The 96,298-nt window shown below is 41.0% G+C and carries 83 protein-coding genes and 1 pseudogene; 38 read left to right on the forward strand and 46 right to left on the reverse strand.

The window, feature by feature from the left end; genetic code table 11:
* Positions 1-128 precede the first annotated feature (128 nt).
* Positions 129-236: pseudogene (locus H6G75_RS33025) on the reverse strand (DNA-binding response regulator); the annotation flags it as partial.
* Between the two features lie 1,251 nt (positions 237-1,487).
* On the opposite strand from H6G75_RS33025, the gene H6G75_RS18420 reads away from it, so the two are divergent.
* The 3 genes from H6G75_RS18420 to H6G75_RS18430 all read left to right on the forward strand — a co-directional run bounded on the left by H6G75_RS18420 (position 1,488) and on the right by H6G75_RS18430 (position 4,655).
* Positions 1,488-1,919, forward strand: coding sequence for a response regulator (locus tag H6G75_RS18420; RefSeq protein WP_190981461.1), 432 nt, complete (start codon positions 1,488-1,490; stop codon positions 1,917-1,919).
* Positions 1,920-2,163: 244 nt separating this feature from the next.
* Complete coding sequence (locus tag H6G75_RS18425; protein WP_190981462.1) at positions 2,164-3,498, forward strand: ATP-binding protein; 1,335 nt, start codon at positions 2,164-2,166, stop codon at positions 3,496-3,498.
* Positions 3,499-3,524: 26 nt separating this feature from the next.
* Positions 3,525-4,655, forward strand: a complete 1,131-nt coding sequence (locus H6G75_RS18430; RefSeq protein ID WP_190981463.1) for a hybrid sensor histidine kinase/response regulator — start codon at positions 3,525-3,527, stop codon at positions 4,653-4,655.
* 93 nt (positions 4,656-4,748) lie between these two features.
* On the opposite strand, the gene H6G75_RS18435 is transcribed toward H6G75_RS18430, so the two are convergent.
* The 3 genes from H6G75_RS18435 to H6G75_RS33555 all read right to left on the reverse strand — a co-directional run bounded on the left by H6G75_RS18435 (position 4,749) and on the right by H6G75_RS33555 (position 9,254).
* Positions 4,749-5,210: a response regulator gene (locus tag H6G75_RS18435; RefSeq protein ID WP_190981464.1), complete on the reverse strand. Its 462-nt coding sequence runs from the start codon at positions 5,208-5,210 to the stop codon at positions 4,749-4,751.
* Positions 5,211-6,240: 1,030 nt separating this feature from the next.
* The gene (locus H6G75_RS18440; RefSeq protein ID WP_190981465.1) at positions 6,241-8,775 is read right to left on the reverse strand and encodes a hypothetical protein; all 2,535 of its coding nucleotides are present in this window, start codon (positions 8,773-8,775) and stop codon (positions 6,241-6,243) included.
* Positions 8,776-9,032: 257 nt separating this feature from the next.
* On the reverse strand, positions 9,033-9,254 hold the full coding sequence (locus H6G75_RS33555) for a peptidoglycan-binding domain-containing protein (protein ID WP_190589609.1): 222 nt from the start codon (positions 9,252-9,254) through the stop codon (positions 9,033-9,035).
* Between the two features lie 481 nt (positions 9,255-9,735).
* On the opposite strand from H6G75_RS33555, the gene H6G75_RS18450 reads away from it, so the two are divergent.
* Positions 9,736-9,942 (forward strand): glycogen debranching protein, encoded by a 207-nt coding sequence (locus H6G75_RS18450; protein ID WP_190981466.1) that lies wholly within the window; start codon positions 9,736-9,738, stop codon positions 9,940-9,942.
* A gap of 167 nt (positions 9,943-10,109) precedes the next feature.
* Here the strand turns inward: H6G75_RS18450 and H6G75_RS18455 are convergent, their stop codons facing one another.
* On the reverse strand, positions 10,110-10,796 hold the full coding sequence (locus H6G75_RS18455) for a Uma2 family endonuclease (RefSeq protein ID WP_190981467.1): 687 nt from the start codon (positions 10,794-10,796) through the stop codon (positions 10,110-10,112).
* Positions 10,797-10,908: 112 nt separating this feature from the next.
* On the opposite strand from H6G75_RS18455, the gene argS reads away from it, so the two are divergent.
* Both argS and H6G75_RS18465 read left to right on the forward strand, forming a co-directional pair.
* A complete protein-coding gene (gene argS, locus H6G75_RS18460; protein ID WP_190981468.1) occupies positions 10,909-12,960 on the forward strand; it encodes an arginine--tRNA ligase in 2,052 nt (683 codons plus the stop codon).
* 245 nt (positions 12,961-13,205) lie between these two features.
* Positions 13,206-14,846, forward strand: coding sequence for a serine/threonine-protein kinase (locus tag H6G75_RS18465; RefSeq protein ID WP_190981469.1), 1,641 nt, complete (start codon positions 13,206-13,208; stop codon positions 14,844-14,846).
* A gap of 197 nt (positions 14,847-15,043) precedes the next feature.
* On the opposite strand, the gene H6G75_RS18470 is transcribed toward H6G75_RS18465, so the two are convergent.
* On the reverse strand, positions 15,044-15,253 hold the full coding sequence (locus tag H6G75_RS18470) for a capsule biosynthesis protein (protein WP_190981470.1): 210 nt from the start codon (positions 15,251-15,253) through the stop codon (positions 15,044-15,046).
* A 264-nt stretch (positions 15,254-15,517) separates the two neighbouring features.
* Between H6G75_RS18470 and dapB the strand changes: the two genes are divergently transcribed.
* On the forward strand, positions 15,518-16,354 hold the full coding sequence (gene dapB, locus H6G75_RS18475; RefSeq protein WP_190981471.1) for a 4-hydroxy-tetrahydrodipicolinate reductase: 837 nt from the start codon (positions 15,518-15,520) through the stop codon (positions 16,352-16,354).
* Between the two features lie 95 nt (positions 16,355-16,449).
* Positions 16,450-17,133, forward strand: coding sequence for a phosphate ABC transporter permease (locus tag H6G75_RS18480; protein ID WP_190981472.1), 684 nt, complete (start codon positions 16,450-16,452; stop codon positions 17,131-17,133).
* A gap of 70 nt (positions 17,134-17,203) precedes the next feature.
* On the opposite strand, the gene H6G75_RS18485 is transcribed toward H6G75_RS18480, so the two are convergent.
* From H6G75_RS18485 to H6G75_RS18495, 3 genes are all read right to left on the reverse strand, one after another.
* Positions 17,204-17,833 carry a precorrin-8X methylmutase gene (locus tag H6G75_RS18485; RefSeq protein ID WP_190968837.1) on the reverse strand — a complete coding sequence of 210 codons (630 nt, stop codon included), beginning with the start codon at positions 17,831-17,833 and terminating at the stop codon, positions 17,204-17,206.
* Positions 17,834-18,005: 172 nt separating this feature from the next.
* Positions 18,006-18,815 carry a TPM domain-containing protein gene (locus H6G75_RS18490; protein WP_190968836.1) on the reverse strand — a complete coding sequence of 270 codons (810 nt, stop codon included), beginning with the start codon at positions 18,813-18,815 and terminating at the stop codon, positions 18,006-18,008.
* 379 nt (positions 18,816-19,194) lie between these two features.
* Complete coding sequence (locus H6G75_RS18495; protein ID WP_190981473.1) at positions 19,195-20,034, reverse strand: prephenate/arogenate dehydrogenase; 840 nt, start codon at positions 20,032-20,034, stop codon at positions 19,195-19,197.
* Positions 20,035-20,148: 114 nt separating this feature from the next.
* Here H6G75_RS18495 and H6G75_RS18500 point away from each other — a divergent pair, with 114 nt between their 5' ends.
* From H6G75_RS18500 to H6G75_RS18510, 3 genes are all read left to right on the forward strand, one after another.
* Complete coding sequence (locus H6G75_RS18500) at positions 20,149-21,714, forward strand: pentapeptide repeat-containing protein (RefSeq protein ID WP_190981474.1); 1,566 nt, start codon at positions 20,149-20,151, stop codon at positions 21,712-21,714.
* A 224-nt stretch (positions 21,715-21,938) separates the two neighbouring features.
* Positions 21,939-22,532 carry a DUF1517 domain-containing protein gene (locus tag H6G75_RS18505; RefSeq protein WP_190981475.1) on the forward strand — a complete coding sequence of 198 codons (594 nt, stop codon included), beginning with the start codon at positions 21,939-21,941 and terminating at the stop codon, positions 22,530-22,532.
* A 68-nt stretch (positions 22,533-22,600) separates the two neighbouring features.
* Positions 22,601-23,485, forward strand: coding sequence for a hypothetical protein (locus H6G75_RS18510; protein ID WP_190981476.1), 885 nt, complete (start codon positions 22,601-22,603; stop codon positions 23,483-23,485).
* 124 nt (positions 23,486-23,609) lie between these two features.
* On the opposite strand, the gene H6G75_RS18515 is transcribed toward H6G75_RS18510, so the two are convergent.
* Complete coding sequence (locus H6G75_RS18515) at positions 23,610-24,230, reverse strand: Uma2 family endonuclease (RefSeq protein WP_190981477.1); 621 nt, start codon at positions 24,228-24,230, stop codon at positions 23,610-23,612.
* A 212-nt stretch (positions 24,231-24,442) separates the two neighbouring features.
* On the opposite strand from H6G75_RS18515, the gene rpsB reads away from it, so the two are divergent.
* From rpsB to H6G75_RS18545, 6 genes are all read left to right on the forward strand, one after another.
* On the forward strand, positions 24,443-25,240 hold the full coding sequence (gene rpsB, locus H6G75_RS18520) for a 30S ribosomal protein S2 (RefSeq protein WP_190981478.1): 798 nt from the start codon (positions 24,443-24,445) through the stop codon (positions 25,238-25,240).
* A gap of 242 nt (positions 25,241-25,482) precedes the next feature.
* A complete protein-coding gene (gene tsf / locus H6G75_RS18525) occupies positions 25,483-26,427 on the forward strand; it encodes a translation elongation factor Ts (RefSeq protein WP_190981479.1) in 945 nt (314 codons plus the stop codon).
* Between the two features lie 305 nt (positions 26,428-26,732).
* Complete coding sequence (locus H6G75_RS18530) at positions 26,733-27,548, forward strand: hypothetical protein (RefSeq protein ID WP_190981533.1); 816 nt, start codon at positions 26,733-26,735, stop codon at positions 27,546-27,548.
* 116 nt (positions 27,549-27,664) lie between these two features.
* Positions 27,665-30,139 (forward strand): ATP-dependent DNA helicase RecG, encoded by a 2,475-nt coding sequence (recG, locus tag H6G75_RS18535; RefSeq protein WP_190981480.1) that lies wholly within the window; start codon positions 27,665-27,667, stop codon positions 30,137-30,139.
* A gap of 238 nt (positions 30,140-30,377) precedes the next feature.
* On the forward strand, positions 30,378-30,881 hold the full coding sequence (locus H6G75_RS18540) for a DUF192 domain-containing protein (protein ID WP_190981534.1): 504 nt from the start codon (positions 30,378-30,380) through the stop codon (positions 30,879-30,881).
* Between the two features lie 489 nt (positions 30,882-31,370).
* Positions 31,371-31,598, forward strand: a complete 228-nt coding sequence (locus H6G75_RS18545) for a DUF2949 domain-containing protein (RefSeq protein ID WP_190981481.1) — start codon at positions 31,371-31,373, stop codon at positions 31,596-31,598.
* A gap of 181 nt (positions 31,599-31,779) precedes the next feature.
* Here H6G75_RS18545 and H6G75_RS18550 read toward each other — a convergent pair whose 3' ends face one another.
* The 4 genes from H6G75_RS18550 to H6G75_RS18565 form a co-directional block, all read right to left on the reverse strand.
* On the reverse strand, positions 31,780-32,931 hold the full coding sequence (locus tag H6G75_RS18550) for an alanine--glyoxylate aminotransferase family protein (protein ID WP_190981482.1): 1,152 nt from the start codon (positions 32,929-32,931) through the stop codon (positions 31,780-31,782).
* A 457-nt stretch (positions 32,932-33,388) separates the two neighbouring features.
* Complete coding sequence (locus H6G75_RS18555; RefSeq protein WP_190981483.1) at positions 33,389-34,063, reverse strand: PEP-CTERM sorting domain-containing protein; 675 nt, start codon at positions 34,061-34,063, stop codon at positions 33,389-33,391.
* Between the two features lie 409 nt (positions 34,064-34,472).
* On the reverse strand, positions 34,473-35,765 hold the full coding sequence (locus H6G75_RS18560) for an ABC transporter substrate-binding protein (protein WP_242051567.1): 1,293 nt from the start codon (positions 35,763-35,765) through the stop codon (positions 34,473-34,475).
* A gap of 191 nt (positions 35,766-35,956) precedes the next feature.
* The gene (locus H6G75_RS18565) at positions 35,957-36,619 is read right to left on the reverse strand and encodes a glycosyltransferase family A protein (RefSeq protein WP_190981485.1); all 663 of its coding nucleotides are present in this window, start codon (positions 36,617-36,619) and stop codon (positions 35,957-35,959) included.
* 215 nt (positions 36,620-36,834) lie between these two features.
* On the opposite strand from H6G75_RS18565, the gene H6G75_RS18570 reads away from it, so the two are divergent.
* Complete coding sequence (locus H6G75_RS18570; protein WP_313934865.1) at positions 36,835-38,130, forward strand: chloride channel protein; 1,296 nt, start codon at positions 36,835-36,837, stop codon at positions 38,128-38,130.
* Between the two features lie 149 nt (positions 38,131-38,279).
* Here the strand turns inward: H6G75_RS18570 and H6G75_RS18575 are convergent, their stop codons facing one another.
* The gene (locus H6G75_RS18575; RefSeq protein WP_190981486.1) at positions 38,280-38,504 is read right to left on the reverse strand and encodes a hypothetical protein; all 225 of its coding nucleotides are present in this window, start codon (positions 38,502-38,504) and stop codon (positions 38,280-38,282) included.
* 516 nt (positions 38,505-39,020) lie between these two features.
* Here H6G75_RS18575 and gyrA point away from each other — a divergent pair.
* Positions 39,021-41,609: a DNA gyrase subunit A gene (gene gyrA, locus H6G75_RS18580; RefSeq protein WP_190981487.1), complete on the forward strand. Its 2,589-nt coding sequence runs from the start codon at positions 39,021-39,023 to the stop codon at positions 41,607-41,609.
* A complete protein-coding gene (gene lnt, locus H6G75_RS18585; RefSeq protein WP_190981488.1) occupies positions 41,606-43,231 on the forward strand; it encodes an apolipoprotein N-acyltransferase in 1,626 nt (541 codons plus the stop codon). Before gyrA ends, lnt begins: the two co-directional genes overlap by 4 nt.
* Before the next feature lie 17 nt (positions 43,232-43,248).
* Here lnt and H6G75_RS18590 read toward each other — a convergent pair whose 3' ends face one another.
* The 4 genes from H6G75_RS18590 to H6G75_RS18605 form a co-directional block, all read right to left on the reverse strand.
* A complete protein-coding gene (locus tag H6G75_RS18590) occupies positions 43,249-44,034 on the reverse strand; it encodes a hypothetical protein (protein WP_190981489.1) in 786 nt (261 codons plus the stop codon).
* Positions 44,035-44,246: 212 nt separating this feature from the next.
* Positions 44,247-45,437 carry an MFS transporter gene (locus tag H6G75_RS18595; RefSeq protein ID WP_190981490.1) on the reverse strand — a complete coding sequence of 397 codons (1,191 nt, stop codon included), beginning with the start codon at positions 45,435-45,437 and terminating at the stop codon, positions 44,247-44,249.
* 198 nt (positions 45,438-45,635) lie between these two features.
* Positions 45,636-46,442, reverse strand: a complete 807-nt coding sequence (locus H6G75_RS18600; RefSeq protein WP_190981491.1) for a carbonic anhydrase — start codon at positions 46,440-46,442, stop codon at positions 45,636-45,638.
* A 58-nt stretch (positions 46,443-46,500) separates the two neighbouring features.
* Positions 46,501-48,012 (reverse strand): FAD-dependent oxidoreductase, encoded by a 1,512-nt coding sequence (locus H6G75_RS18605; RefSeq protein ID WP_190981492.1) that lies wholly within the window; start codon positions 48,010-48,012, stop codon positions 46,501-46,503.
* Positions 48,013-48,114: 102 nt separating this feature from the next.
* Here H6G75_RS18605 and H6G75_RS18610 point away from each other — a divergent pair, with 102 nt between their 5' ends.
* The gene (locus H6G75_RS18610; RefSeq protein WP_190981536.1) at positions 48,115-48,699 is read left to right on the forward strand and encodes a YdeI family protein; all 585 of its coding nucleotides are present in this window, start codon (positions 48,115-48,117) and stop codon (positions 48,697-48,699) included.
* Between the two features lies 1 nt (position 48,700).
* On the opposite strand, the gene H6G75_RS18615 is transcribed toward H6G75_RS18610, so the two are convergent.
* The 7 genes from H6G75_RS18615 to H6G75_RS18645 all read right to left on the reverse strand — a co-directional run bounded on the left by H6G75_RS18615 (position 48,701) and on the right by H6G75_RS18645 (position 53,879).
* Positions 48,701-49,468, reverse strand: a complete 768-nt coding sequence (locus H6G75_RS18615) for an MBL fold metallo-hydrolase (RefSeq protein ID WP_190981493.1) — start codon at positions 49,466-49,468, stop codon at positions 48,701-48,703.
* Between the two features lie 3 nt (positions 49,469-49,471).
* Complete coding sequence (locus tag H6G75_RS18620; RefSeq protein WP_190981494.1) at positions 49,472-50,071, reverse strand: glutamine amidotransferase-related protein; 600 nt, start codon at positions 50,069-50,071, stop codon at positions 49,472-49,474.
* A 106-nt stretch (positions 50,072-50,177) separates the two neighbouring features.
* Complete coding sequence (locus tag H6G75_RS18625) at positions 50,178-50,630, reverse strand: diacylglycerol kinase family protein (RefSeq protein WP_190981495.1); 453 nt, start codon at positions 50,628-50,630, stop codon at positions 50,178-50,180.
* Positions 50,631-50,769: 139 nt separating this feature from the next.
* Positions 50,770-51,279: an rRNA maturation RNase YbeY gene (ybeY, locus tag H6G75_RS18630; protein WP_190981496.1), complete on the reverse strand. Its 510-nt coding sequence runs from the start codon at positions 51,277-51,279 to the stop codon at positions 50,770-50,772.
* 40 nt (positions 51,280-51,319) lie between these two features.
* Positions 51,320-51,475, reverse strand: coding sequence for a DUF3285 domain-containing protein (locus H6G75_RS18635; RefSeq protein ID WP_083468722.1), 156 nt, complete (start codon positions 51,473-51,475; stop codon positions 51,320-51,322).
* A gap of 351 nt (positions 51,476-51,826) precedes the next feature.
* Positions 51,827-52,949 (reverse strand): peptide chain release factor 2 gene (prfB, locus tag H6G75_RS18640; RefSeq protein ID WP_190981497.1). Its coding sequence is split into 2 segments (ribosomal slippage): positions 51,827-52,876 and positions 52,878-52,949, totalling 1,122 coding nucleotides; the frame shifts between segments, so codons are not numbered across the junction.
* Positions 52,950-53,150: 201 nt separating this feature from the next.
* Positions 53,151-53,879, reverse strand: a complete 729-nt coding sequence (locus tag H6G75_RS18645; RefSeq protein WP_190981498.1) for a Bax inhibitor-1 family protein — start codon at positions 53,877-53,879, stop codon at positions 53,151-53,153.
* Positions 53,880-54,505: 626 nt separating this feature from the next.
* On the opposite strand from H6G75_RS18645, the gene H6G75_RS18650 reads away from it, so the two are divergent.
* Positions 54,506-55,291: an RNA polymerase sigma factor SigF gene (locus H6G75_RS18650; protein WP_190594994.1), complete on the forward strand. Its 786-nt coding sequence runs from the start codon at positions 54,506-54,508 to the stop codon at positions 55,289-55,291.
* Positions 55,292-55,531: 240 nt separating this feature from the next.
* Here the strand turns inward: H6G75_RS18650 and H6G75_RS18655 are convergent, their stop codons facing one another.
* From H6G75_RS18655 to H6G75_RS18665, 3 genes are all read right to left on the reverse strand, one after another.
* Positions 55,532-56,113: a Uma2 family endonuclease gene (locus H6G75_RS18655; RefSeq protein WP_190981499.1), complete on the reverse strand. Its 582-nt coding sequence runs from the start codon at positions 56,111-56,113 to the stop codon at positions 55,532-55,534.
* A gap of 282 nt (positions 56,114-56,395) precedes the next feature.
* Complete coding sequence (gene bchD, locus H6G75_RS18660) at positions 56,396-58,432, reverse strand: magnesium chelatase ATPase subunit D (RefSeq protein WP_190981500.1); 2,037 nt, start codon at positions 58,430-58,432, stop codon at positions 56,396-56,398.
* Positions 58,433-58,545: 113 nt separating this feature from the next.
* Positions 58,546-59,223 (reverse strand): SDR family oxidoreductase, encoded by a 678-nt coding sequence (locus H6G75_RS18665; protein WP_190981501.1) that lies wholly within the window; start codon positions 59,221-59,223, stop codon positions 58,546-58,548.
* Between the two features lie 353 nt (positions 59,224-59,576).
* Here H6G75_RS18665 and H6G75_RS18670 point away from each other — a divergent pair, with 353 nt between their 5' ends.
* The 3 genes from H6G75_RS18670 (at position 59,577) to H6G75_RS33560 (ending at position 62,644) form a co-directional block, all read left to right on the forward strand.
* On the forward strand, positions 59,577-59,915 hold the full coding sequence (locus H6G75_RS18670) for a hypothetical protein (protein WP_190981502.1): 339 nt from the start codon (positions 59,577-59,579) through the stop codon (positions 59,913-59,915).
* Between the two features lie 509 nt (positions 59,916-60,424).
* Complete coding sequence (locus H6G75_RS18675; protein ID WP_190981503.1) at positions 60,425-62,227, forward strand: WD40 repeat domain-containing protein; 1,803 nt, start codon at positions 60,425-60,427, stop codon at positions 62,225-62,227.
* A gap of 288 nt (positions 62,228-62,515) precedes the next feature.
* On the forward strand, positions 62,516-62,644 hold the full coding sequence (locus tag H6G75_RS33560; protein WP_277884097.1) for a hypothetical protein: 129 nt from the start codon (positions 62,516-62,518) through the stop codon (positions 62,642-62,644).
* Positions 62,645-62,755: 111 nt separating this feature from the next.
* On the opposite strand, the gene H6G75_RS18680 is transcribed toward H6G75_RS33560, so the two are convergent.
* Complete coding sequence (locus tag H6G75_RS18680; RefSeq protein ID WP_190981504.1) at positions 62,756-63,049, reverse strand: hypothetical protein; 294 nt, start codon at positions 63,047-63,049, stop codon at positions 62,756-62,758.
* Positions 63,050-63,187: 138 nt separating this feature from the next.
* Here H6G75_RS18680 and H6G75_RS18685 point away from each other — a divergent pair, with 138 nt between their 5' ends.
* Positions 63,188-63,856 carry a Uma2 family endonuclease gene (locus H6G75_RS18685; RefSeq protein WP_190981505.1) on the forward strand — a complete coding sequence of 223 codons (669 nt, stop codon included), beginning with the start codon at positions 63,188-63,190 and terminating at the stop codon, positions 63,854-63,856.
* 200 nt (positions 63,857-64,056) lie between these two features.
* Entirely contained in the window at positions 64,057-64,290 is a 234-nt protein-coding gene (locus H6G75_RS18690; RefSeq protein WP_190981506.1) for a hypothetical protein, read from the forward strand.
* Between the two features lie 104 nt (positions 64,291-64,394).
* Here H6G75_RS18690 and H6G75_RS18695 read toward each other — a convergent pair whose 3' ends face one another.
* Positions 64,395-64,991, reverse strand: coding sequence for a TetR/AcrR family transcriptional regulator (locus tag H6G75_RS18695; RefSeq protein WP_190981507.1), 597 nt, complete (start codon positions 64,989-64,991; stop codon positions 64,395-64,397).
* A 198-nt stretch (positions 64,992-65,189) separates the two neighbouring features.
* Here H6G75_RS18695 and H6G75_RS18700 point away from each other — a divergent pair, with 198 nt between their 5' ends.
* On the forward strand, positions 65,190-66,773 hold the full coding sequence (locus H6G75_RS18700) for a DHA2 family efflux MFS transporter permease subunit (RefSeq protein ID WP_190981508.1): 1,584 nt from the start codon (positions 65,190-65,192) through the stop codon (positions 66,771-66,773).
* A gap of 161 nt (positions 66,774-66,934) precedes the next feature.
* Here H6G75_RS18700 and H6G75_RS33565 read toward each other — a convergent pair whose 3' ends face one another.
* The 4 genes from H6G75_RS33565 to H6G75_RS18715 form a co-directional block, all read right to left on the reverse strand.
* On the reverse strand, positions 66,935-67,069 hold the full coding sequence (locus H6G75_RS33565; protein WP_277884098.1) for a hypothetical protein: 135 nt from the start codon (positions 67,067-67,069) through the stop codon (positions 66,935-66,937).
* Positions 67,070-67,118: 49 nt separating this feature from the next.
* Positions 67,119-68,831 (reverse strand): diflavin flavoprotein, encoded by a 1,713-nt coding sequence (locus H6G75_RS18705; RefSeq protein ID WP_190981509.1) that lies wholly within the window; start codon positions 68,829-68,831, stop codon positions 67,119-67,121.
* Between the two features lie 244 nt (positions 68,832-69,075).
* The gene (locus H6G75_RS18710) at positions 69,076-70,794 is read right to left on the reverse strand and encodes a diflavin flavoprotein (protein WP_190981510.1); all 1,719 of its coding nucleotides are present in this window, start codon (positions 70,792-70,794) and stop codon (positions 69,076-69,078) included.
* Positions 70,795-71,280: 486 nt separating this feature from the next.
* Positions 71,281-72,480: an argininosuccinate synthase gene (locus H6G75_RS18715; RefSeq protein WP_190981511.1), complete on the reverse strand. Its 1,200-nt coding sequence runs from the start codon at positions 72,478-72,480 to the stop codon at positions 71,281-71,283.
* 684 nt (positions 72,481-73,164) lie between these two features.
* On the opposite strand from H6G75_RS18715, the gene H6G75_RS18720 reads away from it, so the two are divergent.
* Positions 73,165-74,175: a formylglycine-generating enzyme family protein gene (locus tag H6G75_RS18720; protein WP_190981512.1), complete on the forward strand. Its 1,011-nt coding sequence runs from the start codon at positions 73,165-73,167 to the stop codon at positions 74,173-74,175.
* Between the two features lie 150 nt (positions 74,176-74,325).
* Here H6G75_RS18720 and H6G75_RS18725 read toward each other — a convergent pair whose 3' ends face one another.
* The 3 genes from H6G75_RS18725 to H6G75_RS18735 form a co-directional block, all read right to left on the reverse strand.
* Positions 74,326-76,371, reverse strand: a complete 2,046-nt coding sequence (locus H6G75_RS18725; protein ID WP_190981513.1) for a serine/threonine-protein kinase — start codon at positions 76,369-76,371, stop codon at positions 74,326-74,328.
* Positions 76,372-76,717: 346 nt separating this feature from the next.
* The gene (locus H6G75_RS18730; protein ID WP_190981514.1) at positions 76,718-77,122 is read right to left on the reverse strand and encodes a biopolymer transporter ExbD; all 405 of its coding nucleotides are present in this window, start codon (positions 77,120-77,122) and stop codon (positions 76,718-76,720) included.
* Positions 77,106-77,759: a MotA/TolQ/ExbB proton channel family protein gene (locus tag H6G75_RS18735; protein WP_190981515.1), complete on the reverse strand. Its 654-nt coding sequence runs from the start codon at positions 77,757-77,759 to the stop codon at positions 77,106-77,108. Before H6G75_RS18735 ends, H6G75_RS18730 begins: the two co-directional genes overlap by 17 nt.
* Before the next feature lie 407 nt (positions 77,760-78,166).
* Between H6G75_RS18735 and H6G75_RS18740 the strand changes: the two genes are divergently transcribed.
* Positions 78,167-78,754, forward strand: a complete 588-nt coding sequence (locus tag H6G75_RS18740; protein ID WP_190981516.1) for a pyridoxamine 5'-phosphate oxidase family protein — start codon at positions 78,167-78,169, stop codon at positions 78,752-78,754.
* A gap of 464 nt (positions 78,755-79,218) precedes the next feature.
* On the forward strand, positions 79,219-80,523 hold the full coding sequence (locus H6G75_RS18745) for a serine hydrolase (protein ID WP_190981517.1): 1,305 nt from the start codon (positions 79,219-79,221) through the stop codon (positions 80,521-80,523).
* A gap of 242 nt (positions 80,524-80,765) precedes the next feature.
* Here H6G75_RS18745 and H6G75_RS18750 read toward each other — a convergent pair whose 3' ends face one another.
* Entirely contained in the window at positions 80,766-80,906 is a 141-nt protein-coding gene (locus H6G75_RS18750) for a hypothetical protein (protein WP_190981518.1), read from the reverse strand.
* A 26-nt stretch (positions 80,907-80,932) separates the two neighbouring features.
* Between H6G75_RS18750 and H6G75_RS18755 the strand changes: the two genes are divergently transcribed.
* The 5 genes from H6G75_RS18755 to H6G75_RS18775 all read left to right on the forward strand — a co-directional run bounded on the left by H6G75_RS18755 (position 80,933) and on the right by H6G75_RS18775 (position 84,547).
* On the forward strand, positions 80,933-81,238 hold the full coding sequence (locus H6G75_RS18755) for a BrnT family toxin (protein ID WP_190981519.1): 306 nt from the start codon (positions 80,933-80,935) through the stop codon (positions 81,236-81,238).
* The gene (locus tag H6G75_RS18760; RefSeq protein ID WP_190981520.1) at positions 81,225-81,521 is read left to right on the forward strand and encodes a hypothetical protein; all 297 of its coding nucleotides are present in this window, start codon (positions 81,225-81,227) and stop codon (positions 81,519-81,521) included. Before H6G75_RS18755 ends, H6G75_RS18760 begins: the two co-directional genes overlap by 14 nt.
* A gap of 148 nt (positions 81,522-81,669) precedes the next feature.
* Positions 81,670-82,206, forward strand: a complete 537-nt coding sequence (locus tag H6G75_RS18765) for a GNAT family N-acetyltransferase (protein WP_190981521.1) — start codon at positions 81,670-81,672, stop codon at positions 82,204-82,206.
* Positions 82,207-82,418: 212 nt separating this feature from the next.
* Positions 82,419-83,771 (forward strand): hypothetical protein, encoded by a 1,353-nt coding sequence (locus H6G75_RS18770; RefSeq protein WP_190981522.1) that lies wholly within the window; start codon positions 82,419-82,421, stop codon positions 83,769-83,771.
* Positions 83,772-83,932: 161 nt separating this feature from the next.
* Positions 83,933-84,547 (forward strand): hypothetical protein, encoded by a 615-nt coding sequence (locus tag H6G75_RS18775; protein WP_190981523.1) that lies wholly within the window; start codon positions 83,933-83,935, stop codon positions 84,545-84,547.
* 45 nt (positions 84,548-84,592) lie between these two features.
* Here the strand turns inward: H6G75_RS18775 and H6G75_RS18780 are convergent, their stop codons facing one another.
* The 3 genes from H6G75_RS18780 to H6G75_RS18790 form a co-directional block, all read right to left on the reverse strand.
* On the reverse strand, positions 84,593-85,144 hold the full coding sequence (locus H6G75_RS18780; protein ID WP_190981524.1) for an alpha/beta hydrolase: 552 nt from the start codon (positions 85,142-85,144) through the stop codon (positions 84,593-84,595).
* Between the two features lie 184 nt (positions 85,145-85,328).
* Positions 85,329-87,407, reverse strand: coding sequence for a cation:proton antiporter (locus H6G75_RS18785; RefSeq protein WP_190981525.1), 2,079 nt, complete (start codon positions 87,405-87,407; stop codon positions 85,329-85,331).
* A gap of 257 nt (positions 87,408-87,664) precedes the next feature.
* Positions 87,665-88,276 carry a heme-copper oxidase subunit III gene (locus H6G75_RS18790; protein WP_190981526.1) on the reverse strand — a complete coding sequence of 204 codons (612 nt, stop codon included), beginning with the start codon at positions 88,274-88,276 and terminating at the stop codon, positions 87,665-87,667.
* A 214-nt stretch (positions 88,277-88,490) separates the two neighbouring features.
* On the opposite strand from H6G75_RS18790, the gene H6G75_RS18795 reads away from it, so the two are divergent.
* Positions 88,491-88,844, forward strand: coding sequence for a four helix bundle protein (locus tag H6G75_RS18795; protein WP_190981527.1), 354 nt, complete (start codon positions 88,491-88,493; stop codon positions 88,842-88,844).
* A gap of 78 nt (positions 88,845-88,922) precedes the next feature.
* Here H6G75_RS18795 and ctaD read toward each other — a convergent pair whose 3' ends face one another.
* From ctaD to H6G75_RS18815, 4 genes are all read right to left on the reverse strand, one after another.
* Positions 88,923-90,593, reverse strand: coding sequence for a cytochrome c oxidase subunit I (ctaD, locus tag H6G75_RS18800; protein ID WP_190981528.1), 1,671 nt, complete (start codon positions 90,591-90,593; stop codon positions 88,923-88,925).
* Between the two features lie 59 nt (positions 90,594-90,652).
* Positions 90,653-91,570 (reverse strand): cytochrome c oxidase subunit II, encoded by a 918-nt coding sequence (locus tag H6G75_RS18805; RefSeq protein WP_190981529.1) that lies wholly within the window; start codon positions 91,568-91,570, stop codon positions 90,653-90,655.
* Positions 91,571-91,686: 116 nt separating this feature from the next.
* Entirely contained in the window at positions 91,687-92,292 is a 606-nt protein-coding gene (locus tag H6G75_RS18810) for a DUF2231 domain-containing protein (RefSeq protein WP_190981530.1), read from the reverse strand.
* Positions 92,289-92,789, reverse strand: a complete 501-nt coding sequence (locus H6G75_RS18815; RefSeq protein ID WP_190981531.1) for a DUF2231 domain-containing protein — start codon at positions 92,787-92,789, stop codon at positions 92,289-92,291. The genes H6G75_RS18810 and H6G75_RS18815 overlap by 4 nt, the downstream gene beginning before the upstream one ends.
* Before the next feature lie 803 nt (positions 92,790-93,592).
* On the opposite strand from H6G75_RS18815, the gene H6G75_RS18820 reads away from it, so the two are divergent.
* Positions 93,593-96,184, forward strand: a complete 2,592-nt coding sequence (locus H6G75_RS18820; RefSeq protein WP_190981532.1) for a translation initiation factor IF-2 N-terminal domain-containing protein — start codon at positions 93,593-93,595, stop codon at positions 96,182-96,184.
* Positions 96,185-96,298 lie beyond the last annotated feature (114 nt).

Here is a 96,298-nt window from a genome sequence, read left to right on the forward strand (position 1 = left end):
ATTTAAGTCTGTGGGATAAGACTTTCGTGCCATAAGCAATTACGTAAATACACTGCATATCAGGTATTTTAATTCTTGCCGTCATCCCCTCCTACTCGCCTTTAGATTTACTTTATAAATAGCCTCTTAGCAGCTTCTCCAATGACTTTCAACCCGCTTTGCGACTGTAATGCAGCCTTTAGCCCCATTCTGGTTAAATCGTGATCCTCAATTAAAATAATGCTGATTTCGTTCATCACTAAACTCACTCTTCTATTATTCGCGTCTTTTCAACTACGCTTTTGTCAACAAATTAATCTATGTTTTTCCAAACCAAAGATAGATGATATGGCAATGCTCTTGCATCCACCGATAGAAGTATGATTTTTCCAGATTTTTAAATGGATAGATATAAATATCTAGCCAGAGATGTATGGATATTCTACAACTCAATATGAAATATTTATCTCAATTTATCCCATTTAATAACCTTTCGTAATATTTAGCGAAATAATTAATAGTTGTTGTAGAGATATTGTATACAACGTTTCTACAAGATTTCTAGAATGTAGTTTTTCCTAGAATTGGATATATAGCAATCCTAAATGATATACAAACATCCCTCTACCTTGTCCCCCTAATCCACCTTGTCTTCCTTGTCTCTTTTGTTCATTTCTCAAATAGGACTGCTATAGCAATCCTCAATGATTTACGAACATCTCTCTCCCTTATCTACTCTGTTACACCACTGAGTCAGCCAGAAAATCTGTCTTGTCTATTTGGTTTACATATCAAATAAGTCTGCTATATTACCCTTGCTGCTACCAGAAATCTGTAGATAATCAAGTTGAAATATATAGTAACAGACAGCTTATTAAATTTTAATTTTCTCACTCACAACCTTAATTCTGAATGAATAATATTGTGCATTATCAGCTCATTCGCCAGGATGATTCTTTAGCCAAGATGAAGGTATGGCTACTCATTCCCATGATTTATACTAAGTCCCTTGCACAAAGAGTCTTCCTACTCACCACTCCCAACCCAAATTACTATCTTTGGCTCTAACTGGGAATTAACCCTAATCAAACAGTCCCAGGCTGTCCATTGTTCTATATGCACAGCCCTTGAAATTAAAATCGCAGTAGAAAGTAGGAAAGAGCATCAAAAAAATTCTCGTCACCACAGGAGGTGCAATTACGTTAGATTCTCAATCTGGTATTAGCCGTAGTTTTCACTTCACTTTGCTGAAGCGTTGAAGAGAGTCAAACGGCTCAAGCTGATGGTGCAAAACATTTGTTTACAACTCTCACTAATGGCTGAGGACAGGCATTAATAGGCTCATTTACAATGATAGTGAGCTTAAATCAGGCTTTTTCGTTTATGATTATTAAGTTATTAATTACTAATAATAAAAATATTGTAATTAACTAATTATTAATAATCAAGTTTATTTCCATAAGTGATTTAACTCATAATCACAAAAAGTTGAGTTGTTACCGAAAAACATGCTGGAAAGAGTGATTAATATATTACTAGTGGAGGATGATGAAGTTGATGTTATGAATGTCAAGCGGGCATTTAAAAAAGTTAATATTACCAATCCACTTTATCTAGCAAGTAATGGTTTAGAAGCTCTAGAGATGTTGCGGAATGAGCATGGGCAGAAATCAAGTGTACCAACTGAGCGTCGCTTGATTTTACTAGATTTAAATATGCCAAAAATGAGTGGCATAGAATTTCTCCAAGAACTACGTTCTGATCCAAAGTTATCGACAACACCTGTAGTAGTTATGACTACCTCAAATCAAGATCAAGATAGGGTACAAGCCTACAACTTAAACGTTGCTGGCTATATCCTCAAACCTCTCACATTCAATAAGTTCGTCGAGACAATGGCCACCTTGAATAAATACTGGATATTGTGCGAAATACCCTAAATACCTAAAAGTTGAGCGGAAATATGTAGAAAATAGATTTTTAAACTAAAGACTAATAATCAGAGTCAAGATAATTACCGAATTGAGATATTATTTTATTAATCAATATAATAATGTCCTTTAAAGATGTTTCTTTAATTCGTATATCCAAACTTGTAACTCCCATCTCAAACTTTTTATTTGGATAGACAGAAAATAAAAATGATAGGTATTAAACCGCATTGGACAGCGAAAATAAAAACAAATGGAAGAAACGCTGAGAATTTTGGTTGTAGACGATGATGAAGTAGACCGGATGGCAGTACGCCGTGCTTTGGCGCAAGCAGGTGTCAAAATGGAACTGTCAGAGGCTGGTAATGGCCATGAAGCACTACTAGCTTTGGCGAGTATCACCTTTGATTGTGTTTTCCTAGATTATCGCTTGCCAGATCAAGATGGTTTAACACTGATTCATCGGGTACAAGCATCAGAAATCAAAGTTCCTTTAGTGGTTTTGACTGCACAGGGCGATGAACAAATTGCAGTCGAATTGATGAAAGCTGGCGCGACAGATTATTTAGCTAAGTCACGGGTGTCTTCAGAAACATTGGCGCAAATTTTACGCAATGCTATGCGGGTATACCGTGCCGAAATGCAAGCAAATTTAGCACTACAACAGTTAAAAGAAAGTCACGAACAACTTATCCGTAAAAATCAAGAACTCGAAAGACAAAGACAACAAATTCAACTGCAAAACTTAAAGTTAATCGAAGCTTCAAGGCTAAAAACACAATTTTTAGCTACCATGTCCCATGAATTGCGGACACCGATGAATGCAATTATTGGGTTTTCGCAAATATTATTGCGACCGAAATTCGGACAATTATCGCCTCAACAAACCGATATGGTTGAGCGAATTCTCAATAATGGGAAGCATTTATTAATGTTATTAAATGAAGTTCTGGATTTTTCCAAGCTAGAGGCAGGCAGACTAGAATTAAAAGCCGAATTATTTGATTTAACGACAGTCATCAATAGTACTGTCAAAGAAATGCAATCTCTAGCAGAAGCTAAAAAATTAGCTTTGCAAGTCCAGATAGGTTTAGAAAATCCTTGGGTATTTAATGATTCAGTACGTTTGCGGCAAATTTTAGTAAATCTGCTGTCGAATGCCATCAAGTTTACCGAAACAGGCTCTATCTGGGTAGAAATTCAAGAACTGCCAGAAAATCGCCTAGCGATCGCAGTTCGTGATACAGGTATTGGTATCGCTCCCAAAGATTTTCAGCATATTTTTGAAGCCTTTCGCCAAGTGGATCAAAGTCTCACGCGCAAATATCCCGGTACAGGCTTGGGTTTGGCAATTGTCGATTCCTTGGTGCGAATGATGAATGGACAAATCTTGATCGAGAGTCAATTAGGAGTAGGTTCGATGTTTAAAGTTGAACTACCCAGACAAATATTAGCCAAAGATATAGCCGGAAAAATCCCGGCTTTAAATGTTGATGGTGAACATATTTTTTTCTCGGCTCATAATCCCCATCAATCGTCTCCCCCTTCTCGTCGTTCATCGATGAGGTATCCAAACCTGAAACTATAAATCCCTAGCACAAAAGTAAATCAATCATGTCTGTTGTGGAAAAGTCTCAAAAAGTTGATCGCATTCTTGCCGTTGATGACACTAAAGATAACCTGATCTTGGTGCAAACAATTTTAGAAAGTGAAGGCTATCACATCGATTTAGCAACTGACGGGAAATCAGCTTTAGAATATGTGGAAAAATCTCCGCCAGACTTGATTTTGCTGGATGTGATGATGCCAGGGATGGATGGTTATGAAGTTACCGATCGCATTCGCAAGAACCCAGCGATTAAAATTTATATTCCCATTCTACTGATTACAGCCTTTCATGAATCTAGTGTGGTGGAGGGACTAGATGCAGGTGCAGATGACTTTATTCGCAAACCTTTTGATACAGATGAACTACTAGCAAGAGTGCGATCGCTGTTGCGGCTCAAGCACAGTTTAGACGAACAAGACAAAATGGCTCGACAACGGGAAGACTTTGTATCGCGTCTTACCCATGACTTGCGTACCCCCTTAGTCGCCGCAGATCGAATGCTGGGTTTGTTTCTGGAAGAAACCTTCTGCAAAATTTCGCCGGAAATGAAACAAGCCATCTCCGTGATGATTCGCAGCAATAAAAACTTAATGCAAATGGTCAACACCTTGCTAGAAGTGTATCGTATGGATGCAGGGAAAAAGACCTTTAACGATGAAGTTTGCAATTTACCCGAAATAATTCAAGAAGTAGTCAGCGAATTAGCACCCCTGACGAATGAGAAAAATTTAAATGTCACAGTAGACACCAGCGGTTTAACCAACAATCCCACAGATCCTGGCGTGGTGATGGGTGATGCTTTGGAACTGCGTCGTGTGTTCAACAACCTCCTGGGTAACGCCATCAAATTTACCGATACAGGCGGAATTACAATTCGACTGTCAGAACAAGCAAACAACCCCCAAGGTAAAACCTGGGTCATCATCGCTGTGGAAGACACAGGTTATGGTATCGCCCCCGAAGACCAAGCAGGTATATTCGAGAGATTTCGTCAAGGGAAAAATAAACGCTCTGGTAGCGGTTTAGGGTTGCATCTTTCCTACAGAATTGCTGAAGCTCACGGTGGTAATATTACCGTTACTTCGGAACTGGGTAAAGGCAGCGTATTTACAGTGCGACTACCAAAAAGTATCTAAGTAAAGTGCTGAGTTACCGAAGTTGCGTGCTGAGTCGCGTACACAGAGCGGAGTCGAAGTGTACGTGCTGAGTTTTTATTCAGACTTCAAACTTCAGCCTTCAGACTTCAGCCGCTCATCATTGGAACAAGGCTCTAATTTTCCCCCCAACAGACGACGAACCACAGTTTCTAAATCTTCAATCAGAAATGGCTTGCTAATGTAGTCATCAAATCCAGCTTTGAGAATGCGTTCTTTGTCTTCTCTGGTGGCTAAAGCCGTCACTGCAAGTACGGGAATTTTATGAGTTAAGGAATCTTTCTTCAGATAACGTACAACTTCAATTCCACTGAGACTAGGTAACAAAATATCTAACATGATCAAGTCTGGCTGATACTCTTTAGCTACCAAACATGTTGAAGAACTATCTGATTGACAGATGAATTGACAGCCAAGTGACTCAAGCGCATAACTAATCAGCAAAAGATTATCATCATTATCTTCCACTGCCAAAATTAAAGGCTGCCGAGAGTGCTGCTGCTTGCTATCACTGATTAATGAATGTGCTAGATACATCTTTTCTCCAGAAAAATCAATGGGGATTTATCGTCTCTTGTGATTTTGCAGACGAGCCATCCCACAAGGGATAGGATGGAGGGAGTTGAGAATTAGTCTTGAGATTATTTTTGGGCAGTTGAGTTATGAGTACAGTCTATCTACAATCTCAAATCTAAAATATCAGATTGACAGACTTTTATAGGTTGAGCAGACACTTTTCGATTATACGCAAAATTACATAATTTGTTGGCAAAAACTTATCATAATTTGATATAAAAAAACCTAATTTAGACTATGGTCTATCTTGAGGCGATCGCTATCACAGTTAAAGATACAAACTCATAGGTATAGTTGCTCAGTAACGCTGAGTGCGATCGCTATTAATTCGCTACAAAAAATCAATCATACTCTTGCGACTGTCCGAGTTAGTCAAAGAATATTTTGTACCTTCTCTCCAGAAATTCTCGAATATTGTTTATTCAACATTCACAGTAGAAAAACTCAAAATATTGATTTGTGAGTTCGCATAATTTCATTCATACCTGCATCTTGCAATCGAATTTCATTGCTAAAAGAAAAATTTGACTATTAATACATAATGAACCGGATAAATCAGGTATAACAACCCGTTAAAGCAATTGAAAACTTAATTTTCTAATTCAATCAATGTAATTCAGCAAATTCGCAATGGAATCATCCAGCACACGTAACAGTAGCAATATGGTATCTGACTCAGTATGAATAACACCCAGCCATCAATTTAATTCGCCTAGGTATTGAGAACTACAGGCAGCAATGAATATCCAGAGTACACCTAACAGTGGTTATTATGAAACGTTGACACTCTCAGACCGTAGGCACAAAGACGCAAAGAGTAACAGAAAATTCGCTTGTTTAATAGGCATAATCTGATTTATGCAAGAGGTCTATTATTTAGCTCTATCTGCCTTGTCTTCCTTGTCCACCTTGTCCCTGAAAATTTAAAGGGTGCAAAAGTCTATGTTTTCAAGACCTTTACACCCTTACACCCGGATACCCTTACACCCATTTAATATTGCGGCTGAGTCTCAGGTGTTGGCGGATTTTGATTATAAGCTTCTGCTTCCGGGTTCGGCGCGGCTTCTGGGGTTGGCGCAGGATTTGTTTGCGGTGGCGGATTATTATTTGTCACAGCAACTTTGAATTTCGGCATTTTATATATTTTTGCCAAAGCTTCAATCAACGAAAAATCATAAACGCTCAGAGCTTTATCATCGTAACAATTAGGAGCATCGGGAGATTTTGTCATCATCTCCGGTACAAGACTTGTGAGTGCTTCGGGAACATTCTGAATATTTTCTGTATATTTCATCTGCTCAGTTGTGATGTGTGCAAAACACAAAGCTCGAATCTTCAGAGCGTCCTTGTCAGAAATTTTCAGACCATTCAACTCATCTAAATTAGACTTGAATAAACCTGCTACACCTTCAGTCCAATAACGCTGACGATATTCTTCATCCTGAAAAACAGCGTTGTCTTTGGGTGATACCATTAAATCTTTAACTGCGGCGATAATTGCGCCATTTGTGCGAGCTAATTGCGTCAAATTCAATAACTCTTTGTTGAGTTTTTCGGGAGTTTGCTCATTTTTAGCTAACAATTTGAAGATTTTCAGCGAAGCACGTTGGTTAAACAGATGAGCTTGTCTGAGGTTTTCATCAGTGATTGAAGGTTGAATCCTGGAATCTGGTGGATTTTTGAGAAAGAAATCAACCATACTGAGTCGCGCATAACGAGTCATACCTTCAATATTGTCCAGAGCCGCCGCTTTTTTGTAGTATTCTTTTGCTTTGACTATATCTCCTAAATGTTCCGCAGAATCTCCTAACCCAATTTCTACTTTTGCTTTGTCTTCATCGCTACTAATGAATTTTTTGGCCTGAAGAAAACTATCTTGAGCTTTCAGCCAGTTAGTATTTTGTAAATATCCTTGTCCTTGAGCGATATAAACTTTTCCCCAGGCGGGTAATGATGCAGCCACAGAACCTGTAATAGCTGTCATTCCAGCCGCGATCGCTAAGGCTGTGGGTGCTTGTTTGGTGGGGGGTAACTGTAAGTTAGTAAACAGTTTTTCGAGGGTTTTTCGACCACCACTAGTTAAAGCTGCTGCACCACCTGCGCCTAAACCAATGACTTGCAATACCGCCGCCATGTTTTGTGATAAGTCGGCTTGTTGAGTTTCTTGTCCTTCAACTTTCTGGAAAAATACTTGACTGCTATAGGCGGTAAACGCCGCACCAACACCTAAACAAAGCACAGCCAAAGTATTGAGTAACCAATCACGGCGTGTCCCTGGTTCTTCTTCCGAACCGACGATCGCAGGTTTGAGTTCCCACCACCAGCGATTCTGGCGTTTTAAGCTATCTTTCCATTGTCTGATTTGGTTATCTTTGTTGAAATCAAGGCGATATTGTTTTAATTTGTTGTCTAAAGCAATAAGTTGTCTTGCTAGTTTTTCGGGGACGGGTTTATTGCGATAGGCTTGTTCTAAAGCTTCTTCTACGCCATCACGCGCCAAAAGCGTTTCTAAAAGTTGATCAGAAGAAGGCGGTTTACTAGTTGCAACGATTTCAACTGTTTTTTCGTAACGTGCGATCGCTTCATTCGGTAACGGAACAGAACGGGTAAAAGACCACCACCAACTCATCTCCGGTGGTTTCAGGTTGTTTTTCCATTCATCAACAATATCATCGTTAGCAAAAGACCAAGATTGCGCTTTCAACCGCTTGTCTAATTCAATAATTTTTTCGGTTAAATGACGTGGTGGTTGCTGTTGCTTATTCCAAGCTTTTTCCACTGCGTCCCGTGCTAGTAGTACTTCTAAGAGTTCTTCCGAATTCGCTTGTGGTGGAGATTCCATCACCTGCAAAGCTGCTTCGTAACGTTGGATGGCTTGTGCTGGTAATGGCTCTGTATCGCTGAGTTCCCACCACCAAGTATTAGGTGTAGTTTTACTTAAGCTTTTTTTCCAGTATTCTAATTTACCATCTTTATTAATGACATCAGCGAGCGATCGCAAATTTTCATCTAAATCAATGACAATTTTAGCGATATGCTCTGGTAAAGGTTGATTATCACGGGAAGTTTCAATCGCGTCCCGCGCTAGTAATACTTCTAAAATTTGTTCTTGTGTCGGATGGGGAAGCGACGCTGACAATGCAGAGATAGCTTGTTGATAGCGTTTTGCCACTTGAGTTGGTGACATTGCTAACGGATATTTTAAATGCCACCACCACATATTCGGCGGTGCATTTAAACTATCTTTCCATTGTGCTAATTCATCATCTTCACTCAGCACTTTGGCTTGTGCTTTCAGTCGCTCATCTAAACTTAATAACCTCGCGTAACTACTACCAGTAGGGTTTTGATCAATTTGCCTTTTCTTCTCTACCCCATCACGCGCTACTAATACAGTCACTTTTTGGTCAAATGTTGCTTGTAAAGGCGCTTCTTCCAATGCAATTAAAGCTTCCTCATAAACATCCAGTGCTATGTCTAATTGCGATTTTGCTGATACTGAAGGTTGTCCATTTGTATGAACCATTATTTGGAGATTCCTTGACTAAGCTATATTTGTAGGAGCGATTTTATGTTTTTATATACTTTGCATTTTTTAGCATTTAGCGGCTTATTCAAAAGCATACTTTTTAAAAACATCATAAATACTAGTGCCACCGCAACGATGACACTAATATTTGTATTTGCCACAGTAAATGCTTTACCTTTTATTTTTTATTGCACTGCCAAAATCAGAATAAAAGTACATCACCTCTCAAGTTATTCTTTAAAAATCCTAATTATTTAGCAACCTTGGTTCATTAACGCATACCAAGTATTAGGGCCAACTACACCATCAGCCACCAGACCATTAGACATTTGAAAGTGTCGAACAGCATTTTCTGTCATCGGGCCAAATATACCATCAGCAGAGATAGAATAACCTAATGCTTGCAAAGTTTGCTGCACCATATATACATCTCCTGTCTCACAGCCTTGTTGCAAAAAATAACCTGGATAAGACATTTTCTCTCCTATGCTTAAAATGCGATTTTTTCGACAAGTATTTATGACTAATGATGTTATTTACATCCCTGTTAAAGAGATAGTAAAATACTTGATTAATCACAAACTTTGACTGATTGACAATTCCAAATTTCTCCATCAAATCCTATCAAAGCGACTCGATATAAATTTGATATTGTGAATTGATTTGGAATTTCATTTTCAAGAAATTAAGTATATTTTTGTTCGCTAATCAGCGAATGTCATCAGTTAAATTACGCAAGAAATATATGTCGTAAAATATTGCGATTTATTAAGCTAGTAGCTGATTTTTCAACTTACACAAAACTAATTCAGCGATCAGAATAGAAAAAACTAGGTTAAAAAACTTAAGATGGATAAATTTTTGGCATCAGCCCCATAATGAATGAGTTTTTAGCTTTGCTACTATTCTAAAATGACCAAATGCCTTGTTAATGTATAGCTTTCGAGAGGATACGCCATGACTATTTGGGTAAATGAGCAAATTGATCCATCGGGTATGATATATGCCTGCATTGCTTGTTGTAATGAGTCTCAAGCCAAAGATTGTCATGAGTCGTTTGAAAAAAATTTGACAGAGCAACAAAAAGCAGATGGTTGGATAGCTAGATTACGGATAGTTGATTCTTGGGATGAAGTACCAGTTAATGCTTTGAAACTCAATTGAGGCGAGAGGTTAGGGGCTAATTGGTGAAGTTAGTCCCTGGGATATTTTAAATTTAAAATAATCAGGCTTGTGAGAATCACGGCTGATGCAGAAAGTCTGCTTGTTGAGACTGGGGATAAGAATTTTCCTCATTTATACACTTATACCCCTACATCCCTGAACCATCTTTAAATCTCATCTGGATTAATGCCCAACTCCCGCAACCTTTTCGCCAGTCTCTCAGCACGTTCCTTTTCTTGCTGCACTAACTCCTCTGGTGTTGGTAATCTCTGTCCAGTTTCGTCATACCAATACAACCACTCGCGCGTCCTTCCCAGATAAGTACCGCGTTCTCTACCAAATGCTAAATTAATTTCTGGCATCCACACCCGTGAACCTGGTTGTAAGATGTATTCACTATTTTCTAAACGATAAACTTCTAAAGGTTCTCGTTTACGCCGATATCTCCGGCTGGGGACATAAATTGCATAATATAAAATGCCTAACTTCGCGTAGTCGATTTTTTTCTTTTCGTATTCGCCGCCGTAGGTTTGTGAAACAACTTCTAAGGCAAAAATAGGAACAATACCATCTTCTTCCCAGAGAACATAGCTTAAACGTCCCTCTTCACCAATAAAACGTTCTACACCTATGCTGAGAAACCCATCAGGTACTAATTGCGGAGTGTCGGGTGCATAATAAATCCCCATATCAACGCCGAAAAACCAATCGGTGCGTTGACTCCAGGCTAAAGCTAAAATAGCTTCTAGTAAATTGGGAATCAGGTTTTGTAGCTCGTTATCCACTGGCGTATCATCAGAATCGGGTAATTCTGCCGAGGACGGAAGGCAGCTGAGGGGGTTGTACTGTACCATGAAAATCCTCAGTTAAATTAGGTGATTATATTTTAAGGTTAAAATAATCAAGCCTTTGAGAATACCTCACTTTCAGCAGTCGCTTTTTGCCTGTCACAGATAACATTTATATATGAATGCTACACAAGAACAATTAAAAGTTAAATTTGAGCAGGCGATGATTGCTGCTTTTGGTGATGAATACGCCACCGTTGATCCGATTTTAGTGCCTGCGGGGAATCCGAAATTTGGTGACTATCAAGCGAATGTGGCTTTATCCCTAAGTAAAAAATTAGGACAGCAACCAAGAGCGATCGCTGCTGCTATAGTTGACAAGTTAGATGTTGCCCAAATCTGCGAACCACCAGAAATTGCTGGCCCCGGTTTTATCAACCTCAGACTTAAAACCGCTTACCTAGAAGCACAACTCAAAGCAATTCACGCCGACTCACGGTTAGGTGTTCCCCCAGCGAAAACGCCACAGCGAGAAATTGTTGACTTTTCCAGTCCGAATATTGCCAAAGAAATGCACGTCGGACATTTGCGTTCCACCATTATTGGTGATTCTATCGCCCGGATTTTGGAATTTCGCGGACATGATGTTTTGCGGTTAAATCATGTGGGTGATTGGGGTACACAATTCGGAATGCTCATTACTTACCTGCGCGAAGTTTACCCCCAAGCGTTAACTACCGCCAACGCCTTAGATATTGGTGATTTAGTCAGCTTTTACCGCCAAGCAAAACAGCGTTTTGATGCTGATGAAACCTTCCAAGAAACAGCACGCCAAGAAGTCGTGAGATTACAAGCAGGCGCAGAAGATACAATTCATGCGTGGAAACTGCTGTGTGAACAATCCCGCAAAGAATTTCAAGTTATTTATGACTTGCTGGATATCCATTTAAATGAACGCGGCGAATCTTTTTACAACTCATTGCTACCGGCAATTGTGGAAGATTTAGCCAACTCTGGCTTACTTGTAGAAGATCAAGGCGCAAAGGTTGTTTTCTTAGAAGGCTATACCAACAGAGAAGGTGAACCGCTACCATTAATTGTGCAGAAATCCGATGGTGGTTATAACTACGCCACCACAGATTTAGCCGCCTTACGCTACCGCATTCAACAAGATGCAGCCAAACGCATAATTTATGTAACCGATGCGGGACAAAGCAACCACTTTGCTCAATTTTTCCAAGTAGCACGCAAAGCCGGCTGGATTCCTGATGATGTGGAACTAGTGCATGTTCCCTTTGGTTTGGTGTTAGGGGAAGATGGCAAAAAATTCAAAACCCGTTCTGGAGATACTGTCCGGTTACGAGATTTGCTCGATGAAGCAATTATAAGGTTTCGCGAGACACTACAGGCAAAAATTCAGCAAGAAGGTCGTGAGGAAAGTGAAGAATTTCAGGCTTATGTTGCTAGAGTCGTAGGCATTAGTGCTGTTAAGTACGCCGACCTTAGCCAAAACCGCACTAGTAACTACATTTTTAGCTATGACAAAATGCTATCAGATAAGGGCAATACAGCACCTTACTTACTGTACGCTTATGCTCGGATTAAAAGCATAGGTCGTAAAGGTAGTATTGACTTTGGTAGTTTCATAGATAATTCTAATCAAAATCAAAAATTAACTTCTAGCTTGAAATGGAAATCTGCCATAAATGTTGGGTTAATTTTAGGAACTCTTGTTTTAGGAAAGGTAGTATTCAGTATTTTAAAATCCGTCAACGAAATTCCCTTAATCCCATCATTTTTTGAATTAGTGGGGATTGGATACAGTACTTGGTTTAGTTCTCGGTATTTGCTCAAAGCAGATAAAAGGCATCAAGTTTTTAAGGCAATTAAGAGTTATACACACAATGTTTTAAGCAAATCTTATACAGATGAACGAGAGAAAAGTAAGGTTTACCTTGTATTGCAAGAAGAAACGGAATTAGCTCTAGCTAAACACTTGTTACAATTAAGCGAAGTCATTACTGAGGTAGAGCAAAATCTACTTCCTAACCGATTGTGCGAATACTTGTATCAACTAAGTGATAAATTTAACAAATTCTATGAGCAGTGTCCTGTTTTGAAGGCAGAAGAACCACAGCGTACATCTCGTTTAGTATTGTGCGATTTAACCGCCAGAACCTTAAAACTCGGATTATCGCTGTTGGGAATTCAAGTCTTAGAAAGAATGTAGGTTAAAAAGGAAGTGTTGAGTAGGAAAGAACAACGAATGACTAAGGACAAGTGACAAATAACTACCTTGACTAGTCAGTGTTTTTCTTACCAACTTGCTTTCCTTCACCTAATTTTCAAGATGCAATGTGTGAGCCTACTGTATCATGAAAAAGATTAAGCGGTGGCAATGAGGTGGAGGCTGTTCAATTTCGGGTGGCATATATCTGCTCATTCAGGATTTAGGACTCAAAACGCAGAACATCTATGTTAGCAGGCAAAATTTTGCAGGGTGGAAAATATACCCTCACCCAAGAAATCGGACATGGTGGCTTTGGTATTACCTTTAAAGCTACACATCACTACTTAGGTCAAGATGTAGTGGTGAAAACTATTAACGAACGCTTGCGGCAACATCCAGATTTTGCCAAGTTCGAGCGCCAATTCCAAGATGAAGCTAGAAGACTAGCTACTTGTATCCATCCCAATATTGTGCGGGTAAGTGACTTTTTTATTGAAGATGGTCTACCCTACATGGTGATGGAATACATTCCTGGGGAAACTTTGGGCAATGCTTTTGTCCTACCAGGGATACCCTTACCGGAAGCCACAGCCATTCACTACATCCGCCAAATTGGCGCAGCCCTACAAGTAGTCCACAATAATGGTTTGCTCCACCGCGATATCAAACCAGATAATATTATTCTCCGCCAAGGCACTCAAGAAGTCATATTAATTGATTTTGGGATTTCACGAGAATTTAATAGTGGTGTCAAACAAACTCACACCGGCATAGTTTCCGAAGGCTACGCACCCATTGAACAATACTTGACACAAGCGCCGCGCACACCAGCTACAGATGTTTATGGTTTGGCAGCAACCTTGTATGCTTTGTTAACAGCACAGGTTCCCATGCCAGCATTATTGCGCGATCGCGAAAAAATGGCATCTCCCAAAGAATTACAACCTCATCTGAGTGCCGCCGTCAATCAAGCTGTGATGCGCGGTATGGCGGTTGATTCTCGCTTCCGTCCGTCAACCGTGGCTGAATGGTTGCAATTATTACCTGGTAGTGAAACCAAGAATATTCCCCAAAGCGTTGCCACTAATACAGTCGCCACCGTTGATTTATCAATGCAGCCAGGACGGGGAGTTTTTGGCAAGAAACACAAGGAATATCGGACAAAAAACCCGATGGCAGCCTTTACCAAAACACTAGCAGGGTCTAAAGCCTTAGTTGGTGTAGGTGTGGCTTTATTTGCCGCAAGTGCAGGTTTTGGCATCACTAGTATATTGTCCTCCCATAACAAGCCAAATTCATCTGCCACACCCCTGTTTACTAACCCAGTCACCCAATCAAAAGACAATAATTCTAATACCGAGGGTTCACAGTCTACTGCGGAAGCAAATAACACTAACAAAAATACTCAAACAACCACGGCAACCGAATCAGCCTATATTTCCAAACGCCGCCGACAAAACCGCCCAGAACCTACACCACAAGCTACAACTAGCCCTACCGCAGAAAATACTGCCGCCACCAACTCCGAAACTTCGTCTCAGCAAAATCCCGAACAAGCATCTGTTACACCGAATACCGCACCGACACCATCATTAGTAGATAAACTGAGAGCTTATCGTTCTAATCGAGAAGTTAATCGGGAAAGTGCAGGCAAGCGATCGCAAAATAACACCCCACCTGCCACCACTAATCAAACTACACCAAATTCGTCAGGCAAGCGATCGAATCCTGTAGTGATACCAGTACCACCACCTACCACAGAATCGAAAAGCCCAGATTCTTCGGCTGTAGTTGTCCCAACTGTAGAAAACAAGCAAAATTCTGCTCCTGACAGCCCATCTCCAAAAGATGAAAAGTCAACAACAGAAAGTAACACTAGTAACTAAGTAGATTGAGTGACAAATTATTTAGAAGACGCATTTCGACTCCGCTCAATGCTCAATAGCCTGACTATAATGAGGATTGAGCGCAGTAGTAACTGAGCTTTGCCGAAGTGCGAATACTTTGGCAATCTCTAGTTAGGTTTAATCCCATCCTTCTACTTATTAGTTGTAAACACGAGAATTTCAACTCAGCACTCTACTTAAGGGTTTAAGGTAAAAACGCTATCCTCTGGTGATGGTGTAGGGGCAGGGATAATAAAGGGTAATATCTGGGGGGGTTCAGATGTAGTCGCAGCGTTAGATGGTTGTAACTGTCCAAAACGAATGAAAACACCAATTCCCAAGCCAAAACAAAAGCAAAAACTAATAAAACCAAAAGAAAGTAATTGCATCAATTTTTGGTTTGCCATAATGCACTCCTCAAAAGATGGTATTAGTTTACTGCAACAAAACCGAAACTTGGCAAGGGTGTGAGGGCAAAATCAAGTCAAAAGTAAAAAGTTAAAAGTCAAAAATTCTCTGATTTTTGACTGCTGACTTCCCTATAGTGGTGTTCAAGACCCTTCCCTTACACCCCTTCACCCTCAAACCCCTTCACCCAATTTCCACAGACAATCTTAGTGCGTAAGTAGTTTACTATGGACAATGGATAATTGACCATTGACCATTGACTTATGACAAATCAAACTCCGATTCCGGTGATTATTAACGGTGCTGCTGGCAAAATGGGTCGTGAGGTAGTCAAAGCAGTCGCCCAAGCACCTGATTTAACTTTGATGGGTGCAATTGACCGTAACCCCGAACTTCAAGGTAAAGATGCTGGGGAACTTGCCGGTTTAAGTGAACCTTTAGAAGTACCAATTACTGACCAATTAGAACCGATGTTAGGGTACGTGGCGGGTGAGCGACAGCTACCACCAGGAGTCATAGTAGACTTTACCCATCCTGATTCAGTGTATGACAATGTACGAAGTGCGATCGCCTATGGCATTCGTCCGGTTGTCGGAACTACAGGCTTAAGTCCCGCACAAATTCAAGATTTAGCTGACTTCGCCGAAAAAGCCAGTACTGGTTGCTTGATTATTCCTAATTTTTCCATTGGGATGGTGTTACTCCAACAAGCCGCCGTCACCGCATCGCAATATTTTGACCATGTAGAAATTATCGAATTGCACCACAACCAAAAAGCTGATGCACCCAGTGGTACAGCAATTCAAACTGCTCAGTTACTAGCAGAAATGGGTAAAACTTTTAACCCTGCAATTGTCCATGAAACCGAGAAAATACCGGGAGCTAGAGGCAGCCTAGCTGATGAAGGGATTAGAATTCATAGTGTACGCTTGCCAGGATTGATCGCTCATCAAGAAGTAATTTTTGGTGCTGCTGGTCAAATTTATACCTTACGCCATGATACAAGCGATCGCGCCTGCTATATGCCCGGTGTATTACTGGCAATTCGCAAAGTCTCACAGTTAAAGTCGTTAGTGTATGGTTTAGAAAAGATACTTTAAAAGAAGAATGCAGAATGCAGAATTCAGAATCCAGAATATTCTGACTCCTGAATTCTGACTCCTTGTTAAAAACTAGCACTCAACACCCAGCACCCATGCTTGTTCCACTGACTCGCCAGAAATTTGAACAAATCATCCCCCTCATTGCTACTGGTCAGCAGTACAAGTATTACTGGGGGAAATTTTCTAATTTTTTACAGCGACTATTAGTTTCGGTAGTTTCTGTAGTTGTGATTTTACTGGTGAAAGCCCTGTTTGGGCTGGATTTTGGCCCCATTTTATTTTTATTGGGGGTTATTGGAGCAATGTTTTGGCTGTGGTACCCAGTGTTTCAAGCCAGTGTGCGGAATGCTAAATGTCGTCGTTATAAGTACAGTGGCTTTTTCCGGGGACGAATATTAGATTGGTGGATTACAGACAGATTGATTGGTAAACAAGAAACTGTCAACAGCAAAGGCGAATTGGTAATTGTGGAAAACCGGGAAAAACGAATAAATCTAGAGGTAGGTGATGATACAGGGTTTAGCGTTGAGTTAGATGCACCTCTGCGGCCTTATCATAAAGCGATCGCCCGTGGTCAAATAGCGGAAATGATTGTTATGTCCAATCGTGCCGATTTAGGCACCATTGAAGATTTCAGCGATGTTTACATTCCCAGCCGCGACATCTGGGTTAACGATTATCCCTATCTCCGCCGAGACTTCTTTTCAGAAACCAGCCGCCGCATCCGCGAAGACCAACAAGATAGACCACGTCGACGGCGGCGGAAAACAGAGTGAAGTATGAAGTGTGAAGTATGAAATTTAATATTTCTCCTTCTGCCTTCTGCCTTCTGCCTCCTGCCTTCTCCTAATTTCCCCGACTCGCATTCTGTCCGTAAGCTTGCCAAGCTAAATCTACCAGTCCATCAACAACAGCAGCAGCAACAACGGCATTTCCTTTACGACTTTCAATAGTAATATAAGGAACTAGAGAATCTTGCAGGCGGCTTTTATCAGTATCTACATCAATAAATCCGACTGGAGTCGCAATAATTAAAGCTGGGCGAATTTCTTCCGCTTCAATCAAATCTATTAGTGCTGTTAGTGCTGTTTGCGCCTGACCAACTACAAAAATGCCCTCTGGATAACGCTTGGCGAGAGTTTCAATCCCCCATGCTGCCAGCGTTTTTTCCTTTTGCGGACGTGTGACAGTTTCCATGCTGCAATAGACTGGGTTAGCAAACGTGCTTTGGATGTCGGAAGCAATACCTACCTGTACCATTGGGACATCTACTACGATTGTGGTGCGTGCTGCTAATGCTGCTGCACCAGCTTGTAAAGCATGTTCCGAAAACCGAATTAAAGATTTATATTCAAAGTCAGCAGTGGCGTATATCACCCGCCTCACAATTTCATACTCTGCGGGTGAAAAGACATGATCGCCAATTTCACTGTCGATGATTGCTAAACTTTGAGCATCAGTTACGTGCCATTCCATCACTATTCAGCGCCGATATACCAGCTTTCAGCTTATCAGCTAAGAGTGAATGCTGAGTCAAAATCAACAGGACTTACACAAGAGGTTATCATTTCAGGCTGGGTGTAAGGGTGTAGGTGTTCTAAACCCTTACACCCTCATACCCTACACCCTTTGTTATAACTACCAACAATCACAACTCCGCACTCGAAGAAGGACGACTGAACACAGGGGATAGGTAAGCCACTAAAGCACCAATGAAAAAGCCAGAAATATTTCGGACTAGGGGTAGCCAATCACTAGTGCGCGTTACAACTGGCCCAATACCGAAGGCGATAAACAAAATTCCCCATAATGGCGAGAAAATTAATGCCCATTGCCAAGCAACAATTTGTTTGTCATTGCGGGGTTGGGCGGCAAATCCACAAATTATCCCACCAATGACTGAGGTCACTAGGGTAAGAATCCACTGTTCTCTAGGTAGTCCAGGTACAACGTTACAACCGCCTTTGAGTAAGCAGCCTTTAACTGAGTCGAGGGCTTGTAAAATTGCTTGGTCTTCGCCTTGTTCCCGCACAAAGTACAAGTTACCAAAACGAGTTTGTAATTCTATCCAAAATGTCCGGGGTAAAAGCTCATAAACAGCATCGCCCACACTAAAGCTGAGAATGTTACCGCCACGAGAATCAGCAACTAGCAGGATACTTTTATCATCTAAACCCCAATAATTGATCACTGCTCGACCAGGGGTGCGATCGTACTGAGTTAATACTCGCAGTTTCCAGCCAGTATCGGTTTCAAATTGCTTGATATCTGAAACTAGCTTGTCTTCCTGAATATCAGTCAGCGTTTTCGCTAAATCAATAACCGGAGTTTGGAAGTTAGGTAATAAATCAGGATTGTCATAAGCCAGTGCTGCGGAAGGATTTGTTAACCAAATTGACCCAGCCACCAAAAATATGCCAATAGATACTAAAATTCGTCGCCAAAAACAAGACTGCATGGATTCTCTTATACAAATATCAACACTAAAAGTGAACAAGTTGTTTTAAAAAGTAGGAGAGAAAAGTGATACTTCTTTACACTTGTTTACTTTACTCTAATATTAGGGTCGAGGAAAAGTGGGAAGTCAGGAGTGGGGAGTAGGGAGTGGCGAGTGGGGAGTAGGAAATGAGGCAGGGGTGCAGGGTGCAGGGGGCGGGGGGAAAAAGAAAAATACTCGACTAGACGAGGGTTGAGCGAAGCGATGCACTGAGCTTGCCGAGGTGTCGAAACCCGGTAATCTTCAGTTAGGTTTAATTTAGTCCTTCTCCTCATAGACCATGATAGCGATCGCTATTTTTTGCTTCAGTATTTTGGAATGCGAAAATTTCAATTCCTACTTACTCTGTAAACAAAGGTCTTGCTTGTTGGGTTGACTGCAACTTTGCTTCTAGGGTGTTCCAATCTTCTTGTTCAATCAAGTTAATAACTTCATTAATATTTTGGCGATATTGTTGCAATGAACTCAGCAAGGCTTGGCGATTATATTTTGCCATCATCACTCCCAATTCAGGGTTGCCACCACCGACTCGGCTGGTATCGCGGAACCCAGAACTAGCTAAATTTTGCGCTAATTGTAAAACTGCGGGGTCAGTTTCACCCATACAAGCAGTAATTAAAGCCGCACTCACCATTACAGGTAAATGTGAAATCCAACTAACAGCGCGGTCATGTTGTGCTGGTTGACAGTGGTAAATTTTTGCACCCAGCGATCGCACAATCTCCTCTAAAATAGCGATCGCATCTTGGGGCGTATGGGCATCTGGTGTGAGTACGTAAGGTCGATCAACAAATAAATTTTTTTGCGCCGCTTCTATACCACTATCAGCCGTTCCCGCCATTGGATGACCGCCCACAAACCGTTCCCACATCGGTGAAATTGCCCCGACTATTGGTGCTTTCACCGAACCCACATCAGTAATAATCGTAGCGGGAGAAAGATGTGTAATTAACTGTTCAACTTGGGGAACAATAAGGGCGATAGGCGTACAAATAAAAATTACGTCTGCGGCTGCTAACAAACTCATTTCCACAGATGCCTCATCTACACTGCCAAGGGCTACGGCTGTTTGACAGGTAGATTCCCGGCGACTGACCCCCAAGAGATGATGACCTTGCGATCGCAAATCATAACCCAAAGAACCGCCTATCAATCCCAAACCCAAAATACCAATATTCATAATTGATTTAGACTGCGTATTTTTTACGTATATTCTGCATACTTTACCAACTAAGGAAATAAATTTAAGTCTTTTGCCTTTTAACTTTTTACTTAATATTTATGGGTAGCATCAATGACTGTAGAGGAATTACTCGAACAATACGCAGCAGGGGTTACAGATTTTAGTGGAATCGAACTTTGCGAAGCGAACCTGAGTGGTGTCAAACTCAGTGGTATCAATCTGAGTCATGCTAATTTGAGTGTAGTTAATCTCAGTGGGGCGAATCTCAGCGAGACTAATTTGAGCCATGCTAAGTTGAATGTCGCCCGACTGAGTGGCGTGAATTTTGTGGGTACAAACATGAATCACGCCAGTTTGAATGTGGCAAACTTAATTCGTTCTGACCTCAGCCGCGCCCAAATGCGGGGTACTTCTTTAGTACGTGCGGAGTTAATTCGCGCCGAACTCAGTCGTGCTGACTTATTTGAAGCTAACTTGAGTAATGCTGATTTACGTGAAGCCACCCTGCGTAAAGCTAATCTTCGTCGCGCTAACTTGCATGAAACAATCTTAAAAGGTTGTACCTTGGCTGGTGCGAACTTAGAGATGGCAAACTTAAACGCCGCCGACTTACATCGTAGCGACCTCAGTGGTGCTAATTTACGTGATGCAGAATTTAAACAGGCAAATCTCACCCATGCTAACCTCAGTGGGGCTGATTTAAGTGGTGCTAACCTGCGTTGGGCTGATTTGAGTGGCGCAAACCTTAGTTGGGCTGATTTAAGCGGCGCAAAATTGAGTGGTGCGAACTTGATGGGGGCGAACTTGAGCAATGCTAATTTAACCAATACAAGTTTTGTACATGCCAACTTAACTGAGGCGACATTAATTAAAGCCGAATGGGTTGGTGCTGATTTAACAGGCGCAACCTTAACCGGGGCAAAACTGCATTCTGCCTCTCGGTTTGGGTTAAAAACAGAAGGAATGATTTGTGAATGGGTTGATCTTAGTCCAAAAGGCGATCGCTCGATCATCCAAAAATTTGAAGCTGACGACCCACGGGAATTTTTTAACGAAACTCCCCCAACCATTAGAATTATCGTCGATGCAGCCTTAGAACCAGAAGCTAACTTTGCCCTTGCTGGTGCTTACTTCCACATTGCTCAAGAATATCGCATCATCAAACAACCCCCCAGCATGGAAATTGGCCGTCGCCGGACTGTATTCACATTCCGAGTAGACAGCGATGAAGCTTTATTACCTACAGCCTGTCTAGCCATTCTCCCCTTTAGAGATGCCAGCAATACGCACAAAAGCATTTATCAAGTGGTAGAGATACTGAATAAAAAAGATGTTCCTAACCTAGACAGCAAAATATCCCATCGGGTGAAGCCACTGACCACACTCATCGAAGAAGCTATTAGTCAGGCTCAGACGATTCGGCAAATGAAAAAAAATCTGGAATTAGCAGCAAAATTAAATTTCTTTCGAGCGCCTACGCAAACAATCTTAACCAATTCCAGCGCCCAAACCCTGACAGTATATGATAATCCCTACTTTGGGAAAAAATTTATTCATACCTCGCAACTCGATGCTGCATTTTTAACAGATAAGACTTCTGATACTGCCACCATTGCATCACTTTCGTTAAATATAGTTGTAGATTTTCTCAAAAGCTTTCACCATATCAATGAATAAAGGAGAATTCAGGAATCAGAATTCAGAAGTCAAAATCAGAAAGTGGGCGTTTTACATTTAGTTATTCATCTGTTCTGTGACTGGATGCAGCCGCTCATTGAGGACATCACCAAGACGGTACTGCTTGACCAGAATTTATACTGACTTCTGGCTCCTGGCTCCTGAATTCTGTTTTGCTCAGAAAATCTCAGGTTTTACCAGAAACGAATTTTTGGAGGTAGCAAATGCGTGATACCTTTAACAAAATGGTTGGACGGACTCGCTATGTAGTCTGTCGATTATTTGTTCACTTGGGTGGGTCAGATGTTGCACCAATTTTAGGTGTATTAAATCGTGGTGCGAGAGATGCGATCGATTCTGAAGGCGATATGCAGGTTTTAGGAGAATCATTAGTCGAACTGTGCGAAACCCTTCTGCGCTACGATCAAGATTGGATGTCTGCTGCCAACGAAGGCGACGTATTTTGGAGTGAAGGCGAAGCAGGAGATTATATCAACGAGTTATTTACTGACTCGGCCGAAAGATACGGTGCTGACATTGATTGGGATTCTCCATCTGACTTTGATGAACCTTTATCTATTCCAGTTACACGCAATGTTGTGGTGATGATTACCGTCGCTTTGGAAGGTGAAGTACCAGAGTTAGAAACAGACCTAGCGAATATCCGCGCACTCAAAGAAGGTTTAAAAGCCTTGATTAATCTGCACTACAAACATAAACTCAGAGCTATTCAAGTACATTTTTCACCAGCACAACTAGGCGATGAACTGAGCAACGATGACTTGTTGCAATATTACCCAGAATTGATACCTTTGTAAATTGTTGGGTTGTCCGCACACCAACCATTTTAAGAAGTTGTTAAGCTCGGAGATAAGACAATACTGCAATGATCATGACCATATTACGTAAATTCACAGTTGTTGTTTTAGCCTTGAGTTTGTGTATAACAACTGTTGCCTGCGGCGGTGGAGAGCAAACTACTTCTACAGGCCGGAATGTTAGCCAAACTTCTACTGCCACCAGATTAAGCGATGGTCAGTATCAAGTACAACAAGCTACCTATGACGATGGAACGGGAGAATATACACTGTTTTTACTAAACAGCACGCCTCCCACCTTTACAACCGAAAACTTGCAAATGGCCAGGCTGACCGATGACGAAATTAAAGCAGGTCAAAAATCTTACCTGAAAGTAGAAAACAGCCAGCCAGCTTTATACCTTACAGAAGATTTCAAAATTGAGTACGTCCACAACGTAACTCAAACCCAAACCAACCCCCAAACAGGAAGACAAGAAACGGTTGTCGTTCGACAAGAAAACAGTTTTTGGTCGCCCTTTGCTGGTTCTCTGGCTGGGAGTATAGCAGGTCAAGCAATTGGTAGTCTGTTATTTAGACCCCAATATTATGTACCCCCTGTTTATCAACCAGGCGGATTAACTGGTTTTGGTGGTTATGGTTCTAGCTACGACCAAGCAGTTAGCAGTTACCGCAGCCGCTATAATGCACCACCCGCAGCAGTAAGAAACCGTACAGCTTTCCGTACCACTGGCAATATTAGAAACACCTATCCTAGTGGTTCTAACGTCCGCACTACCACCCCTCGCAGAACTACAGTTAACCGTCCTAGTGGTTCTGGTTATGGTGCTAGTGAACTGCAACCATCAGGTAAATCGAGTACTACCCGACGCAATTCCGGTAGTAGTTTTGGTAGTGGTGGCCGTAGTCGGACTCCTAGCCGCAGTGGTGGTTTTGGTAGCAGACGGCGTTAATTAATTCAGTTAATTTTAAATTTGTGTAGGTTGGATTTTTGCTGGCTTTTTGCAGGGTACTGAGTAAAATCCAATCTACGCATTTTTTATCTGATTTTTTCAGTCGACAGTGCAAATTCAAAATTTATACCAACCCAGCTTGAAAAATTTGATTTGGAGTCAGATGTAATTCGGGAAAAGTTGGGGAAATAATGCGATCGCTATCTCTAAACTTACTAATCTGATATTCTCCATCAACTAAATTACAAACAGAGATTGTTGGTTGTTTGGGATTACCAATAAAATTACGTCCACCCAACGCCGCATAGTCAATAATCCAATACTCAGCGATACCCATCTCCTCATAGTCAGCATATTTTAAGTGGTAATCGTCTCGCCAGTTGGTTGATACAACTTCAATAATCAAAGGTATTGATGCACCCAAAGTGATGGTAGATGCTTTTTTCCATAATGGTTCATTTGCCAAATTTGCCTGATTTATCACTAACACATCAGGAAAATAACCAGAATCTTTTTCCAGAGGTCTAACTATAACTTGGTTGGGTATAAAGAAAGGAATATCTAATCGAGAAAACTCAACTGTTACTTTTTTTGCGACAAAACCCTTGATTTCTTCGTGGTCTCCTACTGGTTGTGCCATTTCAACAATACTTCCATTATGTAGTTCGTAGCGTACACCTGAGTTTTCAGGTAGCCAATCCACAAATTCATCAAAGGTTACTAGCTTGGGTATGGCTTGAGTCATAGATGATAGAAAATTGTTGTGCTGGAAATATTATCTCTAATCTATGCGGCTGGTGTTGCTGTTAAACATTGGGAAGGACTTGTTAACCGATATAAATGATTTGTGTTACCCTAGTAGAGTTGTCTAAATTCCGCACATCCAGGAGTTCGGGTGTTTTCTCTTGGGAAAATACACCTGGGTGGAGGTTTAACCCGAATAGGAGTTAAGAATATATGCCAGTCGTTTCATTGGCTCAAATGATGGAGTCAGGGGTTCACTTTGGGCATCAAACCCGTCGCTGGAACCCAAAAATGTCTCCGTACATTTACACTGCTCGCAATGGTGTACATATCATCGACTTGGTGCAAACAGCCCAGTTGATGGATAACGCGTACAACTACATGAGAACCCAAGCGGAGCAAGGTAAGAAATTCTTGTTTGTTGGTACTAAGCGTCAAGCAGCAGGAATCATTGCTCAAGAAGCATCTCGTTGTGGCGCTCACTATATTAACCAGCGTTGGTTGGGTGGAATGCTCACCAACTGGTCAACTATTAAAACACGGGTAGAAAGGCTGAAGGATTTAGAACGTCGGGAAGAAAACGGCGCTTTAGATTTGTTGCCGAAAAAAGAAGCTTCGATGCTGCGTCGGGAAATGGCGAAGCTACAAAAATACCTGGGCGGGATTAAAACCATGCGGAAAGTCCCTGATGTGGTAATAATTGTAGACCAACGCCGGGAATATAACGCAGTTCAAGAATGTCAAAAACTGTCAATTCCCATTGTGTCTATGTTGGATACCAACTGCGACCCAGATGTTGTGGATATTCCTATCCCAGCGAATGATGATGCTATTAGATCCATTAAGCTGATAGTTGGCAAGTTGGCAGATGCAATTTATGAAGGTCGTCATGGCCAACTGGATGTAGAAGAAGAATACGACGATTACGAAGGCGCTGAGGAAGATTACGATTACGACGAAAGTGATTACTCAGACTCGTTAATTCCTGACGACGAAGACGAAGACGAATAAAGTATGAAAATGGAATAGACTTCAGAAGTCAGAATTCAGGAGCCAGAATAATGAAGGCTGGAATTTAGTTAGAGTTCATATCCTACTGTTCACAGCATTCATTCTGAATTGTGAGTACTGACTCCTGAATTCTATTGAATAAATTTTCAGAATTCAGAGTGTCTTCACTTTCTGAGTAAGATAGAAATACTCAACGCCCGTAAGCGATAAAAACTCTAGGTCAAGTTAGGAATTGAGGCAACATGGCGGAAATATCTGCAAAACTCGTCCAAGAGCTACGCCAAAAAACTGGTGCCGGCATGATGGACTGCAAGAAGGCGCTGAAAGAAAATGACGGCGACATCGAACAAGCGATAGATTGGCTACGTAAAAAAGGTATCACTTCTGCGGGCAAAAAAAGCGATCGCATTGCAGCTGAAGGTCTAGTAGACACTTACATTCAGCCTGATGGTAAAGTAGGTGTACTGATAGAAATTAACTGCCAAACTGATTTCGTTGCTCGTAATGAAGCTTTTAAATCTTTGGTTAAGAGCCTAGCACAGCAAGCCGCCACTGCTGCAAGTGTTGAGTCTTTACTGGCTCAACCTTACATTGAAAATAACAGCGTTACTGTAGATGAATTCATCAAGCAAAGCATTGCTACACTCGGTGAAAATATCCAAGTACGCCGTTTTGTTAACTTTGCAGTAGCAGATGGTAAAACCGGAGTAGTAGATAGCTACATTCACACTGGCGGTCGTGTTGGTGTATTAGTTGAATTAGAATCTGTCTCTGAGTCAGCCGCAGCTAACGAAGATTTCCAAGCATTGGCACGAAACGTTGCTATGCAAGTTGCAGCTTGTCCCAACGTTGAGTATGTCGGCGTAGATCAAATCCCTGCTGATGTTGTCCAAAAAGAAAAGGACATCGAAATGGGCAAGGATGATTTGGCAAACAAACCAGAGAACATCCGAGAAAAGATTGTTCAAGGACGGATTGAAAAACGTCTCAAAGAAATGACTTTGCTCGATCAGCCTTATATCCGTGACCAAAGTATTTCTGTAGAAGAATTGGTCAAGCAAGTTAAGGCTAAAGTTGGCGCAGAAGTCACAGTTAGTCGCTTTGTGCGCTACATCCTCGGCGAAGGTATTGAAAAACAAGAAACTAACTTTGCTGATGAAGTTGCAGCTCAAATCGGGGCGAAGTAATTTGGTTTTTAGCCATTAGTTATTGGTCATTGGTCATTAGTCATTAGTGATGGACAAATGACAAATAACTTTTTCAAACAGGTCAGTTACACTAACTGGCCTGTATTTTATTATTAGAAAATAACTGCGTACATTTGTACCATATTAATGCTAATACCAATTTAGAAAATGATTGATAGAAGCTAGATACATACAGCAATTCTCAATCCGTCTTGAAAAGTGTGCTTCGAGTCGGGGAACCCGCCCACGCAACTTTTCGCAAAATCTCAAATCTAAAATTGGATGATGGGCAAGTAAGAAAAGATATGGCGAGAGCAATTGAGCGAATTGACCGGGATTTGGCGATGCTGGAAGAAGCGATACGTGCGATCGCGGCAGAACTCCAAAGTGCTTATACTGTTTATCTCACCCTTTTAGGTGAAGCTGTGCGGAAGCAGTTGATTCTGGCAAGTTACCATCTGTGTACTCAGGGATATCCCGAAAACTTTTTAAACTTGTCGCTGAATCAACGGCAGAAATTGCAACAAGCCATCCGCAAACGCGGAAAACAGTTATCTGAAGAATTAATCACCTATATGAATGGTGAAATAGTGACAGAAGATGAAAATGAGGGCAACGAGGCAGAAGAATATCTGGTGACTGAAAACCCAAAACTCAATCCTCCTAATTCTTCTAACCCTGTAGAAATAGCCAAATGGCAAAATCACTTGGAAGAGCTAACACAACAGGCGCTCAAAAAAGTTTCTCATGATACAAATGTGTTGTTGCAACAAGCTGATATTCTGCCCAAAAAAGTCCCAGAACCAATTTTAGAAGCCGCCGCCGCAGCCTCAGAAGCAGCCGCCGAAGTTATGCCAGGGCCGCCAAATCTCCTCAACTTGGTCATTGAAATTGACAACGAGCAAGATGAAGACGAATCGAGTTTGACACAGATTATGACAATTAATTTGCGGCTAGGAGAAATTGAATTTGCCGACGCGACCCTAGCATCTAGCCGCAAACAAATTCGGAATATCTTAGTACAACTCCAAAAACTCGGACGAGAATATCAAAAAAAGCAACGGGAACGTTCCATTGCAGAAGCCGAAGCAGCTTGGCGCTCAAGTTGGCATGAAGATTAGTTATTTGTCATTTGTTCTTTGTCATTTGTCCTTTGTATAAATATTAATGACCAATGACTAATGACTAATGACCAATGACCAATGACCAATGACTAATGACCAATGACAAATAACCAATGACTAATGACACACCAGATTGGATACGCTTACATAAAGCCTTGGCTGTAGAAGCAGAACATAGCTTTACAGACTTGATGGGCAGACAATACCGCTTTAGTGAATTTCTCAGTTTGACTTTTGGGAAATTTCCGGCGGCTTTGCCTGCTGTTGAGCGTCGCCGTTGGCAAGAATTAGCCACAAAATTTGCCGACTATCCTAATTTGGCAGTCAAAGACAGACAAAACTTAATTGCTACAACTCGCAGGTATCTTGACCAACTGCAAAAACAACTAGAAGACCCAGAGGAATTAGAGAAGCAGGGAAGAAACTATAAAGCGAAAATTCCCAATTCTACGCCTGTGGTAAATGAAGTCAGTCGCAGACTAGCGCCCAGAATTGACCAAAAACTCAGCGACTTGCCAGAAATAGGTATTCGCAAAGCCGACAAATTAGCGGCTTTGCGTTTGTACACGGTGAGAGATTTGCTGTTTTACTATCCCCGTGACCATATTGACTATGCGCGTCAAGTCAATATCCGCGAGTTACAGGCGGGTGAGACAGTCACTATTGTGGCTAGTGTGAAGCGTTGTAATTGTTTCACTAGCCCGAAAAATCAAAAATTATCAATTTTAGAACTGGTACTAAAAGATAATAGCGGACAAATTAAAGTCGGTCGCTTTTCGGCAGGGGCGCGGTTTACCAGTCGTGGTTGGCAAGAAAGTATGAAACGCCGTTACCCAGTTGGTAGTGTGGTGGCGGCTTGTGGGTTAGTAAAAGAAAGTAAATACGGCTTGACGTTGGATAACCCAGAGCTAGAAGTTTTGGCACATCCAGGAGACACCATTGAGTCGTTGACTATTGGGCGGGTAGTGCCAATTTATGCCCTGACCGAAGGGATAATGGCGAATATGATGCGCCAAGCCGTGATTGCAGCTTTACCTGCTGCGGCTGTTCTCAAAGACCCTTTGCCCAAAGGTTTGCGAGAAAAGTATAATTTGATGGAATTGAAAGATGCGATCGCTAATATTCACTTTCCCTCTGATAGCGATACTTTACAAGCTGCTCGTCGTCGTCTGGTCTTTGATGAGTTTTTCTATCTACAACTCGGCTTACTCCAACGTCAGCAACAAGCCAAAGCCATTCAAACCAGTGCCGTACTTGCGCCTAAAGGGCAATTAATTGAAAAATTTTATAAAATCTTACCTTTTCAACTGACTGGCGCACAGCAACGAGTCCTGAATGATATTTTGAATGATTTGCAAAAAACCACACCTATGAATCGTTTGGTACAAGGCGATGTTGGTTCTGGTAAAACCGTTGTGGCGGTGGTAGCAATTTTAGCGGCAATTCAATCTGGCTACCAAGCGGCTTTGATGGCTCCGACAGAAGTTTTGGCAGAACAGCATTATCGTAAGTTAGTTAGCTGGTTTAATTTATTACATTTGCCTGTGGAATTGCTCACAGGTTCCACCAAAACTGCCAAACGCCGAGAAATTCATTCATTGTTAGCCACAGGGCAATTACCCTTGTTAGTGGGAACTCACGCCTTAATTCAAGACCCGGTAAACTTTCACCGCTTGGGTTTGGTAGTCATTGATGAACAACATCGGTTTGGGGTCAAACAACGGGCGTTACTACAACAAAAAGGCGAACAACCCCATGTCTTAACAATGACTGCGACTCCCATTCCCCGGACATTAGCACTAACAATTCACGGAGATTTGGATGTTAGCCAAATTGATGAATTACCACCAGGACGGCAGAAAATTCAAACTACAGCCTTGACCAGCCAGCAGCGTAGCCATGCTTACGACCTCATCCGCCGGGAAGTTGCCCAAGGTAGACAAACTTATGTGGTATTGCCTTTAGTGGAAGAATCTGAGAAATTAGACTTGCGATCGGCAGTAGATGAGCATCAAAAGTTACAAGAAACCGTCTTTCCCGAATTTCAAGTCGGTTTACTTCACGGGCGGATGAGTTCCGCCGAGAAAGACGAAGCCATTACCAACTTTCGAGATAACAAAACGCAAATTTTAGTATCTACCACAGTAGTAGAAGTTGGGGTAGACGTACCGAATGCTACTGTGATGCTCATTGAAAATGCAGAGCGATTTGGCTTATCTCAACTGCACCAACTACGGGGGCGTGTTGGTCGGGGTGCGGCGCAGTCTTATTGTTTGTTGATGAGTAGTTCTAGAAGCCCTGATGCTCAACAACGGTTGAAAGTATTGGAACAATCTCAGGATGGGTTCTTCATTTCCGAAATGGATATGCGCTTTCGTGGCCCTGGTGAAGTATTGGGAACTCGCCAATCGGGTGTGCCAGATTTTACCCTAGCGAGTTTAGTTGAAGATGAAGAAGTATTAATCTTAGCGCGGCAAGCAGCAGAGAAAGTTATCGAGATTGATGTTACCTTAGAACGCTGGTATTTGATGAAAGAAGAGTTGAAATATCGGTATGACAGGTTAATGGGAGGCGCTATCTTAACTTAACTACCCACCCCTACACCCCAACATCCGCGCATACTTTGTTGGGTTACGCTATCGCTCCATCCAACCTACTTTTCTGCTTAACTTTCTCCCCTGCTCCCTGACCCTTTGCAGCCCTGATGATAAGTCTTTTACCAATACGACATAACTGGCCATAAGACCAAAAAAGATACTAAAAGAAGTGGGCTTTCTGGGGGAAATTCTGTAAAATCAAAATTTAAATAACAAAATGGCAAATTTTATGATACGTTGGCTAAGTTTACTGCCAATCATGCTCAGTCTGTTTCTTATGGGATGTTCTACGCAAACAACAGCCAAGACTCCCATTGCAGTGCAGCAAACTGGTCAAACACTACCAATTTCAGCTAAAGCAGTTGTTCCCAACGGTACAACTATTGAGTTAGAAGTGGCGGTGACTCCAGAACAGCAAGCAAAAGGTTTGATGAATAGACCTGCGTTGCCAGATAATCGCGGGATGTTATTTAAGTTTCCATCTGCACAGCCTGTGCAGTTTTGGATGAAAAATGTACCTGTGCCACTGGATATGGTCTTTTTACAAAATGGCGTAATCAAATATATTCAGGCTTCTGCACCACCTTGTGCTAGTGAGCCTTGTGCCACTTACGGGCCAAACGTACCTGTTGATACTGTAATAGAATTACGTGCAGGGCGAGCCAAAGAATTAAAACTCAAAATAGGAGATAATGTCAAAATTAAGTTTTTAAATCACAGTAGCTTACGGTAATAAGACTTAAAAACCTTGGTGTAATTAGCCATAGCAACATTTCATCAATAATTTTTCTGTAAAAAAACTGTTAAGTAGATGTGAACTCGCAAATTATTTTTCAAGCATCTAATATGATGACAAAAATAGTAAAAAAAACTACTTAAGAGGTAAAATAACAATCTTAAGGTTTCATAGTAAAAAATCTTCCTTTTGGCGTAAGTGTAAACAGTCTGGCATAAGGGAGCATAGGCTATGGAATGTTTGTTACTCAATGTGTAATTAAATAGAACACTCAGGCAAATTCAGCATGACACTTATTTAACTTGCCGAAGATGCTACTAAAAAACTGAGCAACCCGATGATTGAAAGCCAGGAATTTCCTAGTTTTTTAGGGAAATTGTTCTATTTGCGGATTATATAAGCAATATTTTCGGATCTTAATCCGGTAATTGCACAGTCTCAACTGAAGTAGTAGCTGCGGACAAAAGAGGAATGGTGAATTGATTTATGAGCGTACACACTAGACAAGGAGGTGAGTTACAAATGTCACCATCAACATATTCAAGGCTGATTCATTTTTTACAGGAAGATTTGTCAATTTCGGCAGCATCTTTGGCAGTAGCTTTACGGCATCGGGAACAAGACCCAGGGCCTTTACCGATGATTCTTTGGCAGTATGGGTTGATTACGATGGAACAGTTAGAACAAATTTACGATTGGTTAGAAACTGTTTAAGTATGAAAACTCTTGCAGGAGAAAATCAGGTATGTCACATCCAAACGGCCTTTTTCCAAGGCTGATATACAGGAAAACTGACTTTTACCAAGCCTATTTATGTAAGTCCAGGTTGAAAGAGCGAGTGAAAGATGGTAATTCTACTCGCTCTTTTAATTTATAGACCAATCACCACTGATTATTAACCATTTAATACTTTAGCTGCTGCCGCTACACCAGCACCCGGAGTAAAGTTTTCATAACCGAGTTCTAGCAGTACAACTTCTAGGGATGCTATGCAGCTAAGGATATCGCGATCGCTCACAAAACCCAAGTGACCAATGCGGAAAATTTTATTTTTCAAATGGTCTTGACCACCAGCTAAGGCAATATCAAAGCGTTTTTTCATCAACGAGCGAATTTTATCCGCTTCAATAGTTGGTGGTGCTACGGCGGTAATGGCTGGACTAGCACAGCTATCATCTGCAAATAAGGGCAAGTTTAAACCTTTAATAGCAGCGCGTGTCGCATTCTTTTGGCGTTCATGTCTGCCAAAAATAGATTCTAAACCTTCTTCTTTCATCATTCCCAAGGTGGTATGCAGTGCCACAATTAGATTAACTGGGGGAGTGAAAGGAGTGGTATTTTTAGCAGTGGATTTCTTATATTTGCCTAAATCTAGGTAATATTTGGGCAATTTAGCTGTTTTGTAAGCTTCCCAAGCTTTGGCGCTGACAGACACAAAACCCAAGCCAGGGGGAATCATATAACCTTTTTGAGAACCGGAAGCGACGACATCTAATCCCCAAGCATCCACAGGTAAATTAAATGCGCCCAAACTGGTGACAGCATCCACAATAATTAAAGCTTCACCATGTTCTTTAACGTGGCGGTTGATGGTTTCTAAATCATTGAGAACGCCTGTGGAGGTTTCGCTGTGGGTGACAATAACAGCTTTAATTTCTTTGGCTGTGTCGGCTTGTAGTTTTGCAGCAAACTGCGCTGGGTCTAAAGGTTGACCCCATTCGGCGGTAATGGTTTCGACATTTAACCCGTAGGCTTGGCCGACTTCTGCCCAGCGTTCACCAAATTTACCATTACTACCAACTAAAATGCGATCGCCAGGGGATAGAAAATTAATGATCCCAGCTTCTACCGCACCTGTACCGCTAACATTCAACATCAGCACATCGCTTTCAGTTTGGTGCAGCCATTTCAGGTTAGCCGTCACATCTGCCAAAATGTTACTAAACTCATTGGTGCGGTGTCCGATGGGATGTTTAGCTAAAGCAAGTAAAGCAGCTTCTGGCACTGGTGTTGGGCCAGGAATCATCAACATCAGCTTATCTTCCATGTCTTTGTCCTAATAGTCAAATAACAGTTAAAAGTTTAGGGGATGGTTAATTCTGGAGCAAAATCGACACATATTTATTTGCGGGTTGCACCAGTATTTTCTGTATTCTCCAAATCCATAAAATTATTGGTCAGCTTGACCTTCGATAACCTAAAACTCTGCTTGTAAGCAATCTCACCAAACGCATCAATACCCACGTCTGAGAGTCTGGTAGGGGCGTATCTGTAGCTAACGTGAAGGAGACATCTAAGTTTGTTACCCAGTGAATTGAAGTTTAATAGCGGCGATTATCTAGAATCTCACAAATTGGGTACAGGTACAATGACTTATCAAATTTTGTAGTCTCTAGTTTGACATAAATAAAGAGCGATGGGCGATCGCTCTTTATTAGCATTTATTTACATTAAAGTGTATATATACTTGGATTGATATATACACAAACGTAGAGATTGCTTGGTCACACATCCGAGTTCGCTTTTTCTTGTTGCTTTTTCTTATAGCGTAAAACCACACCAAAAGCCCCTGCTGCTAATGAACCGACAATAGTCACAGGTTCAGGAACAGGCTCATCACCACCAGAACGACGAACAATGAGATTTGATCCCAAAGACCGATCGAATGTATTTACTACCCCAAATCCTATAGTGTAAGTGCCGCCTGTGGTGAATGTGTAAGCAGTTCGAGACGCAGTTTGTCCAAAATTACCTACCTGAAGTACATCAGCCAGTCTATTCAGAGAAGTACCAACAGAGAAGAAAGAAAAATCGTTGTAAGGTAAATAGTCACCAGCTTGGAAATGCCAATCAAATGTCAAAACATCTCCAGCTTGGACTGTCAGCGTGTTTTTAATGGCAGAACCATCAGTGACATTTTGACCATTAAAAGCATCTAAAGTTCCCTTAGTTAGTCCCAAGAATGCCTCTAGAGCAGCGTCAGAAACGCCATTACTAGACATACCATCACCAGTAAACAGAGCAGCTTGCTCATTACTCAAGTTAACATTTCCAGTACTCTGCCATCCCGTAAAATCTGAAATATTGATCACTGCGGCGTGAGATGGACTAGCAGCAAAAACAAGAGTGGCTCCTGCACTAGCCACTAGTAAAGTATTCGTCAAACCAAGATTCTTCATTTTATTGGCTCTTGTGAAGATTACAAAGTTGAACAAAAAGCACAGTATAAAAAAATTACGGAACAGATTATCATTAACCTGCCGTTGCAATCAAAAATAAAAAGATGACTGAAGCTAAGTCCTGCTATTGATGCTGATAAAGAATACTTTTATCTGAAAAACCATCCCAAGCAAGTGTTTTTACTTAAGCTTCATAAAATTTTTATGTCTAAAACCATAATTTATGTCTTTAGATAAGCTGGTATCAGCCATCATAAATTAGGGCAAGAACTAAAAATCAAATATTTCGTAAAAGTCTCAAATTCACCACTGGTAAATACAACATTCAATCATCGCCTTTTGTGGTGATCACAATGAGCGACTTCACAAATCATGACTTTCTATAAAATTTGTGTAAATCTGCTCTGTTTCATTTTCCCCAAATCAGTTCTAAACGTTCTTGAGCTTGCTTAAGTGTAACTTGAGGAGAATCACCTAGCAAAGTCGCCTCAATGGCTCGACCAAGACTGTCAGATATACGACTATATCCGGCTAAAGTAGGCCGAGAGCGAGCTACAGACATTTGATCTAAAAAAACTTTTATCCAAGGTTTTTGCTTTATATATTGCTGATAAGCCTCGCTTTGAGCAGATTTGAGATTAACTGGCAAAAAACCTGTACCAATAGACCATTCTGTTTGAAATTCTTCAGTCAAAACATATTCTAAAAACTTTAGTGCTGCTTTCTCTTTTTTTGGCGTAGTTTTCATCACATAAAAGTTACCCGTACCTGTGACAGTTGCAGGTTCAACATCTCTAGGTATGGGAAATACTTGATAGTCTATCTGAGACTTGGTGATATAAGTCCAAGGCCCAGTAATTTGCATAGCTACACGTCCTTGAAGAAAAGCATCTTCTTCATAGCCGCGTTCTGGTGGTGAAAGAGTTGCAGAACCATCTTTTAATAAGTCTTGCCAAAACTGAAGCGCGTGAATTGCTTGCGGGTTATTTAAATTTGGGACACCATTGCGGACAATTTCACCGCCTGCACTCGATAAAAAGGGAAACCAGCTAAAAACCGTCCATTCTCCTTTACCCATAGGTAGTAACATTCCATATTGTTCTGGTTTGTTGTCACCATTGCGGTCTACAGTCAATTTTTTGGCAGCTTCTCGCAATTCTTGCCAAGTTTTGGGTGTGTTTGTAATACCCGCAGCTTTAAAGAGTGTGGGACGGTAAAAAATGCCGATATTACTCGTAGACAATGGTACTGACCATAAATGACCATCTAACTTTAATTCGTCTAAGAGGTTAGGGGTAATATCTGACTTGAGAGGCAAATTGTCTAGCCAATCTTCTAACGGTCGAATGGCGTTGAGTTCAATCAACTGGCCTGTAATTTGTGGGGAAAAGGTCAGAATATCTGGAGGTACTTTACCGACAAATGCTGTTAAAATTTTTGGCATTTGTTGATCAAGTTGACCAGCATAAATAGATTCTACCTGGACATCAGAATGAGTTTGATTGAATTTATCTACTAGTTTTTGAAATACATCACGATTTACAGGTGGATTAATTCCATGCCATAGGGTTATGCGAGTAACTTGATCATTTTGCGGGACGTTTGCCTGACAACTCGATAACAAGATGAGGCTGAAACATAAAATCGTCAGCAAAATAACAACTTGCCTAATAGACCTAAAAAACTTGTAAGTAATTTTCATAATAGGAGAAAAAATAGTCAGCTTCATATAGAAAAAATAATGTAACCTTATTTTTAGGAGATAATAGGTTGACAAGATTGGGCAAAAAATTTCACAGTTTTGTGGAAAAATAAATGCAGTGTGAACTTGGTGAATTGAGTCGCACAAATTCCCAAGTTCTGAGGTGTTTTATGATTACATAATGTTAGTACTTATTCAGATTGAGAAACTGCTTGTGAAAAATTTCTAGAAATGCTAGTTTCTGCTCTGGTATAGACATAGGTTTGGAATTGCGGTAGTTTTTGAGTTTTGAAGACTTGATTAGCTCTTTCCCAAAAGTCGGTATCTTCTCCATAACCCATATTATTAAAGCCTTGCAATTCAAAAAATACTTGTCTCTTGCCCACAAAGGTAGCACCGAGTACACACTCTCGCAGATTGATTTTTTTACCTGGTTGAAAGTAATCTGCTACCCAAATTTCTTCATCTGCCAGAAATCCACCTTCAATTAAATCAATTTCTGGATACTGCCGCATATATTTAATGCGTAAATCTAGATGCTCTGGCAAATAGGTGTCATCACTATCTAAAAATGTGATATATTTCCCAAAAGATGCTTGAATACCAGCATTTTTGGCATAACACTGTTTTTTGTTTTGATGTTTTAGATAACGAATATTGGGAAAAACATTAATATATTGGTCTACAATTTCAAAGGTATTATCGTTACTGCCATCGTCTACTATAATTAGTTCCCAATCTTGAAAAGTCTGGGCAAGCACACTATTAATGCAACGATTTAAATATTTGCCGCGATTGTAGGTACAAATAATAATTGATATTTCTGGCAGTAGGTCAAAATTTACATGAGTCATGATGCAACCCCTAAAAAATCTAAATTGCTCAATGATATACCAAACTTATGGGATTTATAAACTATTCATCTCAGCAGCAAATAGAGAGTAGGGCTGGGTCAGTTGATTTGTTTGTCAGTATTTATGACTGCTAGAGTAAACAGGGATAACGGAAATATTGTACAAGATAGTAGTAAATCTTCATTATTTTAGTTTTTATCAAAAGGATATCAACAGTGCCATTAAATCCGCCGCCCCCAAATAATCAACCTCAAAGTTGGGCATTAACGCAACTGTTCGGACTGTCAAGGCGTAATCCCTTGATGATTTCTCGCTGGGTGTTGCGTTGGGTTGTAGTAGGGACGGTTAGTGGTTTATTTGCAGGGTTGTACTGGAATGTTTTAGAACTGTTAACTCATCAGTTGCAAAAATTCCAAGGTTTAAGTTTGCTAATTGTGATGCCACTGGCTGGTTTAATTGTGGGGCTAGTGATTCATTTTTTAGGCAATCCAGGTGAAATCGCTGTGATTGTGGATAATATTCATTTTCGTGGTGGACGCTTGGATGGGCGAAAAAACCCCTCGATGATTCTAGCTTCTTTAGTTAGTATTGCGGCTGGTGGAAGTGCTGGCCCAGAAGCGCCATTGGTGCAGGTTACAGGTTCCTTTGGAACTTGGCTAGGCGATCGCCTAAAACTTGAAGGTGAAGATTTGCGATCGATGAGTTTGGCGGCGATGGCGGCTGGTTTTACGGCTTTGTTTGGCGCACCTCTGGGCGGGGCGATGTTTGCTTTAGAAATCTTGCATCATCAGCATGTTGTGGAATATTACGAAGCCTTAATGCCGGCGATTGTATCTAGTTGTGCTAGTTATTTGGTATTTACGGCGATTACTCATTTAGGAATTGCACCAACTTGGCATTTTCCCCAATATCGCTTGGAGAATATCGATGATTTTGCCTTGGCGATTTTGTTTGGGATGATTGGGGCGATCGCAGGATGGATTTTCATCGGGATTTTTCGCACCTGCGACAGCGTTTTTCACCGTATTTCTGTCCCTATTTATTTACGCACTACATTAGCCGGGTTGGGAATTGGTAGTTTAGCCACTTTCTTACCTCTCACCCGTTATTTTGGCCATGAAGAATTAGAAACTGTGCTGACAACTAGTTTTTCGGGAATTTTTCTGTTAACACTGGCTTTGGGTAAAATGGCGGCTATTAGTATGACAGTCACAGGTGGGTGGCGTGGTGGATTTATTATCCCCTTATTTTTCACTGGTGCTTGTATTGGTAAAGCTGTGGTAATTTTGATTCCGGGCATTAATCCTGCTTTAGCAATGATTTGTACAATGGCGGCACTGAACGCAGCAGTAACGCGCACACCCATCAGTACAACTTTGTTACTCTCAAAGCTCACTAGTTTTAGTCCATTTACACCAATTTTATTTGCTAGTTTAGTGGGCTTTTTTCTAGCGCCTAAAGTGCCTTTAATTGCGGCTCAAATGAAGTCTCAGCAAGAAGTAATTAATTAATCACTGCTAAAAATAAATATTTATCTAGCTTTTTTAGCTATACCAATCCTAAATGATTCACAAACAAACATCTCTGCTTTGTCTCCCTTGTCTCTTGTGTGCGTAATCAAATAGGACTGCTATATTATTAGCCTTTATACTGCCAAAGCCTAATCAATTTTGGATTTCTTGAGTTGATTTAGAAATTCTTTCTGCTCTGCTAAATATTTAGCAATTTCTTTGGCATTTAAAGGAATAACTTTTGTTGTAGGACGAATTGGTTGTAATACTTTATTACGACTACAATAAGAATAACTGGCTTTGCGATATACACAACTGTAACTTACTCCAGGCAGACGAAAATAGCTACCGATCGCTAATTGTTGAAATGTCATCTGTGAAACTCAACATTGATAATTGAACTGTATTATGATAGCCCCGGTAAACCGATAATCAACAGATGATATTAAAATCCCGTTACATTGCTGTGATTGCTGTTGGTTTTGTCTTTAGCATTCCTAAATGAATTACCAATATCTCTCCCTTGCCCTTGTCTGTGTTGTTCACGTATCAAACTAGGATTGCTATAGCTTGAATCGTTAACTGACGGTCATTATTAACCTCTTGTTAATTGAAGTTGGTTATAAATAGTATTTAGGCAAATTAACTTTATTTTTGGGAAAATTTGGATAATTCTTTTATTTAACTCAACCTTGCTTAGTTAATCTTGATTCTGCACATTCGCAACAGCTATGAAACGAGACGCTTGATGATAACTCTGCGGGCGAAAAAAAACAATACGTGCTAGAATTGTATCAAAATATGTCAATTATTCAAGAGTAATTTGGAATAATTTTACGCTTTGCCAACTGTAAAGGCTAAAATCTACGATTTTTGGAGTTTTTTCGGTTATGACAACCTCACAGGAGAGGATTATCCCAACGGATCTGCGGAACGAAATGTCCCGGTCTTATCTGGAATACGCCATGAGTGTGATAGTAGGTCGGGCGCTACCAGATGCCAGGGATGGTCTGAAACCTGTGCATCGCCGTATTCTTTACGCTATGCACGAGTTAGGTTTAACGCACGATCGCCCGTTTAGAAAGTGCGCTCGTGTGGTCGGGGAAGTGTTGGGTAAATATCACCCCCACGGCGACACAGCAGTATATGATGCCTTGGTGCGGATGGCGCAGGATTTTTCCATGCGATCGCCCTTAATCAACGGACATGGTAACTTTGGTTCGGTAGATAACGATCCCCCAGCCGCAATGCGATACACAGAATGTCGCTTGCAAGCTTTAACCAGCGCCGCCTTACTCCAAGACATTGAATCAGAAACCGTAGACTTTGCGGATAACTTCGACGGTTCCCAACAAGAACCCACAGTTCTCCCATCCCGCATTCCCCAACTGCTACTCAATGGTTCTTCGGGAATTGCTGTGGGGATGGCGACGAATATTCCGCCCCACAACTTAGGCGAACTGATTGACGGATTGGTGGCGTTGATTCACAATCCCGAAATTACCGACCTCCAGTTGATGCAATATATCCACGGCCCAGATTTTCCCACTGGGGCGCAGATTCTCGGCACGTCGGCAATTAAAGAAGCTTATACCACTGGGCGCGGTTCCATCACCATGCGTGGTGTTGCCAATATCGAAACCATCGAACAGCGTGGTCGTCCCGAACGAGAAGCAATTATCGTTACCGAACTGCCTTATCAAACCAATAAAGCAGCATTAATTGAGAAAATCGCCGAATTGGTAAATGATAAGCGCATAGAAGGCATTGCAGATATCCGGGACGAAAGTGATCGCGACGGGATGCGGATTGTCATCGAACTCAAGCGCGATGCTTATCCTCGCGTGGTGTTGAACAACCTTTACAAGCAAACCCCACTACAAGCCAACTTTGGCGCAAATATGCTGGCGTTGGTGAACGGGGAACCGCAAATTCTCACCCTTAAGCAGTTTTTAGAAGTCTTCCTCGATTTCCGCATCGAAGCCATCACCAGACGCACCCAATATGAACTGCGAAAAGCTGAAGAACGCGACCATATTTTGCAAGGGTTATTGATTGCCTTATCTCATTTAGATGCAATTATTAACTTAATTCGTCATGCGCCGGATGCACCGACAGCCAAAGGTGAGTTAATTACAACCTACGGACTTTCGGAAGTCCAAGCCGACGCAATTTTACAAATGCAGTTACGGCGATTAACAGCCCTAGAAGCCGATAAAATTCGCCTAGAACACGAAGATTTGCAAAGACAAATTGCCGACTTACAAGATATTTTGGCGCGGCGAGAAAGAATCTTAGAAATTATAGAAACCGAAATTTCTCAAATTAAAACCAACTTCGCCACACCCCGACGCACAGTCATTACCCACGCCGAAGGCGAAATTGATGAACGTGACTTAATTGCTAATGAAAAGGCAATTATTCTGTTAACAGAACAAGGTTATATCAAACGGATGCCTGTGAATACCTTTGAAGCGCAAAGCCGCGCCACCAGAGGGAAAGCCGCCGCCAAGGTCAAAGATGATGATACTGTAGAGCATTTCTTAACTTGCTGCGATCACGATAGTGTTTTATTCTTTAGCGATCGCGGTGTAGTTTACTGTCTCAAAGCGTATCAAATTCCTGTGGGTTCGCGTACCAGTCGCGGTACACCCATCGTCCAGATGTTACCTATTCCCAAAGAAGAGAAAATTACCTCCATTGTCCCCGTTGACGAATTCAGCGATGACGAATATTTAGTCATGCTAACCAAAGGTGGGAACATCAAGAAAACCGCATTAGCCGCCTTTAGTAATATTCGCGCCAATGGTTTAATTGCTATTTCCTTAGAAGAAGGGGATCAACTGCGGTGGGTACGTCGCGCCAGAGTTGAAGATAGCATCATCATTGGTTCGCGTCTGGGGATGGCCATTCACTTTAGATGTACCCACGAACAACTGCGTCCTTTAGGGAGGGCGACACGCGGGGTAAAATCGATGAAACTCAAAACCGGCGATGAACTTGTGGGGATGGATATTATTCCCGCCGCTATTTTAGACACACTCGACACGGGAACAGAAGAGTCAGACATCGAAGAAATCGAAACCGAAGAAGTCGAAATTCTCGAAGAAACCGCAGAAGTACCAGCCAACGGTAGTGTCGGCCCTTGGGTACTGGTAATTACAATGGGCGGCTATGGGAAACGTGTTCCTGTGGGACAATTCCGCTTGCAAAACCGCGCAGGTCAAGGTTTAATGGCGACTAAATTCAAAAACCGCAAAACCAAAGACCAACTAGCCACCTTGCAAATCGTCAACAACGACGATGAAATCATGATGGTCACAAATCGCGGTATTATTATCCGGCAGGCTACCAATGCGATTTCTATTCAATCGCGATCGGCAACTGGTGTGAGAGTGCAACGCTTGGATGAAGATGATGCCATTACCGGAGTTGCGATCGTACCGCCGGATACGGGTGATACAGAAGAAGCGGAATGAACGCAAAAGTAAAAAGTAAAAAGGAAAAAGGAAAAGGCGATCATTCATTTTTAACTTTTGCCTTTTACCTTTTGCTTTCTCTGATTAGTGGCGTTTTGATGGGGCTAACCGTTGCGCCTGTGGGTGCGTGGTTTTTGGCTTGGATAGCCTTAGCCCCACTTTGGGTAATAGTTGTTCAAAAAAGTAACTCTTATTTAGAAGCTAAAAAGCCAAAACCCTGGCTTCTACCTTTTACCTTTTACCTTTTACCCTTACTCTGGGGTATCGGTTATCACAGCGTCGCCCTATTCTGGATTACTGGTATACACCCAATGGATTGGTTGGGGGTACCTTGGTGGCCGAGTTTAGCTATCACCGTGTTTTGCTGGGGATTTATTAGCCTGTGGGGAGGGCTATTTGTAACTATTTGGGGTGCGGTGATGGCACACCTGAATCAGTCAAAACCTTGGTTGCGTGTTTTAATTGGTACAGCCTTATGGTGCGGCTTAGAAAGTTTGTGGAGTTCCGGTTCCCTGTGGTGGAGTTCTCTAGCTTACACCCAATCACCGCATAACTTGGTAATTTTACACCTCGGTCAACTCTCTGGCCCTAATACTGTAACAGCTGCGATCGCCTCAATCAATGGCCTCATCGCCGAAGCCTATCTACTATCCTCCGCGAACTCTGCGCCTTGGCGGTTCGTAAATAAATATTTAACTTCAGCCACAGCATTATTCATCACCCTACACCTGCTTGGCTTTTACCTATACAGCCAACCCATCGCCCAACCACCAGAAGCAGCCTTAAAAATTGGCATCATTCAAGGTAACATCCCCAACAAAATCAAAGTCAAACCTGAAGGTTATCGCCGCGCCATTACAGGCTATACAAATGGCTATGTAACTCTTGCCGCACAAGGTGTAAATGCAGTCCTCACACCAGAAGGTGCGTTACCTATCTTTGAACGCAATTTTGGAGATACCCCCTTAATTTCCGCAGTGCAAGCAAAAGGTGTAGTAATTTGGGTTGGTGCATTTGGGGAAAAAGGACGCAGTTATACAAACAGTTTATTTACAGTTAATAGCAAAGGTGAAACCACCAGCCGCTACGATAAATCTAAACTAGTACCATTGGGCGAATTTATACCCTTTGAAGAAATTTTGGGTAAATTAATTAGTCGCTTGTCACCTCTAGATGAACATCAAGTTCATGGTGCAGCCAACCAGATATTTGATACACCTTTTGGTAGGGCGATAGTTGGTATTTGCTACGAATCTGCATTTCCTGAAATATTTCGCCGTCAAGCTGCGGCGGGTGGACAATTTATTCTCAGTTCTTCTAATGATGCCCATTACAGTGCAGCTATGCCATTCCAGCATCATGCTCAAGATATCATGAGAGCAATTGAAAGCGATCGGTGGTCAGCACGAGCAACAAATACAGGCTATTCAGCTTTTGTCGATCCCCACGGTAGAACATTGTGGATATCTGGCTATAACATCTATGAAACTCACGCAGAGACTATATATCGCCGCCAAACGCAGACTTTATACGTGCGTTGGGGTGATTGGTTAACAGCGTTGTTGTTGGTTTTAGGTGTGGTGGCTTGGTTTGTGGGAAGAATTCAGAGACGATACAGTTAATTATGTGAATCTGTCCTCTAAATATTAATGATTTTCCGAATATTATCATCAATATTCATGTAATGTTCTATACTAGAACCACTATGTAAAAACAAACTTTCTCCTGATTTAAGTACAAGACTAAGTTTGTAGGTTATTTTGCCAGTTTTCTTGTCTTCCCATCTATTACTTTCTTCTATACGAACATCCGAAATATTCATATTGCGCTCAACTTGAAACCTTTTTCCCCTAATCCCTCGTTTTTTTATATAGAAATTACCACTCTTTTTATCAAAGCTACAGATAGTATCATCAGCCCTGAGTAAAGCTATACTACAACTTTCTAAAATTCCTCCAATTATATACATTAATACGAAATTATCGCTAACACTCCTAATTCGTAAATTAGGTTGTGTCTTATTTTTAAGAAATTCATTAATTTGGTTAACTATACTCTCAAGATATTGTCTTTTGCTATTTTCAATAAAATAAATATTTTTCTGCTTTGTCAGAATATAAACTTTATAAATAGTGTGTTTCTTTCTTTTTTTATCATAAGTTACACGAGTATCTAATCTTGCTCCTTTTAATTTATTTATCAATATAACTGTTGGAGTTTTTTTTCCCCATCTATGGATTTCTTGAATTTTACAGCTACCTTCATTTGTACTTGTTCTATCACAATTAAAAAGATGTATTGTTTTGCCTGCAAATAATAAAGGTATCAGAATTCCTATAGGTGCAATGAGACTGCCAAGAATCCACGATCCTAATGCTCGACTATGAAGTGTAAGTTTATTTGAGTTTTGTTCTATAATTTTCATTACATTGCTACCTTAACAGTAATTTATTTATGTTGTAGCAAGTGTATTTTATGACAAACAACTGTAGATATACTTAGTGAACTTTTGCTATTGATTAGGTTATTTTCCCTTGAAATAATTAAAGCAGAAAAACATGTGCAACAAGCAGAATAACGCGCTCAAATATTAGCAGAAAGATTAATAAACCTGGGTGTAGACCCAGATTCTGTGATTTAAACTGGTTTATCTGTTAACTCTGGTTGGGATTTATTCGCTTGCAATTGTACCCAAGCAAAGAAGGGAATTGCGAGTAGTTGAGTAGCAGTCGAAAAGATGATTAATAAGGTGATGGAGCGATCGTATAAAATACCCATTAAAGTGCTGCCTAAAAACCAAGCAAAACCATAGCCTGTGCTGAAGATACCATAAGCTGTGGCGCGTTTGTTTTTGGGGACTAGTCCTGCGATCGCAGCTTTTAAAATCGACTCTTGCGCCCCCATCCCAATACCCCAAAATGCTATGCCTAACAACGCCATCTGGGTATTGCCTAAAAATACCAATGGTGCGAAAAAGGATGAAATAAAAGCCGCAACCATCAAAATCGAAATACCTGCGCGGTCAAATAAATAGCCAAATATCAGTGCAGCTACGGCATCAACTCCCATTGCTAAGGCATAAAATAACGGGATTGTTTGCCCAGAAGCAATATCTCCTTTTTGGAAATGAAAAGCAATTAACGGAAAATCTGCATAACCAGCCGCAATAATCGCCACCGCACCCAGATAAATCCAAAATACTCGCGGAATGCCGTCTTCTTGACTTATTTCATCTTCAATTTCCAAATCACTGGGGTTGGGATACAAAAATTGCAAAACCAGTAACACAATCAATCCCAACACCGCAGGTACAATCAAAATCGTGAAGCCGTTGCGATACTCTCCTTGGAAATATACCATTGCTGCTACTGCTAAAGGCCCCATCACAGCACCGGTTTGATCCATTGCTTCATGCAAACCAAAGCCAAAACCTCTGCCAATTTGACTCACACCATGAGACAGGAGTGCATCTCGCGGGGGAGTCCGCACGGCTTTACCTGTGCGTTCTGCCATCATCAAACCTGCTGCTACTTCCCATCTGCCTGCAAAAGCCAAGAGTGGGACAACGGCAGTATTCAAAATAAATCCTAAAGTTGTAATTCCCCAATACTTGCGCGTCTGATCGCTGAGATAACCAATCACGAGGCGCAAGCCATATCCAATTAATTCACCAAAACCCGCTACTAGGCCTACCACAGTGCCGCTTGCACCTAAAACCTGTAAATAAGCCCCTGTAATGCTACGTGCGCCTTCATAAGTAGCATCAGCACAAAGGCTAACAAAACCCAGTAAAACGACAAACTTCAAAGCGGCTGATTTCTGAGGCATATTCTTTGATCAATACAATTGCTTCGTCTTAGAATTCTGTCTGCACTCTGCGCCTGAAACCGGAAAAAACTACCCTTTTCCTTACCAATAGCTGTTTGTAGCAGTGAGAAAGACAGAAATTCGGTTATATCATAGAGTTCTTCAATTCTTGACGAAGTCCGCGCTAAACATTAGGCAGAAAATCAGCACAGATGCCTACTACGTTTGATCAGCATTGACGCTCTCAAAAACTATGCGCTGGTTTAATGGCTGAATTGGGCGTGCATTATGGGGAAATAGCTGGGCAAATTTAGCTATCTGTTCACTCGATACCTCAACGGGAGTTTCCATGATGTACCATGTCACATTTTCGGAACAGGGTGGAGTGGTGAGAGAACCAGAATAAGTGAGAAATCTGCGTTCTGTTGGTAAAAGTTCAGCAGCGTTGATGATGGTATCTGTTAGCTGATTTTCTTTTCCTTTGGTTTGGGGTATGCTGTCCCAAATTGTTTGCAGATTGGGGTGAAACTCTCCTGCTTTTAAGAATACGCCAACTACTGCCAAGTTACCTGCTTGACTGCGGTGAACGAAATGCAGTTCCATAGCATATTCTTCGCCGTTGAGGTGGTGTTCGCTGGGGTGGTGGAAATGGAATTGGAGTAACTGATAAACTTGGCGATCGCTTTCTATATAACTTCCTGGTTGATAATTAATTTGAATTGTTTTACCGTTATTAATTAAATTTAAGGGCGTTGGCTGATATTTAACTATTAATAAATCTTGATTATTTTGCTCAAGACTTTTGATACTATCAAATTGTAAATTAATTGGTGTTTGTCTTTTACCTGTATAACAAAGTTCAAAATCTGCTGAAAGCTTACCCCAATATTCTGGCCCTTGTTTGCCAATATATCCCCAATTTGTTACGGCTGTTGCTGGGGAAGTTACACAACTAGAAACAGAAGTTCCCACAGCAGTCATACCCATTAATTGTAGTAGTCGCCGTCTGTTTAAAATCTTGCTCATACTAATTTTTGGATGTGGGATTAACAGCGTTAATAAATTTTTGGTACTTAGTCAATTGCTAGGGTAGCCAGAAATTAGGCAAGATAGACTTACTTAAATTACGTACAATTTCGTTAAGCGATCGCCCAATTTTAATATGTACTTCATCTTCATGTACAGATAAAATCTCAGCAGGTTGACCCTCCCCTAAATAAGACATCACAAAATTCGCTGCTTCTAAACCTGTTACATAAGCTTTTTCTTGCGACCATGAACCGTGACGGTTAATAATCCAATCACCACTCATAAATACATTGGCAAAACTTGTCCTAGCTGGCAACATATAACGATAACTACCTGGTGCAAAGTGCGTGACCGCATTTGGTAAGCGAATTACACTGCTATCAATTACTTTCGCTTGTTTGAATCCAGGTACACAAGTTGCTAAATAATTCTGCACAATTGGAATTATTTCTTCATCACTCAAATGAAGGAACTGATTAGCATGATAAAAATCTGCTTCAATTACCGTTCCTGGTTCATCATGATATTCATCATGTAAAGCGTTCAAATCAAAAAATGTCCATCCGGTAGTTGCATCAAACCCAAAGCAAGCATTAGAAGGACGAGGAATATCAATTTTCCGGTCAAACCACAACCGCGTTGCTAAAACATCAATTGCACCTAAATTATTTAGATTCCGAAATTCTTCTCGGTTTTGCAAACTAGGACTAGAAGAAACAATTTTCTTCATTCCAGTTACCCCAACCGCAAAAATTACAGCATCAGCGTTAAATACTTGATCACCACAAACTACACCCGTAGCGCGATTTTGATCATCAATAATTAAGTCAGTTACACGATGTTTTGCTAATACTTTACCGCCAGCTTTTTCAATTTTTTCTACCCAAGGACGGAAGATTTTTTCGCCTACAGTTCCGCGACACCAAACCACATCAAAATTCGGCTGATGCGCCAAAATAAAATAATAAAGCATTCCTAATGTGGCAGCAGCAGAACATTGTTCACCAGGGGCAAATAAGCCAACCAATAACATCGGCTCAAAGGCATCACGATAAAGTCTAGCAGATACACCAAAATCTTTGAACAATTCCCGCGCGGTAACAGAATCATAACGCCGCCAAGCTGCATCGGAATTATCAAAATCAACCACAGCATACAGTAAAGGTAAGGCGCTGAGACGGTCAATTAATGGCAATCGCTGAAAGTGCGTGTAGAGAAATGTGCCAAGAGGTGCTGGTAGTTGCGGTAATTCTTGAAAAATGGGTGATTCTACTTCTAAGCCGGCGGGTGAATATTGAGCAGAACGAGTCCAGGTAGTGAAGGGGTTAATATCTAATTCGTTAATTAGGGAAAAAATATTTCTGTAAGGATACCAAAAACCATGAATCCCAGCTTCTACAGATTTCCCCCCAGGAGTTTTCCAACCTGCAACAAGTCCGCCAGGATAGGGGCCTGCTTCCAGAAGTGTCACATTATATCCTTGCTTGGCTAAATGATAGGTTGCGCCTAGACCAGCCCAACCCGCACCCACGACTACTACATTTTTTTGTTGTGACGCTTCTACCATTTTGCTCTCCAATTGTTGCAGCCCATCAATTAATGTATACGAACTTGCGTTCAGAGGGAGAGGGAAGAGAAGATTAATTCAGCTAATCACCGATTTTTGATGATGCCAAAATTTGAGGAACAATTAGAATTTATTTATGCCAGTGATCGCAACCAATGGCGGGAGTGGTTAGCCAAAAATCATCTCACTTCCCCTGGTATCTGGTTGATTTACTACAAAGTCAAAAGTGGTCAACCCAGCGTCAGATATAGTGAAGCAGTTCAAGAAGCTTTATGTTTTGGGTGGATTGACAGCAAAGTTAAATCTTTAGATGCAAACCGCTATCAGCAAATTTTTACACCACGCAAACCCAAAAGTGTGTGGTCAAAATTAAATAAGCAATATATTGAAGAGTTAATTGCAGCAGGTTTAATGACGGAATTTGGTCTGGCTAAAATTGCTGATGCGAAAAAAGATGGCTCATGGACTTCCTTAGATGCGATCGAAGCATTAATCATTCCTCCAGATTTGCAAAAAGCTTTAGCAGCCAACTCTTGGGCTAACCTCAATTTTGCCGCCTTTAGTAATTCCACCAAGAAAAACATTCTTTTTTGGATTGAAAATGCCAAACGTCCAGAAACTAGGTTAAAGAGAATTGAGCAAACCGTAACTTCAGCCGCGCAAAACAGAAATCCATTGAGCCGTTAGTTTAAAATTTATAGCTTAAAACTTGAATCACCTTATCTTCTGGTAACTTGCCAGGAGTGATGGTAATGGTGTCACTGTTGCTACGGCGGACGGTGATCCCTTGCACCAAATTGAGAAACTCATCCAATGGTGAAATTTCACAAGCATTTGCATCAGCAGCTTGGGTGCGGTAGTGAGTCGGAATGATCAGTTTGGGATTTAACACCTCAATTGCTTGTTTAGCTTCCTCGGCGTTATAAGCTTTAGCACTACCGCCTACGGGGACAAACACCACATCAGGACGACCCATGAGAATTTTTTGTTCAAGGGTAATGGGTGCAGCAATTCCGCCTAGATGTAAGATATTAATTCCTGCTTGTTGCCAACTCCAGGCGGTATTTTTGCCGAATTGTCTTCCACCTTTGCGATCGTGATCTGTGGAAATTCCTTGAAATTTTATCCCCTGAAACTCATAAACGCCAGCTTCGTATACTAGTTTGGGATTTCCTGGTAAATCTTCTACTGCACCTTCGTCTAATAATTGACTGCTAATCAAGACCAAATTTGCACTGACTTTTGGCGCACGATAACCAGCAGTACAACCAACTGTGCGGAAGGGATTAGCGAGAATTTTAACTCCGCCACCAGAAATTAGAAAGCAAGTATGACCCAACCACTGAACTGATAAACCGCCAGACTGTGCGTCAGCTTCAGAGTGAGAACCTAAAGTAGAAACTAAAGCTGTGACTAACCCCGCCCCAGCATAGCCCATCAATTGTCGTCGTTTCATTAATCACTCTCTCGTCGGTAATTGTTCCAGAAAGTTTCGCAATAACTGTTTTCCTGAAGAAGTTAGCACACTTTCTGGGTGAAACTGGACTCCTTGGATGTGAGGATAGTTCCGATGGCGCACTCCCATAATTGTGCCATCTTCAACCCAAGCCGTGATTTCTAACACTTCGGGGCAAGTTTCGCGGTCAATCACCAAACTATGATATCTGGTGGCGGTCATCGGATTTTCTATTCCTTGAAAAACTCCCACATCAGTGTGCGTTACTTGGGAAGTTTTGCCGTGCATTAACTCTGGAGCAGAGACGATATTACCACCAAATACTTGACCAATGCTTTGATGCCCCAAGCACACACCTAAAATTGGCAAGCTTGGGCCGAGTTTTTCAATCAAATCCAGCGATATACCCGCATCTTCTGGACGACCAGGCCCAGGTGAAATTACTACAAGGTCGGGTTGTAAATCTTGGATTTCTGCGATGGTAATTTTATCGTTGCGAAAAACTTGAATGTCTGATGCTACAGGAAACTCTGCTGCTAGTTCTCCTAAGTACTGCACCAAATTGTATGTAAAACTGTCGTAATTATCTATGACTACAATCACGGCCTAGACTCCTGGTGATCATTACCAGATTCTAGCCGTCAGCGTCAGTAATTATGACATTCAAGGTTGAGAAATTTTTATGGATAAGTTTGACTAATGCCTAAATTTAAAACTTAGACATAATTAATATGAATAATGGCGGTAGCAATAAGGTACAACCGACCAAAATAGAAACTAAAGCAGAAACAAGCACTGCACCCGCCGCACAGTCTTTTGCAACTTTGGCTAATTCGTGGTAGGTCTGCTTCACTGTTAAATCTACCAAAGATTCGATCGCAGTGTTGAGTAGTTCGAGTGCGAGAACTAAGCCGCTAGTAATGCCAATGATGGCGATTTCTACAGGTGACAAATGTAAAAATATGCTTAATGCGATCGCCAAAGCACAAAAACTGACATGAATCCGAAAATTGCGTTGAGTCTGAAAACTGTAAGTAATACCAGCCCAAGCATACTTAAAGCTCACAAATAAATTAGCAGCAACTTGCCACGAGAATTCCCTTTCCTTAGTGATCAGTGATGATAACTTGTTTGGCGGTGGAGGAGAAACTTGTTGGGACATAAGCTAAAAAATAGAACAATATGTTGAGGTCTACTGGGAATTTTTGCTGATTGTACTCATCCAATCAACTTCTCGGCAATTTTCTACACGAGTATTATAAAAGGATGCCTAAAAATTAACACTGACAGACATAAAAACTTTAATATTCTATGTCAATATCAATACCAACTGTCTCCAGTATTATTACCTGCTGCTTTAGCATTTTCATTAAACTCTCATCATCAGGATGATCCCAGCCCAAAAGGTGTAAAAGCCCATGAGCAGCTAACCAAGCTAACTCAGTTTTTAAACTATGTTCTTGTTCTTGGGCTTGGCGTTGGGCGGTAGTTACCGAAATCACAATATCACCTAAATACACAGGTTCATCCTCCATTTCCGCATAGTCTGGAAAATCCGTTTCTAATGCAGCGAAGGCTAACACATCTGTAGGCTTATCTTGATGTCGGTATTGAGCATTTAATGATTGAATTTCTGCGTCGTCTGTTAAACGCAGCCCTATTTCATAGCTGGGCGCTGGCGGTAAATCAGATTGAAGATTTTCTAACCAGCGATGAAACCAGTTCTCCCAAGTTTCCGCCTCAACATTGACAGCTAATTCCGGGGAAGACTCAGAAAAAATATCTTGTAAATTTAGTTCAACTTGTACCAAGTACAAACACTCCTCAGCAATGCAGGATTTTACTTGGTCTTTAACGGGTGAGGTAGGCAAGACCAATTAAAACAGCTAATAGCCCCACAGTCGATAACAAAAAATGTTTTATGGAAGTGCCACCCTTGCGTACCATATTCCGCATGGCAAGTTTGACGTAGCTTGGTTGGGGTTCCGTTGAGGGAGAGTCACTCATAATAATTTCGTAACCAACTCTTTTATATATAAATGTAACAGTTTCTTTAGAACACTAGCCCCAGCGAATGGAATTCGTGGCTATACAAACAAAGTCCGCACTTCGACAAGCTCAGTGACCACCTGCGCGGACTAATTTCAGTTGGATAAGGTCAGGACTTACGAAAAAGTATAAAGAAACGAACCGCAAAGGACGCATAGACGCGATAGCGGCTTCCCGAAGGGTAGGACACAAAGTTATAAGAGTTGGAGAGAGTTTTTGCGTAAGTCCTAAAGGTGTAAAAGTGTGAATGAGCAAAATCATTACACCCTTACACCCCTGCACCCTTTCACCCTTACCCCCAACACTTCATTAACCAGAATTACTATCTACTAACTGATTTTCTTGCCGCAGGTAGGCTTGGATGAACATATCGAGGTCGCCGTTCATCACATCAGCGATCGCAGTTGTTTCGGAATTGGTACGCAAATCCTTTACCATCTGGTAAGGATGAAATACGTAGTTCCGAATTTGATTACCCCAGGAAGCTTCCACCATATCACCGCGAATTTGGGCAATTTCTTGCGCCTTTTGTTCACGGGCGATAACTAGCAGTTTGGCTTTGAGACGAGCGAGGGCTTTTTCTTTATTTTGCAGCTGCGATCGCTCTTCTGTACAGCGTACAGCCAGACCTGTCGGTAAATGCACAATTCGGACTGCCGTTTCTACTTTGTTAACGTTCTGTCCACCTTTACCGCCAGCCCTGGATGTGGTAACTTCCAAATCCTTCTCTGGAATATCCAACTGCACAGAATTATCTATTTGGGGCATCACTTCCACCCCAGCAAAACTAGTTTGCCGTTTGCCATTGGCATTAAAAGGTGAAATCCGCACTAAGCGATGTGTGCCTGTCTCTGACCGCAGATAGCCATAGGCATAACGCCCAGTAATTTCGAGGGTTGCTGATTTGATCCCAGCTTCATCACCCTCAGATTCTTCACTGAGTGCTACTTTATAACCATGTGCTTCTGCCCAACGGGTATACATCCGCAGTAGCATAAATGCCCAATCTTGAGCATCTGTACCCCCCGCACCAGCGTTAATTGTCAACACTGCCCCTTCCGCATCGTAGGGGCCAGAGAGTAGCTGTTGTAGCTCCCACTGGTCGAGGTCACGGTTGAGCTTAGTGATAGTAGATTCCGCTTCTTGCAGTAGAGATTCGTCAGTTTCTAACTCCAACAGTTCTACTACTGCTTTAGTATCTTCTAAACTGGCTCGCCACTGGTTGTAAGTATCCAAGTGAGATTTGAGTTCGTTAAGTTCTTGCAGGGTTTTTTGGGCTTCGGTTTGATTTTCCCAAAATTCTGGCTGTGCTGATATTTGTTCTAAGTCGTGAATTTTTGCTGTCAGTGCAGGTACGTCAAAGATAGTCCTGGGTTTTACCCAGGCGGCTAGACAACGTTTCGATTTCGCGTTTGAGTTCTAAGACTTCCATAGTGCTTGCTAATTTAGAGCTACTTGGATAGATTTCCTAAGTTTGCTCTTTAGATTTTATTTGTTTTTTTGATTTTAGCGACAGTTGAGTCAATTCTTTTTGCTATGACCAAATATTTATATTGCATAGCAATGAAAAAACCGTGGCTAGTAATTTTGCACCACGGTTAAAAATTTCTTAAATTTTTCTATTTATCGTTACTTAATCGCGGCCATTGAGGGCAATCAGCAACCGTAAGATAAAGACAAACAGGTTGATGTAAGTCAAATACATCGACAAAGCCGCAGGTAAGTATTGGTCGTTACGGTAAGTACGGGGCAGGATGTAGAAGTCTACGACGGATACGCCCACAAACAAAAATACGCCTAAACCAGAAATGCCGATTTCTAGCCAAGTTGGGGTATAAACACCAAACAAAGCAAAGAGAAATTGGACTGCACAAACAACCACCAAAGCGATAACACCGAGACTGATGGTTTTTGTCAAAGCCATTCCGTCTTGTTCAGACAAATTTGAACCAACTTGACGGGCAACAATAAAAGTGACACCACAACCAAGGGCGGCTAAACCGATGCCTTGAATACCGACACCTTGGGTTCTTAAAGCGACAAATACTAAACCACTGAGAGTATAACCAGACAAAAGGCTATAGGTTGCCAATAAAGGCAGGGCAATAGCTTTTTTGCCTTTTTCAGCAACGTTTTGGGCAACAAAGAACAGAATGAATTCTAAAATTACCGCACCAATAAAGGTAGGGAAGAAAATTTCAGGGTTGGTACGGATAATACCTAAACCACCGTAGGTTCCCAAGGCAGTGAGAACAAGACCACCACCAACGTAAGGTAAGGCATTAGCGATGACATTGGGGCCGATGAGGGCTTGGGTTCTAGCGTCTCGGATAGCTTCACGAAAGTTACTTGTATTGCTCATACTTGAGTTTTTCGCGCAAAAAAGTTCTGTATATTCCTATTCTTACCAAGATTTCCATTTATCAGCCAGGGTATTTTGTGTTAAACCTTAGCCTGCATCATTGTTGCAGAATAATTCAGCCGTTAAAATTCAGAATCCGGAAGCAATTGTTGATGACACTCAGTTTTACAAACTTATCTGTGGTTGACTTTGAGGAATTTCATTAGTTTTTGTAATCAACAATTTGTGAGATAAATATTAATTTTAATATTTTGCCATATTTTTATTTTTTGAGAGAATATAAGTTAAATCAAGAATTTCAACTTTTGATTTTTTGTATGTTGCTGACAGGGGACTCAATATTTTTGGATAAGTCCAGCATGGAACTACAAAAATATCTAGGTTTGCTACAAAAAATAAATATTAATTAACTCAGCAAGTTCATAGATAAAACGCTAATTACCTGCAACAACTGAGTCGGTGAAATCATGCGTAAAAACACTGAATGCCAGAGATAGAGCGGAATTAAGTTCAGTGGAACGACGATGGTTTAATCAGCGTGGTCTAAGGAAAATAATTACAGCTTTGAAGAACTATATACGCAACTCCGTTTTTCTAGGAAAAGGAGTTAATACAAAGGATTTGATATGGCAGCAATTGAGTCTTCTATGCGAATTGATGGGATAGAGTTATTACACTTATACCACCAGAACCCCTCGATTAAACTTCGTAATCAACTTGTACAGTTACATACTGGCTTAGTGCGGAAGATGGCTCATAAATTTAGCCATCAATGTAATGAACCTTATGAAGATTTAGAACAAATCGGTTATTTTGGTTTAATTAGAGCAATTGAGCGTTTTGATCCCAGTCAAGGATATGCGTTTAGTTCCTTTGCTGTGCCATATATTCGTGGTGAGATGCTGCATTTCTTGCGCGATCGCAGTACACTGTTAAAAATTCCTCGTCGTTGGCAAGAACTATACAATGAAGGACAAAAAATTCGCAAAGAATTAGCATTATCTTTAGGTCGTCCTCCCAAAGACTCAGAAATTGCTAAGATACTCAAGGTTTCTGTACAAGAATGGCAAGAAACAAAGTTAGCTGCCCAAAATCGGATGCCTTTGAGTTTGGATGCGACAGCAGTTCACTATGTTGATTGTCAAATTACTTTAGGTGAAGCACTACCTTGTCCTCGTTCTGCGGTGATGCAGCAACAAGAAGAAGAACGCCAACAACTCCAAGGGGCAATTAATATGCTAGAAGACAAGCCCCGGATGGCAGTAGAAATGGTCTTCTTAAAAGAACTTTCACGCAAAGATGCCGCTAAAAACATTGGTACTAGCCCAATGACCGTGACACGGTATTTGCAAAAAGGCATTAATGATTTGATTAATTATTTGCAGCCTCAAGCTGTGGCTTCAGGGTCTTGATATTTGCTACTACCAAATTTCTGACAGGAAAACTCCACAATTCCAATCGCTTCTAACTAATAAACTAAGTTCTGGATTTAAGTACTTAGACAAGATTAATTAATAAAATTGTTTTCCTGTTGAATATTCTCTGCCTCAACACATAAATTTAATCTTGCCCAACCACTTATTACTTTAAATGTTTAGTATTGGTCTTCATGGGCATGTAATTCAGGGTGCCATCTCCAAACAGAATTTCATCTATTCAAATATTAAGCCTACACGTTGAAAAATAACGTTAGGGCTAATTTCTAACTCAGGTAATAAGTCATCAGTAATTACTTGATGATGGCGATACGTGATAGGTAAGGAAGCTGGGACAAATACAGTGATAGTTCTGGCTTGTGTATCGACTACCCAAACACGCAAAACACCTGCATTGAGATAATCTGTGGCTTTTTCAGCCATTTCTCCAAAAGTTTGTCCGGGTGAGATAATTTCAATCACTAATTCGGGTGCAACCGGACAAGCTTCATCTTGCAACCAATCAGCAGCAAGGCGGTTGTAAGAAATATATGTCAAATCAGGTATCGGTATCCAATCTTGCTGATTTTGGGTTAATTTGACTGCCCATTTACTTAAAACCTGTCCTTTTGTTACTGCCCATTCAGACAATAATATTAATAAAGCACCAGTAGTCGAAGCTTGGAAGAACTTAGGTGACATTTCATCGTCTTTATATTTAGGAACAGCTTCACCGTCAACAAACTCGTATGTAATATCACCTTCAGGAAGTGCGAGAAACTCTTCCACAGTTAGGCTTTGATTAGAAGACTGAAGCATAGATTTAAAAAGTGCTGAGTTAAATGGCTGCGGTGTATACACAAATCTGGGTTGAGTGCATCTATCCCGCCTCGGAATTAATTCCGAGTCTTACAGCACAAGTCCTCTGAAAAGGACTCAACTAGAAATTTATTCCAGTCCACTTGAGTGGACTTTGGCTATGAGCCTGGAACTAAAGTTCCAGGCGGGATAGGCTTTAATACTACAAATTTTTGACTTGTATGTACACGGCAGGTTAGATGGGGAATGAGCAATGACTATTGACCATTGATCATTGACTAACTACCGTGATTTTAGATCAGCGATCGCACCTCTGGTCATGGCGGCAATGGCTTTATCTGTAGCTTTCGGTAAATGATAATATTTACCTCCGGCTGTTTGGGCTAGTTCTTTGGCAAAACCAGTGGAAACAAATTTACTTTCCGTATCAATTACCAATAGTTGCATTCCCAAAGCCCGAAATCTGCCAGCAATTTCTAATAACTCGCCTTTGATATCCGGTTTTTCTCCTGGTTCCTGGGGTTCGCCTAAAGAACGCCCTAACGGAATATTACCCCGGCCATCAGTGATGGCTACCACTACAACTTGCCCAATATCGCCACTCATCTGGGCGTTCAAACCAACACGTACAGCTTGGGTCAAACCATGCGCCAAGGGTGAACCGCCACCACAAGGTAATCTTTCCAGACGATTTTTTGCTAAAGCGATAGAACGTGTTGGGGGTAATAACACTTCCGCCTGCTCTCCCCGGAAGGGAATCAAGGCTACTTGGTCGCGGTTTTGGTAAGCCTCTGTTAACAGTTGCATAACTGCACCTTTGGCAGACTGCATCCGATTCAAAGCCATTGAGCCAGAAGCATCTACTACGAATACTACCAATGCGCCGGCTTTACGAACCAAGCGTTTTGAGCGAATATCACCTTGCTCAACAATTACTTTTCTGTTTGGCTGTCGCTCACGCCGCGCTTTTTGGTAAGGTGCAGCAGCTCGCAGGGTAGCATCTACGGCGATGCGCCGGACTTTGCCCTTGGGTAACATCGGCTTGACATAACGTCCCCGGTCTTCGGAGAAAATTAAACTACGACTCCCTGATTTACCTTGACGCTGGGACATTTGGGCAAAATACAGCACGCTGTCATCTAGAATTACACCTTCTGGGTCGAAGATAAATTCTTCGGGGATGCTTGGTGGTTCTTGGTTTTCTGGTTCTTCTGGTTGGTCTTCTTCTTTCTCTTCCTCTTCCTCTTGTTGGTCTTGTTCTGACTCGTCTTGGTTTTGTGGTGGTGGGGGAGGAGGTGGGGGTGGTTGATCGGGCGGTGGTGTTTGGACTACAGTTGCTCTTGGTACAATTACTAACTCGACAGCGCGACGTAAATCTTCGGCGTTAACTGTGGTGCGCCCTTCTAAGGCGGCGGCGGCTTTGGCAACGCGCACAGCAAATAACTCGGCGCGGTGTCCTTGAACACCACCACGAATAGCTTCATTTACTAAGTAAGCAATTTGGTCATGGGTGATGGTAACTTCCTTTAACCATTCCCGCGCTAAGATAATTTGGGTTTTCAGTCCGTCGATGTCTTCGCTGTACTGCTGGAGGAATTCTTGGGGAGATTTGGAAAAAGAGATCGCTTGTTCAACTGCTTCTACTCGTTGATCTAAACCAAGTACACCATCAGCCGAGAGGGCGATCGCAATTCTATCAAGTAAATGTTCTCGCAGTGCGCCTTCTTCGGGGTTATATGTAGCAATAAATAAAGCTTTGCAAGGATGCTGAAAACTTATCCCTTCGCGCTCGATTTGGTTGCGACCTTCAGATAATACTGTTAAAAGTTGATTGGAAATTTGGTCATCTAATAAATTGATTTCGTCTACATACAGTACACCCCGGTTAGCAGTGGCGAGTAATCCAGGCTGAAAAACTGTATCTCCTTGCTTCACCGACTGTTCTACATCTACAGAACCTAAAAGTCTGTCTTCTGTGACACCGAGGGGAATTTGGACGAAAGGCGCAGGAATGATTTGTGTAGGGACATCCTGAATATCTTTCTCGGCGTATTCAGCTAATAGTAAATCGTCCCATTCATCGGGGCGGGTGGGATCGCAGTTGCTAATGGAATCGGGAACAACTTCAATTGGCGGGAGTAGGGCGTGAATCGCACGCGCCATTACAGATTTTGCCGTACCGCGACGACCTGCGATCGCCACTCCTCCCAAACCCGGATCGACTGCTGCTAACAGCAAGGCTAATTTTATCGCTTCTTGACCGACTACGGCAGTCAAGGGAAAAGAGGCGATCGTTGGGGTGATTGTAGGCACAGGCATTGTTTACAAAAATGATATGAAGGCAGGAGGCGAGACTTGAGCAATTATTTCTGCTGTGCTTCACTGGTCTCGGTTTTTAGCATATCAATTTCTGGCGCTATCTTGCCTACTCGCTAATCTAAACTAAATGGGGCAAATTCTATTTGTCCGAACAGCATATTTTTGTCTACTGCTGACAAAATTTTATTATTGGTGCGATTGTTATTCAAGCAACGACATACCAATTGCGCCACATCCGCACGATGGATACTGCCAACAATACGTGTGTCCTCAGTTAAAATGCCATTACCTGTGGCTGGTTCTGTTTTCAGTCCACCAGGGCGAATAATAGTATATGTGAGTCCACTGGCAATTAAATATTGTTCGGCTTTGTCTTTTTCGACTAAAACTGATTGCAGCGCCGCCAATGCTTGCGGAGATAATGCACCAACACTATTACCAGTCCCGATGGAAGTTACTAAAATAAATTTTTGGACTCCGGCTTTGATTGCTACATCAATGAGATTTTTATTCGCCGTGTAATCTGGTTTTTCTGTATCTGTCGGTAAACCGCCAATAGTACTAATAACAGCATGAATTGGTTCATTGGTGAGCATAGCTGCTTCCACATCACCAACATTCATCGCATCACCCAAAACAGTCTTCACACCCGTTGCTTGTAATTCAGCCGCAGCCGTTTCAGTTCTCAACAGTGCTTTAACTTTGAGTTGTTGTGCTGTTAAACAGTTGGCAATTTCTCTGCCAACACCACGACTTGCCCCAGCCAGGAAAATGTATGATTCACTTGTCATAACGAATTGCTGAACTACTAATTACTTATGCTCCAGGGATTGTATCAAATTATGAAGAGTGCTGAGTTGAAAGTGCTGAGTGCTGAGTAAGGTGAACATTCTTGCGGCTGAGATGAAAACGAAACTCAGTATCTATAGCAATACTCGATAAGTTACAAACATCTCCTCCTTGTCTACCCCGTCTTCCTTGTCTCCCTTGTCTCTTAGGACTGCTATATCTTCATTGTGTTGGATTTCGCGTTATTTTTAATACTTAAAATCCAGTAGAGTATTTTTGCTTAATCCCATCGTAGGAGGTATTTTTGCTGGCGATCGTGCGAATCTAGCAAGTAAGTCTATATAAAGGAAGACAGATGACCAAGAAATCTCAAGATATCAGAGTAGAATCTACCACGAGAATTTGGGGAATCACAGTGGGTATTTTAGCAGTTTGTATTCCGCTTTCTGCTGTGACGAGAAGTGGAGCTTTGCTACCTTTAGCTGCTCTTGGTGGTGCTACAGCCGGAACGATCGCTATTTGGCGGACTGATGAGAAAAAATCGCCTGCTGGTGCTTTACAACCACAGCAATTAGAACTATTAGAGCAAAGAATAGCCAATTTAGAAACAATAGTCAGTCATGAAGAATTTGATTTACAGATGAAAATTAAACAGCTAGAAACCAGCGATCGCAATCATCATTCTGTTTCCTAAATTCCTATTACCCTAAGCTTTTTGCAGCTTATTAGTATACACAATTGTGGAAAATATTTCTGCCACTTTGAGAGCATAATCTCCTTAATTTAGCAAAAATAGCTATCATCAACTAAAATTCCCAAAACTCTGCCAATAACCTGCGAGTTCTGCTTAAATCATACTAGTCTTGGTTAAGATTACTGTTTCTAGAAAACAGTATCTTCTTCTCTAGTTCCGATAGAATTATTGGACATCATAGAACTCTATCTAACTCATACCCAATACCGATTTGAGATTTTAAGAGCAAGTTTTGACTAAAAGTCTTTTTGCAAAATCTCAAAGAAGCTTGCTGATCCCAAGGTGGTATCAATTAGATCATTATGCTGAGATTTGAGTGATCTTTACACACTGAACTTTACAGATACATCTCCATAAATGTGTTCTGTTAGACTGCGAAGATTACCGAATTTTTATTTTACTAGAAGTTATAAACTTGAGTAATTACGTTGGTATAGCTTACCGTAGGTATGCAACATTGTATCGTTGGAATGCAGATGGATTGGATTAGCTTACTTCAAGCCCAGCAAGCTGATTTCCTTCAACGTATTAAAAAACCTAAAACTTACGACCTATCTTTACTGGACAGTCAAGTTAAAGGTTGTCACAGCGAAATTATGGCGTTTTGGGGTGATTCATTGGCAAAAATCCAAGAATTATCGCGCCAACAAGCCGAAATTCTCGCCAAAAATCCGCCGCCCATACCGCCAGAATATCCCGAACCGCCTGATTGGGTAATTCCTTATCCCAGACACTTTCAACAACAAGCACAAGATTATCTTTTACGCGAGCAAATTGTTGAACAAGTGATGGCGGAACGGCTGGGTAAGATAGTGAAAAAGTTGCCCCAAGACACTATTCAAAATATGGTGTTAGATGACGAAGGCAATTTACGCGGCGAAAGTAAATTTACATACTGCCTAGCTGATAGTCCAAAACACAGCGTGTTAGTTTATGCTGCTGATGGCGAAAGTTTTAACGGTATCAAGAAAGATAAAATTAGGTGGACAGTTACTCAAGATGAGTTACGCCAGCACCAAGTTTTAATTTTCTTGTGTCTGTTTTATCCTTCTAATGGCAAATTAGGCTATGAAAAACACGCTGTAATTGCTGGATTTTTGCCGAGTAATCAACTGGAGTTCTCAGAAACTAAATCTTATGTGACTCCCAGTAGCCTGTTATATGCAGGAGGATTAAGTTGGTATTTAGAGTCACTCACAGCGAAAAAGACTACTAAAAAAGATATATTACCAACAGTTGAAGAGCAAGCGATCGCCGAAAGCATTCAAATTGTCTCATCAGATCATCCCCAAAAAGAAATCATTGGTGATTGGGAATTTTGGCAAACATTAAAAGGTCATACTAGAGGTATTTATTGCCTTGATTTTGCTTCCCGTTGTCACAATGGCAATGTCACCCCGATTTTAGCTAGTGGGAGTCGCGGCGAAACCAAACTTTGGGACTTAAGCAAAGGGGAATTAATTGATACATTATCCGAAGCGCCTTGGATAGCATCAGGGTTGGTGGATGATGTGAACTCTATATCTTTCAGCCCCGATGGCCATACATTAGTCAGTGTTGGTGCAGATTCGACAGTGAAAATTTGGCACGTCGGCGCACCAGAATTGATTGATATCCTGCACAAACATAATGGTGTAGTGCGCTGTACTGCTTTTACCCCAGATGGGCGGATGGTAGCCACAGGTGGCGATGATCGAAAAGTTCTGTTTTGGGATTTAATGCAGCGTCAGGTAGCGATCGCTCTATCTTTAGATGATACAGCCGCCCATGCCCTGGCCTTGAGTCCCGACGGCAAAACCTTGGTGACTGGTAGTTACCGCAAAATCAAAGTCTGGAAAACAGCCCAACTTTCAGAATGTAGCACCCTGCAAGAAATCGAACCACTGCACAGCTTAACTGGACATTCTCACATTGTGCGTTCCCTAACTATTAGTATTGATGGGCAGTGGTTAATTAGTGGTAGCTGGGATCATACAATTAAAATCTGGCATTTAGAGACAGGGAGATTAATTCGCACCCTCAAAGGTCATACTGATCGAGTATATGCGATCGCTCTCAGTCCAGATGAGCAAATTATCGCCAGTGGTAGTGCAGATAAAACCATTAAACTCTGGCATTTCAACACCGGAGAATTGCTAGGCACATTTACCGGACATAGCAATATAGTCACATCCCTAGCCTTCACAACTTCTGGTGATATGTTAGTCAGTGCCAGCTTAGATAAAACCATTAAAATCTGGCAGCGTAGTTAATAATTACAATGGATTTTATCGCTATCACTCCAGCTAATTTATTAGCTTCCTGTTCCCTACAGGTAAGGGCGAAGGCTACGCCCTTACTGAGATTTTTTCAAAAATAAAATATGATTTCTATATATGCTTGAATTTAATATTCAGCCACAGTCCGGTGGATGGTTTACTTTCCCTGAAAATGTTGGTTACGAAATATATCAAACACTTGACTATCCATCAAAAATCATTGAGGGATGAGATGTTTGCTATCTTGAAGTTTGTGGCTGTGAAATATCATTTTCTTATGAAATGCGCGGCATTCATGTTGTTTTTGAGTTGGGTATCATAACAGAAGAAAAAGCTTTTGCGATTGTGACATCAATCAGTCATCGTTTAGCCAACATCACAGGACAGCCAACTGTTGTTTATGAAAGTTAAGAACAAGCCAATTATTAGTAAAATAAATTTAGGTTAGGTGAAACGAAGTGTAACCCAACAATGCCAAGATTATTAAAGTTGAGTTGTGCGATCGCTGTCAACCATACCAAATTAATAAAATTGCAGCTTTTCAACCAAAACTTTCTGCCCACTTTTAAAATTAGAACAGTCTAACTTCGTTGTCAGTCGGAAGTTTAACAAATCATAGCGAGGTTTACCATCTGGATGATTAGCTCTTGGTGGAATATCGAGTGCTTCGATTGAACAACCGCCAATTGTCGAATCTGGAGTTACCCTAAAATTTACTCCTGGTAACTCAAAGTGCTTGACTACGATATTCCGCAAATTACGAGAATTCTGAATAACAAACTCCACTTCAACTTCGATATCAGCTAGAAATTCCATATTTCCCACACTTAGTAAAATAAATAAATGTAGGTTGCATGAAACACAGTGTAACTTAACAATGTCCAGCTTATCAAAGTTGAGTTGTGCGATCGCTCCAACCAATCTACCATATAAAAATTAACAGGAGAAATGACAATGGTCAGCAGCCTGAAAGAACTAATTGATGAGCCAGAATTGGGTCATAGTAACGACCCAGAAGAAAGGTTTATCAGTAGTGGTGTGAGTTGGGACAGCTATGAATCGCTATTGGCGAAACTAGAAAATAACTCTCATTACCGTGTTAATTATTTAGATGGAATATTAGAAATCGTGTCACCGTCAATCAGACATGAAAAAATCAAAACGAATTTAGGAATGCTGTTAGAGCGTTTCTTCTATAGCAAGCGCATTCGGTTTGTACCGATGGGAAGTTCTACTTTTAAAAATAAAGTAAGAAAAGCTGGTGCAGAACCAGACGAATGTTATTGTATAGGCGAAGAGAAAAAAGTACCAGATTTAGCAATAGAATTAGTTTTGACAAGTGGTAGTGTGAGCAAACTAGAAATCTACCGTAGATTAGGAGTTGCAGAAGTCTGGTTTTGGGAGAGAAATCAGTTTAAGTTATATCATTTACGAGACAATTCTCAGCAAGAGCAAGCTACTGTTTACCCTGAGACTTATGGTTATGAACCTCTCTCTCAAAGTGAAATACTGCCAGAATTAGATATTTCTTTGCTAGAACAATGTCTGACAATTTCAGATTCAATTCAAGCGATTGATGAATTTGAGCAAGGATTGAAAGCAGCCGATGAGCCAAAGTCATAGAGATGCGATCGCTGATTTTTGAGATTACTTCTATCTAGGGAATTAATTTTAACTTAATTGATTATACATATAGTAGGACGATATATTGCTGACAACCTATTTAAACTACGGTCAGTAAATATTAATTTTGTGTAGAGCCAAAATTTGTTTTGTTCTTACTTACAAAATTAATCACAGTAGTCAAAACGGAGGGAAAAATCATGAGTGAAAACTCTACTTTACTCCAAGAATTAGACAGTGAAGCATCTGAATTTATCAGTGGAGGTCAACGTCGCCCTAGAGTGTTTTATGCTTGTCCCAGAGATAGATACGTCACCAATGCTGAGGGCTATTACTGGTTCCGAGGTAGAAGGGGATGTCAAGAAGTAGACTACGATGACGCACCTAGACGAGTTAGACGCGAAGTTGAGGACTTTAGAGGTAATTTTGACTAATCTATTTGCTTTTTTCTAATAGTTAGTCAAGTGGGCATTACATACTAAATTTTGAGTGTATTTCGGTTTTTCTAGATAATGCCCACTCTACAAATACTCATAAATCATTGATGATTTTTGCCCACACCTTGAATAATTAGCTCCATAGTCTGACGCATATAAGCTGCAAGTGGTTTTGGTGTTGGTTTAAAGACGATCGCATAATACAATGACCCACTCACCAAATCAATAATTAATTCAATGTCGGCATCTGGTTGAATTTCACCTCTTAATTTAGCGCGTTGCAACACCTCGGCAAAGGCATCACGCCGGGGTTTTGTATATTTTTTCCAGTAGACTTGAGCAAACTGCGGATTACTAGAAGCTGTACTAATAATTAAAGCTAGTGTCTGACAGCCCAGGGGACTTTGGATTCTCTGGGCTGCATGATCAATCACAATATCCATGTCTCCCCAAAAGCTACCAGTATCAGGTATTTGTACATCTTCCCGCACACTTTCGATCGCATCTGCTACCAGTTCCTCTTTGCTGGTGTAACGCCTGTAAATTGTTGCTTTTCCAACTCCCGCCCGGATAGCGATCGCTTCCATACTCATACTTTGGTATCCTACTTCCGCCAGCAGTTCCAAAGTCGCTTGCAGAATGGCTTGATCTGCATTAATACTACGTGGTCTTCCGGGTGAACTGATGTGCTTATTCATATTGCGTTAGTCTCAAACTTCCGACATCAAATATCGCCATTGCAGTCTTATCTATCTTGAGGCAGTTTTTTGAGGTTTACCAAAGTTCACCCTTGACTTATCTTAATATAATACGATACAGTCTCGTATTATAAACAAGAGCGAAAAATCAAAGCTAAGTCTCAAAATTTCGGAATCTAAAGATTACTGCTATTAAAAATGGCTAATATTAAAACTTCTACCTTCAACCAAGCTGGCTATGTACAGGGAAGGCTGAAATGGGCGATCGCCTTTACGGCATCTTTGGGAGCAATTTTGGAAGTAATAGATACCAGTATTGTCAACGTGGCTTTGACTTCTATGCAAGCCAGTTTAGGAGCAACCGTGAGCGAGATTGGCTGGGTAGTAACTGGTTATGCGATCGCCAATGTCGTCTTGATTCCCTTATCCGCTTGGTTAGGAGATTACTTTGGCAAAAAGACATACTTTATCTTCTCCCTGATTGGCTTTACAGTCGCTTCTGTAGTCTGTGGACTATCAATTAACCTACCGATGCTCATCTTATCGCGCATTGCTCAAGGGTTATTTGGTGGTGGACTATTAGCCAAAGCACAAGCCATTTTATTTGAAACCTTTCCCCCAGCCGAGCAAGGTTTAGCACAAGCAGTATTTGGCGTAGGAGTCATATCCGGCCCAGCCATCGGCCCCACTTTAGGCGGCTATCTCACCGATGCTTTAGGCTGGCGCTGGATTTTCTTCATTAACATTCCCTTTGGGATTTTAGCCGTTGTAATGGCTGTAATGTTTCTGCCCCAAGACAACAAAAGTAAAACCCAGAGTCAAGCCGTAGACTGGTTAGGAATTGGGCTATTGGTGATTGCGATTGGCTGTATGCAAACTTTTTTAGAAGAAGGCGAACAAGAAGATTGGTTTGCATCTGGGTTCATCACCAGTTTGGCAATAGCCAGTGTGATTGGATTAGGACTATTTATTTGGTGGGAACTCAAAACATCACATCCGGCTGTAGCGTTGCGAGTCCTGCGCCATCGTTCTTTAGCGGCGGGAAGCTTTTTATCAGCAATTGTGGGTATGGGACTTTATGGCGCACTCTTCGCCGTGCCGATTTTTGCTCAAAGTGTCCTACATTTCACCGCCACACAAACAGGATTATTACTGGCTCCTGGGGCTTTAGCGTCAGCAATTGTGATGATTCTCTTAGGCAAATTATCCACCAAAATAGATGCCCGATTATTGATTGCGATCGGTGGAGTGGGAACCGCTTTTGTGATGTTTGACTTATCAAAACTCACCGTTCAAACAGGCACAGATGATTTATTCTGGCCTTTAGTATGGCGGGGAGCCTTCACAGTCTTGATGTTTTTACCTCTGAGTTTAGCTACCTTGGGGCCGTTACCCAAACAAGATATTTCTGCGGGTTCTGGCTTTTACAACCTGACACGGCAGCTTGGTGGTAGCATCGGGATTGCCATACTCACAACTTTGTTAGATAAACGGGAAGCTTTTCACCGTGCTATTTTGTTAACCAATCTCAGTCCCTATAATTTTGAAACCAATCAGCGCCTCGATATGCTCACGGGAGCAATGCAAAGTCAAGGAATGGATGCAGCCACAGCCCAAACACAAGCATTGGCTTTACTTGAGCAAACTGTAAATATCCAAGCTGCTGTTTTGTCCTTCGCAGATATTTTTCGAGTGGTAGGTGTGGCGTTTCTTTGTTCCTTACCTTTGTTGCTGTTCTTAGGCAAAGGTGGCGCAGGAGCCAAAGCCCCTGTTGGGCATTAGGTCTTGCAACTAAAAAGATATATTATCACTGTGTAGGCAGGAGGCAGGGTGCAGGGGGCAAGGGGGAAGAATCTCTACTTCCTGTCAACTCCTTATTCTCTCTGCGCCTCTGCGTCTCTGCGTGAGATAAATCATCCCGTATTTATACAACGTCGAAATAATTAACCGCAGATGGACGAGGCAGTGCGTTGGGCGGCTCTGCCGACTTGAAGCAACTGCCGTGCAGATAAACGCGGATGAATTTGTATTCTACCCAAATAAAAAAGAGCCAGTGCTGTCCAGAATAATTTCAGCACCGGCTTTAGTTGTAAATATCCGCAGGGCGGTTAGGGAAAGGGAAAATTGTTAGTAATGAGTACCTGTTTTGCGGTGATTAATTGCTGTGACTGCATCTGGTTTAATTAATTTACCGTTGTCAACGGTGGCATAAACTACCCAATGGTCGCCACATTCTAGACGTTGTTCAACGGAACATTCGACGTAAGCCAGCGCATCAGTCAAAACTGTGCAACCATTTTCGGCAGTAGTAGTGCTGAATTGAGCAAATCTATCTTCGCCAGGGGCAAAATTCTTGCGGAAATGCTTCATATATTCCTGGTGATTACCTTCTGCCAGGATATTTAAAGCGAACTTACCACCAGGATACATCAAAGATTCTATGGCGCGTTCTTTGGCGATCGCTACAGTTAAACCCGGTGGGTTAAAGGTAGCTTGCGATACCCAAGCACCCAGCATTCCGGTAGAGACATCGCCTTGCTTGGCAGTAATCACGCAAACTGAACCCACAATGCGGCCTACAGCTTGTTCTACTGGTGTTGCAGCTTGTTGGGGTACGCGGATTTTTTTCGCCTTTTTCAAGTTTTGGGCGAAGTCTGTACCGAGTTCCTCGCAGAACTTGAGGGTAACATCGTCGGGTTTGAATTTAACTTTCAAAGTTTCAAAACCCAGGCGATAGCCAGCATCGCGCAATTTACCTTCAATCATTTCTACAGCTTCGCCACTCCAGCCGTAGGAACCGAAGACACCCGCAACTTTGTTGTTATCGCCAACTTTCAAGACAATACCTAAAGCGGTGTGAATGGGTGTCGGTGCATGACCGCCGATGGTAGGGGAACCGATGATAAAACCGTCTGATTTTTCCACTGCTGCTTGGATTTCATCGGGGGTAGCAAATTCGCAGTTGATCGATTGAACTTCAACGCCGCCTTTGGTTAAGCCGAGGGCGATCGCTCGTGCTAATGTGGCAGTATTCCCGTAAGCTGAAGCATATAATAAAGCCACCGAAATTTCTCGATTTCGTTGAGAACGACTCCAGTCGCTATATGCTTTGGTCAGTTCAATTAAACTACTGCGAACAATCGGCCCGTGACCAACTGCATACATCCGCACTTGGAAATCAGAAATTTTTTCTAAAGCTGCTTCGACGTGCTTCGCTTGGGAAGCCATCAAACAGTTGTAGTAATAGCGTTGGTCTTCTTTAATTTGTTCCCAGTTGTCATCAAAAACTTCATCACCGCAGATATGTGCGCCGAAAAGTTTATCGGTGAACAAAATTTGGGTTTGCTGGTCATAGGTGCAGAGGGTTTCTGGCCAGCGAGGGTTGGGTGTGGGGAAGGATTTCAGCACATGACCCTTGCCTAAATCTAGGGTTTCTTTCCCCCGCATCACCAAAATATTTAAAGAATCATCTGGGAAAGCTGCTTTTAAATTAGCCGCACCTGGAAGGGAACAAACAAAAGTAATTTGTGGAGCTACTTCCAGCAATGTTTTTAAAGTTCCCACCCGGTTGGGGCTAAAATGTCCCAGGATGACGTAATCTAATTTTTTCAAATTAATGTTCTGCTGTAATGCTTCCAAAAAAATTGGTGTGAAAGTATCAGCAGGTGGGTCAATAATCGCCGTTTTATCACCTTCAATCAGATAACAATTAGAGGTTGTACCTCTTTCTAATGCGTATTCAATTTCAAACCGCAGACGTGACTGACTACGCGCTCTGAGAACTTTGATGTTGGTCGCAATGGGAGAAACCTGTATGTCACGGGGTTTGGAATCGGTCATAGGTGTTGGTTGATGTGAAGAGAAAAAGGGCAAAAACCGAGCTTTAACGGATTGAATAAAATCTGAAAAAGGCATAGGAAGTATGAAGTATGAAGTGTGAAGTCTGAAGTGTGAAGTCTGAAGTATGAAACATTATTGAGACAGCAGATTGCAGGTGAATTAGGTACCAATTTTCAGAAGAAAACCCTATTCCCTGTAACCTATCACCTGTTACCTGTTCCCTCTTTCAGACTTCAAACTTGATTTAGTAGTAATTACCTACTTTGCGATGGCGAACAGCAGTTAAGCCATCGGGTTTAGAAACACGACCGTCTTGGACTGTGCAGTATAAAATCCAGTGGTCGCTGCACTCCATACTACTCTGCACTTCACATTCCATGTATGCAAGGGCATCTGTCAAAATGGGTGAACCGTTTTTGGCGGTTTGGGTTTTTACACCTGCAAATCTATCAGCACCGGGATGTAGACGCTTGAGGAAGTGCTTTTTCAGTTCTTGATAGTTGCCTTCTTCTAAGACGTTGAGAACAAAGCGATCGCCTACCTGCATTAAAGCATCAATGGCGCGGTCTTTGGCAACGGCAATTGTAAATCCTAATGGTTGCAAGCTGGCTTGGCTGACCCAAGAAGCTAACATCGCACTGCTGACATCATCTTTTTTGGCGGTGACGATATACAGTCCGTTGCTAATTCTGCCTAGGGCTTTTTCCATGTTCACATCAAGAGCTTTGATTTGCTTGATGTTACGTTCACGGGTGACGACTTGCCCTAAATCTGTGCCGGCTTCTGTACACAATTGATATGTAGATGCGGTGGGTGCTTCTTTAATCCGAATGGCGGGGAAGACTTCTTTGACACCAGAGTCGATGAATTTCCGGCGGAGGGTATCGACTGGTTCATCATCGCCACCAAAGCATTCAAACAAGCCAAAGAATTGTTTGTCTTTAGCAACGGAAATTAAAGAACTAATACCAGCTTGGGCGGCGACGGAGGTAGAAGGAGGCATACCAATAATTAAACCAGCTGCTCTACCTGCAAGTTCTTGAATTTCTTGAGCTTCGGCGGTGCTGAGGTCGAGAAACTCTACACCCACACCAGTTTTTTGAATCCCTTCCGAGATGGCTTGACCGAGGCGATCGCTATAACCATAGTCAGAAGCGTAAAATAAGCCAACGGTAGTTTCGGCTTTAGCTTGTCTTTGGCTCCAGCTTTGATAACACTCAGTCAGAATATCCAGATGATGATAAAGTAAAGGCCCGTGACCGTTTGCGATGATTTTAATCTTGCCGAGTTCGCCCATACGCTTCATTGCATTCAGCAGCGATCGCGCATTTGGCCCCATCAGACAGTCATAATAAAATCTAAAGTCAGCTTCGATCGCTTCTAAATCTTCATCAAAGGTGCGATCGTCACAAAAGTGCATCCCAAAGGCATCGCAAGTATAGAGAGTTTGGGTTTTGCGATCAAAACTAAAAATGGTGTCAGGCCAATGCAAGTTAGGCGCACTCACAAATTCTATTTCGTGACCTTTGCCAATATCAATGCGATCGCCACTTTTGACAATCCGCTTGGAAAAAGGATCATGCACCAAACCTTCCAAGAATTGCAACGCAATCTTAGAAGCTAAAACTGTTGCTCTCGGTGCTAATTGTAAGACATCTTCCACTAAGCCGCTATGGTCTGGCTCTGTGTGGCTAACAATAATGTAATCAATGGTCTTGGGGTTGACGATACTTTTGAGAGTGTCTAAATACAGTTGGCGAAACTTCTGGTGAGAAGTATCAATTAAAACTGTTTGTTCGCCCCGAATTAAATAGGAATTGTAAGTCGTACCGTTTTGCAGTCCGAATTCGATATCGAAGCGATCGCGATCCCAGTCAAGACAGCGAATCGCCGTGGTGTTTGGGGCAATTTCTACAGTTTGGACAGTAAGCCGATGCTGAACATTTTCTGCGATCGCTACCATTATTCGTCTCCGAGCGCAAGTTTTTAATAATCTTTCTCTGCCCCCATTGTGCCGTTAATTGAATTTTAAAGTTGTAATGAAGACTAATTTTCAAAATTTGCCAGTTGTATCAATTATTGCTGTTTTTCAGCATTATTTTTAACTCAGAAATTTTCCTTGTAAATCAGTCCCAGTCAGGGTATCACGTTTTAAATATTAATATTTATTGGCATAATTTAAAATCCCTAACATATCATACATAACTTCTTTTTTTTGGCTATAATTCCGTAACAAAAAGCATAGATTTCCTCACCGATGTGTTTAAAATCAGCGAACATAACACATCTAATTCAGTATGTATTTAGAGGATGTTTTAAAAGTTATCCTATGAGTAATGAAACATTTGAGATCCCCCTAAATCCCCCTTAAAAAGGGGGACTTTGATTCTTGTTCCCCCCTTTTTCAAGGGGGGTTAGGGGGGATCGAAATCCTGTTAGAGAATAAAGTTTATCTATCCTGTTGCGCCCAAATCCGGGTGGGAAGACCCCAAACATAGATAAAGCCTTCGGCGGCTTTGTGGTCAAATTGGTCTTCTGCGCCATAGGTGGCTAAGTCGGGTGTATAAAGAGTGTTGTCACTCCAACGACCAACTATCGTGGCGTTACCTTTGAACAACTTCACCCGCACTGTTCCTGAGACACGTTCTTGAGTTTTTTGAATGAACGCATCCAAAGCAGCTTTGAGGGGACTGTACCACAAACCGTTGTAAACCAATTTGGTGTAAGTGTCTTCAATGCCGCGCTTATATTGGGTGACATCTGCGGTTAAAGTTAAGCTTTCTAAATCGCGGTGTGCGTGAATTAACACCAACATTGCTGGTGATTCGTAGATTTCCCGTGATTTAATCCCTACCAAGCGGTTTTCAATCATGTCAATGCGACCGATGCCATGATTGCCAGCTAACTCGTTGAGTGTTTCAATTAATTCAACGGGGTTTTTAGCTGCACCGTTGACAGTAGTAGGGATACCCTTAGTAAAACCGATTTCAATATATTCTGGCTCATTGGGAGTATCTGCGATCGCTTTTGTCATCTGATAAATTTCTTCTGGCGGTTCGGCGGCTGGATCTTCCAACACACCCGCTTCAATACTGCGACCGAGCAAGTTTTTATCAATACTAAAAGGCGAAGACTTTTTCACAGGTGCGGGGATACCAAACTTTTCCCCGTAGGCGATGGTTTCTTCGCGGCTCATACCCCATTCCCGCGCAGGTGCTAAAATCTTGAGGCCGGGATTTAAAGCAGCACAGGAAACATCAAAGCGTACCTGATCATTCCCCTTACCAGTACAACCATGTGCGATCGCATCAGCACCATATTTTTCGGCTGCTTCTACTAATATCTTGGCAATTAAAGGACGAGCCAGCGCCGTTCCCAGGGGATAGCGATTTTCATAAAGTGCATTAGCTTGAATCGCCGGGAAAGCGTAATCTTTCACAAAGCTGTCTTTGACATCAACTACCAGAGACTCACTAGCACCCGACTTGAGAGCCTTTTCTTTGATTGGCTCTAATTCATCTCCCTGGCCTAAATCTGCGGCGAGAGTTATCACCTCCTCCACACCCCACTCTTGCTTGAGGTAAGGAATGCACACAGAAGTATCTACACCACCTGAATATGCTAAGACAACCTTTTTGGCGCGACCCATTGGTTTCTCCAGTTAGGAAAACAAAGAATGACACAATATTATATCGGACTCTGATGTTGTAAAAGGCAGAAGGCAGGAGGCAGGGAGCAGGAAGCTAAAAGAGATAATTTCATACTTTAGACCACACTGCTCGTCTGTGAAACACATTACTGGTGGTATGTTGAGAGTGAGAGGTTCTACTGGTATTTTGCCAATCAGATTGATTTTATTATCTGCGATCGCTGATTCCCAAGGTGTAGTTTAGCGCGATAGCTTGATTGTCTCTGATTTGGCTTTTGACCTCACCGGAAGTCCCAAGGCATATTTTAGCTAGAATATCTTGACGTTTATGAAAACTAGCATTATATAAAATTAAAATCATTTTTGGACTAGATGTAGCAAAATTTTCTTTAATGTTTCCTTTACTAAATTATTAATTATAAGACTATTGAAATCCCATGTTAATCACTTCTGATTGCTCTTGCGGATTGGCAATATAGCAATTCATAATAGTAATGCAAAGCTACACATTCAACTAAGTAGTTGTTGTTATGGACAAGCCTCATTCACAAAGACCAAATAGATGAAATTTAATTGTCAAAATTAGTGGCAAATGAAAAACAAATCATTTCATTTGGAATTAGTGAAGTAAGGATGATGGTAAAGGGGTAATGATATTTAAACCTAAACAGCAATCAAACTGATATGAAAATAACCAAACGAAAGTTTTTGAAGTGGGTTAGCTTGGGAGGCTCAAGTTTGCTGATAGTATTTGTAGGTAGAGAAGTTGTGAAAGTTCAATCAACCATATCTAAACCTACACTAATCCCGACAAACGATAAGGTATTTGGATTGCCTTTGTGGGAGTTTGAGTTTGAAACAGTGAAGGTAGATAAAAATGGAATAATCATTGAGCCTAAACTTAAAAAGCAAGCCAAATTATTTCAGGAGAACTTGGATCAAAATGTAAATATAGAAATGGTAGCTATTCCTGGGGGGAAGTTTCTGATGGGTTCTCCGAAAGATGAAGCCGGGCGCGACGACGACGCTGAAAGCCCCCAGCATGAAGTTAAAGTTTCCCCATTCTTCATGGGTAAGTATCCTGTCACCCAAGACCAATGGCGGGCTGTGGCGGCTTTAGAGCAAGTTAATCGCCCACTTCAACCCAACCCATCTAACTTCAAAGGTAATAACCTACCAGTAGAACAAGTTTCTTGGGATGATGCAGTAGAGTTTTGTAATAGGCTATCAAAATATACCAACAGACATTACAGACTACCCAGTGAAGCTGAATGGGAGTATGCTTGTAGAGCCGGTACGACAACTCCTTTTTGCTTTGGTGAGGCTCTCTCATCGGATTTAGCGAACTATGATGGAAAGACTATATTTGCTGAAGAGCCAGAAGGTAAATATGTAGGGAAAACAACCCCAGTGGGACATTATGTAGCTAACGCTTTCGGACTATATGATATGCACGGTAATGTTCGTGAGTGGTGTTATGACTATTGGCATGACAGTTATAAAGGCGCACCTACAGACGGTAGTAGTTGGGTAAATAATATTACCGAGAATGATAATAAATATCGGCTAGTTCGAGGTGGTTCCTGGAGCGACTTTGCGCTGAATTGCCGTTCTGCATTTCGTAGTCGTATGGAGCCGGACTTTAAGAGTCTCGCCTTCGGTTTTCGGGTTGTGGTTTCCGCGTCTATGAAATGATTTTGTAAACTTTTGCAGATGAATCTAACACTCAACTTCCCATCGGATACCTTCGCACAATTTAGGCTAACTCCTCCGACATCGCAATTATTGTCCTCTCTTTACGCTTTTACCATTGTTCTTTTCCCAAGTTAATATTTCAAGACAAGTCTACTGTGCAATTCGCCAAATTTTGATGGTATTATCCTCGCTACCACTGACAATTGTCTTACCATCAGCCGTAAAACCAACAGATGTCACGGTATCTGCATGGCCTGTCAAAGTATTCATCACTTCTCCTGTAGCTAAATTCCAAAGTTTGATGGTACGATCGCGGCTGGCACTGGCTAAGGTCATTCCATCTGGGCTAAAAGCAACACAAGTGACGGTATTAGCATGGCCTGTAAAGCTGCGAAGCACTTCGCCTGATGCCACATCCCAAATTTTAATGGTGCGATCGCGGCTGGTACTGGCTAAGGTGGTACTATCAGGACTAAAGGCGACTGATGTGATTGTATTTGTATTACCCGTGAGTGTGCGGGCTGGGTCATCTTGGTAAAGATGCCAAAGTTTAATGGTTTTATCAAAACTCCCACTAGCTAAGTTACGTCCATCGGGACTAATAGCAACTGAACGCACCCAAAATTTATGTCCTTTTAGGGTGCGAATGAGTTTTCCTGTGCCTAAATTCCAAATTTTCAGGGTATTATCATCGCTACCACTGACCAAAGTTTTACCATTAGGACTAATAGCTAATGCCTGAATTGAATCAGTATGTCCTTCTAAGGTGTAAACGATTTTACCTGTTGTCAGATTCCAAACTTTAATAGTTTTGTCATCACTCCCACTTACCAAAGTTTTGCCATTAGGACTAATAGCCACAGCATTGACTTTTTGCGAATGTCCATTCAGGGTTAAGATTTCTTTTCCTGTGGCAATATTCCACATATTAATTATCCTCTCCCCTTCGCCACTGCTGGCAATTGTTTTGCCATCGGGACTAATGGCCACAGAGACAACAGATTTTGCTGTACCTTGGAGAGTATTAGCTAAGGCAATATTTTTAACTGGAATATTAGGTGATTGACCAAAAACAACTTCATTTTGAGAATGACTGTAATTTGTTGGCTTGAGTTTTGATAACAAAATTGCTTGAATTTGGCGATATTGTTGATACCAAGTATCATTAAATCCAAATAATAAGACAAAAGCTGCTGCTAAAACTAAGATTTTTACAAAAGCGTATTGAAATGAGAAAGTTGATTTTGGTTGAGTTACGGTAAATTTGCCCGATGATTGACCGGCGGCTGGTAAGGCGCGTGGTAAGGCGGGAATTAAATCTTTAATCACCTCATCGGCTGACTGATAGCGTTGACTTAAGTCTTTTTGCAACAACTTATTCATGACGTTATCTAATTCTGGCGACAAGGGACTCCGCAAATATTGTCGCCAACTGTTTGCCCAGCCATAACCATGTTCCATCCACAATTGAAACGGGGATGTTCCTGTTAGCAAATGAAAACAAGTAGCCCCCAAACTAAACAAATCACTGGCTGGATAAGCTTTGCCGTCTCGAATTTGTTCTAGTGGAGAATAACCATGCGAACCAATGGATGTGCCACTTTTATTTTTGACTTTTTCGGTTAATTGTTTAGAAGAACCAAAATCAATCAAACTGAGTCGCCCATCATACCGACAGCGAATTAAGTTTTCTGGTTTAATGTCACGGTGAATTACACCGCGATCGTGAATGAATTTAAGTACAGGTAATAAATCAAGTAAAATAGCTTGAATTTCATTGGCTTTATAAACTCGGCGTTGTTGTAATTCTTTTAACAAGTTCTGCCCATTAATAAATTGTTGGACTAAATAAAGGCATTTATCTTGCTCAAAGTAAGCAATGAGTGTGGGAATTTGGGGATGTTCGCCAAGTTCTTGCAGACGTTTTGCTTCTTCTGCAAACAACTCCATTGCTTTTTTCTGCGACCAAGTTCCTTGAAATTTTGGTGCTAATTGCTTAATTACACAAAGTTCATTGAGTTTATCGGTATCTTCTGATAAATAAGTTCTGCCAAATCCTCCCTCATCGGAAAGCACCCGAATCACCCGAAAGCGATTTCTTAACAGTGGCACTAAGGGAGTGCTACAAGTTTGGCATAACTGCTTGCCTTTGGGATTTAGAGGATTTGGGCAATCGGGATTTAAGCAGCAGATCATTATCTGACAGGCGCGACTGCATAAAAATTTTTACTAAATTAACCCCGATATTTCCCTTAATTAAAATTGATGCTCTCGTATTGATGGTAGACCCCTGTGATTGTGGGGAGTGGGGAATTAATTATATAGTCAATTTTGGTAAATGCTCATAAGTTTTCCTCAATGCTGGAAAACCACGAGAGTCATGAGATGAATTTTATCGATTATATATTAACTTGCTCTACTGCCAAACGACATTCGTTATTCATCGCATCATGTTGGTAGCAACTTTAGCAGAAGGAAGATTGAGGATGTCATTAGCCATTTGTAGTGACAAAGAACAAATGACTAATGACCCAAATTTTAGCTAAGGTTTCTGAGTTGCGATCGCTAATTTTGCCCCTTGGACTTGTCTGACTTGATCCATCACCGCCACCACCTTACCATGTGTGACTGTTTCATCAGCATTTACAATCACTAACGCTTCTTGGTTATTGCCAACCAAAGTCCGCAATTGTCCAGCTAAAGCATCAACGGTGGTGGGTTGACGGTTGACACTTACTACTCCATCTTTATCAACTGTCACGGTAATTTTGGCAGGAACCTGCTGCTGTTTGGCTGTCGCAGCTTTGGGTAAGTTGACTGGCAAACCTTCTGAACGAGTTAAAAATAGAGTTGACATAATAAAAAATGTCAAAATCGCAAATATCACATCAATCATCGGCACGATGTTGATTTGCGGGGGTAAATCTGGCTCATCTTGTAGACGCATAAGTTCTGTCTCCTCGTTCATAGCGACGGCGATAGAGCAGTTCTAATTGTCCACCATATTCTTGCATTGCGGCAATCTGGCGTTGATATAAACCTCGAAAGGTGTTAGCAAATAATAGTGTAAAAATAGCGACAACCAATCCTGAAGCGGTGGAAACCAGCGCCTCGCTAATACCTGCGGTCACTCCGGTGGTTTTTGTACCTCCCACATCACCCAAATTTAATGATGCAAAAGACACAATCAAACCCAATACAGTACCTAATAAACCCAAAAGTGGTGCCAGACCAATAATTGTGTCAAAAATATTTTGAAACCTTTTGAGAACCGGAATTTCGGCTTGGGCTTCACTTTCTAGTGCCAGACGAAATTCTTCAGGCGTGGGTTCTTCTAATTGCAGTGCTGCTAAAAAAATGCGGGCTACAGGCAAGTCTGCATTCTTTTGCAACTTATCCAATGCACTTACCACATTATCAAGGCGGTAGAGATTCAAAACTTCGCGGATAACACGATTTTGCCGAGTATTAATCCGATACCAAAAGCGCACTCGCTCGATAATTAATGCGATGCCTACCACACTAAACGCCAGCAGCGGCCACATCACTACGCCGCCTGCTTGAAACAGTTGATTGATGAACATGCAATATCTCTAAAGAACTAAATGGACAACGTTACAGTTAGATTAATAGTTTACAGCACTAAATGATATATCTTATCAATAAAGTACCCAAAAAAATCAAAAGCTCCGTCAAGTTAAATCTTCTTTTGCTGACATAATTATTGAGAACATCTCCAAACTGAATTATCTAAAACCCTTGTAAATAAAGGGTTTGTCTCAGGATACTGTAGATAACAATAAACTCAGGGATTTGAGCATCTGATTGCTTGACTTTGGCGACAGCTAGTTTTAACAGGGAGCAATAACTAATAAGAACTCGCAACAAATTCTGAGATTACCCATAAATCTGTTCCTTACTCCTCATGACCTACGGCTACAGGTAGTTTATAAATCAAATTTGTTGACGTACTTTTTATTCTTGAGCATCTATGGCTAAACTATTTGACTCGATAACCGAAGAGTTACAAGAGTTCATTGCAGCCCAAAATCTATTTTTTGTAGGGACTGCACCCCTGAGTTCTACGGGTCACGTTAATTTATCTCCCAAAGGTCTTGATTGCTTGCGAATCTTGTCACCTCATCAAGTAGCATACCTCGACCTGACAGGTAGTGGTAACGAAACTTCTGCCCATCTGCAAGAAAATGGTCGCATTACTTTTATGTTTTGCGCCTTTGTGGAACCGCCGCGCATTTTGCGACTTTATGGTAAAGGATACGTAGTTTTACCGAGTTCTGCTGAATGGGACTCGTTATCTTCGGTGTTTCCTCAGATACCAGGGACTAGACAAATTATTGTTGCTGATATTGAGATTGTGCAAACTTCCTGTGGTCTTGGCGTTCCTCTTTATGAATACCAAGGTCAACGTCAAACGCTAGTCAAGTGGGCAATTCAAAAAGGGGAACAGGGAGTAAGAGAATATCAACAACAGAAAAACAGGATCAGCATTGATGGTTTACCAACACATTTGAGTCAATTACAGCAGAATGCAGGAGACAGGAGTCAGAATACAAAATGAAAACAGGCTATATACTTAATTTTGAACTGAAATGCTGTATTTCAATCGGTTGGAATCTGTTGTATGTTTAGGCAAAATTAGCATTTCACCGATTTCTATTTAACCTACGCCAAAAAATCCAAAAATTAGGGATTTATTGTCAATTGTCCATAGTCTAAAAAAGCTGGATTTTTGACTATTGACTGTGGACTTTTGACAAAAATAACCTTTATCCAGAGAATTTATGATTTTGGCTCACTTAATTCTGCAATTTATCCAAAATATCTTCAAAAATCTCTATGTATTAGTTGCTTTTCTGGCAGATGTTCCTGATTAAATTTATGGTGAAGGAACTATTATGTGGTTTGCGTGTCTTGACGTAATGATTTGCTACGAATTATGATTCGAGTTTATTCCGGATCAACCGGTACGGTCTCGAAAATTAGTGCAAGTAAATTCAACTGTCGCTCTCAATAATCACACGCATGAGATTACGCTTATTTCTGCTTAGCGTTGTCAGTATTGTCCTGCTTTCTTCTCCAGCAAAAGCCTCTCGCTTAGAATCTTGGAGTTTTGACACCGCCCAAAATCAACTTAACATTACTACTGTCTCTGGTGTGAAGCCTAGAGCATTTTTAATTCAAAATCCCACGCGGTTAGTTATTGATCTTCCGGGTACAAAACTGAATACAAATACAATTCGGAAAAACTATGGTGCGACAGTCCGCGAAATCCGTGTTGGTAAGGTTGACGATAACACCACAAGATTAGTAGTTGAATTAGCACCAGGATACACCGTAGACCCTGCTAAGTTATTGGTTCAAGGTGATTCTGCAACTCATTGGATAGTAAAATTCCCTTCAGTGCAACGGATTCAAAATCCTACTGATAATAATGTTTCTACATCCAGCGAAGAACAAATTCCTGTTGCTGTTAGTGATGTTTCTTTGTTTGCGGGAGTTGTACCTTTAGGTAAGGAAATACCACAATTGCGATCGCGGGTACAAGCATTAGCATCTCGATATCGTTCCCTTGACCCAGGATTGTTCTTTTTAGATTTAGATACAGGTAACTATCTCGATTTCAATGGTGAGAAAGTATTTCCCGCCGCTAGTACCATTAAATTTCCAATTTTGATTGCCTTATTTCAAGAAATTGATGCTGGTAGAATCAAACTGAATGAAACCTTGGTGATGCGACGTGACTTAATCACTGGTGGTTCAGGAGAATTTCAATATAAACGTGCTGGAACTCGTTTTAGTCTGTTAGAAACTGCGACTCAGATGATTACCATCAGTGATAACACTGCTACCAACATGATTATTGATCGCTTGGGTGGTAAGGCTATCTTAAATCAGCGTTTTCGTAGTTGGGGACTGCAAAACACTGTTGTACGGAATTTACTCGGCGATTTCAAGGGTACCAATACAACCAGCGCCAAAGATTTAGTTAGGCTGTCAGCGTTGGTTGCAAATAATCGCTTGTTGAGTGATTCTAGTCGTGGTCGTGTCTTAGGTATTATGCAGCGTGTTCATAACACCAAATTATTACCTGCTGGTTTGGGTAAAGGTGCGGTGATTGCTCATAAAACCGGAACTTTAGGCATTGTACTAGGTGATGCTGGAATTATTCAAATGCCATCCGGTAAGCGTTATTTAGCTGGAATCTTTGTCAGAAGACCTTTTAATGATTTGAAAGCTAGAGATTTTATTAATCAAGTTTCTCGGATGGTTTATGGCTATTTAGACCAACCAAGAGTAGCTACCACCGACAAGCCTGAATCATTGTAATGTCAGAATTTAGAAGTTAGAATTCAGAATCAGCTAATTCATCACAAAAATTATATACCAGCGTCTAACGCACCATCATAATCTGGCGGTGCGTTAGTGGCGTATCTAGACTAAAATGTTGCATGAGAAACACCTGATTCTTGGGTTTCAAAAATCGGATAAAGGTGTTTAAGTTTGACACGAGCATCATCAGTGTTAAAATGCCATTTTTTATATTGCACTATTTTAGTCTTGACACGTAATTATGTGGATTTACTGAGATAAAAGTGATTTTTGGATGTGCGATCGCTTTGTTGATTATCAGATGAAATGCGATCGCTACACATGGTTAGTGATTTTAAGGTACGGGTTATTATAGATAGTCGGTGCGATCGCGCAGGCATCGCGCCTATGAAGATAAAATATATGTATGGATATTGTTTATCGCCTACAAGGTGTTGAATTTGAGTGGGATAGCAACAAAGCACAAAGCAATATTGAAAAACATGGTGTTACCTTTGAAGAAGCCACAGAGGTTTTTTTCGATCCTTTCTACCAAACTGGTGATGCAAACCCTATCAATGCTTCTAGTAGCGAACTACGCGCTTTTATCATTGGGTATTCCCTTGAACAACGTTTGTTCCTTGTAGTCTATGTAGAACGTGGATTACGAACTCGCATTATTTCTGCTTGTCCTGCGACTCGTACAGAGAGAAAACTTTATGAACAATCCTGAAGAGGAATTTATCTTACAACTGCACTCACGCCCCAATGAAACAGTAACCTTAGAAATACCCAAAGATACTTTAGAATCTCTGAAAAAAATAGCAGAAAGTCGAGATATGTCCTGTGAGGCATTACTTAAGTTTTATATTGGGCAAGGTTTACGCCAAGATTTAGCTAAGTTATTTTCTAACCGTGTGCTAGAGGCTACTGCTCAAGTGCTGGCACGACATATTGAATCAGAAGCAGAAATTTCTCATATTTTACAAGAAATTCGTTCTCAAACTAATTGTTAGTGCATACGCTTTGTTGATTATCGGATGAAATGCGATCGCTACAAACGGTCAATGATTTTTAGGTACAGGCTAATATACAGAGGTAAGTGCGTTGGCACAGTCCGCTTTAGGCATCGCTCTTTTTCGGTGCAAGATATCTTCTTAGAATATGAATGATTCGATTCGTCTCCTTACACCCGAAGATGAACCTTTTTTATGGCAAATGCTGTGCGAAGCGGCACACATACAACAAGAAGGTAAAACTATTCAGGATGTAATGAATAATCCTGATTTGGCTAGATATGTTCAAGGTTGGGGACGCAAAGCTGATTTAGGCTTCGTTGCTATTCATACAAACACTCATCAACCTGTAGGAGCAGCGTGGATACGGTTATTAACAGGGGAGAATCGAGGATATGGGTATATTGATGATTTTACACCGGAGCTGGCGATCGCAACTCTCCCGGAATATCGCAATCAAGGTATAGGTACAAAATTACTCACTCATTTACTCACAACCGCCAGAAAGTCTTACCCAGCCATATCACTCAGTATTAGAAGCACAAATCCGGCTTTGCAGCTATATCAAAGGTTCGGTTGGCAAGTTGTCCCTGATAGCGAAACTGTGAACCGCGTTGGAGGTATTTCTTTCAAGATGAAACTAGACTTTCAGAAAGATAGAAGTCTTTTTTATTTAACGAACTAGATTAAGTAGAAAGGCGTAAAAACAACGAAGTATGTAACTAAAAGTAAAGTTGCCCCAAACCTTCTTCCCTCCTACCTTGACCTAACGATAAATATTCATACCCACCTACTTATTTATTTTTTGGAATACCCTAAAAGAAATATAGCTATTGCTAGATGTGGTTCTCTGCCAAAACGCTATAGGCTACAACTGTTGAGCAGAGAGATTCGCTTGTGGATGTCTTAGTAAAAAGAGCGCAAACACTTAAACAAGCTTTGGTTGATTTTGTCCTGGATGCTGAAGGTGAACTAGCGCAAGCATTAGAGGTTTATGCAGCCACACAGTCGCGTCGGGGAAATGGCGATCATACGCAACAAGATTTAATTATAGATAGGTTTATTACAGAAGGGAAAGTTGGTGAGAGTTCCCCTGTAGAGTTATTTATTGCTAGTAATGCAGATTTAACACCGAGCGATCGCAATTTACTCAATAGTTGGCATCGTAGCTTTATTGGCTTATTTACCATCACCCAAATTCTAGCTGATGGTTTGGAGTTGATGAACTGGCTGACGGCTAAACATTACACAGTCCTGACAGCAAAAAATTACATTGTCAAGTCTAATGGTACGGAAAAACAACAAGGCATATCTCGTTTCCAGCCTGGAGATATCTTACTTACCCGCATTTCTCCCCTGACTGAAAATGAATGGATATTTTCTGGCCCTCACACTTTTATGGGTAAACTTGGCAAGCCAAAACTTGCTGTGGCTATTGGGAATTTTAAAGATAATTATAAAAGTCATCTTTACAGCGATGCTCCTGAATTACTAGAAGAAGCATGGCACTCAGTCGAGCAGTATCATCAGCAGTTTATTGACTTTTTTGGTAGTGATGAAGTTACTTTACCAGGATATCAATTAAATAAAAAAATAGTTGAATTTCAAGAAATTATCAGTGAGAAATATCTCCAAGCTGCTGGATTAGATACTTCTAAATCTTTAGATGAGGTAGCAGCAGAAGCAGGTATCAGTCAAGATGAAATCGCCGCAGCCGCGAAAGAAGTTGGTGTAGATTCTAATGTAGTTTCGCAAATGCTGAATGGGAAAAACGGCAAACAAAAAATGGTTGCACCAAAGGTTGATTTACCTGCTGAATTGCGAAAAGCAGAACAAGTCACAGCAATTTCTCATCCGCGTTGGGGATTGATATTTTTACCAACATATACTAAATTTAAAACTATTTTATTAGCTGATGATTGGCGCAAAATTGAAGGTGCAGAAAAACTAATTCGTTATTATCTGGAAGATAAAAGTATTAATGCTTATATCTGGCATCGGTTAGCACAACAATACCCAAATCAACTAGAAAAAGTCTTGCAAGATTTTTTGCAACGTCCAGAGTTTAACTTGAGTCATGACTTAGATAAACTCTTGCAAGAGTATGGTAAGCCTATCGAGCCAGAATTACCAGAAATTGCCAGTGTGCCTTTACATTTACATAATTTGTTTCAAGAAGCACTAGCAGAAGTTAATAAATCTAAACCTAAAGCTAAAGGGCAAAAACAAACAGTTAGGGGTTTTGGTTAATTCTTAATTAATTTATAGGCTGGCTAATATTTAACCTAGAGGATACCCGATTTATTGAATAAATCGGGTATTCGATGCTTTTTGAGCATAAATCTGGAATTTTAACTGTAAAACTTGAATTGTATATTGTATAACTTGATATAAGTTCTCAGGGTCAGAATATGGCAAGCTTAAATCGTGTGCTATTTACTCAAGATACAATTCTTAAACAAGAACCAGTGCAATCTAGTCAATTGCCAAGTACGAAACAAGAAAAGATTCCGATTGGGACTTTACTGGTGTTGAAGTCTTACGAAATACCTGCGGCTCATTCTGAGTACTATAAATTATCTTTAGAAGATATTCAATTTAAAGGTTTTAGTAGTAACTGGTATGCCTTTGGCAAACACACCAAAATTATCCCAGATGAAATTACGCCTGTGGAAAATATTCAAGCGATCGCTACTAAGCAACAAGCCAAAAATACAGTAAATATAATAGTAGATCGCCAGTCTGTCGGCAATCAACAAGGGTTTCTTAAATTGGTGTTTAATGTAGATACCATCATCAAGCGCCAACCTGTAGATTCTAAAGACCTGAAGGATCAATCCAAGCAGGCAATTCCAGGCGGTACAGAATTAATTTTATTCACCGACAAACCAGACAACAATAATATTGTGAAATTTACTCTGAAGGATAATCATCTCAAATTTAGTCTGAAGGATATTGAATTTAAAGGTTTCTCGAAAGATTGGTTTGTCTTTACACAGCACGTTGGGATTCAACGTGTAGATTAATCGATAGAGACGTTGCAATGCAACGTCTCTAAATAAATTTAGTATCTAGAGAACTTTTGCCAAGCTACTTAATCTTTCATAAACTGGAATGAGGCGATCGCCTTCTATTTCCACAGTATGATCTGGATAATGACGAATTGCACCTAACAGAGTAATTTCCCCATCGTGCTGAATAGACTTACTCAAAGATGTTTCTAGCGCCTGTGCATCTAACTCTCCCGCAGGCGGATGCACCACATCACCAATTTGAGATAGTAAAATCGGCCCTGTCCAGCCAGACAGCAAGCTATTTAAATAAGCAGGTTCAGCTTTAATACCTGCAACTAAGGCTTTACGCGCTACATTTGGGTCTTGTTTCGCCGCTTGTAAATAATTGCTAATTGTTGGGGTAGTCTTACCTGTTTGCACAAACTGATTTAACTCTGCAACCGAAACAGGCCCTTGAAAGCTACCATACTTTAAAATCACTTGTTCAGCAGCATTAGCACTAGCACTAAATAACAAAACACTAGCACCAACTCCTAAAGCCACTGTCTGACTCAAGAATTTACTAAACTTCCACCCAGTTAATTGATTCCAAACTTGAAAAATCTGCATTTAATGTAACTTCCTAGTACTGTGGAGCGTTCAAAAGTCTAAAATATCTAAGCTTTCTAATCACGACAACATATTAACTAGGTTATCTAACATAGATTCAGTTTGGAGTATCCACTGAGGTATGACCAACGATAGAAATTAAACTTTCAACTTCATGAAATACTGTGAGTAAATTGAGCAGAGCTTACGAGTGAGGTTCACCGAGCAATACAATCGAGCATTTCAACTCTCTCAAAATTTGAGTTGTGACTTGACTCACACCTAAACCGCCGGCTGTACGATAGCGTACAGAACGCAATACTGCTAAATCAAAGGCTTGAGCTTCTCGAATAATTACTCTAGCGACATCATCACCTTTCACTGTCTGGATGTTAGTTTTCACCTGTAACTGACTTTTTGTCGTAATTTCCGCTAATTGCGATGTAAATTTTTCTACTAAAGCTGGGGGAGTTTTGCGATCGCTCACATGCAACAATACCACCTCTGCCTGATTCACATCAGCTAGAATTTGCGCGAACCTAACAGCACCGATAGTTTGTCGCGTCAAATCACCAACAGGTACTAAAATTCTTTGGATACTGGTTGGACTACTCAATAAACGTGTCACCGCTACCGGACAATGTGAAGACCAAAACACACTATCAATTACACTTCCAAACAAACGAGCGCGAAAACCTGTAGTTTGTGACCAACCCATCACCACTAAATTCGCATTACGTTCTCGACTCGCACGACTAATTCCTAAAGCTGCATCATCATCAATGCGAATTGCTGGTGATACTTCCACATCAAATTCTTGACTAATTTCCTGCGCCAACTGCAATCTTTTTTGACTTTGCTCCAGCGCCGTCACCAATTGCGGATCATCCATCTGAATCAACGCTTTAGTAATCGCTAATGGAACAATTCTCCCCCCTTCATGACGCGCCAATAATGCGGCCATTTCTATTAAATAACGCTGGGTTTGCGGATTGTAAATCGGCACTACTACAGTGAATTGATTTGATGATTCTTCTATCTCAATTTCATGACTTTCCCACCAAGTTGCCAGACTATCTGTTTCTAAATCTGCATCACTAACTTGTAAAGCCGTCGCAAACCTAGAGGTAATGACTGGCCCTAAAATCGCAGTCACCAGCATCAAGAGAATCACACTATTTAAAACCCCTTCACTGATTAACCTTTCACCAGCAGGGTTAACAGTTTGATAAGCTACTAATGCCGCCGCTAATGTAGCTGCTACCTGCGGTAGAGATAACGACCACATTGTGAGCATTTCTGCGGTGTTATAGCGATAAAATAATTTTGCTAAAAATGCTGCAATAAACTTACTGCCAATTAAAGCTATGACGATAACCGCAGCCAACCAAACAGAACTCAGGGTCTTGAGAAATGCCGGGATATCAATCAATAACCCCATATCTACAAAGAAACACGGGATAAATAACACACTCCCAATAAACTCAACTTTCTCTTTAACGGGGCTACGTCCTAAAACATCATTAACAGCTAAACCCGCTAAAAACGCCCCAACAATTTTCTCAACTCCAATAACTTGCGCTCCCACAGAAGCCAAAAATAATGCTAGTAAAATAAATAAAAACTGATTGCTTTGTTCATCTCCCGAACGCCGAAAAAATTCCTTACCAGCCCAGTCAAAACCAAACAAAACCACAACCGAATAAATAGCTAATCCACCCAAAAGTGTGGCTAAACTCAAGGCTGTAAATTCTCCACCATGAATCCCCACACAAATTGCTAAGACCAACAAAGCACCTGTATCAGTAAAAATTGTTGCACCAATTGTTACAGTCACAGCTTCATTTGTCACTACACCCAACCGACTAACAATTGGATAAGCCAATAAAGTATGGGATGCCAGTAAAGAACCAATTAAAAAAGAAGAGTTCCAACCAAAATTAAATAACCGCCCAACTAAAACACCAGCTATTAATGGCACTATAAAAGTCAGAGTACCAAATCCAATAGAACGATTTTTAGTTTTACGAAACTGTTCTAAATCAATTTCTAACCCAGCGACAAACATCAAATAAATTTTACCAATATCTGATAGCAGTTTGATGGTGTCAGATTCAGAATTAAGTAACTTTAAACCATTTTCTCCTAAAATCACACCTGCTACTAGCAAACCTACCAATCCCGGCAATCGCAATTTTTCAAATATTGGTGGTACAGTAAAAATTACTGTGAGCAGAATAGTAAATGCAATAATTGGGCTTGCGACTAAAGATTGGATTGCCATTGGTGAAGTAAATATTTCTAAGAAAGATTGTATATACTGAATTTGTTTGGCTCAGTAAAATTAAATTTTCTACATTAAGCCTTCCAAGTTTTATCTTGAAAAGAGATTTTTCACATCTATACAGAGATAGAGTGACATAATTTTATAAATCAGAATAAAATTATCTTGAGAATATCTAAATATGAAAAACAGAGGAAAGAGTAAATTCTCTTACCCTTCCCCTGAAAATTGGCTTTGTATCTAGACAAATTTAATATTTACTGCCAAACATAAAGCAGAACAAACAACACAATCCAAATCACATCCACAAAGTGCCAAAATAGTGAAGTAGCATTTACACCAAAGTGGCCAGATTCGTAATTACCTGGAATAAAAGAACGGATCAAAATCATTAATTGCAACAAAATACCTGTTAAAACGTGTAAACCGTGAAACCCAGTTAACAGGTAGAACATTCCGCCAAAAGTTCCAGATGTGAAACCAAAAGCCAGGTGACTCCATTCAATAGCTTGCCCGACCAAAAAGTAACTGCCCATTGCCATTGTTGCCAGCAGATACATCCGAAAACCAGACAAATTGTGACGTTGTAGGGAGCGTTCTGCCAAATAAATTACAAAGCTACTTGCAACCAACACAACAGTATTAATTGCTGGTTCTCTAACTTCTAATCCTTCTACACCAGCCGGTAGCCAGTTAGGGTTTGTTAACTTATAGACAATGTAGCCGGCGAAAAAACTCAAGAAAATTACACTTTCCGATAGTAAGAACACAATAAAACCAAACATTTTATTGCCTTCTTCGTCATGTCCATGCTCACCACCATGATGAGAGTGATTCTGCAACTGATAGGAATCTAGAGAACTGTCCATAGGGATATTAGGGTGTAAGGGTGTAAGGGTATATGGGTGTAAAAACTGCTAGTACAGGTCGGCAGAAATAAACAGACCACAAGGAATTGCTAAAAAGCTTGTGGTATCAATATTCTTTCTTTTTCCTTTTGACCTTTTACTTTTGCCTTGTTGTACTAGGCACTTCCATTGACTGTGGAGTAAAACGAAGTAGCACTAAATATCAGAACAGTTAATGCAGTCTTATCGAGATTTGAAAGTTTGGCAAGAAGCCATGAATGTTGCTGAATTGTGTTACAAAGCAACAAAAGCATTTCCCAAAGAAGAAACTTATGGAATGATTGCTCAAATTCGTAGAGCTGCGTCATCAATTCCAGCTAATATTGCTGAAGGTTATGGAAGAAGAACACGTGGCGAGTATATTCAATTTTTATACATCGCCCAAGGTTCCCTCAAAGAGCTAGAAACACATTTGTTATTATCTATTCGTGTTGAACTAGCCTCATCACAAATTATTATTCCTGTCGTTAATCAATGCGAATCAGTTGGGAAGTTATTGTTTTTCCTGATTCGTTCGTTAGAGAAATAGGGGTGTGAGGGTTTGAGGGTTTAAGTGTGTAAGGGTTTAAGGGTTTAAGGGGTGTTAATTCCCTACAACCCTATACCCTTACACCCCTACACCCTTCTCTTCTGCCACCAACGGTTCTGATTTGCCATAACCGTAAGGTTCAGAGATAACTACAGGAATTTCTTCAAAGTTCTCAACAGGTGGTGGTGAAGAAACCAACCACTCTAAACCAATTGCCCGCCAAGGGTTATCAGGTGCTTTTTCGCCTTGCATCCAAGAAATCACCATGTTGAAGATGAATGGCAAGGTAGACATACCTAACAAAAATGCACCCAGACTAGCAACGATATTCCACTGTTCATACTCTGGCGCATAAGAAGATACCCGGCGTAACATCCCTTGCAAACCTAGTGGGTGCATGGGTAAGAAGTTGAGGTTAGTACCAATAAATGACAACCAGAAATGTAATTTACCCCAGCCTTCGTAGTACATCCGACCAGTCATTTTGGGGAACCAGTGATAAATGGCAGCATACAAGCCCATTGTCACTGTACCGAAGAGGACGTAGTGGAAGTGTCCAACTACAAAGTAAGTATTGTTAACGTGAACATCCACAGGTACAGAAGACAACATAATCCCTGTGATGCCAGCAAAGACAAACATGATTAATCCACCCAAGGCAAATAACATGGGTGTATTCAAACGCAACTTACCACCCCAAATTGTTGCTACCCAAGCAAATACCTTAATACCAGTCGGTACAGATACAAACATGGTTGTTAACATGAAAATCAACCGCATCCAAGCAGGTGTACCACTGACATACATGTGGTGAACCCAAACAATGGCGCTGACGACGGCAATTAACAAGGATGAAATTGCAACGACTTTGTAACCGAATAAAGGTTTGCGAGAGTAGACAGGGAAGATTTCGGAGAAGATACCGAAAACTGGCAGGATAATCACATACACAGCCGGGTGAGAATAGAACCAGAAGTAATGCTGGAACATGACTGGGTTGCCGCCGTTGCTGGGGTTGAAAAAGCCAGTACCAACGGTGAGGTCAAGTAACAACATGACTGCGCCTGCTGTCAGGGCTGGTAAACCAAACAATTGGATGATTTGGGCGCTGAGGACTGCCCAGACAAACAAAGGCATCCGAAAGAAGGTCATACCGGGCGCACGCATCTTGACGATGGTGGTCACAAAGTTGACAGCACCCATAATTGAGGAGACACCAGAGATGGCGACTGCCAACAGCCACAAAACTTGACCGTTAATCAAGTGGCCTGTGGGATTTTGCAAACTGACGGGAGGATAAGCCCACCAACCTGCTTGGGCAGGGCCACCAGGGACAAAAAAGCTGGCCATCAACAAAATCCCGACTACGGGAACCATCCAAAAGGCGACGGCGTTGAGGCGGGGAAAGGCCATGTCTCGCGCCCCAATCATTAAGGGGACGAGGTAGTTAGCAAAACCAACTAGTGAAGGAAATGTCCACAAGAACAGCATGACTGTGCCGTGCATGGTAAACATACCGTTATATACGGTGCGGTCAATTAAGTCGGCTTCGGGGGTGATTAATTCTCCCCGGAGAATCATGGCGAAGATACCGCCGATGAGAAAGAAGAAAAAGGAAGTAACAAGGTATTGAATACCGATGACTTTGTGGTCGGTGCTAAAGCTGAAATATTGTTTCCAGCCTCCTGGGGTTTCGTGGTGTGGTTTCCCAACCGGGAGGCTGAGACCATCAATAGGGATGTTAGTCATTGTTCTTTTGAAGAAACAGGGGTGTGAAGGATTTGAGGGTGCAGGGAATTAGTTTGCTGTCAACCGGAATAATTAACCAAAGGAGGTGCAGCTGGTACGACGGTATCCCAACCATTTTTCACTGGTTCATTGGCTGCTTTAGCGTATTCAGAAGCAGCTTGGTTATTGGCGGGGGAGAGTTTGTGTGTGGCGATTTTAGCCAACCATTTGTGATAGTCTTCGTCAGATTCCACAACTACGTTTGCCTGCATGGTGGCAAAGTAAGTGCCGCTATATTGCGAGTCGGTGAGGTGATATTGACCCTGGCGAATGGGGGTAAATTCAAAGTCGATAGTATGGTTGGGAATGATGTCTTGTTTGAGGCGGAATGCTGGGATATAAAAGCCATGCAGTACGTCTTCTGATTGCAGTGCTAAACGCACGCGGCGATCGCTTGGTAAATGCAGTTCGGTACTGGTAACATTTCTTTCAGGGTAATGAAATACCCACGCCCATTGTTTGGCGATGACATCAATTTTTTCTACAGGTTCACTGATTACACCCTCTTGGGGTGCAGCATAAGCTGATTCCATCCCCACGGGGTTATGCAGATGCACAAGTTGGGCGGGGCCTTGAATACCCATTTGTTCGTAAACTTGGGAGCTATAACCAGCAATCCACAGTACTAACATAATGGGGATGGCTGTCCAGACAACTTCCAAAGTGACGTTACCTTCAATGTGGGGGCCATCGCTGAGGTCGCCTTTTTCGGCGCGATGGAAAATCACAGAATACATCAAAGTGCTGGTGACACCAAGAAAAATAAATGCGCCTAATGTCACCAAAAAACTAATCAAATCATCAATCAGATGAGATTCGGCCGCCGCTTGGGGTGGTAGCCAGGAATAGGCTTGTTTACCTATCCAGATACTGGTGATGCTAATTGCGATCGCACCAGTAATTAATGTTAATACGCTTAAAATCTTTGAGAGTTTCATGGGTTTTGGTCATGAGTCATGAGTCATTAGTCATTGGTCACTTGTACTGAGCGAAGCCGAAGTATTGGTCATTAGTCATTAACAAATGACAAAGAACAAAGGACGAATGACAAAAGTTATTTGAGCATTGTGTTCAGGTCTTCGCCTAATTGCAGTAGTCTATCTGCGGTGTTATGAACGCCAAATTCGGCAGCTAACTGCGCTCCTAATGTGCCGTGCAGGAACATCAAAAACATAATTGCGACTCCCGCAAATAAATAGCTCCACTGCACTTCTACGTCGTAATCTTTACTCCAAGAAAAGCGTTGCCATCCTCTCCACATGGTCATCCCGACAAATAAAGCTAGGAGGACAACACCACCAATACCGTGCCACAGCATGGTTTCCATTGCTGGCATTCCCCATGCACTCTTGATATCTGTTGGTGGAGAGGCTAAAAACATTTCGTAAAAGCCAGCAGCTACAGTAAAAAAGGTGATGGCAGTTGCTGCAACCATGTTGTACCAGCCCACATCAAAGAAGTTGGCACGTTCAACAGTAATTGCTAAGAATTTGAACACCCATTTTTGAATAGGAAACAAAACACCGACGATATCAAAGGTAATACCAATGATGAATAGACCGATGGTCAGATGCACCAAATTTGGGTGAATAGGCAGAGTGTAAGGTAGTCCGTTAGCGCCTATTTCTACATTTAATTGATTAATTAGTTCTGAATTCATGGCAGCATCCCATCCTTGGCAGCTTCAACAACTGGTACTGTGTGCAATCCATATACCCAAACCAATTCATCACCTAAATAAACTTGCAAGCCGACAATTGCTACTAAGACAAATCCCACGGCTAAATAATGAATTGGTAATTTTTGCGGGTTACGCGAACGAATTACATAGCGCCAGGCAGTAATTGTGGCGATGAGGCCAGACAGTGACCAACCAATCAGGGTATGGATATTTAAAACTGATTTAGCTACATCGTAAGGTTGAGCTAAACCAGCTTCAAACTGTCCAAAAATAATCGCTACGAAAATGGCGATCGTAGCAACAAACATATTCCACCAACTCACCTCAAATAAGCGAGTTTTACCAGTAAAATAACCTACTAAGTCACAGAAAAATGCAAACAATACCATTGCAATTACAAAGTGAACAACAATGGGATGTAGCGTATCTGGATAGGGTAGATTATGGTCGTTCAACGATGTAAAAAAATCAAGCATAGTTTCCTGCACCTTAGCCAAAGTTTCATGTTTAACAGACAAGCATGACAATCACTACAAACATTCCTACCTGAATGGATTATCTTCAAAACCGCGTAGCGCCATCCAAGAAATCAGGTATTAGCTTTGTTTAAGCTCAATTTGTTGAAGTTACTATTTATCGTCAATGATTCAGTTCAATTCATTTGTTCATGCTGATACTTTATAACAACGATTTTGAATTTACCTCACAAAATCGGAGTTATTTGGTTGATAGTTGGTCATCTATCTATTAGCTTAAGGATTTTTTTAGTAATTGTCAAAAAAATAATAGAAAGCTATAAAAACCACGGCTTTAACAGAAAACCTATTATGATGATGTAGCTTATCTACCTTTTGTTTTTAGATATTACATATAGAAAAAACTTTGTATATATGATTCTGCACAATTATCAAATATTTGTTTGTAATCCAATTAACATAAGACTTTTGTCTATAAGTTATCAATAAGCAGAAAAATAATAAATAATATATTAAAATAAAAAACCTCATCGCAATATCTACTGCTATTCTTGATTTTAATTTGCATTAAAAGCAAAGCTTATATATTCACATCTTCTACCAAGCGACTGAAGTCGCGGCTACACAGACAAAACCCGCCTACGCGGGTTCAAAAACCTTGATTTTACGTTAGTCCGCGTAAGTCTTAATAAATAATATAAATTTCGACATTGCTCCCCGTAATTTTACTTAAGTAATTCAAATTAAATATGTTTTAATGTAATTAAGCCAAAAAACCCTATTAGCATATATAGGTTTTGTTGATGGATAACGGCAAAGTAAAAATATACGAACTATCAAAAGAACTGAATTTGGATAACAAAGAGCTATTAGCGATTTGCGACCAGCTCAACATTGCAGTCAAAAGCCATAGCAGTATAATTTCAGAAACAGAGGCAGATAATATCCGGGTTGCAGCTAAAAAACTGGTGGCTAAAAATGGAATCCCTAAAACAGAATTCTATACATTCACTTATGAACCAATTTCACCACACAGTGACTCGCGCAACAGACCTGCAACACCCCAGCAAAACCACAAAAAGGAAATTCTGGAAATTCGTAAACCCAAAATATTGCAAAATCCTACTTTCAACAATAGGGATAGAACAGCTAATACCTCTGTCCAAGACAACTCCATAGAAGTAAAAATAGCTTCAGAAGATTGGGGATATAAATTGCTAGGTTCGGCAATCAACCGTCTTATCCTTGATCTTGAAAGTCAAACTGTTCTTAAAACATATTCAGAATTTCAGCAAAGGCGAGAATTTGCTAATAAGTTAATGAAGGAATTATTTGGACAAAAACCTTGCCTATTTTATATACGCCGCAAGGGGCAAGGAAAACAAGACGGAGAAGAAATTTGGGAGTTAACAATAGCCACAGATAGAGATGATGCGTTACTTCCTTCAAGACTTGAAAACCTCGGAAAAACTTTAGGATTAAGAGCGGCTGTAGAACAAAATGGATATGGCGGTTTACAAATACTTTCTACTCGGTTGTTAGAAACTAAATCCGGTTATGCCGATAGCTATGCTTTACCTTGTCTTTTGCGCCTACTGCCAAACTACAAATACCAAATTAATATTCCATCAGCAGCACTAACTAGAATAGCTAAAATGCCCATCTGTGGTGATCATGTACCTACAGAGGAGCAGATTAAAGCCTGGCAAGCTTTTTTACAAACAGAGAAGAAAATTGCTCAAGCACGTCAATTTTGTGTATATTTCTTAGGTCACAATTATGGCTCTGCTACCAGAACCATCAGCTTTGATATTGACGTAGATTTAGCTACTGTTGACGGTGCTGAAGAAAATTCTCTTGATACGGAAGATTTTTGGCAACGGGTAAGACGGGCAAAAAATGAAGATATCAGGTTGTTTGAGACTGTTACTGATAGAAGAAACTGGCGTGGTAGTCGCCAATTAGGGTTGATTGAAGGATTTGACTCTCAGAAGTGTATCATCCGTGTGAAACTAGAACGTGAATTAGCAGAAAAGATGGCAGATGGGCTTTACCAACTACCGTCTCCAGGATTTTTATATTTTCAAGCTGCTGGTGATATACAACAGATTCGTCGTAAAGAAATAGCTTTAGATGACTTAAATCAAGGTCGTACTCAAAATCCCTACTTAGGAAATTTCTTCTTCGATGCTTCCCAAGCAAGACCAATAAAAAATACGGTTCAACTTCAACCAGATGATTTATTATTATCATCCGCTAATCCTAGCCAGAAAGCAGCAGTAGAAATGGTGCTTGCATCTGAAGATTTAGCTTTGATTCAAGGGCCGCCAGGTACAGGTAAAACTACTGTAATTGCTGAAATTTGCTATCAAGTTGCTCTGCGGGGTGGACGTACTTTAATTGCTTCTCAAGCTAATTTAGCAGTAGATAACGCCCTGAGTCGATTAGTTCACAACCCTGTAATTCGGGCGGTGCGAAAAGGGAAAGCTGAAAAAGTGGGAGAGGAAGGACAGCCATTTTTAGAAGAAAAAGTAATTAATACGTGGCTAACGAATACAGCCACCTACTGTGAAAACAGTCTTGAAAAAAGACTGAACGATGCAAAAATATTAAGTAATTTGTTGACATTATCACCGAGATTTTTAGAATATATAAAATTAGAAAAGGTATTCCAACAAGAGCAAAACCTATTAGAAACATGCAAAGCTAATTTAGAGTTGGCTTGTACAAAACAAACTAATGAATATCAACAAATAACAGCACAAATATCTGTGCTTGAATCTCTCAAGATTGCTGTGGATAATTTGTTAAATGAAGAATCTTTAGTAGACTTACAAGATTCACAACTTATCAATTTGTGGAGTAGCCTTTTGCCATATATATCTACAGATATTTATGTGCAGTACTTTTCTGCAAATCTTCGTCTAGCAATCAATTTAGCTTCTGAACTTGGCATTATCAACCCAAATGTTAGCTCATTTGGTTTAGCTGCTTGGTTGCATAATACAGTCACTGCCAAAATTTCTGAATTTAAGACAGCTTTAGATTATGCCAATCATATAGCTACAGTAATAATTGAATCTGAGTCAGCCGCACAAATTTATAGACAAAATTCACAGTTGCTTACTGAATTTAATTCAACTCACCAACAACTTATTCCTGTTCAGCAAAACTTACAGCAAAAAATTAGGAAATTACAAAAACGTCAGTCTGAAATCAGTTCAGTAATAATTTCACTAGATACATGGCTACTTACAGCAAAATCTACTGTACTTAACAGCTTGAAACAATCTTTTAAAACACGCCAAAACTTGACAGTTGAATCAATAGAAATTCCTGTTGAATTATTAACACTCATACAGGAGTATCATTACGTAGACTGGCAGAAGTGTTGAATGTTAAGAAAAAACCGATAAAAATCGCCCAAAGTTTGGTAAAATTTGGGCGATAAACATAAATATATCTGTTTGATAGTGATTATAAATACATTTCCCAAAGTTGTCAAAGAT

Source organism: Nostoc sp. FACHB-280 (assembly GCF_014697615.1).
Taxonomy (GTDB): Bacteria; Cyanobacteriota; Cyanobacteriia; order Cyanobacteriales; family Nostocaceae; genus Nostoc_B.

Bases quoted from the DNA above. Each gene is read 5' to 3' on its own strand.
- H6G75_RS18420 (WP_190981461.1), top strand. From the start codon at position 1,488: ATGCTGGAAAGAGTGATTAATATATTACTAGTGGAGGATGATGAAGTT.
- H6G75_RS18425 (WP_190981462.1), top strand. From the start codon at position 2,164: ATGGAAGAAACGCTGAGAATTTTGGTTGTAGACGATGATGAAGTAGAC.
- H6G75_RS18430 (WP_190981463.1), top strand. From the start codon at position 3,525: ATGTCTGTTGTGGAAAAGTCTCAAAAAGTTGATCGCATTCTTGCCGTT.
- H6G75_RS18435 (WP_190981464.1), bottom strand. From the start codon at position 5,210: ATGTATCTAGCACATTCATTAATCAGTGATAGCAAGCAGCAGCACTCT.
- H6G75_RS18440 (WP_190981465.1), bottom strand. From the start codon at position 8,775: ATGGTTCATACAAATGGACAACCTTCAGTATCAGCAAAATCGCAATTA.
- H6G75_RS33555 (WP_190589609.1), bottom strand. From the start codon at position 9,254: ATGTCTTATCCAGGTTATTTTTTGCAACAAGGCTGTGAGACAGGAGAT.
- H6G75_RS18450 (WP_190981466.1), top strand. From the start codon at position 9,736: ATGACTATTTGGGTAAATGAGCAAATTGATCCATCGGGTATGATATAT.
- H6G75_RS18455 (WP_190981467.1), bottom strand. From the start codon at position 10,796: ATGGTACAGTACAACCCCCTCAGCTGCCTTCCGTCCTCGGCAGAATTA.
- argS (WP_190981468.1), top strand. From the start codon at position 10,909: ATGAATGCTACACAAGAACAATTAAAAGTTAAATTTGAGCAGGCGATG.
- H6G75_RS18465 (WP_190981469.1), top strand. From the start codon at position 13,206: ATGTTAGCAGGCAAAATTTTGCAGGGTGGAAAATATACCCTCACCCAA.
- H6G75_RS18470 (WP_190981470.1), bottom strand. From the start codon at position 15,253: ATGGCAAACCAAAAATTGATGCAATTACTTTCTTTTGGTTTTATTAGT.
- dapB (WP_190981471.1), top strand. From the start codon at position 15,518: ATGACAAATCAAACTCCGATTCCGGTGATTATTAACGGTGCTGCTGGC.
- H6G75_RS18480 (WP_190981472.1), top strand. From the start codon at position 16,450: ATGCTTGTTCCACTGACTCGCCAGAAATTTGAACAAATCATCCCCCTC.
- H6G75_RS18485 (WP_190968837.1), bottom strand. From the start codon at position 17,833: ATGGAATGGCACGTAACTGATGCTCAAAGTTTAGCAATCATCGACAGT.
- H6G75_RS18490 (WP_190968836.1), bottom strand. From the start codon at position 18,815: ATGCAGTCTTGTTTTTGGCGACGAATTTTAGTATCTATTGGCATATTT.
- H6G75_RS18495 (WP_190981473.1), bottom strand. From the start codon at position 20,034: ATGAATATTGGTATTTTGGGTTTGGGATTGATAGGCGGTTCTTTGGGT.
- H6G75_RS18500 (WP_190981474.1), top strand. From the start codon at position 20,149: ATGACTGTAGAGGAATTACTCGAACAATACGCAGCAGGGGTTACAGAT.
- H6G75_RS18505 (WP_190981475.1), top strand. From the start codon at position 21,939: ATGCGTGATACCTTTAACAAAATGGTTGGACGGACTCGCTATGTAGTC.
- H6G75_RS18510 (WP_190981476.1), top strand. From the start codon at position 22,601: ATGATCATGACCATATTACGTAAATTCACAGTTGTTGTTTTAGCCTTG.
- H6G75_RS18515 (WP_190981477.1), bottom strand. From the start codon at position 24,230: ATGACTCAAGCCATACCCAAGCTAGTAACCTTTGATGAATTTGTGGAT.
- rpsB (WP_190981478.1), top strand. From the start codon at position 24,443: ATGCCAGTCGTTTCATTGGCTCAAATGATGGAGTCAGGGGTTCACTTT.
- tsf (WP_190981479.1), top strand. From the start codon at position 25,483: ATGGCGGAAATATCTGCAAAACTCGTCCAAGAGCTACGCCAAAAAACT.
- H6G75_RS18530 (WP_190981533.1), top strand. From the start codon at position 26,733: ATGGCGAGAGCAATTGAGCGAATTGACCGGGATTTGGCGATGCTGGAA.
- recG (WP_190981480.1), top strand. From the start codon at position 27,665: ATGACTAATGACACACCAGATTGGATACGCTTACATAAAGCCTTGGCT.
- H6G75_RS18540 (WP_190981534.1), top strand. From the start codon at position 30,378: ATGATACGTTGGCTAAGTTTACTGCCAATCATGCTCAGTCTGTTTCTT.
- H6G75_RS18545 (WP_190981481.1), top strand. From the start codon at position 31,371: ATGAGCGTACACACTAGACAAGGAGGTGAGTTACAAATGTCACCATCA.
- H6G75_RS18550 (WP_190981482.1), bottom strand. From the start codon at position 32,931: ATGGAAGATAAGCTGATGTTGATGATTCCTGGCCCAACACCAGTGCCA.
- H6G75_RS18555 (WP_190981483.1), bottom strand. From the start codon at position 34,063: ATGAAGAATCTTGGTTTGACGAATACTTTACTAGTGGCTAGTGCAGGA.
- H6G75_RS18560 (WP_242051567.1), bottom strand. From the start codon at position 35,765: ATGAAAATTACTTACAAGTTTTTTAGGTCTATTAGGCAAGTTGTTATT.
- H6G75_RS18565 (WP_190981485.1), bottom strand. From the start codon at position 36,619: ATGACTCATGTAAATTTTGACCTACTGCCAGAAATATCAATTATTATT.
- H6G75_RS18575 (WP_190981486.1), bottom strand. From the start codon at position 38,504: ATGACATTTCAACAATTAGCGATCGGTAGCTATTTTCGTCTGCCTGGA.
- gyrA (WP_190981487.1), top strand. From the start codon at position 39,021: ATGACAACCTCACAGGAGAGGATTATCCCAACGGATCTGCGGAACGAA.
- lnt (WP_190981488.1), top strand. From the start codon at position 41,606: ATGAACGCAAAAGTAAAAAGTAAAAAGGAAAAAGGAAAAGGCGATCAT.
- H6G75_RS18590 (WP_190981489.1), bottom strand. From the start codon at position 44,034: ATGAAAATTATAGAACAAAACTCAAATAAACTTACACTTCATAGTCGA.
- H6G75_RS18595 (WP_190981490.1), bottom strand. From the start codon at position 45,437: ATGCCTCAGAAATCAGCCGCTTTGAAGTTTGTCGTTTTACTGGGTTTT.
- H6G75_RS18600 (WP_190981491.1), bottom strand. From the start codon at position 46,442: ATGAGCAAGATTTTAAACAGACGGCGACTACTACAATTAATGGGTATG.
- H6G75_RS18605 (WP_190981492.1), bottom strand. From the start codon at position 48,012: ATGGTAGAAGCGTCACAACAAAAAAATGTAGTAGTCGTGGGTGCGGGT.
- H6G75_RS18610 (WP_190981536.1), top strand. From the start codon at position 48,115: ATGCCAAAATTTGAGGAACAATTAGAATTTATTTATGCCAGTGATCGC.
- H6G75_RS18615 (WP_190981493.1), bottom strand. From the start codon at position 49,468: ATGAAACGACGACAATTGATGGGCTATGCTGGGGCGGGGTTAGTCACA.
- H6G75_RS18625 (WP_190981495.1), bottom strand. From the start codon at position 50,630: ATGTCCCAACAAGTTTCTCCTCCACCGCCAAACAAGTTATCATCACTG.
- H6G75_RS18635 (WP_083468722.1), bottom strand. From the start codon at position 51,475: ATGAGTGACTCTCCCTCAACGGAACCCCAACCAAGCTACGTCAAACTT.
- H6G75_RS18645 (WP_190981498.1), bottom strand. From the start codon at position 53,879: ATGAGCAATACAAGTAACTTTCGTGAAGCTATCCGAGACGCTAGAACC.
- H6G75_RS18650 (WP_190594994.1), top strand. From the start codon at position 54,506: ATGGCAGCAATTGAGTCTTCTATGCGAATTGATGGGATAGAGTTATTA.
- H6G75_RS18655 (WP_190981499.1), bottom strand. From the start codon at position 56,113: ATGCTTCAGTCTTCTAATCAAAGCCTAACTGTGGAAGAGTTTCTCGCA.
- bchD (WP_190981500.1), bottom strand. From the start codon at position 58,432: ATGCCTGTGCCTACAATCACCCCAACGATCGCCTCTTTTCCCTTGACT.
- H6G75_RS18665 (WP_190981501.1), bottom strand. From the start codon at position 59,223: ATGACAAGTGAATCATACATTTTCCTGGCTGGGGCAAGTCGTGGTGTT.
- H6G75_RS18670 (WP_190981502.1), top strand. From the start codon at position 59,577: ATGACCAAGAAATCTCAAGATATCAGAGTAGAATCTACCACGAGAATT.
- H6G75_RS18675 (WP_190981503.1), top strand. From the start codon at position 60,425: ATGCAACATTGTATCGTTGGAATGCAGATGGATTGGATTAGCTTACTT.
- H6G75_RS33560 (WP_277884097.1), top strand. From the start codon at position 62,516: ATGCGCGGCATTCATGTTGTTTTTGAGTTGGGTATCATAACAGAAGAA.
- H6G75_RS18680 (WP_190981504.1), bottom strand. From the start codon at position 63,049: ATGGAATTTCTAGCTGATATCGAAGTTGAAGTGGAGTTTGTTATTCAG.
- H6G75_RS18685 (WP_190981505.1), top strand. From the start codon at position 63,188: ATGGTCAGCAGCCTGAAAGAACTAATTGATGAGCCAGAATTGGGTCAT.
- H6G75_RS18690 (WP_190981506.1), top strand. From the start codon at position 64,057: ATGAGTGAAAACTCTACTTTACTCCAAGAATTAGACAGTGAAGCATCT.
- H6G75_RS18695 (WP_190981507.1), bottom strand. From the start codon at position 64,991: ATGAATAAGCACATCAGTTCACCCGGAAGACCACGTAGTATTAATGCA.
- H6G75_RS18700 (WP_190981508.1), top strand. From the start codon at position 65,190: ATGGCTAATATTAAAACTTCTACCTTCAACCAAGCTGGCTATGTACAG.
- H6G75_RS18705 (WP_190981509.1), bottom strand. From the start codon at position 68,831: ATGACCGATTCCAAACCCCGTGACATACAGGTTTCTCCCATTGCGACC.
- H6G75_RS18710 (WP_190981510.1), bottom strand. From the start codon at position 70,794: ATGGTAGCGATCGCAGAAAATGTTCAGCATCGGCTTACTGTCCAAACT.
- H6G75_RS18715 (WP_190981511.1), bottom strand. From the start codon at position 72,480: ATGGGTCGCGCCAAAAAGGTTGTCTTAGCATATTCAGGTGGTGTAGAT.
- H6G75_RS18720 (WP_190981512.1), top strand. From the start codon at position 73,165: ATGAAAATAACCAAACGAAAGTTTTTGAAGTGGGTTAGCTTGGGAGGC.
- H6G75_RS18725 (WP_190981513.1), bottom strand. From the start codon at position 76,371: ATGATCTGCTGCTTAAATCCCGATTGCCCAAATCCTCTAAATCCCAAA.
- H6G75_RS18730 (WP_190981514.1), bottom strand. From the start codon at position 77,122: ATGCGTCTACAAGATGAGCCAGATTTACCCCCGCAAATCAACATCGTG.
- H6G75_RS18735 (WP_190981515.1), bottom strand. From the start codon at position 77,759: ATGTTCATCAATCAACTGTTTCAAGCAGGCGGCGTAGTGATGTGGCCG.
- H6G75_RS18740 (WP_190981516.1), top strand. From the start codon at position 78,167: ATGGCTAAACTATTTGACTCGATAACCGAAGAGTTACAAGAGTTCATT.
- H6G75_RS18745 (WP_190981517.1), top strand. From the start codon at position 79,219: ATGAGATTACGCTTATTTCTGCTTAGCGTTGTCAGTATTGTCCTGCTT.
- H6G75_RS18750 (WP_190981518.1), bottom strand. From the start codon at position 80,906: ATGCCTGCGCGATCGCACCGACTATCTATAATAACCCGTACCTTAAAA.
- H6G75_RS18755 (WP_190981519.1), top strand. From the start codon at position 80,933: ATGGATATTGTTTATCGCCTACAAGGTGTTGAATTTGAGTGGGATAGC.
- H6G75_RS18760 (WP_190981520.1), top strand. From the start codon at position 81,225: ATGAACAATCCTGAAGAGGAATTTATCTTACAACTGCACTCACGCCCC.
- H6G75_RS18765 (WP_190981521.1), top strand. From the start codon at position 81,670: ATGAATGATTCGATTCGTCTCCTTACACCCGAAGATGAACCTTTTTTA.
- H6G75_RS18775 (WP_190981523.1), top strand. From the start codon at position 83,933: ATGGCAAGCTTAAATCGTGTGCTATTTACTCAAGATACAATTCTTAAA.
- H6G75_RS18780 (WP_190981524.1), bottom strand. From the start codon at position 85,144: ATGCAGATTTTTCAAGTTTGGAATCAATTAACTGGGTGGAAGTTTAGT.
- H6G75_RS18785 (WP_190981525.1), bottom strand. From the start codon at position 87,407: ATGGCAATCCAATCTTTAGTCGCAAGCCCAATTATTGCATTTACTATT.
- H6G75_RS18790 (WP_190981526.1), bottom strand. From the start codon at position 88,276: ATGGACAGTTCTCTAGATTCCTATCAGTTGCAGAATCACTCTCATCAT.
- H6G75_RS18795 (WP_190981527.1), top strand. From the start codon at position 88,491: ATGCAGTCTTATCGAGATTTGAAAGTTTGGCAAGAAGCCATGAATGTT.
- ctaD (WP_190981528.1), bottom strand. From the start codon at position 90,593: ATGACTAACATCCCTATTGATGGTCTCAGCCTCCCGGTTGGGAAACCA.
- H6G75_RS18805 (WP_190981529.1), bottom strand. From the start codon at position 91,570: ATGAAACTCTCAAAGATTTTAAGCGTATTAACATTAATTACTGGTGCG.
- H6G75_RS18810 (WP_190981530.1), bottom strand. From the start codon at position 92,292: ATGAATTCAGAACTAATTAATCAATTAAATGTAGAAATAGGCGCTAAC.
- H6G75_RS18815 (WP_190981531.1), bottom strand. From the start codon at position 92,789: ATGCTTGATTTTTTTACATCGTTGAACGACCATAATCTACCCTATCCA.
- H6G75_RS18820 (WP_190981532.1), top strand. From the start codon at position 93,593: ATGGATAACGGCAAAGTAAAAATATACGAACTATCAAAAGAACTGAAT.